At 61.0% G+C, this 113621-nt stretch carries 104 protein-coding genes, 2 tRNA genes and 2 riboswitches (2 of these 108 cut by a window edge); of the genes, 44 read left to right on the top strand and 62 right to left on the bottom strand.

Features of this window, described 5'->3' with window-relative positions; translation table 11 throughout:
• The 6 genes from metH to K3180_RS01590 all read left to right on the top strand — a co-directional run.
• Window positions 1-2493: the 3' portion of a methionine synthase gene (metH, locus tag K3180_RS01615; RefSeq protein WP_221537901.1), read on the top strand. 123 nt of this gene lie to the left of the window's left edge; the window shows 2493 of its 2616 coding nt (coding positions 124-2616); its start codon lies beyond the left edge, outside the window; it ends in the stop codon at window positions 2491-2493.
• 56 nt (window positions 2494-2549) lie between these two features.
• Window positions 2550-2645, top strand: a riboswitch (glycine riboswitch).
• A riboswitch (glycine riboswitch) is annotated at window positions 2646-2745 on the top strand.
• A 52-nt stretch (window positions 2746-2797) separates the two neighbouring features.
• The gene (gene gcvT, locus K3180_RS01610; RefSeq protein WP_221537900.1) at window positions 2798-3973 is read left to right on the top strand and encodes a glycine cleavage system aminomethyltransferase GcvT; all 1176 of its coding nucleotides are present in this window, start codon (window positions 2798-2800) and stop codon (window positions 3971-3973) included.
• Between the two features lie 5 nt (window positions 3974-3978).
• On the top strand, window positions 3979-4350 hold the full coding sequence (gcvH, locus tag K3180_RS01605) for a glycine cleavage system protein GcvH (RefSeq protein ID WP_221537899.1): 372 nt from the start codon (window positions 3979-3981) through the stop codon (window positions 4348-4350).
• A 94-nt stretch (window positions 4351-4444) separates the two neighbouring features.
• Window positions 4445-5812 carry an aminomethyl-transferring glycine dehydrogenase subunit GcvPA gene (gcvPA, locus tag K3180_RS01600; protein WP_221537898.1) on the top strand — a complete coding sequence of 456 codons (1368 nt, stop codon included), beginning with the start codon at window positions 4445-4447 and terminating at the stop codon, window positions 5810-5812.
• Entirely contained in the window at window positions 5809-7416 is a 1608-nt protein-coding gene (gcvPB, locus tag K3180_RS01595; RefSeq protein ID WP_221537897.1) for an aminomethyl-transferring glycine dehydrogenase subunit GcvPB, read from the top strand. The genes gcvPA and gcvPB overlap by 4 nt, the downstream gene beginning before the upstream one ends.
• A 16-nt stretch (window positions 7417-7432) precedes the next feature.
• Window positions 7433-8158, top strand: a complete 726-nt coding sequence (locus tag K3180_RS01590) for an Nmad3 family putative nucleotide modification protein (RefSeq protein ID WP_221537896.1) — start codon at window positions 7433-7435, stop codon at window positions 8156-8158.
• Here K3180_RS01590 and mmsB read toward each other — a convergent pair.
• From mmsB to K3180_RS01535, 11 genes are all read right to left on the bottom strand, one after another.
• Window positions 8145-9011, bottom strand: coding sequence for a 3-hydroxyisobutyrate dehydrogenase (gene mmsB / locus K3180_RS01585; RefSeq protein WP_221537895.1), 867 nt, complete (start codon window positions 9009-9011; stop codon window positions 8145-8147). The two genes, K3180_RS01590 and mmsB, sit on opposite strands and share 14 nt — an antisense overlap.
• A gap of 19 nt (window positions 9012-9030) precedes the next feature.
• Window positions 9031-9246 carry a hypothetical protein gene (locus tag K3180_RS01580; protein ID WP_221537894.1) on the bottom strand — a complete coding sequence of 72 codons (216 nt, stop codon included), beginning with the start codon at window positions 9244-9246 and terminating at the stop codon, window positions 9031-9033.
• A 5-nt stretch (window positions 9247-9251) separates the two neighbouring features.
• Window positions 9252-10034, bottom strand: coding sequence for an enoyl-CoA hydratase-related protein (locus K3180_RS01575; RefSeq protein ID WP_221537893.1), 783 nt, complete (start codon window positions 10032-10034; stop codon window positions 9252-9254).
• Window positions 10031-11077, bottom strand: a complete 1047-nt coding sequence (locus K3180_RS01570; RefSeq protein WP_221537892.1) for an enoyl-CoA hydratase/isomerase family protein — start codon at window positions 11075-11077, stop codon at window positions 10031-10033. Before K3180_RS01570 ends, K3180_RS01575 begins: the two co-directional genes overlap by 4 nt.
• A gap of 11 nt (window positions 11078-11088) precedes the next feature.
• On the bottom strand, window positions 11089-12234 hold the full coding sequence (locus K3180_RS01565; protein ID WP_221537891.1) for an acyl-CoA dehydrogenase family protein: 1146 nt from the start codon (window positions 12232-12234) through the stop codon (window positions 11089-11091).
• Between the two features lie 48 nt (window positions 12235-12282).
• A complete protein-coding gene (locus tag K3180_RS01560) occupies window positions 12283-12672 on the bottom strand; it encodes a RidA family protein (protein ID WP_221537890.1) in 390 nt (129 codons plus the stop codon).
• On the bottom strand, window positions 12669-12965 hold the full coding sequence (locus K3180_RS01555) for an I78 family peptidase inhibitor (protein ID WP_221537889.1): 297 nt from the start codon (window positions 12963-12965) through the stop codon (window positions 12669-12671). The genes K3180_RS01560 and K3180_RS01555 overlap by 4 nt, the downstream gene beginning before the upstream one ends.
• 11 nt (window positions 12966-12976) lie before the next feature.
• Complete coding sequence (locus tag K3180_RS01550; RefSeq protein ID WP_221537888.1) at window positions 12977-13462, bottom strand: hypothetical protein; 486 nt, start codon at window positions 13460-13462, stop codon at window positions 12977-12979.
• A gap of 28 nt (window positions 13463-13490) precedes the next feature.
• Window positions 13491-14987, bottom strand: coding sequence for a CoA-acylating methylmalonate-semialdehyde dehydrogenase (locus tag K3180_RS01545; RefSeq protein WP_221537887.1), 1497 nt, complete (start codon window positions 14985-14987; stop codon window positions 13491-13493).
• A 90-nt stretch (window positions 14988-15077) separates the two neighbouring features.
• A complete protein-coding gene (locus K3180_RS01540) occupies window positions 15078-16292 on the bottom strand; it encodes a DUF819 family protein (protein ID WP_221537886.1) in 1215 nt (404 codons plus the stop codon).
• A gap of 33 nt (window positions 16293-16325) precedes the next feature.
• The gene (locus K3180_RS01535; protein WP_221537885.1) at window positions 16326-17399 is read right to left on the bottom strand and encodes a PLP-dependent cysteine synthase family protein; all 1074 of its coding nucleotides are present in this window, start codon (window positions 17397-17399) and stop codon (window positions 16326-16328) included.
• 115 nt (window positions 17400-17514) lie between these two features.
• Here K3180_RS01535 and K3180_RS01530 point away from each other — a divergent pair.
• A tRNA-Gly gene (locus K3180_RS01530) sits at window positions 17515-17588 on the top strand.
• Between the two features lie 90 nt (window positions 17589-17678).
• On the opposite strand, the gene K3180_RS01525 is transcribed toward K3180_RS01530, so the two are convergent.
• A complete protein-coding gene (locus K3180_RS01525; RefSeq protein WP_425594505.1) occupies window positions 17679-18179 on the bottom strand; it encodes a DUF983 domain-containing protein in 501 nt (166 codons plus the stop codon).
• A gap of 237 nt (window positions 18180-18416) precedes the next feature.
• Between K3180_RS01525 and K3180_RS01520 the strand changes: the two genes are divergently transcribed.
• Together K3180_RS01520 and K3180_RS01515 are read left to right on the top strand one after the other, a co-directional pair.
• A complete protein-coding gene (locus K3180_RS01520) occupies window positions 18417-18722 on the top strand; it encodes a helix-turn-helix domain-containing protein (RefSeq protein ID WP_221537884.1) in 306 nt (101 codons plus the stop codon).
• A gap of 17 nt (window positions 18723-18739) precedes the next feature.
• Window positions 18740-20386, top strand: a complete 1647-nt coding sequence (locus K3180_RS01515; RefSeq protein WP_221537883.1) for a SulP family inorganic anion transporter — start codon at window positions 18740-18742, stop codon at window positions 20384-20386.
• A gap of 80 nt (window positions 20387-20466) precedes the next feature.
• Here the strand turns inward: K3180_RS01515 and K3180_RS01510 are convergent, their stop codons facing one another.
• The gene (locus K3180_RS01510; protein ID WP_221537882.1) at window positions 20467-20754 is read right to left on the bottom strand and encodes a DUF167 domain-containing protein; all 288 of its coding nucleotides are present in this window, start codon (window positions 20752-20754) and stop codon (window positions 20467-20469) included.
• Window positions 20754-21056 (bottom strand): alkylphosphonate utilization protein, encoded by a 303-nt coding sequence (locus K3180_RS01505; RefSeq protein ID WP_221537881.1) that lies wholly within the window; start codon window positions 21054-21056, stop codon window positions 20754-20756. The genes K3180_RS01510 and K3180_RS01505 overlap by 1 nt, the downstream gene beginning before the upstream one ends.
• A gap of 221 nt (window positions 21057-21277) precedes the next feature.
• Between K3180_RS01505 and K3180_RS01500 the strand changes: the two genes are divergently transcribed.
• The 4 genes from K3180_RS01500 to K3180_RS01485 all read left to right on the top strand — a co-directional run bounded on the left by K3180_RS01500 (window position 21278) and on the right by K3180_RS01485 (window position 24354).
• Window positions 21278-22597, top strand: coding sequence for an alkaline phosphatase PhoX (locus K3180_RS01500; RefSeq protein WP_247710219.1), 1320 nt, complete (start codon window positions 21278-21280; stop codon window positions 22595-22597).
• A gap of 145 nt (window positions 22598-22742) precedes the next feature.
• Window positions 22743-23204 carry a Dps family protein gene (locus tag K3180_RS01495; protein ID WP_221537879.1) on the top strand — a complete coding sequence of 154 codons (462 nt, stop codon included), beginning with the start codon at window positions 22743-22745 and terminating at the stop codon, window positions 23202-23204.
• Between the two features lie 71 nt (window positions 23205-23275).
• A complete protein-coding gene (locus K3180_RS01490; protein ID WP_221537878.1) occupies window positions 23276-23896 on the top strand; it encodes a 6-phosphogluconolactonase in 621 nt (206 codons plus the stop codon).
• The gene (locus K3180_RS01485) at window positions 23884-24354 is read left to right on the top strand and encodes an NUDIX domain-containing protein (RefSeq protein WP_221537877.1); all 471 of its coding nucleotides are present in this window, start codon (window positions 23884-23886) and stop codon (window positions 24352-24354) included. The genes K3180_RS01490 and K3180_RS01485 overlap by 13 nt, the downstream gene beginning before the upstream one ends.
• Here the strand turns inward: K3180_RS01485 and dinB are convergent.
• Window positions 24351-25484: a DNA polymerase IV gene (dinB, locus tag K3180_RS01480; RefSeq protein ID WP_425594504.1), complete on the bottom strand. Its 1134-nt coding sequence runs from the start codon at window positions 25482-25484 to the stop codon at window positions 24351-24353. The two genes, K3180_RS01485 and dinB, sit on opposite strands and share 4 nt — an antisense overlap.
• Before the next feature lie 308 nt (window positions 25485-25792).
• On the opposite strand from dinB, the gene K3180_RS01475 reads away from it, so the two are divergent.
• Window positions 25793-27052, top strand: a complete 1260-nt coding sequence (locus K3180_RS01475; RefSeq protein ID WP_221537876.1) for a multidrug effflux MFS transporter — start codon at window positions 25793-25795, stop codon at window positions 27050-27052.
• Here K3180_RS01475 and K3180_RS01470 read toward each other — a convergent pair.
• The 7 genes from K3180_RS01470 to crtY all read right to left on the bottom strand — a co-directional run bounded on the left by K3180_RS01470 (window position 27049) and on the right by crtY (window position 35469).
• Complete coding sequence (locus tag K3180_RS01470; RefSeq protein WP_221537875.1) at window positions 27049-28599, bottom strand: acyl-CoA carboxylase subunit beta; 1551 nt, start codon at window positions 28597-28599, stop codon at window positions 27049-27051. The genes K3180_RS01475 and K3180_RS01470 overlap by 4 nt on opposite strands.
• A 107-nt stretch (window positions 28600-28706) precedes the next feature.
• Window positions 28707-30578, bottom strand: a complete 1872-nt coding sequence (locus tag K3180_RS01465) for an acetyl/propionyl/methylcrotonyl-CoA carboxylase subunit alpha (protein ID WP_221537874.1) — start codon at window positions 30576-30578, stop codon at window positions 28707-28709.
• A 36-nt stretch (window positions 30579-30614) separates the two neighbouring features.
• Window positions 30615-31601, bottom strand: coding sequence for a phytoene/squalene synthase family protein (locus K3180_RS01460; protein ID WP_221537873.1), 987 nt, complete (start codon window positions 31599-31601; stop codon window positions 30615-30617).
• A 29-nt stretch (window positions 31602-31630) separates the two neighbouring features.
• Window positions 31631-32212: an LOG family protein gene (locus K3180_RS01455; protein WP_221537872.1), complete on the bottom strand. Its 582-nt coding sequence runs from the start codon at window positions 32210-32212 to the stop codon at window positions 31631-31633.
• Window positions 32209-32679 (bottom strand): endonuclease domain-containing protein, encoded by a 471-nt coding sequence (locus K3180_RS01450; RefSeq protein ID WP_221537871.1) that lies wholly within the window; start codon window positions 32677-32679, stop codon window positions 32209-32211. Before K3180_RS01450 ends, K3180_RS01455 begins: the two co-directional genes overlap by 4 nt.
• 55 nt (window positions 32680-32734) lie before the next feature.
• Window positions 32735-34231: a phytoene desaturase gene (locus tag K3180_RS01445; RefSeq protein ID WP_221538062.1), complete on the bottom strand. Its 1497-nt coding sequence runs from the start codon at window positions 34229-34231 to the stop codon at window positions 32735-32737.
• A 50-nt stretch (window positions 34232-34281) separates the two neighbouring features.
• Window positions 34282-35469 (bottom strand): lycopene beta-cyclase CrtY, encoded by a 1188-nt coding sequence (gene crtY, locus K3180_RS01440; protein ID WP_221537870.1) that lies wholly within the window; start codon window positions 35467-35469, stop codon window positions 34282-34284.
• Between the two features lie 114 nt (window positions 35470-35583).
• On the opposite strand from crtY, the gene K3180_RS01435 reads away from it, so the two are divergent.
• Together K3180_RS01435 and K3180_RS01430 are read left to right on the top strand one after the other, a co-directional pair.
• Window positions 35584-36465 carry a MipA/OmpV family protein gene (locus tag K3180_RS01435; RefSeq protein WP_221537869.1) on the top strand — a complete coding sequence of 294 codons (882 nt, stop codon included), beginning with the start codon at window positions 35584-35586 and terminating at the stop codon, window positions 36463-36465.
• A gap of 57 nt (window positions 36466-36522) precedes the next feature.
• The gene (locus tag K3180_RS01430; RefSeq protein WP_221537868.1) at window positions 36523-37116 is read left to right on the top strand and encodes a DUF2585 family protein; all 594 of its coding nucleotides are present in this window, start codon (window positions 36523-36525) and stop codon (window positions 37114-37116) included.
• A 40-nt stretch (window positions 37117-37156) separates the two neighbouring features.
• Here K3180_RS01430 and K3180_RS01425 read toward each other — a convergent pair whose 3' ends face one another.
• On the bottom strand, window positions 37157-39214 hold the full coding sequence (locus tag K3180_RS01425; protein ID WP_221537867.1) for a S9 family peptidase: 2058 nt from the start codon (window positions 39212-39214) through the stop codon (window positions 37157-37159).
• 126 nt (window positions 39215-39340) lie between these two features.
• On the opposite strand from K3180_RS01425, the gene K3180_RS01420 reads away from it, so the two are divergent.
• The 3 genes from K3180_RS01420 (at window position 39341) to K3180_RS01410 (ending at window position 42885) form a co-directional block, all read left to right on the top strand.
• Window positions 39341-40612: a metal-dependent hydrolase family protein gene (locus tag K3180_RS01420; RefSeq protein ID WP_221537866.1), complete on the top strand. Its 1272-nt coding sequence runs from the start codon at window positions 39341-39343 to the stop codon at window positions 40610-40612.
• A gap of 120 nt (window positions 40613-40732) precedes the next feature.
• Window positions 40733-42589, top strand: a complete 1857-nt coding sequence (locus tag K3180_RS01415) for a DUF885 domain-containing protein (RefSeq protein ID WP_221537865.1) — start codon at window positions 40733-40735, stop codon at window positions 42587-42589.
• 146 nt (window positions 42590-42735) lie between these two features.
• Window positions 42736-42885, top strand: a complete 150-nt coding sequence (locus K3180_RS01410) for a hypothetical protein (protein WP_202391799.1) — start codon at window positions 42736-42738, stop codon at window positions 42883-42885.
• A gap of 81 nt (window positions 42886-42966) precedes the next feature.
• On the opposite strand, the gene K3180_RS01405 is transcribed toward K3180_RS01410, so the two are convergent.
• Window positions 42967-44505, bottom strand: a complete 1539-nt coding sequence (locus tag K3180_RS01405; RefSeq protein WP_221537864.1) for an alanine/glycine:cation symporter family protein — start codon at window positions 44503-44505, stop codon at window positions 42967-42969.
• A 243-nt stretch (window positions 44506-44748) separates the two neighbouring features.
• Between K3180_RS01405 and secE the strand changes: the two genes are divergently transcribed.
• Together secE and nusG are read left to right on the top strand one after the other, a co-directional pair.
• Complete coding sequence (gene secE / locus K3180_RS01400) at window positions 44749-44982, top strand: preprotein translocase subunit SecE (protein WP_160726904.1); 234 nt, start codon at window positions 44749-44751, stop codon at window positions 44980-44982.
• A 25-nt stretch (window positions 44983-45007) separates the two neighbouring features.
• Window positions 45008-45544: a transcription termination/antitermination protein NusG gene (gene nusG / locus K3180_RS01395; protein ID WP_221430388.1), complete on the top strand. Its 537-nt coding sequence runs from the start codon at window positions 45008-45010 to the stop codon at window positions 45542-45544.
• Window positions 45545-45622: 78 nt separating this feature from the next.
• On the opposite strand, the gene K3180_RS01390 is transcribed toward nusG, so the two are convergent.
• On the bottom strand, window positions 45623-46384 hold the full coding sequence (locus tag K3180_RS01390) for a CPBP family intramembrane glutamic endopeptidase (protein WP_221537863.1): 762 nt from the start codon (window positions 46382-46384) through the stop codon (window positions 45623-45625).
• 303 nt (window positions 46385-46687) lie between these two features.
• Here K3180_RS01390 and rplK point away from each other — a divergent pair, with 303 nt between their 5' ends.
• Window positions 46688-47119: a 50S ribosomal protein L11 gene (rplK, locus tag K3180_RS01385; RefSeq protein WP_221537862.1), complete on the top strand. Its 432-nt coding sequence runs from the start codon at window positions 46688-46690 to the stop codon at window positions 47117-47119.
• 4 nt (window positions 47120-47123) lie between these two features.
• Window positions 47124-47816, top strand: coding sequence for a 50S ribosomal protein L1 (gene rplA / locus K3180_RS01380; RefSeq protein ID WP_221537861.1), 693 nt, complete (start codon window positions 47124-47126; stop codon window positions 47814-47816).
• Window positions 47817-47930: 114 nt separating this feature from the next.
• Here the strand turns inward: rplA and K3180_RS01375 are convergent, their stop codons facing one another.
• Both K3180_RS01375 and K3180_RS01370 read right to left on the bottom strand, forming a co-directional pair.
• Entirely contained in the window at window positions 47931-48686 is a 756-nt protein-coding gene (locus K3180_RS01375; protein ID WP_221537860.1) for a competence/damage-inducible protein A, read from the bottom strand.
• 33 nt (window positions 48687-48719) lie between these two features.
• On the bottom strand, window positions 48720-50237 hold the full coding sequence (locus K3180_RS01370) for a flavin-containing monooxygenase (protein WP_221537859.1): 1518 nt from the start codon (window positions 50235-50237) through the stop codon (window positions 48720-48722).
• 141 nt (window positions 50238-50378) lie between these two features.
• Between K3180_RS01370 and K3180_RS01365 the strand changes: the two genes are divergently transcribed.
• A complete protein-coding gene (locus K3180_RS01365; RefSeq protein ID WP_221537858.1) occupies window positions 50379-51407 on the top strand; it encodes a LacI family DNA-binding transcriptional regulator in 1029 nt (342 codons plus the stop codon).
• A gap of 84 nt (window positions 51408-51491) precedes the next feature.
• Window positions 51492-54827, top strand: coding sequence for an amidohydrolase family protein (locus K3180_RS01360; protein WP_221537857.1), 3336 nt, complete (start codon window positions 51492-51494; stop codon window positions 54825-54827).
• Window positions 54828-54887: 60 nt separating this feature from the next.
• On the opposite strand, the gene K3180_RS01355 is transcribed toward K3180_RS01360, so the two are convergent.
• From K3180_RS01355 to K3180_RS01315, 9 genes are all read right to left on the bottom strand, one after another.
• The gene (locus K3180_RS01355) at window positions 54888-56231 is read right to left on the bottom strand and encodes a methyl-accepting chemotaxis protein (protein WP_221537856.1); all 1344 of its coding nucleotides are present in this window, start codon (window positions 56229-56231) and stop codon (window positions 54888-54890) included.
• A 54-nt stretch (window positions 56232-56285) separates the two neighbouring features.
• Complete coding sequence (locus tag K3180_RS12840) at window positions 56286-58064, bottom strand: methyl-accepting chemotaxis protein (protein WP_247710218.1); 1779 nt, start codon at window positions 58062-58064, stop codon at window positions 56286-56288.
• Entirely contained in the window at window positions 58061-59605 is a 1545-nt protein-coding gene (locus tag K3180_RS01345) for a putative bifunctional diguanylate cyclase/phosphodiesterase (protein WP_345719408.1), read from the bottom strand. The genes K3180_RS12840 and K3180_RS01345 overlap by 4 nt, the downstream gene beginning before the upstream one ends.
• Before the next feature lie 107 nt (window positions 59606-59712).
• Window positions 59713-60618, bottom strand: a complete 906-nt coding sequence (locus tag K3180_RS01340) for a CheR family methyltransferase (RefSeq protein ID WP_247710217.1) — start codon at window positions 60616-60618, stop codon at window positions 59713-59715.
• Window positions 60609-61703: a chemotaxis-specific protein-glutamate methyltransferase CheB gene (cheB, locus tag K3180_RS01335; RefSeq protein ID WP_345719407.1), complete on the bottom strand. Its 1095-nt coding sequence runs from the start codon at window positions 61701-61703 to the stop codon at window positions 60609-60611. Before cheB ends, K3180_RS01340 begins: the two co-directional genes overlap by 10 nt.
• An 18-nt stretch (window positions 61704-61721) precedes the next feature.
• Complete coding sequence (locus tag K3180_RS01330) at window positions 61722-62087, bottom strand: response regulator (RefSeq protein ID WP_221537855.1); 366 nt, start codon at window positions 62085-62087, stop codon at window positions 61722-61724.
• Window positions 62088-62144: 57 nt separating this feature from the next.
• Window positions 62145-62579, bottom strand: coding sequence for a chemotaxis protein CheW (locus tag K3180_RS01325; RefSeq protein ID WP_221537854.1), 435 nt, complete (start codon window positions 62577-62579; stop codon window positions 62145-62147).
• Window positions 62576-64966, bottom strand: coding sequence for a chemotaxis protein CheA (locus K3180_RS01320; RefSeq protein ID WP_221537853.1), 2391 nt, complete (start codon window positions 64964-64966; stop codon window positions 62576-62578). The genes K3180_RS01325 and K3180_RS01320 overlap by 4 nt, the downstream gene beginning before the upstream one ends.
• 50 nt (window positions 64967-65016) lie before the next feature.
• Complete coding sequence (locus K3180_RS01315) at window positions 65017-66384, bottom strand: MATE family efflux transporter (protein ID WP_221537852.1); 1368 nt, start codon at window positions 66382-66384, stop codon at window positions 65017-65019.
• Window positions 66385-66505: 121 nt separating this feature from the next.
• Between K3180_RS01315 and K3180_RS01310 the strand changes: the two genes are divergently transcribed.
• A complete protein-coding gene (locus K3180_RS01310; RefSeq protein WP_221537851.1) occupies window positions 66506-67270 on the top strand; it encodes a class II aldolase/adducin family protein in 765 nt (254 codons plus the stop codon).
• Between the two features lie 41 nt (window positions 67271-67311).
• Window positions 67312-67869 carry a (2Fe-2S)-binding protein gene (locus tag K3180_RS01305; protein WP_221537850.1) on the top strand — a complete coding sequence of 186 codons (558 nt, stop codon included), beginning with the start codon at window positions 67312-67314 and terminating at the stop codon, window positions 67867-67869.
• 59 nt (window positions 67870-67928) lie between these two features.
• Here K3180_RS01305 and K3180_RS01300 read toward each other — a convergent pair whose 3' ends face one another.
• Window positions 67929-70040, bottom strand: a complete 2112-nt coding sequence (locus K3180_RS01300; RefSeq protein WP_221537849.1) for a TonB-dependent receptor — start codon at window positions 70038-70040, stop codon at window positions 67929-67931.
• Window positions 70041-70203: 163 nt separating this feature from the next.
• Between K3180_RS01300 and arsC the strand changes: the two genes are divergently transcribed.
• Window positions 70204-70548, top strand: coding sequence for an arsenate reductase (glutaredoxin) (arsC, locus tag K3180_RS01295; RefSeq protein WP_221537848.1), 345 nt, complete (start codon window positions 70204-70206; stop codon window positions 70546-70548).
• On the opposite strand, the gene K3180_RS01290 is transcribed toward arsC, so the two are convergent.
• Window positions 70545-71909, bottom strand: coding sequence for an MFS transporter (locus K3180_RS01290; protein ID WP_221537847.1), 1365 nt, complete (start codon window positions 71907-71909; stop codon window positions 70545-70547). The two genes, arsC and K3180_RS01290, sit on opposite strands and share 4 nt — an antisense overlap.
• Window positions 71910-72023: 114 nt before the next feature.
• Here K3180_RS01290 and K3180_RS01285 point away from each other — a divergent pair, with 114 nt between their 5' ends.
• Entirely contained in the window at window positions 72024-72641 is a 618-nt protein-coding gene (locus K3180_RS01285) for a class I SAM-dependent methyltransferase (protein WP_345719415.1), read from the top strand.
• Here the strand turns inward: K3180_RS01285 and K3180_RS01280 are convergent.
• Window positions 72638-73471 carry a DUF7847 domain-containing protein gene (locus K3180_RS01280; protein ID WP_221537845.1) on the bottom strand — a complete coding sequence of 278 codons (834 nt, stop codon included), beginning with the start codon at window positions 73469-73471 and terminating at the stop codon, window positions 72638-72640. The two genes, K3180_RS01285 and K3180_RS01280, sit on opposite strands and share 4 nt — an antisense overlap.
• A 61-nt stretch (window positions 73472-73532) precedes the next feature.
• Between K3180_RS01280 and lipB the strand changes: the two genes are divergently transcribed.
• Both lipB and K3180_RS01270 read left to right on the top strand, forming a co-directional pair.
• Window positions 73533-74204, top strand: coding sequence for a lipoyl(octanoyl) transferase LipB (lipB, locus tag K3180_RS01275; RefSeq protein WP_221537844.1), 672 nt, complete (start codon window positions 73533-73535; stop codon window positions 74202-74204).
• Window positions 74201-74536: a hypothetical protein gene (locus K3180_RS01270; RefSeq protein ID WP_221537843.1), complete on the top strand. Its 336-nt coding sequence runs from the start codon at window positions 74201-74203 to the stop codon at window positions 74534-74536. Before lipB ends, K3180_RS01270 begins: the two co-directional genes overlap by 4 nt.
• Before the next feature lie 32 nt (window positions 74537-74568).
• Here K3180_RS01270 and K3180_RS01265 read toward each other — a convergent pair whose 3' ends face one another.
• The gene (locus K3180_RS01265) at window positions 74569-75681 is read right to left on the bottom strand and encodes an alkene reductase (RefSeq protein WP_221537842.1); all 1113 of its coding nucleotides are present in this window, start codon (window positions 75679-75681) and stop codon (window positions 74569-74571) included.
• Between the two features lie 55 nt (window positions 75682-75736).
• Here K3180_RS01265 and K3180_RS01260 point away from each other — a divergent pair, with 55 nt between their 5' ends.
• Window positions 75737-76657, top strand: a complete 921-nt coding sequence (locus K3180_RS01260) for a DMT family transporter (protein WP_221537841.1) — start codon at window positions 75737-75739, stop codon at window positions 76655-76657.
• Here K3180_RS01260 and K3180_RS01255 read toward each other — a convergent pair.
• The 4 genes from K3180_RS01255 to K3180_RS01240 all read right to left on the bottom strand — a co-directional run bounded on the left by K3180_RS01255 (window position 76638) and on the right by K3180_RS01240 (window position 81035).
• On the bottom strand, window positions 76638-77960 hold the full coding sequence (locus K3180_RS01255) for a DUF2254 domain-containing protein (RefSeq protein ID WP_221537840.1): 1323 nt from the start codon (window positions 77958-77960) through the stop codon (window positions 76638-76640). The genes K3180_RS01260 and K3180_RS01255 overlap by 20 nt on opposite strands.
• Before the next feature lie 250 nt (window positions 77961-78210).
• Complete coding sequence (gene nadA, locus K3180_RS01250; protein WP_221537839.1) at window positions 78211-79197, bottom strand: quinolinate synthase NadA; 987 nt, start codon at window positions 79195-79197, stop codon at window positions 78211-78213.
• Window positions 79198-79275: 78 nt separating this feature from the next.
• Window positions 79276-80052, bottom strand: coding sequence for a hypothetical protein (locus tag K3180_RS01245; protein WP_221537838.1), 777 nt, complete (start codon window positions 80050-80052; stop codon window positions 79276-79278).
• A 107-nt stretch (window positions 80053-80159) separates the two neighbouring features.
• Window positions 80160-81035, bottom strand: a complete 876-nt coding sequence (locus tag K3180_RS01240; RefSeq protein WP_221537837.1) for an MBL fold metallo-hydrolase — start codon at window positions 81033-81035, stop codon at window positions 80160-80162.
• A 48-nt stretch (window positions 81036-81083) separates the two neighbouring features.
• Here K3180_RS01240 and glpK point away from each other — a divergent pair, with 48 nt between their 5' ends.
• Window positions 81084-82547 carry a glycerol kinase GlpK gene (glpK, locus tag K3180_RS01235; RefSeq protein ID WP_221537836.1) on the top strand — a complete coding sequence of 488 codons (1464 nt, stop codon included), beginning with the start codon at window positions 81084-81086 and terminating at the stop codon, window positions 82545-82547.
• Here glpK and K3180_RS01230 read toward each other — a convergent pair.
• Window positions 82544-82999, bottom strand: coding sequence for a DUF1465 family protein (locus tag K3180_RS01230; protein WP_247710216.1), 456 nt, complete (start codon window positions 82997-82999; stop codon window positions 82544-82546). The two genes, glpK and K3180_RS01230, sit on opposite strands and share 4 nt — an antisense overlap.
• Before the next feature lie 82 nt (window positions 83000-83081).
• Window positions 83082-83288 carry a DUF465 domain-containing protein gene (locus K3180_RS01225; RefSeq protein ID WP_221537834.1) on the bottom strand — a complete coding sequence of 69 codons (207 nt, stop codon included), beginning with the start codon at window positions 83286-83288 and terminating at the stop codon, window positions 83082-83084.
• Window positions 83289-83437: 149 nt separating this feature from the next.
• Here K3180_RS01225 and K3180_RS01220 point away from each other — a divergent pair, with 149 nt between their 5' ends.
• The 5 genes from K3180_RS01220 (at window position 83438) to tilS (ending at window position 88913) form a co-directional block, all read left to right on the top strand.
• Window positions 83438-83593: a YdcH family protein gene (locus K3180_RS01220; protein WP_221537833.1), complete on the top strand. Its 156-nt coding sequence runs from the start codon at window positions 83438-83440 to the stop codon at window positions 83591-83593.
• A gap of 86 nt (window positions 83594-83679) precedes the next feature.
• Complete coding sequence (ptsP, locus tag K3180_RS01215) at window positions 83680-85950, top strand: phosphoenolpyruvate--protein phosphotransferase (protein ID WP_221537832.1); 2271 nt, start codon at window positions 83680-83682, stop codon at window positions 85948-85950.
• A gap of 115 nt (window positions 85951-86065) precedes the next feature.
• Window positions 86066-86935 (top strand): helix-turn-helix domain-containing protein, encoded by an 870-nt coding sequence (locus tag K3180_RS01210; protein ID WP_345719406.1) that lies wholly within the window; start codon window positions 86066-86068, stop codon window positions 86933-86935.
• Between the two features lie 105 nt (window positions 86936-87040).
• Complete coding sequence (locus K3180_RS01205; RefSeq protein ID WP_221537831.1) at window positions 87041-87925, top strand: tetratricopeptide repeat protein; 885 nt, start codon at window positions 87041-87043, stop codon at window positions 87923-87925.
• Between the two features lies 1 nt (window position 87926).
• Complete coding sequence (gene tilS, locus K3180_RS01200) at window positions 87927-88913, top strand: tRNA lysidine(34) synthetase TilS (protein WP_221537830.1); 987 nt, start codon at window positions 87927-87929, stop codon at window positions 88911-88913.
• Here tilS and eda read toward each other — a convergent pair.
• The 7 genes from eda to rimO form a co-directional block, all read right to left on the bottom strand.
• On the bottom strand, window positions 88910-89524 hold the full coding sequence (gene eda / locus K3180_RS01195; protein ID WP_221537829.1) for a bifunctional 4-hydroxy-2-oxoglutarate aldolase/2-dehydro-3-deoxy-phosphogluconate aldolase: 615 nt from the start codon (window positions 89522-89524) through the stop codon (window positions 88910-88912). The two genes, tilS and eda, sit on opposite strands and share 4 nt — an antisense overlap.
• Complete coding sequence (gene glk / locus K3180_RS01190) at window positions 89521-90489, bottom strand: glucokinase (RefSeq protein ID WP_221537828.1); 969 nt, start codon at window positions 90487-90489, stop codon at window positions 89521-89523. The genes eda and glk overlap by 4 nt, the downstream gene beginning before the upstream one ends.
• 4 nt (window positions 90490-90493) lie before the next feature.
• Window positions 90494-92305: a phosphogluconate dehydratase gene (edd, locus tag K3180_RS01185; protein ID WP_221537827.1), complete on the bottom strand. Its 1812-nt coding sequence runs from the start codon at window positions 92303-92305 to the stop codon at window positions 90494-90496.
• Window positions 92298-93746, bottom strand: a complete 1449-nt coding sequence (zwf, locus tag K3180_RS01180; RefSeq protein ID WP_221537826.1) for a glucose-6-phosphate dehydrogenase — start codon at window positions 93744-93746, stop codon at window positions 92298-92300. The genes edd and zwf overlap by 8 nt, the downstream gene beginning before the upstream one ends.
• 94 nt (window positions 93747-93840) lie before the next feature.
• Window positions 93841-94638 (bottom strand): transglutaminase-like domain-containing protein, encoded by a 798-nt coding sequence (locus K3180_RS01175; RefSeq protein ID WP_221537825.1) that lies wholly within the window; start codon window positions 94636-94638, stop codon window positions 93841-93843.
• 225 nt (window positions 94639-94863) lie between these two features.
• Window positions 94864-97209: an EAL domain-containing protein gene (locus tag K3180_RS01170; RefSeq protein ID WP_221537824.1), complete on the bottom strand. Its 2346-nt coding sequence runs from the start codon at window positions 97207-97209 to the stop codon at window positions 94864-94866.
• Between the two features lie 237 nt (window positions 97210-97446).
• Window positions 97447-98826, bottom strand: coding sequence for a 30S ribosomal protein S12 methylthiotransferase RimO (gene rimO / locus K3180_RS01165; RefSeq protein WP_221537823.1), 1380 nt, complete (start codon window positions 98824-98826; stop codon window positions 97447-97449).
• An 87-nt stretch (window positions 98827-98913) separates the two neighbouring features.
• Between rimO and K3180_RS01160 the strand changes: the two genes are divergently transcribed.
• Entirely contained in the window at window positions 98914-99324 is a 411-nt protein-coding gene (locus tag K3180_RS01160) for a DUF1761 domain-containing protein (RefSeq protein ID WP_221537822.1), read from the top strand.
• 8 nt (window positions 99325-99332) lie between these two features.
• On the opposite strand, the gene K3180_RS01155 is transcribed toward K3180_RS01160, so the two are convergent.
• Genes K3180_RS01155 through serS form a run of 3 tightly spaced genes read right to left on the bottom strand, consistent with a single transcriptional unit; the run spans window position 99333 to window position 102545 of the window.
• Entirely contained in the window at window positions 99333-100460 is a 1128-nt protein-coding gene (locus tag K3180_RS01155; RefSeq protein WP_221537821.1) for a potassium channel family protein, read from the bottom strand.
• 43 nt (window positions 100461-100503) lie between these two features.
• Window positions 100504-101268: a 5'/3'-nucleotidase SurE gene (gene surE / locus K3180_RS01150; protein ID WP_221537820.1), complete on the bottom strand. Its 765-nt coding sequence runs from the start codon at window positions 101266-101268 to the stop codon at window positions 100504-100506.
• Window positions 101265-102545, bottom strand: a complete 1281-nt coding sequence (gene serS / locus K3180_RS01145; protein ID WP_221537819.1) for a serine--tRNA ligase — start codon at window positions 102543-102545, stop codon at window positions 101265-101267. The genes surE and serS overlap by 4 nt, the downstream gene beginning before the upstream one ends.
• A gap of 86 nt (window positions 102546-102631) precedes the next feature.
• Between serS and K3180_RS01140 the strand changes: the two genes are divergently transcribed.
• Window positions 102632-103981: a sulfotransferase family protein gene (locus tag K3180_RS01140; RefSeq protein ID WP_247710213.1), complete on the top strand. Its 1350-nt coding sequence runs from the start codon at window positions 102632-102634 to the stop codon at window positions 103979-103981.
• A gap of 60 nt (window positions 103982-104041) precedes the next feature.
• On the opposite strand, the gene K3180_RS01135 is transcribed toward K3180_RS01140, so the two are convergent.
• Window positions 104042-106372 carry a TonB-dependent receptor gene (locus tag K3180_RS01135; protein ID WP_221537818.1) on the bottom strand — a complete coding sequence of 777 codons (2331 nt, stop codon included), beginning with the start codon at window positions 106370-106372 and terminating at the stop codon, window positions 104042-104044.
• Window positions 106373-106491: 119 nt separating this feature from the next.
• Between K3180_RS01135 and K3180_RS01130 the strand changes: the two genes are divergently transcribed.
• Window positions 106492-107103, top strand: coding sequence for a TetR/AcrR family transcriptional regulator (locus K3180_RS01130; RefSeq protein WP_221537817.1), 612 nt, complete (start codon window positions 106492-106494; stop codon window positions 107101-107103).
• A gap of 55 nt (window positions 107104-107158) precedes the next feature.
• A complete protein-coding gene (locus K3180_RS01125) occupies window positions 107159-107416 on the top strand; it encodes a hypothetical protein (protein WP_221537816.1) in 258 nt (85 codons plus the stop codon).
• Window positions 107417-107517: 101 nt separating this feature from the next.
• Here K3180_RS01125 and K3180_RS01120 read toward each other — a convergent pair whose 3' ends face one another.
• Window positions 107518-108741 (bottom strand): MFS transporter, encoded by a 1224-nt coding sequence (locus tag K3180_RS01120; protein WP_221537815.1) that lies wholly within the window; start codon window positions 108739-108741, stop codon window positions 107518-107520.
• Between the two features lie 85 nt (window positions 108742-108826).
• Between K3180_RS01120 and K3180_RS01115 the strand changes: the two genes are divergently transcribed.
• On the top strand, window positions 108827-109162 hold the full coding sequence (locus K3180_RS01115; protein WP_221537814.1) for a tRNA-binding protein: 336 nt from the start codon (window positions 108827-108829) through the stop codon (window positions 109160-109162).
• A 47-nt stretch (window positions 109163-109209) separates the two neighbouring features.
• On the opposite strand, the gene K3180_RS01110 is transcribed toward K3180_RS01115, so the two are convergent.
• Window positions 109210-110892, bottom strand: a complete 1683-nt coding sequence (locus tag K3180_RS01110; protein ID WP_221537813.1) for a BCCT family transporter — start codon at window positions 110890-110892, stop codon at window positions 109210-109212.
• A gap of 55 nt (window positions 110893-110947) precedes the next feature.
• A tRNA-Thr gene (locus tag K3180_RS01105) sits at window positions 110948-111023 on the bottom strand.
• Window positions 111024-111114: 91 nt separating this feature from the next.
• Here K3180_RS01105 and K3180_RS01100 point away from each other — a divergent pair.
• The gene (locus tag K3180_RS01100) at window positions 111115-112056 is read left to right on the top strand and encodes a glutaminase (protein WP_221537812.1); all 942 of its coding nucleotides are present in this window, start codon (window positions 111115-111117) and stop codon (window positions 112054-112056) included.
• On the opposite strand, the gene K3180_RS01095 is transcribed toward K3180_RS01100, so the two are convergent.
• Window positions 112053-112928, bottom strand: a complete 876-nt coding sequence (locus K3180_RS01095) for a DUF2267 domain-containing protein (RefSeq protein WP_221537811.1) — start codon at window positions 112926-112928, stop codon at window positions 112053-112055. The two genes, K3180_RS01100 and K3180_RS01095, sit on opposite strands and share 4 nt — an antisense overlap.
• Window positions 112921-113621, bottom strand: the 3' portion of a protein-coding gene (locus tag K3180_RS01090) for a replication-associated recombination protein A (RefSeq protein ID WP_221537810.1). It continues 616 nt past the right edge of the window; the window shows 701 of its 1317 coding nt (coding positions 617-1317); the start codon falls outside the window, past its right edge; its stop codon occupies window positions 112921-112923. The genes K3180_RS01095 and K3180_RS01090 overlap by 8 nt, the downstream gene beginning before the upstream one ends.

Below are 113621 nucleotides of genomic sequence, written 5' to 3'. Positions count from 1 at the left end.
GACCAGGTAGACAATGGTGCACAGGTGATCGACGTCAACATGGACGAGGGTCTTCTGGACGCCGAGCATGCGATGACGACCTTCCTCAAGCTCATCGCCGCCGAGCCCGATATCGCACGCGTGCCGGTGATGATCGACAGCTCCAAATGGGACGTGATCGAGGCAGGCCTGAAATGCGTTTCCGGCAAGCCGATCGTCAATTCGATAAGCATGAAAGAGGGCGAAGACGCTTTCCTCGAACATGCACGCAAATGCATGGATTATGGCGCTGCCGTTGTCGTGATGGCCTTCGACGAGACCGGGCAGGCCGATACGAAAGAACGCAAGGTCGAAATCTGCAGCCGTGCCTATGACCTGCTTACAGGTATGGGTTTTCCGCCAGAGGATATCATCTTCGATCCCAACATCTTCGCGGTTGCGACGGGGATCGAAGAGCATGACCGCTACGGCTTGGACTTTCTCGAGGCGGTAAAGGAAATCAAGCAGCGTTGCCCGCATGCCAAGACGAGCGGCGGCCTTTCAAACCTGAGCTTCAGCTTCCGCGGCAACGAAACGGTGCGCCGCGCGATGCATTCGGTTTTCCTGTTCCACGCGATCCCCGCCGGGCTCGACATGGCAATCGTCAATGCTGGCCAGCTGGATGTTTACGACCAGATCGATCCTGAACTGCGCGAAGCATGCGAGGATGTGATCCTGATGCGCCGCCCGGATGCGACCGAAAGGCTGATCAACCTTGCCGAAAGCTATCGCGGCAAGAACGCGGCGGACGAGAAGGCCGCGGAAGAATGGCGCGGATGGCCCGTCCAGCGGCGGCTCGAACATGCGCTGGTGAAAGGCATCGACGCGCATGTAGTGGCCGATACCGAAGAAGCCCGCCAGGAGTTCTCCCGGCCCATCGAAGTGATCGAGGGCCCGCTGATGGACGGCATGAACGTGGTCGGCGACCTGTTCGGCAGCGGCAAGATGTTCCTGCCCCAGGTGGTGAAGTCCGCCCGCGTCATGAAGAAGGCGGTCGCGCACCTCATCCCCTTCATCGAGGCTGAGAAGGACCTGCTTCCGGAACAGGAACGCAAGGCCAAGGGCAAAATCGTGATGGCCACGGTCAAGGGCGACGTTCACGACATCGGAAAGAACATCGTCGGCGTCGTGCTGCAGTGTAACGGCTATGACGTCATTGATCTTGGGGTCATGGTTCCCTGGTCGAAGATCCTCGAAACCGCACGCGAAGAGAAAGCGGATATGATCGGGCTGTCGGGTCTCATAACTCCCTCGCTCGACGAAATGGTGACCGTTGCGGAGGAAATGCAGGCTGCGGAAATGACCATGCCGCTGCTGATTGGCGGAGCTACCACCAGCAAGGTACACACCGCGCTGCGCATCGATCCTGCCTACAAGGGGCCGGTGATCCACGTGCTGGACGCAAGCCGTGCTGTGGGTGTGGCCAGCCGGCTTCTGTCGGACACCCAGCGGAACGAGTTCGTCGAGACCACCGCCGCCGATTACACCAAGGTACGGGAGGCGCGCGAAGGCAAGACACAGAGCGTGCTGCTCAGCCTCGAAGACGCGAGAGCGAACTTCTTCGACGCCTATCTCTCGGACAAGGCCGCGCCGCCCTTGCGGCCCGGGGTCCACTCTTTCGAAGATTGGGATCTGGCAGAGTTGCGCGACTATATCGACTGGACACCTTTCTTCCGCGCCTGGGAACTGCACGGAACCTATCCCAAGATCCTCGACGACGAGGTGGTGGGCGAAACCGCGCGCCAGTTGAAAGACGATGCGGACCAGATGCTCGACCGGATCATCGGCGAGAAATGGCTGACCGCCAAGGGAGTTGCGGGCTTCTGGCCCTGCGCGCGCGACGGCGACGATGTGACACTTCACCTCTCCGAGCGCGAGGAGCATGTGGTTCTCCCCTTCCTTCGCCAGCAAGTGAAGAAAAGCCGCGACCGGGCGAATATGTGCCTGGCCGATTTCATCGATCCGGCGGGCGACTGGATCGGCGGCTTTGCCGTCGGCATCCACGGAATCGAGGAGCACTCGAAGCGATTCCTTGCCGACAAGGACGATTATTCGGACATCCTCCTGAAGGCGCTGGCTGATCGTTTCGCCGAAGCCTTTGCCGAGCGGCTTCATCAGCATGTCCGCACGGATTTATGGGGGTATGCGCCGCAAGAGCAGCTCGACAACGCGGCGCTGATCAAGGAGCAGTATCGCGGCATCCGTCCAGCGCCGGGCTACCCTGCCTGTCCCGACCATAGCCTGAAGCCCATCCTGTTCGATTTGCTCGATGCCGGAACGAATGCGGGGCTCAAGCTGACCGAAAACTATGCCATGCTGCCTACTGCGGCAGTGAGCGGCTTCTATTTCGGCCATCCCGAAGCGCAGTATTTCGGGGTCGCGCGCATCGGCCGTGACCAGCTGGAGGATTACGCGCAGCGGCGCGGTGTGGATATCGCGACGGCTGAACGCTGGCTCAGGCCCAATCTGGATTGACCGCACTGCGCTAATCGCGCAGGGCATTTGCGTCGGCTTCAGGAGCGATTCTGCAGCGGGCGCGCACGGGAGAGACTCTGCGGGAAGACCCGCATAGCGCCGAAGGAGCAACCGCCCCGGAAACTCTCAGGCACATGGACCGTGCGCTGCCATCGACACTCTGGAAAGCGTCGCCCGATCAGGCGGCCACCGAAGGGGTAAGCGCGCTAACCGGCGTGTCAGTCTCTCAGGTTTCCCGACAGAGGGGGCATGGGTTGGTTTGGCGCACGGCGACGGGCGCACCCATGCTTTTGAAGGACGGGACTTGAGCGAAGAAAACGAAACCTTTGAGGACGAAATCCACACTTTGCCGCTCGATGCATGGCATCGCGGCAAGGGCGCGCGCATGGTCCCGTTTGCCGGTTACGAAATGCCGATCCAGTATGATGGCATCGTTGCCGAGCATAATTGGACGCGTGACCAGGCGGGCCTGTTCGATGTCAGCCACATGGGCCAGCTCATGGTGACCGGCGAGAAGGCTGCCGAGGAACTGGAAAAGCTGCTTCCCGGTGCGATCGCCTCGCTCAAGCCCGGACGCACGCGCTATTCGCTGCTGGTGGCCGAAGACGGCGGCATCCTTGACGATCTGATGGTCACCAATGCGACGCCATGGATCGAGGGCGACGAGGAAGAAGGCACCGAGGGCCGTTGGGGGGAACCGGCCTATTATCTCGTGGTGAACGGCGCGATGAAGTGGGACGATATCGCCCACTTGCGCGAACATCTCGATGATGACGTCACTCTCACTCACATGGACGAGCATGCGCTGATAGCGCTGCAGGGTCCGAATGCCGCCACCGCCCTCAATCGCGTGATGCGCAACGTCATCGACGACATGGTCTTCATGGACTCGCTCGTTCACGACTTCGGCGAATGGCCGCTCCGCATCACCCGCTCGGGATATACCGGAGAGGATGGCTTCGAAATCTCGGTTCCGGCCGAGTTTGCCGAGAGCCTGTGCGACCGTCTCTGTGCTGAAATCGAGGTGCGTCCCATCGGCCTCGGTGCGCGAGACAGCCTGCGTCTGGAAGCGGGCCTTCCGCTCTACGGCCACGACATCACCGAAAAAACCGATCCGGTTTCTGCCGACCTTCTCTTCGCGCTCACCAAGAAGCGCCGCGAGGAAGGTGGCTGGATGGGCCATGAAGCGGTGGCCAAGGTGCTTGCCGATGGTCCCGCGCAGAAGCGTGTGGGGCTCGAGATTGAAGGCCGCTTGCCTGCACGGGAAGGTGCGCTCGTCTATTCCGGCGACAAACAGGTCGGCCGTGTTACCAGCGGCGGGTTCTCGCCCACGCTCGAACGGCCGATCGCCATGGCTTATATCGACACCGCGCTCGCCCAGGAAGGAACCGAACTCGAAGTCGAGGTTCGTAACAAGAGACTGTCCGCGAAGGTCGCCAGAATGCCCTTCGTCCCGCACCGCTATCACAGAGGAAAGTGAGAGAGATGGCCCGTTATTTTACCGATGAGCATGAATGGATCGATCTTGAAGGCGATACCGCCACGGTCGGGATCACCGATTACGCGCAAGGCCAGCTTGGCGATATCGTCTTTGTGGAACTGCCCGAAGTCGGCTCCATGGTCGAGAAGGGCAAGGACGCTGCCGTGGTCGAAAGCGTCAAGGCGGCAAGCGATGTCTACGCGCCTCTTTCAGGCGAAGTGGTCGAGGTCAACGATAGTCTCGATGACGATCCGGCTCTGGTCAACTCCTCGCCCGAAGAAGACGGCTGGTTCTTCAAGATGACCGTCTCCGACAAGTCCGAACTCGAAGGCCTGATGGACGACAAGGCCTACAAGAGCTTCTGCGACGGGTTGTAACTTCGTCATCCCGGCGGAAGCTGGGATCGCTGTCCGCATGGTCGGACTTTGCTGCACCAGATCCCAGCTTTCGCTGGGATGACGGGATTTTGAAATGCGCTACCTTCCCCTGACCGATGCCGACCGCTCGGAAATGCTCGAGAAAATCGGTGCGTCCGATGTGGACGCCCTGTTCGTCGATGTGCCGGAGGAAGCCCGGCTCGACGGTCCGATCCACGGCCTGCCGATGCACGCCAGCGAAATGGCTGTCGAAAAGCATATGCGGCGGCTGTCGAAGAAGAACCTTGCGGCCGCCGATGCCGCCTTCTTCCTCGGTGCGGGCGCTTACAAGCACCACGTCCCGGCCAGCGTCGATCACATCATCCAGCGCGGCGAGTTCCTGACTGCATATACGCCCTACCAGCCGGAAATCGCGCAGGGCACGCTGCAGATGCTGTTCGAATTCCAGAGCCAGGTCGCGCATCTCTATGGCTGCGCGGTGGCCAATGCGAGCATGTACGATGGTTCGACCGCTTGCTGGGAAGCGGTGGCGATGGCCGGTCGCATCGCGCGCGGCAAGAAACGCAAGGTCGTGCTCTCCGGCGCGCTGCATCCGCATTATGCGGAGGTCGTGAAGACCATGGCGAAGTTCACCGACGACGAGATCGCGCATGCCAGGCCCGCCATGCAGGCAGCGCCCGACAATGACGGCCTGATCGCGCGCATCGACGAGGATACCGCCTCGGTCGTTGTGCAATATCCGGACATTCTCGGCCGCGTGACCGACCTTGCTCCCATAGCAGAGGCAGCCCATGCCAAGGGCGCGCTTCTGATCGTGGTCAACACCGAGCCGGTGGCTCTGGGCGCGCTGAAGTCGCCCGGCGAGATGGGCGCGGATATCGTCGTGGGCGAGGGCCAATCGATCGGCGTCGGCCTGCAGTTCGGCGGTCCGTATCTCGGCCTCTTCGCTGTACGCGATCCCAAGCATGTCCGCATGATGCCGGGCCGCCTGTGCGGCGAAACGCAGGATGCCGAGGGCAAGCGGGGCTATGTGCTGACGCTCTCCACCCGCGAGCAGCATATCCGCCGCGAAAAGGCGACCAGCAACATCTGCACCAATTCGGGCCTCTGCGCGCTGGCATTCAGCGTTCACATGACGCTGCTGGGCGAAGCCGGGCTGCGCCGCTTGGCGATGGAGAACCACCGTCTCGCCTGCATCGCCGCCGACCGGCTGGCCAAGGTGCCGGGCGTTTCGGTGCTCAACGACAGCTTCTTCAACGAATTCACCATCCGCCTCGGCACAGATGCGCGCGCCGTGGTGCGCAAGCTGGCCAAGCAGGATGTGCTTGCAGGGGTCTCGCTCGGCCGCCTGTTCCCCGACCACGCCGACCTCGCCGACGGGCTGATCGTCGCGGTCACCGAAACCACGACCGAGGAGGATATCGAAACCCTTGCCTCGGCTCTCGAGGAGGTGCTGGCATGAGCGCGCCCAACGCATCCGGCTGGAAGCCCGGCACGCCCGTGCAGGATCACAATGCCATGGCCGGTCCCGATACCGTTACCGGCAACCGCGCTCTGATGCTGGAGGAGCCCCTGATCTTCGAGATCGGCACGACCGAGACCACCGGTGTCGACCTGCCCGAACCGCAGTCCGGCTCTAACCGCCTCGGCGGGCTCGACCGCAGCGAGAAAATCGGTTTGCCCGGTCTTTCCGAACCCGAAACGATCCGCCACTACACGCGCCTTTCGCGCCAGAACTACGCCATCGACCTCGGCCTCTTCCCGCTCGGTTCGTGCACGATGAAGCACAATCCGCGGCTGAACGAAAAGGTCGCGCGGATGCCCGGCTTTGCCGATGTCCACCCGTTGCAGCCGGTCGACACGGTGCGCGGCGCGCTGGAGGTCGTGAACGAACTGGCGCACTGGCTGATCGAGCTGACCGGGATGCACGGCGTCGCCATGAGCCCCAAGGCGGGCGCGCATGGCGAGCTGTGCGGAATCCTCTGCATCCGCGCCGCGCTGGAAGCCCGCGGCGATGCCCGCGAGGTTATCCTCGTCCCCGAAAGCGCGCATGGCACCAACCCGGCGACTGCGGCCTTTGCCGGTTACCGGGTGGAGGACATTCCCGCCAATGCCGATGGGCGGGTCGATCTGGAAGCGCTCAAGGCGCGGCTGGGCCCTGACGTTGCGGGCGTGATGATCACCAACCCGAACACCTGCGGACTGTTCGAGCGGGACATGAAGGCGATCTCCGACGCGGTCCATGAAGCGGGCGGTTTCGTCTATTGCGACGGGGCCAATTTCAACGCCATCGTCGGCAAGGTACGCCCGGGCGACCTTGGCGTCGATGCAATGCACATCAACCTCCACAAGACCTTCTCTACCCCGCATGGCGGCGGCGGTCCGGGTTCGGGGCCGGTGGTGCTGTCCGAAGCGCTTTCGCCTTACGGCCCGCTGCCCTTCACGGCGCGGACGAAGGACGGCGTGGTCCACCTTGTCGAGGAAGGGAACGCAGCCGAGTTCGAGCATACCAAGGCCTTTGGCCGGATGACCGCCTTCCACGGGCAGATGGGCATGTTCACCCGCGCGCTGGCCTATATCCTCAGCCACGGTGCGGACGGTCTCAGGCAGGTGGCCGAGGATGCGGTGCTCAACGCCAATTACATCCTGCGCAGCCTCGAAGACGTGCTCCACGCGCCCTTCGGCCACAGCGGGCCGTGCATGCACGAGGCGCTGTTCGGCGATAAAGGCTTTGCCGGGGATATCTCGACGCTCGACCTCGCCAAGGCGCTGATCGACGAGGGCTACCATCCGATGACCATGTACTTCCCGCTGGTGGTGCATGGCGCGATGCTGGTCGAGCCGACGGAGACCGAGAGCAAGGCGGCACTGGACCAGTTCATCGGCGCGCTGCGCAGCGTGGCAGAGCGAGCGAAGGCAGGCGACGAAAGCCTCAAGACCGCACCCCATTATGCCCCGCGTCGCCGCCTCGACGAGACGCTGGCGGCACGCAAGCCGATCCTTGCCTGGGAAGAACCCAACCCTCCCGGCGGTGCGCCGAGCATGAGCGAGCAGGGCGGACGGTAAGCGCGGGCCCGCGGCCATGAAGATCGTCTTCAGCCGCAAGGGCTTCGATAGCGCTTCGGGCGGCGGACCCTCGCCGATCGTGGATGGAAGGCCGCTGAGCCTGCCGATTCCGGCAGGCGCGGCCTCGCGCACCAGCTACCGCGATCTCGGGCTGGAAGAGCATGCCGTCGCGGCCAGCCGCAGCAGGCTCGGCGCGGACGATCTCTGCCACCATGATCCCATGTTCCGCGATGACGGCACCTGTCTCTTTGGGCAGGTCGGTGCGGCGCAGACCCACCTTGCCAATCGCGGCGTGGGAAAGGGCGATGTCTTCCTCTTTTTCGGCCTGTTCCACGAGGAAGAGAGCGGCGAGCCGCATCACCGGATTTTCGGGTGGATGGAGGTCGCCGAGACCGTTCACCTCGCGGACGGAGTGCCAAGCTGGCTGGCCGAAGCGAACCACCCGCATGCGCTGGAAATGCATGGCCCCAACGACTGCATCTATATCGGACCGGGCGGCACGGCTGCGCGGGCGAGCGAGGACTTGCGCCTCACCGTTCCGGGCGGGCCGCCATCGCTGTGGAAGCGGCCCGACTGGCTGAAGCGGGGAGGGTTATCCTATCACGACCGTCCCGAACGCTGGCTTGGCAACGGGCGGCTGAAGAGCGTGGCGCGCGGCCAGGAATTCGTGGCCGATGTGGGCAGGCGTCAGCCCCCGCGCGAATGGCTCGCGCGGGTGATGCGCGAACTCAGAGGGTCTTGATGACTGAGGAGAAGTCGAGCCCCCCATGCTCTTCGGCCAGCGCCTCGTAGATTTCCGCAGCCTTGGCGCCGAGCACGGTTTTCGCATTGACATCCTTCGCCGCATCCATCGCGAGGCGCAGGTCTTTCAGCATCAGCGCGGTGGCGAAGCCGCCCTTGTATTCGTTGTCCGCGGGGCTTTCGACACCGACTCCGGGCATCGGCGTATAGGCATTGAGCGACCAGCAGTATCCCGAGGACTGGCTGGAAATCTCGTAGAATTTCTGCGGATCGAGGCCGAGCTTTTCGGCCATTTTCATGGCTTCTGCCGTGCCGATCATCGAGATGGCGAGCAGCATGTTGTTGCAGATCTTCGCGGTCTGCCCCGCGCCCGCATCGCCCGCATGGATCACCGCCTTGCCCATCGCCTGAAGCACTTCCTCGGCGCGCTTGAAGGCCTTGTCGGTTCCGCCGACCATGAAGGTCAGGGTGCCGCCATTCGCCGCTGCGATCCCGCCCGAAACGGGGGCGTCGACCATGTCGTACCCAGCAGCCTCGGCGTTAGAGATCACTTCCCTGGCGGTAGCAACGTCGATGGTCGAGCAGTCGATCAGGACAGCACCTGCAGGGGCGTGACCGATGACGCTTTCTCTATAGACCGACTTCACGATTGCGCCATTGGGCAGCATCGTCACCACTGCATCTACACCTTGGCATGCCGCGCCGGCATCGTCGAACGTTGTGCACCCGTGTTCAGCGGCTGTATGAAGCGCTTCATCGGCAAGGTCGAAGGCGTTCACCTCGTGCCCCGCCTTGACGAGGTTCGCGGCCATTCCGCCGCCCATGTTTCCGAGGCCGATGAAGGCGATTTTCATTTTGGCTTCCTCTCCACGGCTAGAAGCCGTCGTTCTTTCTTGTCACAAACCAACGTACAAGGTGGAATAGCAGGATCAGCCCACCGATAATCAGAAAGATATGGCTGATGTAGATCCAGAAAATGAGGGCGCTTAAATCGCCTCCATCGTATTCTGGTTTCGCGATCCAAGCGAAAGCCATCGCGCCGAAGTGTAGCGCGATGGAGAATAGCGCTAATTTGACGGAGGTGGTCAATTGCCTCACCGCCCCTTCCACTTGCCCTCGCGCTTCTCGACGAAGGCAGCCATGCCCTCCTTTTTGTCCTCGCTGGCGGCGAGGATCTGGAAGATGCGGCGCTCGACGATCAGGCCCTGGTCGAGGCTGGTTTCGAAGGCGGCATTGACCATTTCCTTGTTCGCGATGGCGGCCATCGGCGGCATCGAGGCGATCTGCGCGGCGGTTTTCATCGCCTCGTCGAGCAGGCTGTCATGCGGCACGACGCGGGCGACGAGGTTGCTGCGTTCGGCTTCCTTGGCATCCATCATCCGGCCTGTCAGGCACATTTCCATCGCCTTCGACTTGCCGACTGCCTTGGTGAGGCGCTGCGATCCGCCCATGCCCGGCGCCACGCCGAGCTTGATTTCAGGCTGGCCGAACTTAGCGTTTTCGCTCGCAATGATGAAGTCCGCCATCATGGCAAGTTCGCATCCACCGCCGAGCGCGAAGCCGTTGACTGCGGCGATCCACGGCTTGCGGGTTTTCTTGACGATCTCGCTGGTCCAGGGGGCGAAGAAATCCTCGAGGTAGAAGTCGGCTGCGTCCTTCTCGCTCATTTCCTTGATGTCGGCACCGGCGGCAAAGGCCTTGTCGCCCGAACCGGTCAGAACCGCGCAAAGCTGGCTGTCGTCCGCCTGATAGGCGGCGAAGGCATGAATCAGTTCATCAAGGACCGAACTATTCAAGGCATTCAGCGCCTTCGGGCGGTTCAGGGTGATCAGCGTAACCGCGTCACGTTGTTCGACGGTGATGGTTTCGTAGCTCATAGGGGTTTCCATTCCTCACTTTCGGGAAGCGGGGCGAAGATGCTGTCTAGCAGTTCGTCGCTCACGCCCTCGGGCGTTGCCGGATCCCATTGGGGGTCGTTCGTCTTGTCCACGATCACCGCGCGCACGCCTTCGGAAAAGTCCGGGCGGGTCAGCACGCGGCTGGCGATGCGGTATTCCATGCGCATATTGTCGGCGAAGCTGTCCAGCTTCTCGCTCTCCGCCAGCTGGCGCAGCGCCACCTTGCAGGTCTGCGGGCTCTTGGAGCGCAGGGTGGCGAGTTCCTTCGCCGCCCATTCGCTGTCGTCCGCCTCGAGGCTGGCGAGGATGTCCTCATAGCGATCGGAGGCGAAGTGCTTCTTGATGGCATCGAAATTGGTTTCGATCCGCGCTTCGGGCGGGGACACGGAGAGTTCCGAGAGGATGCCCGAGATGCGGTCCGGATGCTCGGTGATGCGAGCCTTGGCTTCGGCCAGCTTTTCCGTCGGCAGGTAATGCGTGGCGATGCCCGCCCAGACGCACTCCGCCCCGTCGAGCCGTGCGCCGGTCAAGGCAAGGAACTGGCCGAGCCGGCCGCCGAGGCGCGAAAGGTGCCAGCCACCGCCCACGTCGGGGAACAGGCCGATACCTGTTTCGGGCATGGCGAAGCGCGTGTGTTCGGTCGCGACGCGATATTTGCACGGCAGGGCGATGCCCACGCCGCCACCCATGGTGATGCCGTCCATGAAGGCCACAATGGGCTTGTCATAGGTCATCATCTGGTGGTTGAGCTGGTATTCGTCGTGGAAGAATTCGCGGCCGCTCTTCCCGCCATCGTTGAGTGCGGAATGGCGCAGCAGGTTGATGTCGCCCCCGGCGCAGAACCCGCGTCCTTCGGCATGGTCGAGGATCACGGCCTCGACCTGGCCGCTTGCGCCCCACTCCGTCAGCGCAGCGCTCATCGCGTGGCACATGTCGAGCGTAAGCGCGTGGAGAGCCTTGGGGCGGTTGAGCGAGATATGGCCGGTGCGGCCATGCGCATGGATATTCACTTCGTCGGTCATGTTACTCTCGCTTACTGACGCAGCAGGTCGCGGCCCACGATCATTCGCATGACCTGGTTCGTGCCTTCGAGGATCGAGTGGACTCGCAGGTCGCGCCAGAACCGCTCGATCGGATATTCACGCAAGTAGCCGTACCCGCCGAAGAGCTGCAGCGCGTCGTTGACGACCTTGCTGCCGCTATCGGTGGCAAGGCGCTTGGCCATGGCGGAGAACTTGCTCTTGTCGGGCGCATTGTCTGTGACCTTCGCCGCGGCAAGATAGAGCAGCGCGCGCGCAGCCTCCAGATCGGTCGCCATGTCGGCGAGCATGAACTGCGTGTTCTGGAAGTCGGCGATGGGTGTGTCGAACTGCTTGCGGTCCTTGGTATAGGCCACCGCCTCGTCGAGACAGCGCTGCGCCCCGCCGAGGGAGCAGGCACCGATATTGAGACGGCCCCCGTCGAGGCCCATCATGGCAAAGCGGAAACCTTCGCCTTCATCGCCCACGCGGTTGGCGACCGGAACACGGGCATCTTCGAAGATCACCTGCGCGGTGGGTGAGGCGTTCCAGCCCAGCTTCTTTTCAGGCTTGCCGAAGGAGACGCCGGGCGTGTCCTTGTCGATCACCAGGCAGGTTATGCCCCTGGTCTTGTGGTCGGAAGTGCGGACCATGGTGACATAGACATCGTTGAAACCGCCGCCCGAAATGAACTGCTTGGTGCCATTGAGCACATAATGGTCGCCATCCAGCTTCGCGCTCGTCTTGAGGCCCGCAGCATCGGAGCCGCTACCCGGTTCGGTCAGTGCATAGCTGGCGATCCTTTCCATGGTGACGAGGTCGGGAAGATATTTCTCCTTCACTTCCGCGCCGCCGAACTGGTCGATCATCCAGGCGGCCATGTTGTGGATCGATATATAGGCGCTGGTCGCGGGGCAGCCGTATGCCATGGCTTCCATGATCAATGCTGCTTCGAGCCGGCCGAGGCCGATGCCGCCGCTTTCTTCGGAGACGTAGATCGCCCCGAAGCCGAGTTCGGCACTTTGTTTGATCACGTCGCGTGGGAAGTGCGATTTTTCGTCCCACTCCGCGGCATGCGGGGTGATGTTGTCGGCAGTGAAGCGCTGCGCCATTTCCTGGATCTGCAGCTGCTCTTCGGTAAGCTGGAATTGTCCTGTCATGGCTGCGCTCTAGCCCTGTGGACGGGTCATGGGAAGGGGGCGGCGGGGTCAGCCGCGAACGATTGCCTCGGCTTCGATTTCGACTTTCCATTCCTTGCGGCAAAGCCATGCGCAGCCGACCATAGTTGCGGCGGGCTGCACCTCTCCGAAGAAGCGCGCATGGACTTCGCCCACCTCTTCCTGATCGTCGGAATCGGTCAGGAACATGCGGGTGCGCACGATGTCGTCTCGTGTGCCGCCCAGTTCCTCGACTACCTTCAGGATCAGCGTGAAACAGCGCTCGGCCTGTGCGGCGGCACCGCCCGGCGTGGAGGAGCCGTCGTCCTCTACCGGGCCGGTGCCAGCAACGATGATCCGGTCGCCCTCGCGAACTGCCCGGGCGAACCCGAACTTCGTTTCGTAGGGAGAGCCGGTGAAGGCATGGCGGCGTGTGCTCACCCGCAGGTTATCTCGGTGATCGTCATGCCTTCGTCATAGCGGACATTCACGCGGTCCTGGCGGTAATCCATGGTCCAGGCCGAATTGGGCGGCCCCCAGCGAAGAGTGCGCGCCCCGCTTTCCTCGAGTATTGCCGCGCCGGCTTCCGGTGTCGCTTCACTACCCACGTATGACTGCGCCGCTTCGGCATTGCACGTGCCACCTGCAGAGGGGGGAGAGGGAGTGTCTTCGCCATAGGCGGTGGCGCAGGCGGCCAGCGGGATGGTGGCGGCGGCCAACAGGATCGTCTTCATGCTTATTCTCCTCAGGCAGGGCATTTGGTGTAGGTCAGCGGCTCGGCCAGCGCATCTTCGCCATATTCGCTGCGGACCAGTTGCGTGCCGTCTTCCGACAGGCTGAGCTCCATGTCGCGGGTCCATTCCATACCTTCGCCGGTGAAAGCATAGGTGGCCCTGAACTGGCTGGGTTCGCTGGTTTCCACGGTATCTACCACGCCGCGCGATTCGTAGAACTGGATGCCCTCGGCATCGATATTGATCAGACCCTTCGCATCGCCGCGGTCGGAGGTGCAATCGGCAGGAACGAGGCCCCATCGTCCATGGAGGCTGCCGGGGATATCGCCATCTACCATATCGGCGGGCGGCGTCGCACCGTCTCCGATGCCGCCATCGGGTTCGACGGGCATCATCGTCTCTTCGGTCTCGGGCCTGTCTTCGATCGGTTCAGCGCATGCCGCAAGGGCGAGAAGCGTGAGGGGTAGGGCGGAGCGGAGAAGGTTGAGCTGTTTCATGCTGTCTCCAACGCTCCGCACCGAAATCCTATCCCATCGTCGGAATGACGAAAGCGTTCGAGCCATCGCCGCCGCCGTCGGGCCAGCGCTGGGTGACCTTCTTGGCCTTGGTCCAGAACTTCAGGCCTTCCATGCCATATTGGTCGATGTCGCCGAAGCCGCTGCGCTTCCAGCCGCCGAAGCTGTGGTAGCTCACCGGAACCGGGATCGGCACGTTGATGCCGACCATGCCGACATTGACGCGGCTCGCGAATTCGCGAGCCGCATGGCCGTTGCGGGTGAAGATGGCGACGCCATTGCCGTACTGGTGCTCGCTCGGCAGGCGCACGGCCTCCTCGAAATCCTTGGCGCGCACGATCTGGAGGACGGGGCCGAAGATTTCTTCCTTGTAGCTTTCCATGTCGGTGGTGACCCGGTCGAGCAGGGTCGGGCCGACGAAAAAGCCCTTTTCATGGCCCTGCAGGCTGAAGCCGCGCCCGTCGATCACGACCTCGGCGCCTTCCTTCTCGGCGGTGTCGATCCAGCCTTCGACGCGCGTCTTGTGTTCGGGGGTGACGACGGGGCCGTAATGCGCATCCGGGTCGTTGGAGACACCTACCCGCAGGCCGTTGATAGCAGGGATCAGCTTCTCGCGCAGCTTATCGGCCGTGTCCTCACCAACCGGGACGACGACAGGGAGGGCCATGCAGCGCTCGCCTGCAGAACCGAAAGCGGCCCCGGCAAGATCGTTCACCACCTGGTCGAGATCGGCATCGGGCATGACGATGCCGTGGTTCTTCGCCCCGCCGAAGGCCTGCACGCGCTTGGCGTTGGCCGTGCCGCGCGAATAGATATATTGCGCGATGTCGCTCGACCCGACGAAACTGATCGCCGGGATATCGGGATGGTCGAGGATGGCATCGACCATTTCCTTGTCGCCGTGGACCACCTGCAGTAACCCTTCGGGAGCGCCCGCTTCGAGGAACAGTTTGGCAAGCCGCACAGGCACGCTGGGATCGCGTTCGGAGGGCTTGAGGATGAAGGCATTGCCAGCTGCGATCGCCATGCCGAACATCCACATCGGGATCATGGCCGGGAAGTTGAACGGGGTGATGCCCGCCCCGATGCCGAGCGGCTGGCGCATCGAATAGACGTCGATGCCGGGTCCTGCGCCCTGCGTATATTCACCCTTCAGCACCTGTGGGATGCCACAGGCATATTCGATCACCTCGAGGCCGCGCTGCACGTCGCCATGCGCATCGTCGACGACCTTGCCGTGCTCGCTCGAAAGCAGCTCGGCGAGTTCCTGCTTGTTCGCCTCGACCAGTTCCTTGAACTTGAACATCACGCGGGCACGGCGCTGCGGGTTGGTCACCGCCCATTCGGGCTGGACCTTCTTGGCCGCATCGACCGCCTTCTGCAGCAGTGCAGCATCGCCCAGCGGGACTTCGGCCTGGACCTCGCCCGTCGAAGGGTTCCAGATCTGATGGGTGCGATTGGCGGAGCCGCCGGCCCCGCCAGCGATGAAATGGTCAACCTGGCGCATGGAAAAATTCCTCTCTTTTCTTGCCAACGGCCTTGGCAAGCGAGAGGTCCGAAATCAACCGGTATCAAATGAAACCGGCAAGGATTGCGTCTAGCCGACCGCTGCCATCATCTGCGCGCACAGGATCGCGCCATAAGTACCCAACGCATAACCGAGCACCGCCAGCAACACGCCGACCGGGGCCAGGGCGGGATGGAAGGCCGCAGCCACCACCGGTGCCGATGCAGCACCGCCGACATTCGCCTTGCTGCCCACTGCGACGAAGAAGAACGGCGCCTTGATGATCTTGGCGACGATCAGCAGCAGGATGATGTGGAATAGCATCCAGATCGCCCCGATCGCCATGAAAACTGGCGCATCCATGATCTTGGTCACATCCATCCGCGTACCGATGACCGCCACCAGCAGGAAGATGAACAGCACGCCGAACTTGCTTGCACCGATGCCCTCAAGTTCGCGGGCGCGGGTGAAGCTTACCAGCAAACCGGCCGTTGTGGAGATCACCACGACCCAGAAGAAGCTGCTCGCCAGCGTTGCCTCTTCGCCCTGCAATTCGGCGAAGAAATTGCCCAGCCACCCGCCCAGCAGATGCGAAAACCCAACCACGGCGAAGGCGACGCCGAACAGCAGGACATAGTCGTTGGCCGTGGCGATCCGCTCTGTTTTCGCTGTGTAGTCCGCCATCGAGTCGCGCAGCCGTGCGATGGATGAACTGTCTGCACCGAGCCAACGATCGACCCGTTCATGCGCGCCGGCACCATAGAGCAGGAAGATCATCCAGATTTCCGCCACGATGATGTCCACTGCGAGCAGGGCGGCAAAACCTTCCAGTGGATAGCCATAGACTTCGAGCATGGCAGTCTGGTTCGCGCCTCCGCCGATCCAGCTTCCCGCCAGCGTCGCAAGGCCGCGCCAGGCGGCGGTGTCACCCGAGCCGATCACGGTGGGATCGAACTGCGCCACGATCCACAGGGCCAGCGGCCCGCCCAGGATGATCCCGACCGTGGCGGTCAGGAACATGATGATCGCCTTGTTGCCGAGGCCGAGGATGCCCTTGATGTCGATGCTGAGCGTCATCAGGAACAGCGCGGCGGGAAGGAAGTAATCCTTGGCGATCGGCCAGAGCTGGCTTTCCGAGGTGTCGATCAGGCCGGTCGTCACGAAGAGTGACGGCACGAGATAGCAGACGAGGATGATCGGCACGAAGACGTAGAAACGCTGCCAGCCCGGCCGGTCGCGCGTGGCGAATACGAAGGCCAGCAATGCGGCCAGCAGGCCGAGGATGATACGATCGTCGGTGATCATGGGGTAAGCGTCCCTCTCTCGTATTCGCCGCGCCTATCCGGCAGCGAAAGTGCCGGTATCGAAGAAATGCGCGATCTTCTTTTTTTGCGGTAGGATGTCGAGCCCGCGTTCGGCAAGCCAGTCGTTGTCGAAAATGGTGTCCGAATAGCGCGCCCCGTCGTCACAGAGGATCGAAACGATAGAGCCCGACATTCCCCTGTCGGCCATCTCCGCGGCGATCTTTGCGCAGGCCCAGACATTGGTGCCGGTCGACCCGCCGCAGCGCCGGCCGAGCCGCTCGCTCACCTCGTGCGCGGCAGCGATGGAGCAAGCGTCCGGGATCACTTCCATCCGGTCGACCACGTCGGGCAGGAAACTGGGCTCGACCCGCTGGCGGCCGATCCCCTCGATGCAGCCGGAGGGATGATCCACCCGCTCGACCGATCTGTCCGCCCAGTGGCGATGGAAGACGGAACCTTGCGGATCGGCCACGCAGACGCGCGTGGCAAAGCGGTTGTAGCGGGCATAGCGGCCGATGGTTGCGGATGTCCCGCCAGTACCAGCGCCGCACACGATCCAATGGGGAACCGGATGCGGTTCACGCGACATCTGCGTGAAAATCGATTCGGCGATATTGTTGTTGCTCCGCCAATCGGTCGCCCGTTCGGCGAAGGTGAACTGGTCGATGTAATGCCCGCCCAGCTCGTCCGCCAGCGCCTGCGCGGCATCGTAGATCTCGCAAGGCTTGTCGACGAAATGGCACTCCCCGCCGTGAAAGGAGATCGCATCGATCTTGGCCTTCGCAGTGCTGCGGGGAACCACGGCGATGAAGCGCAGGCCGAGCATGCGGGCGAAATAGGCTTCGGAAACGGCGGTCGACCCGCTCGACGCCTCCACGATAGCAGTGTTCCGGTGAATCCAGCCATTACACAGCCCATAGAGGAACAGCGAGCGCGCCAGCCGGTGCTTGAGGCTGCCGGTGGGATGGCTCGATTCGTCCTTCAGGTAGATCGCGATGTCGGGCAGCGAAGGGACCGGCAAGGGGATCAGATGCGTATCGGCCGAGCGATTGAAATCCGCTTCGATCCGGCCAATCGCCCAGTTCTGCCATTCGCGCTTGTCAGTCATCGGGGCCTTGTATCGCCTCCGGACCGCAGGGGAACCCCGGCGCCGCCATTTTCCGCGGGCAAGGCCGGAGTGTATTGACCGTTTCGCGAAAATCATGGCAAGCGCCGCCCACCTCGCGGGTGTAGCTCAATGGTAGAGCAGCAGCTTCCCAAGCTGACGACGAGGGTTCGATTCCCTTCACCCGCTCCAGCGCTGCCTTTCCAACTTCCCGGATTTGAGGATCTTTTTGGGAGGCCCGCAGGCCAAGCCTAGGCGAAAGCCTATAATATGGGCGACTCGTCAGGGCTCTTTCTCTTTGGTGGAGCCAAGCGGCGGACCCGGGCGTTCCTGCTTGAAGCCGTGCATCCCGAACCACCATTGCAGCGCGATGATAGCCCCTTTGGCAGGTTGGATAAGCCCTATGGTCAGGACGAATGTCAGGGGCAGGATGATCGAAACCAGGGCCAGAGTTGAAAGGCCTTCAACGCCGGTGAGACCGATGACGATCGGCGCCATAACATGCCCGGTCACGAAAATCGAAACATAGGCCGGGAAATCATCGGCCTGCTGAAGCGTCCAATCCTGATCGCACCGCGCACATCTCGCCACCGGCTTCAGGAACCGGGCGAAAAGCCGTGCTACGCCGCAGCGAGGACAGCGCCCACGCAATCCTCTCATAAGAGCGGCCCAACTCGTTGACGGCAAATCGAATGCGCCGGATGGCTTCTCCAACACTTCTGTCACAGTGGCTTCGCGGTTGCGGCAGGCACGATCGGTCACCTTTTGCATGAAATCAGGCATCGCTTCGCCTTGTAGGGTCTGCCCACACCCACGTGGATGGGGTCGACGATTGGGTGCTGAATCGCAGCGAAAGCTTGGCTCTACGGATCGGTCTCTCCTCGGTGTCCGACATGGTAAAGTCGGCATCGGGCTTCAATCCCGAGCATTTTGCATCTTTGAACTGCATAAGACCTATATACAGAATGCTTATAGATTATTAAGACTGTATTTTGATGTATAATACATCATGGAGCTTGTATGATTACCTCGCAGCAGATGAGGGCAGCGCGTGCCCTTCTCGGACTGGACCAGCGTCAGCTGGCGCAGCTGGCCGGACTGTCCTTACCGACGATACAGCGGATGGAATCGTCCGACGGCCAGGTTCGCGGCGTCGTCGACACTCTGGTCAAGGTCATTACCGCCCTGGAAGGAGCGGGCATCGAGCTGATTGGTGAGAATGCGCCGAGCACGGGCACCGGCAGAGGGGTTCGGCTGTCTGAAACAACCTCTGGCAAGTCGAGCGGTATGGGTCAGTCGATCCTCTATGACAAAGTGGAAAACTAAGAGCCGGCGCGGCTGCGATGAATAGCTACACGCCCAAACTCATCACAATATTCCGCGAAGGATATTCGCTCGGTACATTAAGGGCCGATGCTGTCGCCGGAGTTACGGTCGCCATCGTTGCGCTGCCACTTGCGATGGCGCTTGGCATCGCCAGCGGCGCATCGCCTGACAAGGGCCTCGTCACTGCGGTGGTGGCCGGTTTCCTGATTTCCGCTCTGGGAGGCTCGCGGGTCCAGGTGGGCGGCCCCACCGGCGCATTCGTGGTCGTCATCTTCAACGTCATTGCCCAGCACGGTTATGACGGACTTCTGATCGCGACCTTTCTTGCCGGCTTCATTCTCATCGCGGCAGGCGTGCTTCGCCTGGGCCAGATGATCAAGTTCATCCCGCACCCTGTCGTCACCGGCTTCACCGCTGGTATTGCCGTCATCATCGCGTCCAGTCAGGTGAAGGATTTTCTCGGACTGTCGATCGCTGAAGTCCCGGCTGAATTCGTCCCCAAGTGGCAGGCATATTTCGGCGCGATGGCGAGCACGAGCTGGGTCACGCTGGGCATAGGTGCAGGCTCGCTGGCCATAATCATCCTGCTACGCAGGTTTGCACCGAAGCTACCGGCATTCCTGATCGCTGTGCTCGTCAGTTCGATCGCGGTGGTCGTGCTCAAGTTGCCGGTGGATACCATCGGTTCGCGCTTTCCCGATATTCCGGCGGGTTTGCCAATGCCATCACTCCCGGAAATCTCTCTCGCCAAGATCGCCGCGGTCATGCCATCGGCATTCACCATCGCCTTTCTGGCTGGGATTGAAGCATTGCTCTCTGCGGTAGTGGCCGATGGCATGATCGGCACGCGGCATCGCTCCAACCAGGAATTGATCGGCCAGGGTGTCGCAAACCTCGGCTCCGCCATGTTCGGCGGCCTGCCTGCCACCGGTGCCATTGCTCGCACGGCAACCAATATCCGGTCGGGTGCGCAGACACCTGTTGCGGGCATACTCCACGCGGTATTTCTTCTGCTGTTCGTTCTTTTCGCAACCGATCTCATGGCCTTCGTGCCGATGGCAGCCCTTGCAGCCATCCTGTTCATGGTCGCCTGGGGGATGAGCGAATACGAGCGCTTCCTGGCGCTGTTGCGCATGCCCAACAGCGATCGTGCCGTATTGCTCCTTACCTTCGGCCTGACAGTGCTGGTGGATCTGACGGTGGCAATAGGTGTCGGTGTTACCCTTGCATCGCTGCTGTTCATGGCCCGCATGGCGGAGTCGGTCGAAATCGATGCAAGCAGGGGGCAGGACACCGACCGCGATTCCGAAGATCTCGATCAACGCGATTCGCTACCCGATGGCGTTGAAGTCTTTCGTATCAACGGTCCCTTCTTCTTCGGAGTAGCCGGCGAACTGCTCAATACACTGCGCCGGGTCGGGCAATCACCAAAGGTCATCATCCTGCGCATGCGGCTGGTGCCGCTGCTCGACGCCAGCGGACTGCAGGCACTCGAGGAATTCATCAGGCAGGCGGAAATCTCCGGAGCGAAAGTGATCCTGTCCGGGGTTCAACCGCAGCCGCGATCCATGCTCGAAAGAGTCGAGCTTGGCGCGGATTCCGGCAGGATTCAATATGCCCCCGATTTTGCGCGGGCCCAGGATATGGCGCTTGGGCTGGCTTGATTTTGCGAGTCCAGCCTGGCCTCGGCAACATACCGGACGATAGGCGACGGACCGTTCACCAGAACTGCGTCCTCATCAGCTCAGGGCTTCAGGCGGATCACCTTGTTTCGCGCGGTCGCACCGCGCAGCAGCTCCAGGGAGGACCGAGGCCGGCCAAGAGCCTTGGCGAGCATTTGCATAACTGCGTCGTTCGCTTTCCCGTCTTCGGGCAGCGCGGTGGTCCTGATGGCGAGCGGGCCGCTATCGGAAGCAATCACAATGGCATCGGCTGATGCGCCCGGTGAAACCCGCACTTCCAGCCTTCCTTCTTGATCGACCAGTTTCAATATCGAAGCTGCGGGAGGCCATGTCAGCCGAGGTCTGGCCATCAGCGCTTGCGGACGAATTCCGCGCGCAGGACGAGCCCTTTGATGCCTTCATAGCGGCAATCGATTTCCTGCGGGTCGTCGGTCAGTCGGATCGACTTGATGAGCGTGCCGCGTTTGAGAGTTTGCCCGGCACCTTTGACAGTCAGATCCTTGATGAGCGTTACCTGATCACCATCAGCAAGAAGGTTACCAACGGCATCGCGAACCTCGACTTGGTCGGCCTGCTGCCGCTTGCGCTCCAACTCACTCGCCGGAAGCCATTCGCCACTATCCTCGTCGTAGACATATTCGTCGTCGGTCATGTGTTCTCATACAATAGCAGGGTTGGATTAGCATAGGCAGGCGGCTTCGATCTCGCCAAGTTCAATTGCATATCTGACTTATTTGTTTCCCTTCGCCTGCCTGCACACGCCGCCCCGACCGCCACCTCGCAGGGAGTTCATGCAAGTTCTCCCGCGACCGCTGTCATTTATCTTACACGCTGCTATCGCATGGACATGCCACTGCGCCAATGGAGAGTGAGATGACCGCCGAACTGCACCGCCGCCAATTCCTGTCCGCTACTGCCAGCGCCTTTACCGCGCTGTCGCTGAGCGGGTGCATGACGCGGGGCGCGATGCCTTCCAATTTCGCCGGCTACGGGCCGCTGGTTCCCGATCCGCAGGGTCTGCTCGACCTTCCCGAAGGCTTCTCCTATCGCCTGCTGTCCAGCCTCGGCGACGCCATGAACGACGGCGGGACGGTGCCCGACAAGGCGGACGGAATGGGATGCCTTCCGTTGCCAAATGGCGAGATCGCCCTGGTGCGCAACCACGAGCTGGTCCCCACCGACGATGCGGGCGGTGCCTTTGCGAAGGGCTTCGGCAAGCACAATGGCGAATTCGTGCCGGGAGGGACCACCACCATCGTGCTCGATGCGACAACGCTCCGCAAGAAACGCGAATTCCGCAGCCTTGGCGGCACCATTCGCAACTGTGCGGGCGGTGTCACACCTTGGGGCAGCTGGCTGACCTGCGAGGAAGCCCCGACCGGTCCGGGCCAGCGTTATGGCGAGGGGCTGGAACAGAACCACGGCTGGACCTTCGAAGTGCCCGCGAGCGCGCCGGGTCTGGTCGATCCGGTTCCGCTCAAGGCGATGGGGCGCTTCAATCACGAGGCGGCATGCGTCGATCCGGCGACCGGCCTTGTCTACCAGACCGAGGATCGCGACGATTCGGTGCTCTATCGCTTTGTCCCCAAAGTGCCGGGTGACCTGGCCAGGGGCGGCGAGTTGCAGGCGATGCGCATCGTCGGCGTGGCGGATACGCGAAATCACGATGGCGCGGTGATGCCGGTCGGGCGGCGCTACGCGGTCGAGTGGTTCCCGCTCGATAACGTGGAAGCGCCGAAGGACGATCTGCGCCAGCGGGCCGCTGCACAGGGTGCAGCGCTGATTGCACGCGGCGAGGGCATCCACATGGGGACGGACGAGCTGTTTATCTGCTCCACCAGCGGCGGCGCGAAGAAGCTCGGTCAGATATTCAAGCTTATTCCCGGACGCGGCGGCAAGGGTGACGAGATCGAACTGTTCTTCGAAAGCGAAAACGAGGAGCAATTCAATTACGGCGACAATCTTACGGTCGGTCCGAACGGCCACCTGATCGTGTGCGAGGATCAGTATACCGATGTGGTCGACAACCGGCTGATCGGGATCACGCCTGCGGGCGATCCCTATGTATTCGGCCGCCTGCGGTTGCAGACGGAACTGGCTGGGGGCTGTTTCCCGCCCGATGGCAAATGGTTCTTCGTCAACGCTTACGCACCGACCCGGACGGTCGCCATCACCGGGCCGTGGGCGGCGTGACGCAATTGCGAAAAAATCGCAATAGACGAATATAGGGGCTGCTTTAATCGACTAGGGCGATTAGAGCGCTCGAAACCCTTCACGAAACCGGCGCTCCTTTCGCACGTTGGTTGGTTGAGATTTCAAGACAGAAGGGAAAAATATCATGGCCGAACTCGGTAACAACGCGAAATCGGGGCTCGTCACCGCGCTCAACGGCGCCTTGGCGGATACCGTCGCGCTTTACTTCAAGACCAAGAATTTTCACTGGCACGTCGCGGGGCCGCGGTTTCGCGATCTTCATGTCCTGTTCGACGAGCAGGCCGCGCAGTTGATCGGCACCGTAGATGATATCGGCGAGCGTGTGCGCAAGAACGACGAATACACTCTTACCTCGATTGGCTCGGTCGCGGAGAAGTCGCAGATCAAGGATCAGGACGATGTCACGCTGACCGCAGATGCGATGGTCAAGGAATTGCGCGACGACAACAAGAAGCTGCACGACCGTCTGCAGTCCGTAAAGGAAGAGGCCGAGAACGTCGGTGACAATGCCACCAGCGGCATTGTCGACGACTGGATCGACCAGTGCGAGGAACGCATCTGGTTCCTCAACCAGACCAGCAAGTAGGCGCCTTCGCGCATAGCAATTCAACCCGTCTGCGGCTTGGCCGTGGGCGGGTTTGCTGTATCGAGGCCATTATGGAAAACGTAGAGATCATCGAGGACGCCAGCGACGCGGATATTGCGAAATGGCTGGAGAACCGGCTGGCACGGACTCTTTCATCCCGCGATGGGCCGGTGACGATAACGGTGCCGGGAGGATCGACCCCGTTCCCCATCATCGCCAAGCTGCTCGAAGCCGAACTGGACTGGTCGCGGCTGGTGGTGTGGCCGGGTGACGACCGCATAGTGCCCGAAGATCACGAGGCCTCGAACACAGGCAAGCTGCGCGCCCTGTTCGAATCGGCGGGGGCCGAGGTGGTGACCCTCACCATCATGGAGCAGGTGCCCCATTTCGATCTCGCCTGGCTAGGGATGGGGGCGGACGGCCATATCGCCTCGCTCTTTCCCAATACCGACCCGCAGCTGGACGAGGAGCGCCGCATCATCCGCCTGACGCCCGATCCCCTGCCGCCCGAAGCGCCCTTCGACCGGATCAGCCTGACGCTTCCCGCCCTGCTCGACAGCGAGGCAATCGCCTTCGTCATCCGCGGGGAAGACAAGCGCGCGGTGTTCGATGAAGCAGTTGGTGGGAAAAACGATTTGCCGGTTGCGAGGCTGCTTTCGGGCGCTAAACAGCCGGTGGTATGCTTCACCTGATCCCAGCGCCGCTGCACCGGCTCGCCCTCAAGATCGCCTACCGTCTCCGGGAACGCATGCGAAGTGTCAGCGGCAAGGCACGCGACGGTGTGAGCGTGGTGGGGCGCGATTTCGAGGGGCAGATCCTGCTGGTGCGGCATAGCTACGGGCCGCAGCAATGGTACTTTCCCGGCGGCGGTATTGCAGATGGCGAAACGCCCGACGCGGCCGCCCGGCGCGAACTGCTGGAAGAGACCGGATGCGAGATCGACGGGATGAAGCTTGTCGGTACGTTCGAGGAAACGCTGTCGGGCGCGCCGCACACGGCGCATCTGTTCGAAGGTGTTATCAGCGATATGCCCGAAGCGGACGGTCGGGAAGTGATCGAAGCGCGCTTCTTTCCCACGCATTCGCTGCCAGAACCGCTGAGCCCGCGCACGCGCACGCGGCTGAAGATGTGGCAGGCCCGAAAAAGCTAGAGCAGCGAAAGCTGCGCGTCGGGACGTTTCGGCTCCTCCGCGCCGTCGCGGTCCAGCTTCGACAGCGTCAGCCCCATCAGCCGGATCGGCATGGGTAGCGGCAATACTTCCTCGAGAAGGCTTCGGGCGATCGCTTCGAATTCAGCCCTGCTTGCTATCGGGCGGTCGACGGTCTTCGCGCGGCTGAATATCTGGAAGTCGGTGTATTTCATCTTCAGTGTCACGGTGCGACCGCTGGCCTCGGCGCGTTCGATATAGCCCCAGACGATTTCGATAATGTCCTCCAGCGTTTCGCGCAGCTCGGTGCCGGAGGAAAGGTCGCGGCTGAAGGTCCGTTCGCCGCCGACGGACTTGCGGATACGGCTCGGCCGCACCGGCCTCAGGTCGATGCCGCGCGCGGCGCGGTAGAGATAGTCGGCAAAGCTGCCGAAGTTTGCGCGCAGCCATGCAATATCCTTCGCTGCGAGGTCCGCTCCGGTCGCAATGCCAAGACGCGTCATCTTCTCTTCCGCCTTGGGGCCTACGCCGTGGAACCGCCGCACAGGCAGCGATTGCACGAAATCCGCGCCCTGGCCCGGACGGATGACGCACAGCCCGTCGGGTTTATTCTGGTCGCTGGCGAGCTTGGCTAGGAATTTGTTGTAGCTTACCCCGGCGCTGGCGGTCAGCCTGGTCTTGGCGCGGATTTCCTGCCGGATCAGCTCGGCAATCCGCGTGGCGCTGCCGATGCCCAGCTTGTCCTCGGTCACGTCGAGATAGGCTTCGTCGAGGCTCAGTGGCTCGATGAGGTCGGTATGATGGCGGAAGATCGCGCGGATCTGCTGGCTGACTTCGCGGTAAGCCTCGAACCGGCCTTTGCAGAAAATGAGGTCGGGGCAGAGCCGCTTGGCCGTGACGCTGGGCATGGCGCTCTTCACGCCGAACCTGCGCGCTTCGTAGCTGGCAGCGGCTACGACGCCGCGCCCGCTCGACCCGCCCACGGCAACCGGCTTGCCGCGCAGTTCGGGATTGTCGCGTTGTTCGACGCTGGCGAAAAAGGCATCCATATCGACATGGATGATCTTGCGCAGGCCATCGGCCTCCACATCGTCGCCGCCTTCCTCCTCCGGTCTTTCTGGCATCGTCATCATGTAGGCGCTTTCGGGCCCGGTCGGAAGGTTTCACGAGGTAAAATAGGGCCGGAACGCCCCCCGATAAAAGCGTTTCCTAATGCAACGCTTCCCGCTACCGCACACGCGATGATTGCGACCGAGTCTTCCCACCCACCCCTCCGCATTACCTTTAACCGCCCCGTGGAAGCATCTCCCCCGCCTGCGCGGAAAGTCACAGGCTCGCTTTCGTTTGGCTTCATAAAATCATGTTTTTCCGTTGGTTTCCCAGAAGGTCACGGGTCTGAAAGGACGCGCAGGCATCAACCATTCGTAGCCCGGGGCAGCGCATGAAGGACGGAACCGGCTCGACCACCCGCCCGCTCCCCGAGAAGACGAAACGCCCGATGATCGGCGAACGCGAACTGATCTGGATGATGGCGCTGCTGATGGCCTGCAACGCCTTCGGCATCGATGCCATCCTGCCCGCGCTCGACGCTCTGGCGGGCGATCTCGGGGCGCAGGGCAACGATCGCCAGTTCGTGGTCGGCGCCTATCTCCTTGCCGCCGGATTCGGCACGCTGGTGCCCGGTGCCTTTGCCGACCGATATGGCAGGCGGCCCGTACTGTTCGTGGCGCTGGCGTTCTATATCGTCCTTTCCATCGCCTGCGCCCTGGCGACGACATTCGACATGCTGGTCATACTGCGCGCCGCGCAGGGTTTCTTCGCGGCCGGCATCATTGCCCTGCCGCCCGCTATCATCCGCGACCGGGTGGGCGGCGACAAGATGGCGCGGATGATGAGCCTGATTTTCGTGATCTTCCTGCTCGTCCCCGCAGTGGCACCCAGCATCGGGCAGGCCGTGCTGGTGGCCTTCGGCGACTGGCGCTGGATATTCGTCGCCATGGCCGTTGCGGGGCTGGTGATGACCGCATGGGTCTATTTCCGCCTTCCCGAGACGCTGCACGAGGAAGACAAGCAGGACATTCACCTACCCACCATATCGCGCAATATGAAGAGCGCGGTGACGCTGCGCGAGACCATCGGTTACACACTGGGCAGTGCACTGGTTTTCGGCGGATTGTTCGGGTTCATCAACTCCAGCCAGCAGCTGATCGGCGAGGCCTTCGGCGCTGGCGAGGACTTCCCGCTGATCTTCGCCATCTGCGCAGGCTGTATGGCGCTGGCCAACTGGTCGAACAGCCGCATCGTGGAGCGTTTCGGTGCACGCCGGGTCAGCCATGCTGCGTTGTTCGCTTTCATCGCTGTGGCCGTCGCGCAGCTCTGGTTCGCCAGCCAGCCGGACGAAAGCCTGTGGACCTTCGTGCCGCTGATGGCCGCAAACATGAGCCTGCTGGGCTTCATCGGTGCGAATTTCGGTTCGATCGCGCTCCAGCCCTTCCGCCATATCGCGGGTGCGGCATCGAGCGCGCAGGGTTTCCTGCGCATGACGAGCGGGGCGGCGCTGGGCGCATGGATTGGCTATATGTACGACGGCACGGCGCGCCCGCTGGCCGCCGCCCTGCTGGCCACTGCCGTGCTCAGCCTGGTCTTCGTACTCTTTTCCGAGCGCGGCGAACTGTTCGGCGAGAAGATGGACGAAGACTAGGCTTCGCTTTCCAGCTTGCGCCATGCAAGCGCGGCGAACTCGCAGAGCAGGGGGCGTGTGTCGCGCGGCTGGATGATGTCTTCGACATTGAAACGCTCGGCGCTGCGGAAGGGCGAAGTGACCTTGTCCAGCCGCGCGCGTATCGCTTCGAGTTCGGCGGCAGGGTCTTCGGCGGCCTCGAGCTCGGACTTGTAGGCGACCTCAAGGCCGCCTGCGATGGGCAGGCTGCCCCAGTCGCCCGAGGGCCAGCAGAAGCGATATTGGTAGTTTTCCGCATTGCTCATCGCGCTCCCGGCAATGCCATAGGCGCGGCGCAGAACCACGCTGGCAAGCGGGACGCTGGCCCGGTAGATCGCGTTCATTGCCTGCACTCCGTAGCGGATCGTGCCGGCCATTTCCGCCTCTCGGCCGATCATGAAGCCGGGGTTGTCGACGAGGTGGACGATGGGGAGGCGGAACTGGTCGGCCAGCTTCACGAAGCGTTCGGCCTTCTCGCTCGTCTTCGCTTCCCACGACCCGCCAAGGTAGGACGGGTCGCTGGCCAGAACCATCACCGGCCAGCCGTCTAGGCGGGCGAGGGCGGTTATGCAGGCGCGGCCCCACATGCGGCCGATCTCGAACACGGTACCGGAGTCGAAGATCATCTCCAGCGCGCGGCGCATCGAATAGACCTGCCTGGTGTTCCGCGGAACCAGTGAATCAAGCGCTTCATCGCGGCGCTGAACAAGATCGGAGCACTCGACTCGCCTCGCGAGCTGGCCGACATGCTCGGGCATGAAGGAGAGGAAGTGCCGCGCGCGGGCAAAAGCCTCCGCTTCGCTCGCGACCTCGTCGTCGACCACCCCGTTACGCGTGTGGATCGCGCTGCCGCCGAGATCCTCCTTGGCCTGGTTGTGATCGGCCGATCCCCTGTAGCTTTCGCCCAGCCCGTCGACCACGGCGGGGCCGGCGGCGAAGATCTGGCTGAGGCCCTTGACCATCACGGAGTAATGGCTGGCGACGGTCCGTGCCGCGCCGAGGCCTGCGGTGGGGCCGAGCGCCAGGGCGACCACCGGCACGGTGTCGAGGTTCGTCACCACATCGCCCCAGCCGGGCACTGCGGGGATATAGGTGGCGCCGATCTGCTCCAGCGTCTTGACCGAGCCGCCGCCGCCGGTGCCGTCGATCATGCGGACGAGCGGCATCTTGAGCTCGTGCGCCATTTTTTCGGCCTGCACCATCTTGCGGCTGATCCCAGCATCCGCCGCGCCGCCGCGAATGGTGAAATCATCCGCCGTGGCGACCACCGGTCGTCCGTTGATCGTGGCCTTGCCGAAGAGGAAGGGGGCGGGGGTGACGGATTCCAGATTGCCGTCTTCGTCATAGTGCCCCTTGCCCGCGATCTTGCCGATTTCGCGGAAGGAACCTTCATCGACCAGCGCGGCAATCCGGGCGCGGGCATCCATCTTGCCGCGCGCATGCTGGCGGGCGAGCTTGTCCGGACCCCCCATCTGTTCGGCCAGCGCTTCGCGGCGGCGCAGTTCCTCGAGCTCGTGTTCCCAACTCATCCCCATCTCCATTCGGGCTGAGCCTGTCGAAGCCCCGTCCTTTTCTTCGGAACCATCGCTAGAAGAAAAAGCGGCCCTTCGACAAGCTCGGGGCGAACGGGCGGAGTTTATTCGGAGGGCGGCTCCACCACGCAGAGCACCGTTTCCACCTGGACCTGCCCGCCTTCGCTGGCGGAAAGTTCGGTCACGGTGCCGTCGAAGGGGGCGGTGAGGGCGTGTTCCATCTTCATCGCTTCGAGCACCATGAGGCGCTGGCCTGCGGTGACGCTGTCGCCCTCGGCCACATCGACCGCGATGACCTTGCCCGGCATGGGGGCGAGGATGGCACCGTCACCCGCGGCAGCGGCACCCGATCCGCGGGACTGGCGCTCGAATACGAAGCTTTGCCCGTCGGCGAAGACGACTGCCCGCGCAGGATCTACGAAACCCGTCGCTGCAGTCTCGGCAGTCGATCCTGCCGCCGAAACCGTACGTGTTTCGCCCTTGTGCGTGAGCGTGGCCGCAAGCACCCCGGGGGCGTTGAGGCGCAGGCCGATGGGCAGGTCCTCGTGATCTTCGCTCTCGGCAAGGGCGATGAAATCCGCGGCGGTCTGCCAGATCGCATCGTCGGCCTCATCGGAGGAGACGAGCGTGTCGATCTTGTCCGCGATAAAGCCTGTGTCGAGCTTCGCGTCCTCGAAATCCTCGTCGAGCAGGCAGTTGGCGATGAAGGCGGCATTGGTCTTCACCGGCCAGATTTCCACGCCTTCGGCGATCTCGGCAAGCTGATCGATGGCCTCGCCGCGAGTTTCGCCCCAGACCACCAGCTTGGCGACCATCGGATCGTAGAAAGGCGATATCATGTCGCCTTCCTCGACGCCGGTTTCGATACGGCCCTGCACGCCGAGATCGAAATGCTCGAGCTGCCCGGTCGAGGGCAGGAAGCCGCCTGCCGGGTCTTCGGCATAAAGACGCGCTTCGATGGCGTGGCCGTCGATGAAAAGTTCGTCCTGCTTCAGCGGGATCGGCTCTCCGCTCGCGACCCTGAGCTGCCATTCGACCAGATCGACCCCGGTGATCTCCTCGGTCACCGGGTGCTCCACCTGCAGGCGGGTGTTCATCTCCATGAAGAAGATGCGGTCGGCGCGCAGGCCTTCGCTGGCGTCGGCGATGAATTCGATCGTGCCCGCGCCTTCGTAGTCGACCGCCTTGGCCGCGCGCACGGCGGCGGCGCAGATTTCCTCGCGGGTGGCCTCGTCCATGCCCGGGGCAGGGGCTTCTTCGATCACCTTCTGGTGGCGGCGCTGGAGGCTGCAATCGCGCTCGAACAGGTGGACGACATTGCCGTGGCTGTCGCCGAATATCTGCACCTCGATATGGCGGGGCGAGGTAATCCACTTTTCAAGCAGCACCTCATCGTTGGAGAAGCTGGCCTTGGCCTCGCGACGGCAGCTTTCCAGCGAGGCCTCGAAATCCGCCGCCGCATCGACCTTGCGCATCCCCTTGCCGCCGCCGCCCGCGACCGCCTTGATGAGCACGGGATAGCCGATGGCGTCGGCCTCTTGTTTCAAGCGCTCTACCGACTGGTCCTCGCCCTCGTAACCGGGCGTCACCGGCACGCCCGCTTCGCGCATCAGCTTCTTGGCCGCATCCTTGAGGCCCATCGCCTCGATGCTGGCAGGCTTGGGGCCGACCCAGATCAGCTCGGCGTCAATCACCGCCTGCGCGAAACCGGCGTTCTCCGACAGGAAGCCGTAGCCGGGATGGATCGCCTCCGCCCCGGTCTGCTTCGCCGCGGCGATGATCTTCTCGCCCACCAGATAGCTTTCGGCAGCGGGCGAGGGGCCGATATGAACCGCTTCGTCGGCTTGCCGCACATGGAGCGCCTTGGCATCGGCATCGGAATAGACGGCGACGGTGGCGATCCCCATTTCACGCGCAGTGCGGATGATGCGGCAGGCGATTTCGCCGCGATTGGCGATGAGGAGCTTTGAAATCATGAAGCTGCGCTAGCCCGAGCGCCGCGCCGCTTCAAGCTACCAGCCGGCAACCGGGCGGAAATCGTGGCGGGACCAGATGATCGGTTCCTGTGGGCCGGGGGGGCGGTTCCACACCGCCTGGAAAAAGGCCGCGGCGACGTGCCACAGCTTTTCCGGGCCGCGCACCACCACGCGCCTGTCCCACGCCTTCTGGCCGCGGCTCAGGACCTTGCGCCCGATTGCACCATATATATTCGCCGCCGCCAGCACGGCCCAGCGCGACCGGAAGCGCAGGCGCTTCGTACCCAGCCTTGCGGCCGCTTCGTGTTTTTCCATAAGTGCAATCATGCGCGGCATGACGCCGGCAAGGACGAAACGGTTTTCAGGGAGCGCGTGATCGCCGGGGGCGAGGCCCGCTTCGGCCAGCCAGTCGGCAGGAATATACACGCGCCCGACCGCCGCATCCTCCACCACGTCGCGCGAGATATTGGCTAGCTGGAAGGCGATGCCGAGATCGTTGGCCCGGTCGAGCGTTTCGCCGTCTTCGGGATCGACGCCCATGATGTGCGCCATCATGATCCCGACGGCGCCCGCAACGTGATAGCAATAGCGCAGCAGGTCGCGCTCGTTCTTGGGGGAAAAGCCGGTCGCATCCATCGCGAAGCCACCGATGACGTCATTGGCCATTGCGTAGGTCAGGCCGCATTCGTCGGCGACTAGGCCGAGAGCGTCGAAGGCGAAGTCGGCCGTCGGCTGCTCGTCGATCGCGCGGCGCGTAAGCACGCGGATGGCCTGGATCCTGTCTTCGGCTTCCTTGGGCGTGCCCTGATTGCCCAGCGGGCCGCCCTTGTCCTGATTGTCGGCGATATCGTCGCACCGGCGGCACCAGGCATAGAGCAACCAGCTGCGTTCGCGCGTCGTGCGGTCGAACAGCTTGGATGCGGCGGAAAAGCTGTGCGAGCCGACCTCGATCGATTCCAGCGCCTTGGCCACCAGCGAAGCGCGTTCCCGCCCGCCGCCGGCCTTGGCGATAGTGGGGCGCATATGCTGCGTGGTCAGGGGGCGGGGCTTGTTCAGAGGTCGGACGCTTTCATCTGGAAGATCGGAGTATGTGGCCGATAGCTTTCCATTTTGTCCAGCAACGCGCTTAACGTCTCTTCGGAAAGAATTATCCCCTGATGCGCAGGGCGGACGAAACCGACCTCCGCCATATGGCGGTTGAAGGCGATCAGGTGATCGTAAAAGCCGAAGGCGTTGAGCAGGCCCACCGGCTTGGTGTGATAGCCGAGCTGCGCCCAGCTGACCGCTTCCCACAGCTCGTCCATCGTGCCCACGCCGCCGGGAATGGTGATGAAGCCGTCGGACAGGTCGGTGAATTTCTGCTTGCGTTCATGCATCCCGCCGACGGTGTGCAGCTCGGTGCAATCGTGGTTGGCGACTTCGGAATTGGCCAGCGCATCGGGAATGACGCCGATGACTTCGCCCCCCGCATCGAGCGCGCCCTTGGCGACCGCGCCCATCAGGCCCAGCCTGCCGCCGCCATAGACGACGCCGATGCCGCGCTCCGCCAGCCCCGCGCCCACATCGCGCGCGAGTTCAAGATAACGCGGATCCCCGGGCGATGCCGAGCCGCAATAAACAGCCAGTCTTTTCATAAATCCTCCCCGGCACGGGGAGGGGGACCAGCCCCTTCGACGCCGCCTGCGGCGTCGCTCAGGATAAATTGCGCCTTTGGCGCAAGCTGGTGGAGGGGCGCGGTCTGCTGTCTCATTCTGTCCTCGCAAATTTCGACCAGCCGCATAACGACTGGCTCCGGATCCGCAAGTATGGTGGTGGCCGGGATGCGGGTCGTGGCGATGCCGCGCGACCTCAGAAACGCCGATCGGTTGGCATCGCGCCGCGCAGCATCAAGCCCGTCGTGGGCAGCGCCGTCCACCTCCACGGCGAGTTTGGCTCTCGCGCAATAGAAATCGAGAACGAACTCGCCTGCCGGATGCTGGCGGCGAAACTTGAAGCCGCCGGGTCGTTTCCGCAGCTCCCGCCAGAGCAGAACTTCCGGAAGCTGCATTTCGCTGCGCAATTTGCGGCCGAGCTTGATGGTATGGCGTGGTCCTGTGATCATCGGGCCTGCCCCTCCACCATGCTGCGCATGGTCCCCCTCCCCGGACCGGGGAGGATCACGCTAGATCTTCAACCATCAGGCCTGCAGTTGCCTTGGCGCTGCCGACCACGCCGGGGATGCCGGCGCCCGGATGCGTCCCTGCCCCGACTAGGTAGAAATTGTCCAGCACGTCGTCGCGGTTGTGCCCGCGAAACCAGGCGCTTTGCGTCAGCAGCGGTTCGAGGCTGAAGGCGCTGCCCTGGTGCGCGTTGAGATCCTGCGCGAAATCGCGCGGAGCATAGTGGAACTTGGTCTTTATCCGGCCATGCAGGCCCGGGATCAGGCGCCGCTCCACCTCGTCCAGAATGCGCTGCTCGAGCACCGGGCCCATCTCTTCCCAATCGACCGACAGCTTGCCCATGTGGGCGACCGGAACCAGCGCATAGAAGGTGCTCATGCCTTCGGGCGCGACGCTGGGATCGGTCACGCTGGGATGGTGGAGATAGATCGAGAAATCCTGCGGCAGAACGCCGTGGTCGTAAATGTCCTCCAGCAGGCCTTTGTAACGCGGGCCGAACAGGATCATGTGGTGCGGGATGCCGGGCCAGGTACCCTCGATCCCGAAGTGCACCACGAAAAGGCTGGGGGAGAACTTCTTGCGCGCCAGGCTTTTCGCATAGCTGGCCCCGCGCTTGGTCCCGGCCAGCAGGTCGCGGTAGCTGTGCATGATGTCGGCATTGCTGGCGACCGCGTCGAAGCGCTCCTTGTAGCCCGACTGCGTTTCGACCTCGCTGGCATGGTTGCCGAGCGTGTGTATCTGCACCACCGGATCGCCGATGCGCACCGTACCGCCGATCCGTTCCAGATGCCTAACCATCGCGGCGATCAGGCGGTTCGTGCCGCCCTTGGCCCACCACACGCCGCCATCCTTTTCCAGCTTGTGGATCAGCGCGTAGATGCTGCTGGTCTTCATTGGATTGCCGCCTACGAGCAGTGTGTGGAAGCTCAGCGCCTCGCGCAGTTTTTCGTTTTCGACATAGCTCGCCACCATCGAATAGACGCTGCGCCAGGCCTGTTTCTTCGCCAGCGCGGGGGCGGCCTTGATCATCGACTTGAAGTCGAGGAAGGGCACGTGGCCCAGCTTGACGTAGCCTTCCTGGTAAACGCCTTCGGCATATTCGAGGAAGCGCTGGTAGCCAGCCACATCGCCGGGGTTGAGTTCGGCAATGCCGCGGAAGAGCTGTTCCTCGTCGTTCGAATAGTCGAAATTCGTGCCGTCGGGCCAGTTGAGCCGGTAGAAGGGCATAACCGGCATGATCTCGATATCATCGGCCATGTCGTGACCGGTCAGCGCCCAGAGCTCGCGCAGGCAATCGGGATCGGTGATGACGGTGGGGCCGGCATCGAAGGTGAAGCCGTCACGCTCCCAGTGATAGGCGCGGCCGCCGGGCTTATCGCGCCCCTCGATGACCGTGGTGGCGATCCCTGCCGATTGCAGGCGGATGGCCAGCGCCAGCCCCCCGAAGCCCGCGCCGATCACGCAGGCGGTCTTGCCGGTGGGTTCGGGGATCATGGGGCTTTCGGGCAAATCGGCCGCAAGCGAATGGTGCCGTGTTTCCGCGTTCATGGTCGTTGTCCTTGGACGAGCGGAGCTCCCTTGCCAAGCAGGGCCTTGATGGCTCGCCCTACAGGTACGGGAGGTTTGCCGCTGAGGATGCGTATTTTGTCGAGCGTAGTGGACTTGGCCGCATAGAAACGGGCGATGAGCGGTTCGGGCAGGCGGTAGAAGCGCTGAAACACGCGGTAACGCTCTGCCGGTTCCGCCGCTTCGAACAGCATCTTGCCCAGCAGGCGGTAGAATGCGGTGCGCCGCCAGTGCGCCTGTGCGCGGGCCTCCACGAATGCAGGTAGCCTGGAGAGATCGCCGCGGGCCGCTTCGGCAATGGCGAGGGCGTTCTCGACTGCGACCGGCACGGTATAGCTGGTGAGCGGGTGCACGAAGCCGCCCTTGGCCCCGGCGAGAGTAACGCCTGCCCTGGAAAGCGAAGAGCGATAGGCGACAAAATCCCCACCGGTAATTACGGGCAGTACGCCGGTTTCCTCGTGGAGGGTCTCGCTCTGCCAGTCCCGCGCCTGCGCATAGGCGGCGATGCGGCCGCGCAGGAGCTCGGCATCGAGATCGGGGCTGTCCGCATAATAGGTGTCTTCGACGAAGATCTCGGTGGCGCTCAGCGGCAGGAGGTAGACGAACCGATAGGCACCCGGCTGCTCTACGGTCGCGTCCATGATGACCGGGCGGTCCACGCCGTGCGGCGCTACGGTGCGCAGGTGCTGGCCGAGAAAGACCTGCCAGCCTCCCGTCAGGTGTTCGCTGGGGCCTGCGTCGCGGCAGTCGATGACGGCGCTGGCGGCGATCCTTTCGCCGCTGGCCAGCGTAACGCCCTGCGCATCGATTCCCTGCGCGCGGCAGCCTGTGTGGATTGCACTCTGCGGCAAATGCCTGCGCAGCCCCGCGTCGAAATCACGGCTGTCCAGCGAGCGATAGTTGCTGGAGAGGCGGCGGGAATGGGCAGGAAAGCGGACTTCGTTGCCGCCGGTCCATTCCATCTTTTCGAACGGGCCCAGAAGCGCGGTGCCGGCGGGTCCCAGATCCTCCTCGAACCAGCTCCAGCGGTGATTGCCGCCATAGCTTGCACCCGCCTCGAACAGGCCGAGCGATCGCTGCGGCGCGGCGCGGTGGATCGCCAATGCGATCAGCCCGCCTGCAAGTCCGCCGCCGATAATGGCTATGTCGAGTTTATCCGGCTGCATCGCCGATGGGCTTAGGGAGAGGGGGCAAGGGCGGCAATGACCTTTCAGCTTCGCTCAGGAACGTTGGTGTCGCCAGTTCGTTGCTAACCAAAGGTAAAATGAGGTAAAATCCGCATGATCCGTTTCGCGTCTGCCGTCGCAGCCACTATCGCCTGCGCGCTTGCCGCGCCTGCATTCGCCCAGCAGGCGGACGCCGAAGATTCGCTGCCCGCAGTGCCGCCCGAAACCGTATTCGACGGCGATTATATAAGCGTGGGTGTGGGTGTGGGCTATAACGCCAGCTATTCCGGCAGCGACGATTACAACGTCAACATCCTGCCGATCGTGCAGGGTTCCCTTGGCGGGATCGATATCAACCCGCGCCCGGCGGGGCTCGCAATAGACTTCATCCCCGACGCGGACGAGGGCATTTCCTTCTCAGCCGGTCCGATGGTCCGCCTGCGCAGCGACCGCATCGATGCAGATGACATCAACGACGATGTGGTCGCCGCCTATGGCGAGCTGGACCGCGCAGTCGAACTCGGCGGTTCGGTGGGCGTCAAGTTCCCGCAGCTGCTCAACCCGTTCGACAGCCTGAGCCTCAGCCTCGACGCCACCTGGGACGTGGCGGGCGCGCATGATGGCCGGGTCCTCAGCCCTTCGGTTACCTATTTCACGCCGCTCAGCCGCGCGACTGCAGCCTCGCTGTCGCTCAGCACCAGCTTTATCGACGATGATTTCGCCGATTATTATTACTCGGTCCCGCCCACCAATGCGCTGCTTCCCGATGGGGAAGAGCTGCCCGGCTTCCAGGCCGAGGGCGGGATGCAGAGCTACGGGATCAACCTGCTGCTGGCGCATGACCTCAGCGGCGACGCTACCGACGGAGGCCTTTCGGTGATCGGTATCGGCGGATGGTCGAAACTGGTCGGCGATGCGGCAGACACACCGTTCACCAGCATTCGCGGCGACGACGATCAGTATTTCGTCGCGCTCGGCGTGGGCTACACTTTCTAGCGGATAGTTTCAGCCGCAAGCTTGTGAGGTCGCACGCGGCAACGCAAGCTTTGCGGCATGACCGCCAACTCGCTCAGCCCGCACCGCGCGGCCATTGTCGCCGCCCTCCTTCTGTCGCTCGTCACTCTGGCGGTCCTCTTTGCGATGGACCGCCCGCCGATCTGCGAATGCGGCTATGTCAGCCTGTGGTATGGAGACATCAATTCCTCGGGCAACAGCCAGCACCTGTCGGACTGGTACACGCCGAGCCATATCATCCATGGCATGCTGTTCTACGGCCTCGGCTGGCTGTTGTTTTCCAAGTTTGGTCTTGGCGGCAAGTCGGCCGGGAAATGGAGCTTCACGCTCGCAATCGCGCTCGAGGCGACCTGGGAGATCATCGAGAATACGCCCATGGTAATCGACCGATACCGTTCGGTTACGGTCAACTGGGGCTATTCGGGTGACAGCATCATCAATTCGATGGCCGATCTCGGCTGGATGAGCCTGGGTTTCTGGCTCGCTCTCAAACTGCCGGTCAAAGTCACGATCGCGCTGGCAGTGATCATGGAAATCGTCGTGGCGCTGGTGGTCCGGGACAATCTCACGCTCAACGTGATCATGCTGATCTGGCCGTTCGAGGCGATCCGCGAATGGCAGGCGCTGGGCTGAACTGAAAAGGGCGGCCCGCAGGCCGCCCTCTTCGTTTTGGTCAGTCTTCCGAAGTGCCTGCCCCGGTCGTGCCTTCGGGAAGGTCCGGCCGGCTGTCGGGCAATTCCGCATCGCGGTCGCCCGTTTTCAGGTAAGTGTCGAACCAGCGCATCATGCGCAAATTGTAATCGTAACGCGCGGCGGCCTTGCTGTTGCCATGGCCTTCGCCCGGATAGAGTACGAGGCGCACCGGCACATCGGGCTTACGCACCTTCATCGAGCGATAGAGCTCGTAGCTCTGGCTCGGCGCAACGCGGGTGTCTTCCGCCCCGTGCATGATGAGCAGCGGCGTATTGGCCTTGTCGACGTGGTAGATCGGGCTCACCTCGAGCATCGCCTGCCAGTCGTCCCAGGGCCATTTGCGCGAGTGGACGTTGTACATTTCATAGGGAATGTCGGTAGTGCCGAACTTGGACACCTGGTTCGAGATGCCGACGAACATCACCCCGGCGGCGAATTCGTCGCTAAGTGCGGTCGCACCCCAGCCGGTGGCATAGCCGCCATAGGAGCCGCCGGTGATGCCCGTGCGATCGGGATCGGCGATGCCTTCCGACACCAGTGCTCGCTTGGCATCGACCAGATCGGTGAATTCCGGATCGGTGTAATTGCCGGTATGCTGTTTGGAGAATGCCGTGCCGTAACCGGTCGACCCGCGATAGTTCGGCAGGAAGACCGCATAGCCCTGTCCTGCGGCGACCTGGCCGGGCTTGGAATAGGCGGTCTGCCAGCCGTTGCTGTCATGCGCTTCGGGGCCGCCATGAACGTTGAGGATCAGCGGCGCGCCGCCGCGCGGCGCTCCGCCGACCGGCTCGATCAACACGCCTTCGACTTCCTGACCGTCTCGCGCCGTGTAGCGGAAGGTGCGCTGTTCGCCGAAATCGATTTCGGACAGCCACGGGTTGTGCTGCGTCCAGCGACTGAAGCTGCCGTTGTTCCATACGAAGAGTTCGGTCGGGTGGCGCGGGCTGTTTGCCTGGACGGCCAACGTATTGCCGCCCGCCTCGACACTGGTGAGGATCAGGGCGCCGCCGTCATGTTCCTCGGCTACGGTGCCATCGGAATTGTAAATCCGCAGTGCGCTCTGCGCTCCCTTGTGGATCACTGCCGCCAGGCGGCCATCGGCGAGCCATTCGGCATCCACTGCCGCTTCGGGCGCTCCGGCATTGAGCGCACGGTAGCTGCCGCTGGCGACGTCGACGAGATGCAGGGTGGTGTCGGCGGGATCGTTGATATCGACGCCCGCGATCATGGAAAGCTGGCTTCCATCGGGAGAAACCTCGATATCGCCCAGCTTGCCGGGAGTTTCGACCACGCGGAGCACCTGTCCGCTGGCAAGATCGATCACATGCGCGCGCTTCGAGGTATAGGTATCGTCGATCTGCGGCGTGGGCGCGCTGTCGACCACGGCGGTCCGCCCTCCCGGCGCGATCTTGAACGCGCTGACGTAGCCGGGAATGGAGACGGCCTGCGGATCGGCGTCCACTTCGGTGCCGACGCTGGCCGAGAACAGGCGGTTTAGCTGTGCCTCTTCCTCATAGACGATGGCGTTGAAACCGGCCTTGCTTTCCTTCTCGCGCGCTTTGTCCTTTTCGGCAGAAGCGAGCATCCAGATGCGCGATCCGTCGGGTGCCCAGGCATAGGAGCGAACGCTCGAATCCTTCACTGCCGCGAGCTTCCGCTGCGCGCCGCCGTCGACCGGAATTCCCCAGACTGCGCGATCTTCGTCCTCATCGGCCCAGACGAAGCTGACCATGCGGCCATCGGGCGAGAAGGACACGCCCGAAACGCTCATGTCTTCGGGCAGGAAGTCGCGCGCGTTCATCGGCGCATAGGCCATCTTCAGCTGCTGCTGCGTACCGCCGTTCTCTTCGCCTTCGGTAATGTCAGGCAGACTGGCCGTGGTGTAGGCGATGCGGCTGCCATCGGGCGAGACCGCGATGGTGCCGACATTTTCGAGCTTGGCGACATCTTCGGGCGTCATCGGGCGAGCCTGCGCCGTGGCGGACAGCGAGACACCGGCAAGCAGCGTGGCGGCGATGGCGATGGGACGAATGGTCATGGGCGATCCTCTGTTGGTTCGATTATTGCGCGCTTTCATAGCGTTCATGTCGCAAAGGGCAAACCGGGGCTTGTGGGCGGCGGGCCGAGCGGGCATCACCGCGCGCAATTCAGGAGGAGAGACTTGATGCGCAAACCGACCGCCGTCCTTGCCGCGATTATGTGTGCCGCCGCCAGCCCACTGCTTGCGGAAACGACCGTCATTCATGCCGATGGCGTGATTGTGGACGCCGATTCCCCGCCGATGGGCCGTGCGACCGTGACCGTGACCGACGGACGCATCGTGAGCGTTGAAGGAGGCTGGTCCGACGTGCCCGAAGGCGCGCAGATGGTGCATCTGGAAGGCAAGACGCTGGTCCCCGGTCTTGTCGATCTCCATGTCCATCTCACCGGCGATCCGGGCGGCGATTTCTGGCGCGGCGCGGTGGAGCCTGACGAGTGGGGCGTGGTCGTCGGGGCCAAGAATGCCGAAAAGACGCTCAAGGCCGGTTTCACCACGGTGCGCGAGGCGGGCAGTTCGCAGCACACGGCGTTCTCCCTGCGGCGCGGGACCGAGGAAGGCCTGATCCAGGGGCCGCGTATCATCGCCGCCGGTCCGCCGCTCGCCATCGTCGGCGGGCATGGGGACGTTTCGGGCTTCCTGCCGGAAGTGAACGAGGTGCTCTCGAGCGGCTATACCTGCACCGGCGCGGTCGAATGCGCGGAGAAAGTTCGCCGTGCCAGCCAGAACGGGGCGGACACGATCAAGATCACCGCCACGGGCGGCGTCCTAAGCCAGCAGGGTCGCGGGCTTGAGGCGCATTTCAGCGATCCCGAGATGGAGAGCATCGTGGAGACCGCGAAATCGCTGGGACTCGACGTCATGGCCCATGCGCATGGCGCGCGCGGGATCGAAGCCGCTGCCCGCGCAGGCATCGACACCATCGAACACGGAACCTATCTCGACGAAGCGGCTGCGCAGGCCATGCGCGAGAACGGTACGGTACTGATCCCCACGCTGATGGCGTTCAAGGGCGTGACCGAGGGGCTGGGCAAGGGCATCTACACGCCCGTGGTCGAGGAAAAGATACGCGCCGTCGCCGAAACCGCGCAGGTCTTCATGGGCAAGGCCCATCGCTGGAATGTGCCGATTGCCTTCGGCACCGATGCGGGCGTGTTCGAGCATGGCCGCAATGCGGAAGAATTCGCGCTGATGGTCGGGCAGGGCATGAGCCCCCGGGAAGCACTGGCAAGCGCCACCACCATGGCGGCCAAGGTACTGCACATGGAAACCGAAATCGGCCGCATCGCGCCGGGCTATTCGGCAGACATTATAGCGGTCGAAGGAAATCCGCTGGACGATGTAACCGTGCTGGAGGATGTCGACTGGGTAATGGTGCGCGGGCGCGTGGCGGAATAGGCGAACCAAACCGCGGATCGGTCGTTGGTCGATAGGAGTGGCGCGGCAGTCGGTGACGAATTCCTTTGTGACCTGTTTTGCCTAAGGCTGCGTCGCACACGTCGAAACGGGGAAACCGCAATGAAATTTCTGAATATCGCGCTGGCTGGCGCATCCGCATTGTCGCTTGCCGCCTGTGCAACCACGCCGGGCGAAACCGTTTCGGTCTCTCAGACCGGCGAGAACGAACTCTCCGGCACGATGGAACTCGCCGACGCGGGCGAAGCGGCGGAGCACGAAAAGCTCTTCGCCCTGTTTGCCGAGGCGGACGAACGCAGCCTTAAGCTGAACCCCATAAGTGCGCTGTTCCGCGGTGACATGCGCTATGCGGACAGGCTGGGCGAGTTCCTGACCGACGAATATAATGACGCCAGCCGCGCCGATGCGCAGCTCAATCTCGCCAAGCTCGCGGAAATCGACCGCGCTGCGCTCTCTCCTACCGACCAGCTGGCCTATGATGTCTTCGAGTATGATCAGGAAGAAACGCTGAAGGGCCTGACTCCCGAAATTCTCGCAGTCACCGAGGTGCGGCCGGTGAACCATTTCTCCGGCTTCCACACCTTCTATCCCAGTTTCGCCAGCGGACAGAGCGCGGCACCGTTCGAAACTATCGAGGATTACGAAAACAACCTGAAGCGCCACGAAGAATATGTGGAGCTGTCCGACCGAGCGATCGCCAAGTTCCGCGAAGGCATGAACACTGGAGTGCTGGAGACCAAGCTGACCATCGGCAATGTCATCAGTCAGCTCGATACGCAGCTGGCCATGGATATCGAGGAATCGCCCTTCTGGATGCCGGTCACCAACTTTCCGGACGATTTCAGCGCCGCGGACAAGGCGCGCCTGACCGAGGAATACCGCGCCGCGATCGCGGATATCTATGCCGTACACGCCCGGATGCGCGATTTCCTGCGTGACGAGTATTATGCTGCCGCGCGCGACAGCGTGGGGCTGGGCCAGATGAAGGGCGGTCCGATGCTGTACCGCCAGCTTATCGAAAGCACGACCACGCTGCCCCTGACCGCCGATTACCTCCACAACCTCGGACTCGGCGAAGTGACCCGGATCAAGGAGGGTATGGAGCAGATCAAGGCCGAAGTTGGCTTCGAAGGGACGCTCAACGAGTTCTTCGATCATGTCCGCACCGATCCGCAATTCAAGCCGGAGAGCCGCGAAGCGCTGACGCAGGCCTATTACGATATCGGCGAGGAGGTCGATGCGAAGATCGGCGAATATTTCTCGCTCGTTCCCGAGACTCCGCTGCTGATCAAGCCGTACGAGGAATATCGCGAGAAGTTCGAGGCGGGGGGATCCTATCAGTCCGGTTCGCCCGATGGCGAGCGACCGGGCACGTTCTATTTCAACGCCTATGACCTGCCGAGCCGCCTCACGACCGGCAATGTCACGCTCTACCTCCACGAAGGGGCGCCGGGGCACCATTTCCAGATCAGCCTTGCGCAGGAGAACGAAGACCTGCCCAGCTTCATGCGCTTCGGCGGCAAGACCGCCTATATCGAAGGCTGGGCGCTCTATGCCGAGACGCTAGGGTACGAGATGGGCTTCTTCGAAGACCCGTGGAACCGGTACGGGACGCTGCAGGACGAACAGCTCCGCGCCATGCGCCTGGTGGTCGATACCGGCCTGCATTCCAAGGGCTGGACCCGCCAGCAGGCGATCGACTTCATGCTGGAAAACAGCGGGATGACCGAGACGGAAGTGGTGGCCGAGGTCGAGCGTTACATCGCCATCCCTTCGCAGGCGCTCGCCTATAAGGTCGGAGCACTGAAGATCCAGGAATTGCGCCAGCGTGCGGAAGAGCGGCTTGGCGACAATTTCGACATTCGCGAATTTCACGCACAGGTGCTGAACACCGGCGCGCTGCCCCTGCCGGTGCTGGAAGCGAAAATCGATAACTGGGTTGCCAGCGGCGGAAGTTGACCGGTTGGCGTCCAGAGCGATCAGAGGGTCAAGTTGCCAATTAGTCACAGATTCCGGGTCATTCGGGGAGTTGAGCGGGAACCCGTCTCCCAGCCCGGCAGTTTGAGAGGCGGACGAAGGGAAAAGATTTCATGGAGGAGTAAACCATGTCGAGCTTGTCCTATCGCAGCAGCAGCCCCGATCGGTGGGTGAAGCCCAAGGCCTATAGCGATGCAAGTCTTCGCTATCAGCAACATGGGAAGATCCTGCCGATGGAAGAGCCGGGCTTTTTCGCCCGTCTGTTCGGCGCTCGCTGATAAAGGCTCAGTATTTAAAGAAAGGGGCCGGGAGAGCGATCTCCCGGCCCCTTTTTTGCGTCTCCAGCAGGAGCGGAAGGATCAATATTCTTCCGGTTCCTCCGGCGTTTCGGCCGTGTGTGTCGGGCCGGCTGTGCGGTCGCCCCGGGCCAGCTTGAAGACCACGCCGCTCAGCAGTGCCAGCGCCAGCAGGTTCGGCAGGGCCATGGCGGCATTCGAGATATCTCCAAGGCGCCAGACCAGCTGGCTCGGCTGCGTCGCACCGATGAAGATCGCGATGCACCAGATGACGCGCCAGGCGATGTGTAGCTTCTTTTCGCCGCCGCGGGTCGAACCCGGCACCCGGTCGTAAAGGAAGGTGATCGCGCGTTCGCCGTAATAGCTCCAGGTCAGGAGCGTGGTGAAGACGAACAGGATAAGCGCGACACTGGCGATCAGTGTTCCCAGCGGGATGCTCCCGATCTCAAAGGGGAAAGCCGCGGCAAAGGCACCGCTCGTGGTCACGAAGCCGGATGCGGCAGTCGTCCCGAGATCAGACTGCCATACATGGTCGACCGCCTGCCCCTGATAGGTGAAGTCGCCCTGAACCGTCAGGATGACGAGAGCCGTCATGGTGCAGATCACGATCGTATCGATGAACGTGCCGAGCATCGCCATGCGGCCTTGCTGTTCGGGATCGTTGGTCTGCGCCACGGCATGGGCGATAGGGGTCGAACCCTGGCCGCTTTCGTTGGAGAACAGGCCGCGGGCCACACCCGCACGGATCGCCAGGATGATGGCAGCACCGGCGAAACCGCCGCTTGCGCTCTGGACATTGAAGGCCCCGTCGAAAATGCGCCCGAAGGTCTCGGGCAAGTCGCCGAAGTTCAGGATCAGGGCGATAATGGCCATGACGATATAGGCTGCGGCCATGAATGGCACGATGCTTTCCGCCACACGGCCGATCGACTTGATGCCACCGATGATGACGATGAACACCGCGATCGCCACGATGAGCCCACCCAGCCAACGCTCGAAACCGAACAGCTCGTTGAGACCGCTGGCGACCTCGTTCGCCTGGATCGAATTACCGGTCACCAGCGCGCTGAACAGCGTGCCGAGACAGAACAGGATGGCAAGCCAGGTGTATTTCGGACCCAGGCCCATCATGATGTAGCTCATCGGGCCGCCGCGATAGACGCCGTCGCTGGTCTTCTCGCGATAGCGAATGGCCAGCGAACCTTCGGCGAAGCCCAGAGCCATGCCGAACAGGGCGGTCACCCACATCCAGAATATTGCACCCGGGCCGCCGAGTGCGATGGCGGTGGCGACACCGGCCAGATTGCCCGTCCCCACCTGGCCGGAAAGCGCGGTCGACAGCGCGGCGAAAGGCGAAATTTCACCCGCGCCCGCACTCTTGCGGCCGCGGAACAGTCCGGCGAAGGCGCTGCCCAGCTTGACGATCGGATAGAATCGCAGGCCGATCATGATCCACAGGCCCACGCCCAGCAGGATCAGAGCCAGCGGGGGGAAAGGGATCACGGCAACGCCGTCCCAGGTACCGCCCCAGATAAAATCGGAAATATTGGTGACCGGTTCGATCATCCTTTCGCCGAAACTCGGCGGTGTGGCATTTGCCATTCTGGTATTCCCCTCATGCGTCCCGATATTCGGTGAAGCGTGCAGGCTAGCCATGCGGGAGCCGCTTGAAAAGCCGGAACTGCGCGGCCCTCCACGGCTTGCGTTTTTGTTTCGCGCGGCCTAAGTGCGTCCGCGTCTTCCGACATCGATGAAGGAAAAGCCCCTCCCGACCTTGTATCGGGGCGGCGAAACCCCCATCCCGGAAGCGACACAGAAATTCAACGCGAGAGAGCGCTAGAGATCATGGCCGACAAAGCCGACAAGACACCGAAGGTCGCCAAGGGCAGCAAGACCTCGCCCGCCGAATTCATTCGGCAGGTTCAGACCGAAGGTCGCAAGGTGGTGTGGCCGACCTGGCCCGAAACCGTCCGCATCTCGATTTTCGTCTTCATCATGATGATCATTCTCTCGCTCTTCTTCCTCGGCGTCGATTCGCTGTTCGGCGCCGTGGTGCGCTGGCTGCTGACGCTGGCCTGATCTTTCGCAAGGGTAACGAGAACACATGGCACGCTGGTACATCATCCACGCCTACTCCGGCTTCGAAAACAAGGTCCGCGATTCGATCATCGCCGAGGCCGAGCGTCTGGGCCTTTCCGAAGGTGTCGAAGAAGTTCAGGTCCCCACCGAAACCGTGACCGAAGTGAAGCGGGGCAAGAAGGTCCAGGTCGAACGCAAGTTCATGCCCGGCTATGTACTGGCCAAGCTGAACATGACCGACGACGTGTATCACCTCGTCAAGAACACGCCGAAGGTTACCGGCTTCCTCGGCAATAACAACAAGCCGCAGGCGATCTCCGAAAAGGAAGCCGCGCGTTATTTCGGCGGCGTGGAAGAAGCCAAGTCGGCACCCAAGAAGCAGGTTTCGGTCGATTACGAAATCGGCGATCAGGTCAAGGTGCTCGATGGCCCCTTCGCCAGCTTCAACGGCCTTGTCGAGGAACTCGATTTCGACAAGCAGAAGGTCAAGGTGTCGGTCTCTATCTTCGGCCGTGCGACTCCGGTCGAACTGGAATTCGAACAGGTCGAACTGGTCAAGTAAGACCGCTCGCAAGAGTTACGAAAAGGGGCGCCGCTCGAAACCGAGGGCGCCCCTTTTTCGTATCTGCAGTGTCAGGCTTTAGCTGCTTACTCCGGGTATGAAACCCAGCTTGTCGGCATAGGACAGGCTCATCATGATCGTGTCGACCGCCATATGAGCCAGCACGCAGGCCCACAGGTTCCCGCCGCAGCGATAGCGCAGCCAGCCGAAGCCGATGCCGACCACGCCGGTTATGATTACCCCGCCAAGCCCCTGGTAGAAATGCGGCAGGCCGAAGAGAACCGCCTGCACCAAGATCACCAGCCACATGCGGCCGCGCAGGCCGCCGAGCCGGGCGAGACGATCCATCAGAAAGCCGCGCCAGAGCAGTTCCTCGCCAAGTCCCGCCGCAAAAAGTGCCACAAGCACAATCCACAGGATGAAATGGAACTGGCTCTGGGTGACCCAGTCCAGCACCTGTTCCACATCGGGCGTGCTCAGCCCGATCGCTTCGACCAGCATGCTGCCCAGCGTGAACCAGCCGATGATGGCGATCGTCGCCAATACCGCCCAGCCAAGAGTGGGCGCCCAGCTTGCCGGAGCGCGCAAGTTCCAGGCTATTGCAACGGCGCCTTCGCGCCGGAGCCACAACCAGGCCACAAGCAGCGCGCCGGCCATGCTGGAAGCGACCGAAACCGCCGCGCCCGTCGATGTTTCGCCCCAGATTGCGACACCGGGAATGCCGCAAGCGAAATAGACGACGATTACGCTGATAAACTGGAGCGCGAAGCCACCCCATCCCGGTTGGCGATACACTGATTGTCCGGTCTCGCCAGTCGAAACGATCGCCTGCTCGGTCATGACGCGCATCTCCTCCTCGCGCTATGCCGACGGAAAATGGCCGCGCCGCGCAATAACGCTCTATCACCGGGTGGCTTGGCAATCACGCAGGCATGGCGGGTTTTCCGCGCATCTTTGTGAAATTCTGGCAGTGTTCGGGGCCTCTCTCATGGCTTGCATTTACGGGCAGAATCGCTATGTGCGCGCCTTCCCAAGCAACAGTGACGGGAAATCCACGCGGGAGGCCTGCCTTGCAGACCGCTCGACCGCTCAACATGAGGCTGGATCGGAAGATGCAGCCGACAGTGTGAAAGGAGGCCAGTGATGGCCAAGAAGATCGAAGGCTATATCAAGCTGCAGGTGCCCGCGGGCACTGCAAATCCATCTCCGCCCATCGGCCCTGCGCTGGGTCAGCGCGGCGTGAACATCATGGAATTCTGCAAGGCGTTCAACGCCGCTACGCAGGACCTCGAAAAGAACGCACCGATCCCGACGGTCATCACCGTCTATGCGGACCGTTCGTTCACCTTCGTCACCAAGACGCCACCGGCATCGTATTACCTGAAGAAGGCTGCCAAGCTGAAGTCGGGCTCGAAGGAGCCGGGCAAGGTTTCGGCCGGGACCATCAAGCAGAGCGCGATCAAGGAAATCGCCGAAGCCAAGATGGCCGACCTCAATGCGAACGATATCGACCAGGCCATGAAGATCATCGAAGGCTCCGCGCGTTCGATGGGCCTCGAAGTGGTGGAGGGCTAAGCACATGGCAAAGCAGACGAAGAAGCAGCAGGTCCGCGCAAAGCTCGACAGCGAGAAGCTTTACACGGTGGATGAAGCTCTCGCCACGCTGCGCGGGCACAAGTCCAAGTTCGATGAAACCGTCGAAGTCGCCATGAACCTCGGCGTCGATCCGCGCCACGCTGACCAGATGGTCCGCGGCATGGTTTCGCTCCCGAGCGGCACCGGCAAGGAAGTCAGGGTCGCAGTGTTCGCCAAGGGCGACAATGCCGAAAAGGCGCTCGCCGCTGGAGCCGACAAGGTCGGTGCCGAAGATCTCATGGAAGACATGCAGAACGGCAATCTCGACTACGACCGCGTGATCGCGACCCCGGACATGATGGGTGTCGTCGGTCGTCTCGGCAAGGTGCTCGGCCCCAAGGGCCTGATGCCGAACCCGAAGCTCGGCACCGTGACGCCGAACGTGGAACAGGCCGTGAAGGACGCCAAGGGCGGCCAGGTCGAATTCCGCGTCGAGAAGCAGGGCATCATCCACAGCGGCATCGGCAAGCTGTCGTTCAAGGATGAAGACCTGAAGAAGAACTTCAAGGCGCTGACCGAAGCCATCGTGAAGGCCAAGCCGGCCGGTGCCAAGGGCAAGTATGTCCGCAAGGTCACGCTGACCAGCTCGATGGGTCCCGGCCTCAAGGTCGACCTCGGCGAAGTCGAAGGCGCGTAATTTGTTGTCCTATCGCTTCGCCGCTTGAGGGCCTTCCGCTCAAGCAGCCGATAGGCGGTAGTGTAAACGGGAAAAGGGCCGGGGAGAGATCTCCGGCCCTTTCTTTTTGCCGGTTTAGATTCCCCCGCGGGTATAGGCGAAGCCCGCTTCTTCCAGTCCCTTGCAGAGTTCCGCCATGCAAGCATCGAGGTCGGCCCGGTCGGTGGAGCGGATGACGAAGTTCGAGCCGACGCGGCCTTCGCGGAAGAAGGGGTAGCTGCCGATCTGGCAGTTCTCATGGGCCTTTTCGACCTCGCGGAGCAAACCCGATACTTCGCTTTCGGGAATGAACCCGCCGACAGTCTCGGCAATCAGCGGCGCACCGCCTTCGAGCGTACCGGTGAGGGCATCCAGCATGCCTGCAGTGATGTGCGGGACACCCGCCATGAGATATACATTGCCGATGCGGATACCCGGTGCACCGGACATGCGGTTGGGGATCAGTTCGGCACCTTCGGGCGTGCGCGCCATGCGCAGCCTGCCTTCGTTGAGCCCGCCCTTGTCAGTATAATATTTTTCCAGAATAGCGCGGGCTTCGGGATGGATTATCACCGGTACGCCAAGGGCCTGCGCGACGGCGTCGACTGTAATGTCGTCATGCGTGGGCCCGATCCCGCCCGTTGTGAAGAGGTAGTCGTTCGCTTCGCGCAGCGCGTCGACCGCTTCGACGATCCGCTCGATCACATCGGGCACCACGCGCACTTCGGACAGGCGAATGCCCTGCACCTGCAGCCAGCTGGCGATTTGCGCGATGTTCTTGTCGTGAGTGCGCCCCGAAAGAATCTCGTCGCCGATCACGACCAGCCCGGCGGTGTAGATACGATCAATCATGCCTGACCACCTACTGCGGCTGGTCTGCGAAAGCTACTCCGCAGCTTCGAGCGTTTCGTGCACTTCGCGCGCGTTCGCACTCCTGCGCCGAAAAGAGAGGATTCCATCGTCCACCGGATCGGCGCGCATGCGCTTGCGGTCGATCACATATTCCTGGTTCAGCCGCCACGGGTAGTTCACCGCATTCTTCGGCATGATGTGCTTGGCACGCTGGATATAGCCGGAGGAGAAATCGAAGATGTCGTCCTCTTCGAGATCATGCGTATCGGGCAGGACGGGAACGGCGATGTCGTTGCCGCTTGCTTTCATTTCGGAAAGTACCCGGCAGATATAGTCCGAATTGATATCGGCCCGCAGTGTCCAGCTGGCATTGAGATAGCCGAACACCACGGCAAGGTTCGGCAGGTTCGAGAACATGCAGCCTTTGTAGTAGAAGCGTTGGGCCAGATCGACCGGTTCGCCCTCGACGGTCAGCGCGATTTTGCCGGCCACGGCCAGCTTGAGACCGGTGGCGGTCACCACGATGTCGGCGGGGAGGAAACTTCCATCCTCGAGCCGGACGCCGCCCTTCTCGAAGGCTTTGATCCGGCCGGTGACGACATCGGCCTTACCGCTCTTGATCGCTTCGAAAAGATCGTCGTCGGGTACCAGGCAAAGGCGCTGGTCCCAGGGATTGTAAGGCGGTGTAAAGGGAGCGAGATCGAAATCCTCCCCCATGATCTTCCTGATCTTCTTGTGCAGGAATTCGCCGACCTTTTGCGGTTTGGTTCGCGCGCGCTTGAAACCGACGTCCTGCAGCTTGATGTTTTTCCAGCGCGTAATCTTGTAAGCCGTCTTTTCGGGCAAGATCTTGCGCAGGAAATTCGCAAAACCGTCCTTAGCCGGGCGCGAGAACATCCATGTCGGCGTGCGCTGGAGCATGGTAACCTTGGCCGCCTGCCGGGTCACCGAAGGAACGATGGTCACCGCGGTCGCGCCCGAGCCGATCACGACCACGTTCTTGCCTGCGTAATCGAGATCCTCGGGCCAGAATTGGGGATGAATCACCTGCCCGGTGAAATCGCCGAAATCGAAACCGGGATCATAAGGTTCGTCGTAATCGTAATAGCCCGATCCGAGATAGAGCCAGTTGGCGGTGAGCATCTTGCGCTCGCCGTCCGACGTTTCGAGCGTGACATGCCAGCGGGCATCCGCGCCGTGCCAGTCAGCAGAAATCACCTTGTGCCCGAAGCGGATGTGGCGGCGAATGTCGCGCTCGTCCACGATCCGGTCGAGATATTCGAGGATCGCAGGTGCATCGGCTATCGATTTTTCATGCTTCCACGGCTCGAATTCGAAACCGAGCGTGTGCATGTCGCTGTCCGACCGTACGCCGGGATAGCGGAAGAGATCCCAGGTCCCGCCGAGATTCTCGCGCCGCTCCACAATGGCGAAGCTGTAATCCGGAATCTTCTCCCGCATATGTGCGGCCATGCCGATGCCGGATATGCCTGCGCCGACGATAAGCACGTCGAAATCGGTCGCGCGATTGCTTGCTGGTCTCTCTCCCATAAGGTGACGTTACTAAATGCGGGCGTGGAGGGGAAGCGTAAGTTGCGCCGTGCAACCTATCTGTGCTTCTGGCGACGTCATCCGGGCACTCGCTTTCGCCAATTCTCTGGGCTAGGGCTCGGTCGGGCTTGAGGAGATACCATGACGAAAGTTGGGAACGGCCGCCCGCATCGGGTTACGTCGATCGACGTTGCGGAGCGCGCCGGGGTCAGCCAGTCGACCGTCAGCCGCGCGCTGTCGGGTTCGGAAACCATCACCGAATCCACCCGCCGCCGCGTAGAACAGGCTGCGGCGGAGCTTGGCTATCATGTGAACACCAGGGCTGCTGGCCTGCGGAAAGGCGAAACGGGCACTATCGCCATCGTCGTGATCGGACGCGATGGCCAGGGGCCGGCCGCCATCAATCCGTTCTATTACAGCCTGCTCGGCAGCACCTGCGCCGCCGCCGCCGAACGGGGCTATGAAGCCCTGGTATCGTTTCAGGCGAGGGAAGAGGAACTCTTCGGTCATTATGTCGGACGCAGGCAGGCGGACGGCGTGGTGGTGATCGGTACGGCTACGAACGAACCGGCCTGGAATTACTTTCGCGAGGTTGCAGCCGCCAGCGACTCCATCGCGTTCTGGGGTTCTCCGTTCGACGATGCCGTTTGGGTCCGCTCCGACAATGCCGATGGCGGACGGCTGGCGGTGGAGCGACTGGTTGCGGGCGGCGCGAGCAATATCGTTTTCGTGGGCGATCCCAATTCTTCGCAGAAGCAATTCCGCGAGCGTTACGAGGGCTATCGCTGCGCGATGGAAAAGGCCGGTCTCGCCACGCGGGAACCGATCGTTTCGTCGGGCGAAGACCGTGTTTCCCAGGGACGGATCGCGATCAGCCAGCTATGCGATGACGGCGAAACCTTCGACGGTCTATTCTTTGCCTGCGATGCCATGGCGCTGGGCGCACTCGAAGAGCTCGCTTCACGCGGTCTTGCGGTGCCGGGGCAGGTCGGCGTGGTCGGCTTCGACGGGCTGGGTTCGGGCGAATTCAGCAATCCGCCGCTAACGACCGTAGAGCCGGACTTCGCAGAAGCGGGCCGAATGCTGGTCGAAACTGCGCTGGCGGGCGATGGAGAGCGTGCCGAGCGGCGTGTTCCGGTTCGCCTGGTCGAACGTTCGAGCGTCAAATAACGCAGCTTGTCGATTGGCGGTTTGCCAAGGTCGCTTCGCACCGTCTAAGCCTCCCCGCCTATCTCAAGGGGAGAGACCCAGATCATGAAGACCAGCATCGCTTCCGCCCTCGCACTCGTGCTCTGTGCAGGTTCCGTCCACGCCCAGAGCGAAGAACCCCAGCCGAGCCCCAATCCGGTAGAAGAGCAGGAAGTCGATGCCTCGCAGGACGAGCTGCCCCCTGAAGGCAGCGGGGAGGCCGTCGATGCGGCACCCGCTACCGTTCCGATCCCCGGCGAAGGAGAGAAGGAAGAGGGCTGGGACGTCACTGCGCCGCGCGGCGCGAGTTTACGCGAAGTGGCTATCAATACCGACGAAGGGACGTGGATGGATGTCGACGTGTCGCCCGATGGCCGCACGCTCGCCTTCTCCTTGCTTGGCGACATCTACACCATGCCGGTTTCCGGCGGCACGCCGACCCGGATTGCAGAGGGTCTCGCCTGGGAAATCCAGCCGCGATTTTCACCGGATGGCAGCCGTATCGCCTTCATTTCCGACCGTGCAGGTGGGGACAACATCTGGCTGATGAATAGCGACGGTTCGAACAAGCAGCAGGTCACGAAGGAAGATTTCCGCCTGCTCAACCAGCCCAGCTGGTCGCCCGACGGGCGCTATATCGTCGCCAAGAAGCATTTCACCACACAACGTAGCGCCGGGACCGGCGAAATCTGGCTCTACCACGTTTCCGGCGGCGGAGGAGTCCAGCTGGTCAAGCGCGCCAGCGAGGCATTGCAGAAAGAGTTGGGCGAACCGATCTACGCGCCCGATGGCAATGCGATCTACTACACCCGTAACGTCACCTCTGGCCCGATCTTCGAATATGCTCAGGATTCGACCCAGGGTATCTTCAATATCGAACGTTACGATATCGATACCGGCGAAGTGACGACTGCGGTCGGCGGCTATGGCGGCGCGGTCCGCCCCACGCCTTCGCCCGACGGCCAAAGCCTCGCCTTCGTGCGCCGCGACAAGGACCAGTCGCAGCTGTGGGTGAAGGACCTCTCGACGGGCGAAGAGCGCATGATCTACGGCGCGCTCGATCTCGATCTGCAGGAGACCTGGGCCGTCTATGGGGTCTATCCGATCATGGACTGGATGCCCGATAGCGAGAGCATGGTGGTCTGGGCGGGCGGCAAGCTGCGCCGTGTTGCCGCCGATGGATCGGGTGACAGCGTTATTCCGTTCTCCATCTCCGATACCCGCATGGTCGCGGAAGCACCGCACCCGGTCATCGATGTCGCACCGGAAAGCTTCACTGCCAAGATTCCGCGGTTTGCCAGCGTTTCGCCCGACGGGCGCACCGTGGTCTTCGAAAGCCTCGGCAAGCTTTATGTGAAACCGGTGGGCAGCGATGCGGCGCCCCGCCAGCTTATCGCGGGCGGCGGCGATAGTCTGGAACTGTGGCCTGCCTGGTCGCGCGACGGGCAGCGGATAGCATTTGTGCGCTGGACCGACGAGGGTCTCGGCAACATCGTCACGGTCGATGCGCGCGGTCGCGGAGAGCGGGTGGTGACCCGCCAACAGGGCCATTATGCGGTTCCGCAATTCTCGCCCGATGGTGAGACCATCGTGTTCGAGAAGCGCGGCGGCGGCTATCTGACCTCGCCCACTTATTCGGAGAATGAAGGCGTCTACGCGGTTTCCGCCACCGGGGGCACGCCGCGCCTCATCGCGCGCGATACCTCCACGCCGCAATATGGTGCTGATAATGAGCGCATCTTCATGCTCGCGCGCGAAGGCGGCAATCTGCAGCTGATCTCCAGCGACACCAATGGCGAAGCGCGCCGGGTCCACGCGCAGGGCGATCTGGCCAATGATTTCAAGGTCAGCCCGCGCGGTGATTACGTTGCCTTCCGCCAGAACTACGAAGTCTTCGCTATGCCGCTGCTCCCCGGCGGCCAGACCGTCACAGTAGGAGAAAAGGCAAGTTCGCTTCCGGTGACCAAGGTCAGCAAGGGCGGGGCCGACTATATCGGCTGGACTGAGAACGGTTCGACCCTGCACTGGTCGATGGGGCCGGTGCTCTACCGTGCCAGCACCACGGCTCTTACGCCGAGTGCACCGCAAGCGGCAGAAGCGCCCGGGTTCACTCCGCCGGACAGCGGAACCTCGCTTGCCCGGACCATCCGCGCCGACAAGGCGAGCGGAACCGTCGCGATTACGGGTGCCCGTATCCACACCATGGCCGGTGACGGGGCGGGCACGATCGAAAACGGCACGATCCTGATCGAAGGTGATCGGATCGCCGCAATCGGCCCGGCATCGAGCGTTGCCGTGCCAGCGGGCGCAAACGTGGTCGATGCGGCCGGACGCACTATCGTTCCCGGCTTGGTCGATGCGCATGCGCACGGCGCACAGGGCGTAGGCGATCTTGTCCCGCAACAGAACTGGTCGCTGGTACAGAACCTCGCCCTGGGGACGACGACTCTGCACGATCCATCCTCTTCGGCCAGCATGATCTTTGCGGCGGCCGAACGGCAGCAAGCAGGGAGCCTGCTAGCCCCGCGCATCTTCTCGACAGGCGAGATCATCTACGGCGCCAAGGCACCTAGCGTCTATGCCCGGATCGACAGTTACGAGGATGCGCTGGCCCATGTCCGCCGGATCAAGGCGCAGGGCGGCATCAGCGTGAAGAACTACAACCAGCCGCGCCGCGAACAGCGTCAGCAGGTGGTGGCCGCCGCGCGTGCCGAAAACATGCTGGTGGTGGCGGAGGGCGGCTCGCTCTTCGGTATGGACGTCAACCTGATCGCAGACGGTAATTCGACCCTCGAACACAACATCCCGGTCGATGTCATGTATGAAGATTTGTTGCAGATGTTTGCCGGATCGGACACCAACTACACGCCCACGCTGGCGGTGACCTATGGCGGTCTGGCGGGCGATCCTTACTGGCGTCAGGCCACCGACGTGTTCGACAATCCCTTGCTGGTCCACACGCCGCCCAAGATGCTGCTTGCGGAAACGGGGCGGCGCATCACCGCACCGGAATGGGCATTCGTTGACGATAATGCCGCACGCGAGGCGAAGAAGCTCGCAGAACGCGGCGTCAAGGTCAGCATCGGTGCGCATGGGCAGCAAGCTGGCATCGCGGCGCATTGGGAATTGTGGAGCTTCGTGCGAGGAGGAATGTCGCCTGTCGAGGCGCTGCGTGCCGGGACCATCGAACCGGCCAAATCGCTCGGGATGGAGCGCGATATTGGCAGTCTCGAAGTCGGCAAGCTGGCCGACCTCCTGATCCTTACCGCCGATCCGGCACAGGACATTCGCAATTCCGATGATATCGCCCAGGTCATGCTGGGCGGACGTCTCTATGATGCGCGGACGATGAACGAGGTCGAGACCGGCAACGAGCGCCGCCTGCCGTATTGGTGGGAATGACGAGAAAGGGCGGCACCAGCCTTTGCCGGGCCGCCCTTCTTCATATGATGCGGTGAACGATCAGGCCGCGCGTATGTGGAACAGGAATTCGTCGACCTTGTCACGCAAGGTCGCGGCTTGCGTCTCAAGATCGCTCGACGAAGCCAGAACTTGGCTTGCAGTGGCTCCGGCCGCCATGCTGGTGTTCCGCATGCTTTCGAGATGGCTGGCGACTTCGTCAGTGCCCTGCGCTGCACGGTCGATACTGCGCGCGAGATCCTGACCGGCCACCGATTGCTGGTCGACCGCGCTGGCAATCGAGATGGCGGTCGTCTCGAGTTGTTTGATCTGGTCGCCGATAGAGCGCAGCGCGCTGACGCTGGCGCCTGTCGAGGCTTGCATTGCCTGGATCTGTTCGGACACTTCTTCGGTCGCCCGGCTGGTCTGAGCGGCCAGTTCCTTTACCTCGCTCGCCACCACGGCGAACCCGCGGCCAGCCTCCCCTCCGCGCGCTGCCTCGATGCTGGCATTGAGGGCGAGCAGGTTGGTGCGCTGGGCTATGGACTGGATCAGCTCAACGATCTGACCGACCTGATCCGCCGAGGCGGCGAGCGCGCCGATCGTTTCATCGGCTCCTTCCGCGTCGAGCGATGCCTTGCGGGCGAGTTCGGCGGAATTGGCGGCCTGGCGACTGATTTCGCCGATCGACATGGCGAATTCATCCGACGCCGCAGCAGCAGCAGTGACACCACCGGAGGCCTGCTCCATCGCACCGCTAACCTGGCTTGCCTGCCCTGCAGCATGCTCTGCGGTGCTGGCCATCGATCCTGCGGCCGAATTGAGCTGGCTCGATGCCGCGGCCACGCCGCCTACGACATCCCCGACACTTTTTTCAAAATTGTCGGCAAGGCGGATCAGCTCCTGTTTTCGCTGTTCGGACGCCGCTTTCCGACCGGCGAACAATTCGTCGAGCTTGTGGCCCGATTTGGCAAACACCTCTAGTGAACGGGACAGCTCGCCTATTTCGTCCGTGCGTTCGGTATCGCCGACATCGATATCGCGTGATCCGCCGGCCAGACGACCCATTTCTCCGGCGACATGCTGGAACGGTTCGATCACGTGGCCGATGATGAAGCGCAAGCTGAGGATGCCGCCCACCAGTCCTATTACGGTCACACCGATTACTACCCAACGGGCTGCAGCCGCCTCTTCGGGATAGGAAATCCCCAACAATGCGGCAACTGCGACGATTACAAGTCCGCCGAGCGAGAGCAGCGAAGCAATCTGGGCTTTCGCCTTCAGCGGCTTATCCATGAGCCAGGCGGTCAGGCCGGAGTATCGTGTTGTCGTTGCCGCTTTCACGCCTTCGACTTCGGCAATCTCACGCCGCAGTTCCTCGCCGATCATGGTGCTATGCGCATTCATCCCAAGCCACTCCCCAATTCGTTCTCAAGTCACCGCCTGAAACCGGTTCCCCGATCAGGCCGCCCTTACATGCTGCAAAAATTCATCCACTTGTCGGCGCAGCACGCTTGCCTGCGATTCCAGCGAAGTGGCGGAGCCAAGAACCTGGCTGGCTGCCGCCCCTGTCGCGATGCTGGCTTCACGCACCTGCACGATACTGGTCGAAACCTCGTCGGTCGAACGTGCGGCAAGGTCGATATTGCGCGCCAGATCCTGGCCGGCGACGGACTGCTGATCGACGGCGCTGGCGATCGAGATGGCAGTTGTTTCCAGCTGCTTGATCTGTTCCCCGATCGAACGAAGCGCTGTGATGCTCGCGCCGGTCGAATCCTGCATGGCATGGATCTGATCTGCAACTTCTTCGGTCGCCCTACTCGTCTGGGCCGCGAGTTCCTTCACCTCGCTTGCCACGACGGCGAAACCGCGCCCCGCTTCGCCGCCGCGCGCTGCCTCGATCGATGCGTTTAGAGCGAGCAGGTTGGTGCGCTGGGCGATGGACTGGATCAGTTCAACGATCTGCCCGACCTGGTCCGCCGAAGAAGCAAGGGCCGAGATTGTTTCGTCTGCGGTTTCCGCATCGTCCGAGGCCTTGCGTGCGAGCTCCGCCGAATGGGACGCCTGGCGACTGATTTCGCCGATCGACATGGCGAACTCGTCCGATGCGGCGGCAGCCGCGGTTACACCGCCAGACGCCTGCTCCATGGCATTCGTGACTGCTCCGCTTTGGTGGGTCGCCTGCTCCGCCGCGGCAGCCATGGAAGATGCGGTGTCCTTGAGCTGGCTCGAAGCTGCAGCGACACCGTGGACGACCTCACCCACCGTGCTTTCGAACTGCAATGCGAGACGCTGAAGATCCTGTCCCCGCTCGGCGCGCAATGCTTCCTTTTCGGCCGACATCTTTTCAAGGCGAAAGGCGGCACGCAGGAATACGTGGAGCGAACGGGCCAGGCCGCCCAATTCGTCCCGCCGTTCGAGACCGGGGATCTGAATCGACTTGTCACCCGTTGCCAGACGTTCCGATGCGTCCGTCAATTCGCTCACCGTACCGGCAATATCGCGCGCAATAACGCGCGTCGAAAGCAGGATTGCGACGATGCCAATCAGCGCCACGGTGACGAATGCCATGAACAGCCAGATTATGGTGTTCTCACCGGCGGCATCACTGGCCTGTCCGCTGCGAAAGAGATCGGTTTTGAATTGCCTGGCCAGAGTGCTGAACGATTCCCCTTCTGCCAGTGCGGCCTCGGCCAGTGCCCTCCGACTGGCCTCGTCAATGGCAGACTGCTGCCGTGCGAGGGTCCCGACGAGATTGTCGAGCGCATCCCGCAGATGCCCGATAGTTTCGGATTGTGCGGGGGCGACGAGACGCGCACCGCGCTCCAGGGAATTGAGATCCCGGCGAGCTTCTTCGAGACTGGACCCGGCCGATACCAGAGCGGAGCCATCGGCTGAGTTCGCGAACCGCTGCATATGTAGCAACGCTTCGTCAGTGTTGGACTTGAGCTCGGTCGACAGGATCAGCATTTCCGAAATCTGCATGCGTTCCTGCCGCAGTTCGATGGCTGTCCAGCCGCCGACAACGATAGAAAGCAGAATAAAGACCACTGCGCCGATATTGGCGAAGGCGACCAGGCTGAGTTTGCTCCCGATCGACAAATCGGCGAACTTGCCGCGGATTCCTTCGCCGCCTTTGCCGATATCGGCCAGAATGGCGCGATCCTCGGCGATTTCATCCGAGTAATATTTTCCATTATCCGTCTCGGCTGCGCCGAAGTCGCCGGTCATCGCGTTCATGCTACCCTGACCTCCCAGTTATTATCGCCATCACCTGCGGCGGCGGTCGCATCGACCTTTTTCCCGAGATGTTGCCTGATCTCATGAGCCGGCATGGCCTTGAAGTAGAGCCAGCCCTGAATCTGATCGCAACCGGCCGCGCGCACCATGTCGGCTTGTTCCAGCGTCTCCACCCCTTCGGCGGTTACCGACATCTTCATGGCCTGCGCCATGGTGATACTGGACAACATCATGGCGCGGCTCGACTCATCCTCGGATGCCTGCACCACCAGGCTGCGGTCGAGCTTGAGTTTCTGAAAGCGGAACTGACGCAGGAAGCCGATCGAAGCGTAGCCAGTACCGAAATCGTCGAGCGCGACGCTGACACCGAAACCGCGAATGAGATTGAGGCTGCGCTCGGCCACCACCGGGTCGAGCACGAGACAGGTTTCCGTAATTTCGAGCTCGAGGCGTCCAGGGTCGAAGCCGGTTTCTTCCAGAATATGTCCGAGTTGGATCGGGAATTCGGGGTTCCGGAGCTGTGCCGCTGAGATATTGACCGACAGTGTAACTCCCTCCCATTCGAGCGCATCGCAGCATGCTTGCCGGAGTACCCAAAGGCCGATCGGATTGATCAGGCCGGACTCTTCGGCGACAGGAATGAAGGTATTGGGGCCGACAACCTTGCCGTCGGGACGTTCCCAGCGCAACAGGCTCTCTACCGAAACGATCTCGCGCGTCCTGCTGTCTACCAGCGGCTGGTAGTGCATCGTGAACTGGCCCGTTGCGAGTGCCTGTCGCAGTTCGTCGTCCAGCTGTTTTATCTGTTCCCGGCTGCGATCGAACGCTTCATTGAACCATGTGCAGCGCATTTTTCCGCCCCGCTTGGAGGCATACATTGCGACATCTGCGCGGCGCAGCATTTCGGATGACGGCAATTGCTGCCCCGGAGCGTTGCGGGCGAGACCTATGCTGGCGCCGAGCGTGAGACGCCGATCGTCTATCTTGACCGATTTTGCCAACCGCTCGATTGTTCGGCGGCAATGCCCTTCCAGCAGGGTGCCGGCCAGTTCCCCGCTCATCAGGATGGCGTATTCATCGCCCCCAAGACGATACAGGCCCGCCTCTTCACCGCAGATGTTGCGGATGATCCGGGCGATTTCCTTGATTGTCGCGTCGCCCAGAATGTGTCCGTAGTGATCGTTGATGATCTTGAAACCGTCAAGATCGACGATCGCCAGAGCGACCTCCTGATCAGGTGACATGATCTCGGAAATGTCGCGATGAAGCGCGCGGCGATTGGGCAGCAATGTCAACGGATCGCTGTTTGATAGCCTTTCGAGATTCCTCAAATGCCTGACGCCCATGACGGCGAAGCTGCCAATACTGGCGATCAAGGCGATGAAGCCGCCACCAAGTATGGCATTGATCGAACCGACACCTAGCTGCGGCCCGAAAACGGCCAGCACCGCCGTGACGCTCGCGATACCAGCAAGCGATGCGAGCGGCGCGAAGATCATCATGCGCGTGCTTTGCTGCGCCTTGTCGGAATGTGATCGCACGCAAGTTCCCTTCGATGGCGCGGTCAGATCGATGTTCCCAATCGCTAACGCGCATTCGCTAATTAACGGTAAACTCTATATTTACCTTGCTTGCGGCCCAGGCTTCATCAGAGCCCGTGTCCGGACGAAAACGTTCCTCCTCCGGCCAGCGCGTTATGAGGGGATAGATTGCCGGAAGCATTCGGAGACCCGCTTGCTGCCTTCAGCACATACATGGCCGAACCACAGGACGCAGGCTCGAACCGATCGGTTTGGCCGACCACTGTTTCGCCAGCGCCGAGCATGAGAAACCCGTCGGATGCAATGCCGCCAGCGAGCCGCTCGAACGCGTTGCGGCGAGTATCCGGATCGAAATAGAGCAGGCAGTTGCGGCACATGACGAGATCGAAACGTCCCGGTGCAGGGGGAAAATCGAGAATGTTGCGCTGTTCGAAGCGGGTCATCGACAGGATCTTTTCCGCGACCTTCCACCCTTGCGGGGTTTCCGAAAAGAAATTGAGCATTTGCGCAACCGAAATGCCGCGCTGGATCTCGAACTGCGAGTATGTCCCGGTGCGGGCCTGTTCGATCGCCTTGCCCGAAACATCTGTGCCGAGGATTTCGATCGTCCAGTCCGCCCAGCGCCCCGGTTGCTCGCAGAAGATCATTGCCAGGCTAAGGACTTCCTGCCCGGTCGAGCAGCCAGCCGACCAGATGGAGATTTTCCTGGTCTCGGCGCGCTTTTTAGCCAGTTCGGGAAGGACGAAATTCGCCAAAGTCGAAAAATACGCGTGATCGCGAAAAAAATAGGTTTCATTGTTCAGCAGCGCTTCGACCACCCGGGTGGCAAGGCGATGTTCGCCCGGACGCTCGAGCATGCAGGCGAGCTGATCGACGTTTTCGATCCCGAACTCGCGAAACAGTCCTGAGAGTGCCGACGAGATCCTCCAGCGACGGCTTTCGGACAATGTTTGTCCGGTACGAGCATTGAGGAGGTCGGCGATGATGTCGTGAGATGCGTCCTCTAGCGCCATGCATCGGCTCCGACGCTGGCGATAACCTTGTCCGCCAGCTCGGCAGGGGGGGCCACCGCGGTGGCGAGGCCGCGTTCGGTGATGTCGCGCGGCATACCCCATACGGCGCAGGTGTCGGCGCTCTGGGTATAGATCGAGCCGCCGGCATTGATAATCGCGTCCGCCCCTTCGGTACCGTCGCGCCCCATGCCCGACAACAGGATACCGGCCACCTTTCCCTCATAGGCTTCTGCGAGGGTTTCGAACATCGGATCGACGGAAGGTGTACAGCCGCTCTTGACCTGATTGTAAGCCAGCCCCGTGACGTAGCGCGAGCCCTTGCGGCGTATTACCATGTGGCCATGCCCCGGTGCGATAACGATCCGGCCGCGCGTGATCTCGACATCCTCGTCGGCGAGGACGGCCTCGCGGCCTGCGGCCATTTCCATCTGTTTGGCGAATACCGGAATGAAGCTTGCGGGAAGATGCTGCGTGATGAGGATGGGAAGGTCGAAATTCTTCGGAATCCGGCGCAGGAACAGGTTGAGCGCATGGATGCCTCCGGTCGAAGCCCCGATTGCGAGAACCTGCGGTTTCTTGCCAGCGCGGCGCTGGGCCGGGCGGGGTTCTGCGCGTTTGGGTTGTTCGTAAGGCGCGAAACCCTTTAGCGCGCGGATCTTGCCGAGCAGCTGTTCGCGGTAATCGTCGTTGAAGCCGCCCGGAAGTGGTTTGAGCATGGTGTCGGCGGCACCCATGCGCAGTGCTTCAACCGTATGCTCCGCTCCCGCAGCCGTGAGCGACGAAATCACCAGCACCTTGGTGCCCGGCGCGGCTTTCAGCAACTTGGGCAAGGCCTCGATCCCGCCCATTCCCGGCATTTCGAGATCCAGCAGGATCACGTCCACCCGATGGTTTTCGAGTTCCTGCAAGCCGCGTTCCGCCGTGCTTGCGCTGGCGACGATCGTCATGTCGTTTTCCCGCTCTATCATGCGCGAGAAGACGGTCCGCACGGTAAGCGAATCGTCCACCAGCATTACGCGAACGGTGGCGGGCGAGAAATTCTCGCCAGTTTTAATCGCTGCTGTCGATCGGAGAGCGGTGACCACGGCTCGAACCCTTTCGGATCAGGCCATGCCGACGAGCTGGAGCTTGATCTGCAGGGTTTCGTGGTCGAATGGCTTCATGACGTATTCGTCGGCGCCGGCGCTGATCGCTTCGCGGATGTGCGCAACGTCGTTCTCAGTAGTGCAGAACACCACCTTGGGCTTGTCGCCGCCATCATGCTTGCGCAGCTGGTGGATGAATTCGATGCCGGTCATCACGGGCATGTTCCAGTCCAGCAGCACCACATCGGGCATGTTATCGAGGCACTTGTTCAGGCCTTCCTGGCCATTTTCGGCTTCGTCGACCGAGAAGCCCAGTGTTTCGAGGATGTGGCGCGACACCTTGCGGATGACGCGCGAATCGTCGACGATTAGACAGGTCTTCATACTTCGTGATCCCTTATACTAGCCTGCCCCTTATAGGTGCAGGCGGTAACCAATCGCTTAAGCGGCTTCCCGCATTGGTCCGCAAATGAGGTTGGCAATCTCCACGAGCAGCGTTGGGCCGCCATCGGTTTCGACCATTCCGCGGGCGGCGCGTTGCCACCCTTCGCCGAAGCCGCCAGGAACGGCGACCGGCTCGCTGCGCGCTTCGCCCACGTCGTGCGCTTCTTCGACCAGCAGGGCGTAAAGATGCCCCTCGACCTCGACCACGGCAGCTCGATTATCGAGCGATGCACACGGCGTTTCGAGACCGAGCGCGAGGGCGCAGTCGATGACGGTCAGTGCCTGGCTCCGCAGGGCGGTGAGGCCGAGAATAAAGTCGGCCGTGCCCGGAATGGGAGTGATGGCCTCGACCTCGATCACTGACTGGACTTCGATCGCAGGAATCGCCGCTCGGCGACCGGCGATGGTGCACATGAGTAGCAATTCGTTCATGCCGCCCTCCCGGTCCGGATACGTTTGAGCGCGGCCAGCAGGCCGTCTCGGTCGTAGCGGTAAATGGTATCGTCCCCCGCATCCTCCGGATCGGGACGAAGTCGGATAGTCGCGCGTGCGCCCTGAAGAGATTCAGTGCCGTCTTCGGCCAGGGCAATGGCGAGATCGGCCTCGCAATCGTCCTCGTCCGTAGCGATCCTGTACCCCGCAGCTTCGACCAGCGGCTCGAGGATCGTGCGCGCCCATTCGCTTTCGCCGGGGATACGGCAGGTCAAAATGTGTTCGATTTTCCTGGTCGCACGGTAGCGGGAAAATACAGCGTGGCCATCGAGCAGCGGAATCGGCTTGCCTCCGACTAGTGTCACGCCTTCGATCGAACGGTCGGCTTCACTGGGAACGACATCGTCCGTTATATCCGCGGCGTCGAGCACTTCCTTCACGATGTAGACCAGCTCGCGCTCACCGTCCGAAAGGCGCAGCAGGCGGCAACGGCCGTCGGGCAGGGGACCGGTATCGTGGCCGGCCAGCGTCACGATCTCGCCATCGATGACTGCCTGGGCACGCTCGCCCTCGATGTCGATCGCATCCCGCGATATCGTGTCGATCCGTCGGACGAGTTCGAGACGCACCGCGCGGTGGCGTCCGTCGAGACCGGCGAAAAGCATGACCGGCACGGCTTTGCTCTTCTTCTGGCGTTCGACTTTCTCCGCTTCGACCGCTTTCGTGCGGACGCCGCCGACCATTCCGCGCATCTGAGCGATGGAGGGCAGATCGATGAGCATCATCGGTCGTCCGTCGTCCAGCAAAGTCGTTCCCGCATAGAGACGGGTTTCCATGATGGCCGGAGCGATAGGCTTTACCACCACGTCCTCGTGGTCGAACACGCGGTCGACCGCCAGGGCGAAAATATCGTCGCTGGCAAGCCGCACCAGGACCAGTGTCTTTTCTTCCCAGCGGCAATGCGCAGTATTTTCAATGCCCAGCACTTCGCCGAGCGATAGGCAGGGCACGCGCTTGTCACGGAAAGTGACCAGGCGGCGGTCGCCAGCCTGTGCGAATTCGACGTGGCTCGAATTACCGAAGACGATCTCTTCGACATAACTGCGCGGAATTGCATAGCGCTGGTCGCCAGAGCCCACCGTCAAAGCCGCGATAATCGACAACGTCAGCGGCAGTTGTAGGTGGAAGCTCGTACCTTCACCGAGCTTGCTGGACACCTCGATCGAGCCGCCGACGCGTTCGATGTTGGAGCGTACGACATCCATGCCGACACCGCGGCCAGAGACGGAGCTGACCTGTTCGGCAGTCGAAAGGCCGGGTTCGAAGATCAGGTTCTGCTTCTGCTTGTCCGACATCTTGTCGATCTCGGAACGGGAATAGAGACCGTTCGCGATGGCCTTTGCCGTGACCTTCTCGATATTGATCCCGCCACCATCGTCGGTGACGACGAGACTGATCTGGTTGCCCGACTGGCGCGCGGCGAACTTGAGCGTGCCGATTTCGCGCTTGCCTGTCTTGAGGCGGGAGGCGGGTGTTTCAATCCCGTGATCGATGGCGTTGCGAATGATGTGGGTCAGCGGATCGCGGACCATTTCGATCATTTCCCGATCGAGCTCCACCTCGCCACCTTCGAAATCGACCATGACCTGTTTGCTAAGCTCGTTGGACAGGTCTCTGACCAGACGGGGAAGTGACGAGAAGAGATGTTCGAGCCGCTGCATGCGCATCCGGGTAATTGACGTTCGCACATCGGCCAGAATCGCCGAGAGGCGTTCGAATGGGCCGTCAATAGTTGGTTGTTCACCCGCTTCGCGCAACCGCCGGGCGAGGTCGTTGCGCGCAAGGACCATATCCGACACGCCCTTCATGACCTCGTCGAGGAGGTCGACCGGCAGGCGGATCGAACGCTGTACAGCTTGGCGCGGAGCCTTGCTGGCTGAATTATCGCTATCGTCCTTCGTAGTTGGATCGACGACTGCCTCTTCTACGATCTCGAGATCGCTCTGCACTTCGATTTCGGCGTTGGGGCTAAGCGCGGCAATCAGGACGTCGTCATTGCCTTCCGAGAATTCTTCGCCCGCTTCGATAGAGTCAGTCATTTCGGAAATGCGGTCGATGATCGCAAGTACTGCGTTTACCAGCGAACTGTCGGGTTCACGCCTGCCTGCCCGGCATTCGGCCAAGGCGTCTTCGGCAGCATGGCTCAGCTTTTCGAGGCGAGGGAAATCGAAGAAACCGCAGTTGCCCTTGACGGTGTGGACGAAGCGGAAAATCGTATCGATGCGCTTTTTGTCCGACGGATCGGCTTCCCATGCGACCAGCTCGGTGCCGCTTTGCTCGAGCATCTCGCGCGTTTCCGCGACGAAATCGGCCAGCAATTCATCCATTGGTCGTGGACCCCCAAGTTCTTGTCGGGACCCGCTATGCAGGAGGATGGTTAACGTTTCGTTGGAAGCGGTGAGGACTTTTCTGCCGTACTCCCGAGCACTCGCCAAACTACGAGGGCTGCAAGCGCGCCGCCCGCCAGATTTGCGACCAGCTCGGCGGCATATATGGCTTCTGCACCCCAGTTAGCCCGGAGCAACCAAGCAAAGGGTACCATGACGAGGAAGACCCGTGCGGCGCTTTGGGCGAGGGCAAAAGAAGCACGGTCGACCGCGTTCAGGGCTCCATTCCCTACGATGAGCAGCCCAAATCCGGCATAGCCCCAGACGGATATGGCGAGATAGCGCGAGAACTCTTCGATGACTTGCGGATTATCGGTGAAGAAATCCGCGAACCAGTCGCCGAAGGCGTACAGGATGACGGCGATCGCCATTCCATAAGCGAGACAGAAAACACCCGCCCAGTACATGGCGCGCCGTGCGCGATCGGCGCGGCCTGCTCCCCAGTTCTGGCCGATTATCGCGCCGATCGATCCCGATAGGCCGAGCAGGGGAACGACCGCGAAGCTTTGCAACCGGCCAGCGGCACCGAAGCCAGCAATGGCCGCTTCTCCCTGGCTCGCGAGTAGGGCGGTCAACACCGAGAGGCCGATGGGGTTGATAGCGTTGGAGAAAGCCGCCGGTCCCGCCACGCGCAGGATGGCTTGGCTAGATGCGCCGAAATCGCACTCGCGAATTCGCTTGGGATTGATGGATAGAGGCGTTCTGCCAATGAAGGCCAGTGCAATAAGGCACGCGACTGCGTAGCCGATGATCGAAGCATAGGCTGCGCCAGCTACGCCGTAACCTTCGAAGCCGAAGGCGCCGGTTATCAGGATCGGGTCGAGTACCCAGTTCACTGTCGCATAGGTTATCGATATCATCGAGACGTAACGCGCCTCGCCCTGGCCTCGCAGCACGCCGCCAAGACCCATCTGCAGCAATAGAACCGGCAGTCCCAGCGCGAATGGTTGCATGTATTCGAGGATCAGCGGCATCAGCGCCTCACTCGCCTGCATCAAGCGAAACAGGGGACCAAGCAGGACGAAAAGCACCAGTCCCAGCACGATGCCAATACCAAGCGCGAATACCGCCCCAAAATTGGCGCGGCGTTCTGCGCGGTCGATGTCCCCTTCGCCGAGCGCACGCGAAATGACCGAGTTGATGCCGACCATCACGCCGACGCCGAGACTGGAGAGCGCTATGGTGATGGGGAAAATGAAACTCACCGCAGCGAGTTCGGCCGCCCCCAATTGCCCGATGAAATAGGCATCGATCAGCCCGACCGACATGATCGCGGCCACACCGATGATCATCGGCAGGGTCTGGGTAACGAGATGGCCGCGTATGCTGCCGCGGATCAGTTTGGCCGTCTCGCTCATCGCTCGCGGCGCTAGCGGGGCGGGGCGCGATTTGGAAGCGTCGATTTGACCTCCTGCATCTTGCTCCAGCTACCCTCTCCATGCGATAGAGGTTTCAAATAGAGACTTAGGAGAGAATGCGATGGCCACGCAGATGAAGCCGAAATTCGAATGCAGCGAAGAAGAATGGAAGGTCCGGCAGGATCTCGCCGCATGTTACCGCATCTTCGATCATCTCGGCTGGGGCGAAAGCATCTACAACCATATATCCGTGGCCGTGCCGGGAGAGAAGGACACTTTTCTCATCAACCCCTTCGGCTTGCTGTATGACGAAGTGACCGCTTCGAACCTCGTGAAGATCGATGTGGAAGGCAACAATGTCGGCCAGTCGCAATATATGGTCAACAAGGCCGGCTTCACCCAGCATGCCCATTTCCACAAGCACCTGGGCGAACGGGCAACGGCCATCTGCCACGTTCACACGACCGCCACCATGGCGGTGTGCAGCCACAAGAACGGGTTGCTGCCGACCAATTTCTATGCCTGCAATTTCCAGGGGCAGATCGGCTATCACGATTTCGAAGGCGTGACCGTTCGTGCCGAGGAGGGCGATCGGCTTGTCGAGAACCTGGGCGACCATTCCATCCTGATGCTGCGCAATCACGGGCCGGTGGTGATGGACAAAACCATTTCGGGCATGTTCGTGAAGATGTGGGCCTTGCAGCGTGCCTGCGAAATCCAGGTGGCAACGCTGAGCCAGGGCGAACCCAATATCGTCAAGCAGGAGGTGGTCGACGTGCACCAGCGCGACCTCTCGACCATGCAAACGCAGGGCGGGGCCGGGCTGTTCGATTTCGAGGCATGGAAGCGCCGCGTCTCGAAGATCGACGACAGCTGGAAGAGCTGAGACCTCTCGACTTTTCCTGCAATTGAGGCAAAGGCGCCGCCATGTCGCGCATGACGGTCAACGACCGCCCGGTCGAATTCCTGATGGATCCGGAAACGCCCTTGTTGTGGGCACTGCGCGATGCCGCCAACCTCACAGGAACGAAATACGGCTGCGGCAATGGCGATTGCGGATCCTGCATGGTCCATATCGATGGCGAGGCGTTACGCAGCTGTCTCGTCACGATAGCCGAGGCAGAGGGGCGGTTCATTACTACAATCGAGGGTCTCTCGGGTGATCGCTCACATCCTGTGCAGCAGGCTATGGTGGCGGAACAGGCTATCCAGTGTGGTTTCTGCACGCCGGGGATCGTGATGGCCGCTGCGGCACTTGTGGACCGCAACCCGGCGGCAAGCGAAGAGGAAATCAAGGCCGCCATCCCCAATATCTGCCGCTGCGGCGTCTATCCTCGTCTCGTACGTGCGATCCAGCGAGCGGGAAGGGTCGCGCGGCGGCAGGAGCGCATCAGCGCCGCGCCAGCGCCCGGTATAAGTGCCGAAGATGCAGCGCAGGAAGTTCCTGCGCTCAGCGCACCGGACGAGAGCCCGACACGCGATTGAGATAAGACGAAAAATGGCGACCGTCGCCGGCCGCCATTTTCATTTTCTGCCATTGAGCGTTACATTTCGAGACGGACCCCGATCCGCGCGCTGAAGGGATCGGCGGGCTGGATATTGTTGTCGCCGTGTGCGCTCGGGTAATAGGTTTCGTCGAAGAGGTTCTCGACGTTGAGTTGCAGGCTCAGCTTTTCGTTGACCGTGTAGAATGCCGCCGCATCCACACGCCAATAACTCGGCAAGACCACGTCATTCGAGAAACTTGCGAACTGCTCCGACTGGTGAATTACGCCGAGACCGAGACCGATCCGGTCGTTGAGATCGAAGCGGTTCCATGCACTGATCGAATGGCGGGGCAACTGCTGGAGGCGCTGGCCGGCATCGCCAAAGGCATTTTCATTGAGCAGTTCGCCGTCGAGATAGGTGTAGCCAAGGTTGGCCTTCCAGAAGTCGGCTATTTCACCAACCGCGCCAATCTCGAAACCTTCAGCGCGGCTTTCGCCAGCGAGGACTGTCAGCGTCGGATCGGTCGGAGATGGTGCCTGAATGTTGGTTCGCTCGAGACGAAAGATCGCGGCGGTGACCAGCACTTTGTCGAGGGGTGCCCACTTGGCACCGATTTCGTAATTGGTGAACTTCTCTGGCTCGAACTGCGCATCACCCTGCGACAAAATGAAGAACTGGTCGCCCGCCTGCGGCAGGAAGCTCTGCGAATAGGAACCGTAGAGCGAGAGATCGGGCGTTGGCTTGACGATCAGGCCGAAGCGAGGACTGAACTTCTCGTCGACACGGTCGGCCTCCTCACCTCCGAGCAGATTCTCGGTCTCGAGGTCGAAACGGTCCCAGCGAACCCCTCCCACCAGCTCGATGTAATTGCCGATTTCGAGCTGCTCCTGGATATAGAACGACAGGGTCTCAAGGTCGCTCCGATGCGAGCGCGACACCGGATTCAACTCGAAGGGCGGGATGAAAAGGACGTCCGTCAGCGGTGTTTCGTTCGGACGGAGCCCGTCTACTCCGTCAGCGCGGGTGAAGTTCACGGTGCGGCGCTGGTTGGCCGAATCCTGTCGGCTGGCTTCCATGCCGACGAGAAGGGTCGAAGCGAGGTTTGGGCCGAAGCCGGCTTCCCAGACGAGGTTGGTCTGCCCGATCCAATTGGTGCGCTGCTGTGCGTCCTCATAGCCGCCGAGGAGAACCGTTTCTCCATTGGTGCTGGAGGGGACGATGTTCGCATAGAGCTTGTCGTAGTCGGCGAACTGAACAGTGGCATTGGCGCTTAATCCGCCGTTGAAATCGTGTTCCAGACGGACGCGGCCGATGTGGACCTGCGCCTCGGCGCGATTGAAGTCGCGGTCACCGAAGAAAGTGCTGTCGTACTCTTGAAGCGGACCGGTGCCAAGAGCAGGCACCCCGCGGTCGGTGACGCGGCTGTCATCGTCATAAGTGTAGCTGGCGACCAGCGTAGTGTCGGGGCCAAGCGCTGCGGTCAACGTGGGTGAAACACCGATGAAACGACCTCCGTAAAAGTCGCGGTCGTTGTCGAACTCCTCATAGGTCGCGTTGAGGCGAAGCGCCAAAGCTTCCGAAACCGGCTGGTTCACGTCGGCCAGCAGAGCGAAGGCGCCGAAGCTGTCGACCGACGCTTCGCCGCTGATGGCTGATGTCCATTCAGCGCGCTTGGCCACGCGGTTGATCGCGCCGCCACCGGCCCCGCGACCGAAGATGAGCGCGTTGGCTCCCTTGAGCACCTCGACGCGCTCGATGTTGTAGAGCGACCGATAGTATTGCGCGTCGTCGCGCAACCCGTCGATGTAGAAATCGGCGCTGGTTTCCTGCCCGCGGATGAACACTTCGTCACGGTGTCCCTCGCCGGTTTCCATGCTGATGCCTGGCACATAGCGTAGCGCGTCGTTCAGCTGGCGGACCGCCTGATCTTCGAGTTGATCTTCGGTGATGAAAGCGACCGACTGCGGTACGTCGATCAAGGGAGTCGGGGTCTTGGTAGCCGTCGATCCATCATCGGATCCGTATTCTTCTGCGCGTTCACCCTTCACGATGATGTCGCTCGGCAGATAGTCCCGTTCGGGCTGCGTCTCTGTCGTGGTGTTGGCTGAGGCAGGCGTTGCGAAGGCTGTTCCGCAAAGCAGGAGGGCGGCGATGGAAAAAGGCTTCATGGATTCTTCCGTTCTTGCGAATGACTGGTAAACTCGCGAGCCTGCTATTGAGAGTTATTCGCATTTGCAAGCCCGATTGTGGGACTCGGCAAATAAAAATCGCAAGTGGTTCTTTCTCTCATCGCAACGGTCGATTAGCGAGGCTCCAAAGGAGACCTGAACGATGAAAGCCACGATCTGGCACAACCCGAAATGCGGCACTTCGCGCAAGACGCTCGCCATCCTCGAGAATCTTTCCAAGGTCGAAGTGGAAGTGATCGAATATCTCAAGAACCCGCCGAGCAGGGAGAAACTCGCGCAACTCTATCGGGATGCCGGCATCAGCCCTAACGAAGGCCTCAGGCTTCGCGGCACCGACGCCATGGAGCGCGGCCTGCCCGATGCCAGCGCCGACGAAGTGCTGGAAGCGATGGTTGTCGATCCGATCCTGATCGAGCGTCCGCTGGTCGAAACCGACAAAGGGGTTCGCCTTTGTCGGCCACAGGATACGGTCCTTGATATCCTCTAGCCGGTGCTGCGGGTGAGGGCGCTGTCCTTCTGCAGCGCGTTCCACCCGTAGATTAGTACGGCCGAACACAGGGCGGCGATCAATCCGAACCCCAGCCAATCCGAATGACCGTAGAGCCACACGCCGAGCGCCGGGGCGTAAATGAAACTAGCTCCGGCGACCGAAGCGGTAATGCCCGAGGCCTGACCTTGCTCGGATCGCGTGACGGCGAGAGACGTACCTGCCGTACTGCCCGGGCGGAACAGCCCAAAGCCCAGCGAAGCGATTGCATAGGCAAGCGCGATCGAATGGAGATCATCGGCAACGCCCAGATATACGACGCCTACAGCTGCAACGGCAATGCCTGACAAGGTCGCCGCTCGTGGTCCCAGGTCCAAACGGGGGATCAGTCCCCATTGTGCGAGCAGGGTCGCGATGGCCCCGCACATCAGCACCAGCCCGACCGGACCGGTTCCTTCTGCAGGGGTTGCGCGCAGGCCAAGCCTGTCAAGCACGAGAAAACCGATAATCCCGAGAACCATCGCTTGCGCATGCCCGCCGAGCAGGCCGACTGTGACCCAGGGTCGCAAGCGCGGCTCGAACCACCGTAGCCTGTGCGGATCGACATCTTCCTCGTCTTCGTCTTCCTGCGGCACTTCGTCGGACCGGACGTTGGAAGTCGATCCACTGGTGTAAGGCGCGTCGTAGGTGCTGCCGCGTGCCTCGAATTGCGGTTCGTCGTTCGGCAGCCTCAGTCGCAGCGCGGTAAGCGTGAGCAATCCGATCAGCGCGAAAATGATGAAGGGGCCGGTCAGACCGACAAAGGGCAGAACCATCAGAGGTGCCAATGCGGGTCCGATCACCGTGCCGAGACCGAAACTCGAAGCAATCAGCGAAAGCGCCTGCGTTCGCTCGGCGCGTGGCGTGCGGCTGGCGACATAGGCCTGCACCGCAGGCGGCGCTGCGCTGCCGAAGCCGCCGTAGAGGCTGCGGGCGATTGCAAAGGCGATGAGCGCTGCAGTACCGCCAAGTACCCCGAGCAATCCGAGCCAGAGAGCGAGGCCGCACAGCGCCATCGAGGCGATAAAGCCGATCAATCCCACCGCCATCATGGCTTTGCGACCCCGCCGGTCCGAGCGCTCCGCCCAGAGTGGTGCACAGATCACCCACAAAAGAGCGGACCAGCTGTAGGCCAGGCTTATCCAGACGTCGTCTATCTCCAGCGCTGTCCCGATCGACGGCATGACCGATTGCATCGCGGTATTCCCGGCCGCAGTCGTCAGCATCACTGCGAACAGCAGCGTCATACGCTCGCGCGAAATGCTTTTCGGCCGCGAAGGCGGCGGTGACTTTAGGGTATTATCGGCGTCGGCTTCAGCCATAGATTTCTCCGCTAGGCCTGTGGTCCTGCGCTTGCAATGCTCCGTGCTCCCTGCCAAACCCGCCAACCTTCCACCGGGTTGCAAAAGGTAAATGACTTGAGCGGACAACAGGGTATCGGTGTGATCGAGCGACGCACTCTGAAAGGTCGCGCATCGCGGCTGTTCGGCCAATGGGGCGTATTCTTCAAGGGCTTCCTCGAAGAACCGAAAATGGTCGGCTCGATCATTCCGTCATCGCGCTTTACCATTCGTAAAATGCTCGCCCCGGTCAAATGGGACGAATGCAAGGTCTTCGTCGAGTATGGTCCGGGTGTCGGCACCTTCTGCCAGGCCATACTCGACCGGCTGCCGCGCGATGGACAACTGATCGTTATCGATACCAATCCGCTTTATATCGACTATCTCAAGAAACACTTCCGGGACAGCCGCTTCAGTGCGGTTCACGGATCGGCTGCGGACGTAGAGGAAATCGTCAGGGCGCACGGGCACGAGCGTGCCGATTATGTGCTTTCGGGCTTGCCTTTCTCCACACTTCCGGACGGCGTCGGGCCTGCCATCGCCGCGGCGACCCACCGCGTAATCCGCCCCGGCGGGGCTTTTCTCGTTTACCAGTTCTCTGCCAAGGCAAGAGATTTCATGGAACGTCATTTCGACCGGATCGACAGCGGATTTGAGCCGCTGAACGTGCTTCCCTGCCAGCTGTTCTGGGGCTGGAAGGAGGCGGAGGCTTAGTCCCCGCTTGCGGTATTTCGGTCGGCTGACGTGCTGTGAAGGCGCGTCAGCTGGGTATGTATCGCTGCCAGGACGCCGGCAAAGAATAATGCCAGCAAAGCGTTCATCAGACTGGCGCTGATCGCCTGGCCAAAGCTTTGTACCTCTGCCCCGCCCATAGCGAAGAGAAGTGCGAAGACCATCGAGACGATAGTCGAAATCACAATATAGGCGACCAGCAGGAGGAAGTAGAAAAAGAACAATCGCACGCTGTTACCCTTGGTCAGGTGCCATGAGCGGGTAAGAGCGGAAACCGGATTGAGTTGACCGTCGATTGCGATGATCGGTGCAGCGATTGAGAGTTTGGTCAACACGTAGGCGACGACAACGAGACCTGCGATCCCTCCGATGATTGCAAGAGGCGTCAGGCCGCTGGCTACTGGAAGCCCGATAAGCAGGAAGATCACGATGGCGAGGATGACCGCCTGCAACAACTGTGCCGCAATATATGACAGAACGGATTTGCCCCCGGCCGAGATGGCTTGCCCAACGGTAGGGCTGGCTCTCCTCTTCAGCAGCGCGAGCATAGCAAGCAGACCGATGCCCTGTACGATGCCCAAGAGCACCAGGGCCCACCAGTAACCGGCGAACATTTCGTTCGCCATAGCTTCCGTTTCGGGAGAGGATGGATCGAACTGGCCCATCGTTAACTCGGCAAGGCCCGGAATCCAGAGCAGAGCCGCAGCATAGGGGATGAAGTAGAACACCCCGGCGACGACAGCCAGCAAGCTGAAATTGTCGCGCAAAAGGCGCGTTGTATCTTTCCAGGCGGTGTCGAGATCGAATTTCATCGTGGCTCCCCTCGGATATTGGCTCTTGATAAGCGTGAACACAATCGCCACGCAATCGCCGATGTCCGTCCCGTTCCCCGAAAATATCGAATGGCGTGCCGAAGAAGGGCAAATCCCCTATCGCGAAGCGCTTGCGACGATGGAAGAGCGCAATGCGGCGATCAGCGATGGTGAGGCCAAAGAACAGATCTGGCTGCTCGAGCACCCCCCGGTCTATACTGCCGGTACCAGCGCCGACGGCGCGGAATTGCTCGATCCGCGCTTCGAGGTCGTCGATGCAGGGCGGGGTGGCCGGTATACCTATCACGGTCCGGGCCAAAGGATCGGTTACCTGATGTTGGACCTGAAGGCGCGCGGACGCGACGTGCGTTGCTTTGTGCATTCGCTCGAAGGCTGGGTCATTGCTACCCTGGGTGACCTGGGGGTGGAATGCTGGCGCAGTGAAGGCCGGATCGGTATATGGACCCGTGATATCGACGGGCGCGAGGCCAAGATCGGTGCGATCGGCGTGCGCGTGCGGCGCTGGATCACCATGCACGGTTTCTCGGTAAATATCGCGCCGGATCTCTCGCATTTCGCCGGCATCGTCCCCTGTGGGATCGAAGAATTCGGCGTCACTAGCCTCGAGAAGCTCGGTCTCGATCTTGTGCCATCGGCTTTCGATAAGGCATTGAAGAACCGCGCAGGCGATTTCCTCGCCGCGCTCGAAGGAAAGGCCTGCTCGCTGCCATGATCCGATTGTCTATCCTTGCCGTCATGTGCATGGTTCTGTCAGCCTGTGGAGACGATCCCGCTCCCGGCGAGCAGAACGATGCCGCCCGCGATGCACGCGGTGAAGTACTTGGCGGGACGATAAGCGACGACATGTTGCCGCTCGACACCGTGCGTTCGCAATCGCCCCCATTGGTCGAGAATCAGGAAGGTGACGATGACACTTCCGCTGCCGCAGCCACTGAGGAATCGGCTGCTGCCGAGCCTCCTCCCACGGATGAACCTGCACCCGAGGTAGAGCCGGAAGCGCCGGACTCAGAAGCAGAGGAACAATCCGACCCGGCTAACTCCTGAGAGTCGGGGCCGGGTCGGATATCTGATCCGGATCACACCGTGACGGTTTCACCGGTCTCGGCCAGTGTCGGATAATCGATGTAACCTTCGGGTCCAGGCAGGTACCAGCTTTGCGGCACGTTCACATTGGGCTGCAATTTGGCACCATTGCGGAAGCGTTCGGGAAGATCGGGGTTCGATATGAAATCCCGGCCCCAGCTTACCGCATCGCAACGTCCCGCCTCGATGTCGGCCACGGCCTGCTCGGGCGTGTAATCGCTGTTGAGGATGAGCTTGCCCGAGTAGATCGAGCGAATCAGCGGGCTCTGCTTGGGCACATCGGTCGATCCGAAGGTCCCTTCGGGCCCCGGCTCGCGCAGTTCGAGGTGATCGAGGCCGAGTTCCTCAATTACCTTGGCGGCTGCGCCGAAAGTGGCTGCAGGATCGCTGTCGTCGCATCCCTGCGTTTCACCATTGGGCGATAGGCGAACGCCCACGCGCTGTGCGCCCCAGACATCTGCCAGCGCAGTCAGAACTTCGCGCAGGAAACGTGTCCGGTTTTCGGGGCTGCCACCATATTCGTCTTCGCGCAGGTTCGTGCTGTCGCGCAGGAACTGGTCGACGAGATAGCCATTCGCTCCGTGGAGCTGGACGCCGTCGAAGCCTGCCTTTTTCGCGTTCTCGGCAGCATGGCGATAATCCTCCACCACGCGGGTGATTTCGTCCTTCGAAAGCTCGCGCGCCGCTTCGTAATCCTTGCGTCCTTCGAAGGTGTGGGCGTGTCCGGGGGCCCTGGTCGCGCTGGCCGATACGGGCGGATTTCCTCCAAGGAAGTCCGGATGGACAAGGCGTCCCATGTGCCACATCTGGAGAACGATCTTGCCGCCTTCTTCGTGTACTGCTTCGGTTACTTGTTTCCAGCCTTCGGTCTGTGCCTCGCTCCAGATGCCGGGCGCTGCCGGCCACCCCAGGCCTTCGACACTGATACCCGTGGCTTCGGTAATGATCAGGCCTGCGCCGGCGCGTTGGCGGTAATATGTTGCCATCATCTCGTTGGGGATCGATCCCGGCTGAGTCGAACGGCCACGGGTGAGCGGGGCCATGAATATCCGGTTCTTCGCCTCGGTGGCGCCGAGGGTAAGCGGTTCGAACAGTTTTTCGTGCATGGAGGCGTAGTCCTTTTTGGCTGGCCTTGTGTGACGCAAGAGCTAGGGGGCGGGTATGGGCGAGACAAGCGCAGAGCCGGACAAGAATGGCTTTCAGGCCAGCGCGTGGCACTTCGCCGCGCTGATAGCTGGCAACGCTGCCCTGGCGTTGGGACCCTGGCTGGTTAGGCTTGCCGACACCGGTCCGATCTCGGCGGCATTCTGGCGCCTGCTCTTGCCTATTCCGATCATTGCCCTGCTGGCGTGGCGGGGACGGGCGCCCGGTCCGATGGACGTCCGGCTGGCGCTGTTGGTGGTCATGGCAGGCGTGTTCTTCGCGCTGGACCTTGCGAGCTGGCATATCGGCATCGAGCAGACACGGCTGGGGAATTCGGTATTGTTCGGCAATTCTGGCAGCGTCATCCTGATGATCTGGGGTCTTATCGCGCTGCGCCGGGCTCCGTCCTGGCGCGAGGCGGCTGGCGTGGTCGCTGCCCTGGTCGGCGCGGCGATACTGCTTGGTCGCAGTCTTGAAATTTCCACCACTTCATTCGTCGGCGATCTGCTGTGTCTGTTTGCCGGTGTGTGCTACGCCTTCTACCTGCTTCCCGCACAGCGCGCGCGGGCGGTACTGGGACAGTGGAGCGTCCTGTTGCTCGTCTGCATTGCCGCGTCTCCCCTATTGCTCGGAATGGCGGTCTTCGCTGGTGAGCCGATCTGGCCGGGCACAAAGGGCTGGACGCCCGTGCTGCTCCTCGCCCTGTCCAGCCAGATCATCGGCCAGGGGCTGCTGGTCTATTCACTCCGCAACTTCCCACCGCTGATTATCGGCATGGCGCTGCTTACGCAGCCAGCCCTTGCGGCGACTGTCGGGTGGCTGGTTTTCGAGGAGGTGCTGGTCCCTCTGGATATCGTGGGAATGGCACTGGTCGCAGCGGCATTGATGCTGGCCAAGAGCGCGCCGCCACCGCGGCTGGCTAGCGTTCGATCCGATTGAGAAAGGTCTGGTAACGGGCCGCCACAGCATCGAGCTCAGGTCCGACGAGATGTTCGTGAGCCTGCTGCGCGAGGAGTTTGCCCTCGACTTTCAGGATAGCGCGCCTGGCCTCGTCGTCGAGCGTGGAAGCGGCGTCTACAAGTGCATCGAAAGTGACCAGCGTAGCGATACGATTGGTTGCAACCCCGCTACGCATTGCGCCGAATCCGCGCTCTACGAAATGGGAGAAATCGTCTTCAAGCAGTACTAAATGGGGCTCGCTACCGTTCTTGGCGAAGCTGCGTGTGAGGTTGCGTCGGGCCAATTCTGCCGTAGCAGCGCCCAGCCAATGGACCGCAGTTACAGCAGTGAACGGATCATTGATCCCGGGCGATAGTGCTCGCAGACCGATTTCCACCAGCTCGTCGATGAGGAATTGCATGTCCTGAACAGGTGTACGCATACTCCCGAGTGTGAAGGCGTCGCGAACGTCTTCGTCGGGACAGTTTGCTGCCACATCCATGTCTGCCCAGTATGCGAGCGGCACATCGGGATGAACGAAGTCACCGGTTCTGACAGCCAGTTTGAGCTTGCCGTTCTCGCGCTGGGCGAGCTTCTCAAGATTCGAGAAATCAATGGCTTGTACATAGCCGGTGTCAGTGGCCCTGACAGGGGTGCCCTCCAGTACAGAATGCGCCCTTTCTCCCCTGTTCTTATCCGGAAACCGGTCCCTGATGTCGTCGAGCAGCCGTGAGCCAATACCTTTCAGAACGGTGTTGATCCGGATTGAAGCAGGTATGTGATTGAGAAAGTAGACCAGAACCGCAACTGACAGCATCATCAGGACGAAGGCCACAAGTAGCGATAGTTGGGGCACAAAGCCCGGCATGATAGCCTCGGCTGCATTATCGATGGTCGCGGGCACCTCGTCCTCTGCCCGCACGGCCCTCAGGACGGTGATCGCGTAAACGAAAGTGCCGATAAAAGTCGCGAGGCTGAACTGGTTCCCCCGGTCTTCCATGAAATTGGTAAGAAGGCGGGGGCCGTAATTGCCGCTGGCATAAGCGACCGCAGCAATAGTGATGGAAAACACGGTAGAGGCCACGCCGATCATCGTGCCGGCAATGACGGTAAGCATGTTGATCGCACCATCGGGCCGCGCTGGCTGGAGCCAGGTGACATCATTGAGGAAAGATGCCCAGCCGCTGCGATCGAGCCAGAGCGTAAGCGTTGCCAGCAGCAGTGCCGCTATCGACAGGAGTGCTGGCAGGAACCAGTAGCTCGCATTAATGTCGTGCCATAGCTTCATCAATCGAGCGGTCATGCGATACTCTGCGTTCTGGGGGCGGGTTGGTCGAAACGGGTACACGCGCCTGCGATATTCTTGCGATCGCATTCCTGCTCGGTATTGGCAATCGCGTGATCCCGCAATTCCTCTCCCCAGTGGCTCAGGATTCCGGTCTGAAGTACGAAGGTGCGCACTAGCGGGACGGCGACCAGCCTATGGATCGTCCAGTCGCGAATGCCCCTGTCGTTGCGGATAAGGGCCTAACGTGGAAGACGGGGAATAGTGCCTAGACCCTACCCAGATCGCCCTTGCCGATGGTTCCGCTAGCCATTTCGAGCATTCGGTCGAGGCTCTGTTTGGCCTTCAGGCGCAATCCTTCTTCAATCTCGATCCGTGGTTCAAGCGTGTCGAGGCATTTGTACAGCTTCTCCAGCGTGTTCAAAGCCATGTAGGGGCAGATATTGCAGCTGCAATTCCCATCCGCGCCTGGCGCACCGATGAAGTTCTTTTCTGGCAGCGCCTTTTCCATCTGATGGATGATGTGCGGCTCCGTCGCCACGATCAGCGTGTCGCCTTCAAAAGTTTCCGCAAACTGCAGGATGCCGCTGGTCGAACCGACGTAATCGGCATGTTCGACGATGGTAGGTGGGCACTCAGGATGCGCGGCGACAGGGGCGCCGGGGTGCTGCTGCTTCAGTTTGAGCAGTTCGGTTTCGCTGAAGGCCTCGTGCACGATGCACACGCCCGGCCAGAGGAGCATTTCGCGATTGAACTTGCGGCTCATGTAACCGCCAAGATGCCGGTCCGGCCCGAAGATGATTTTCTGATCCTCCGGGATCTGGCTGATGATCGTCTCCGCACTGGACGATGTGACGATGATGTCGCTGAGCGCTTTCACTTCGGTCGAGCAATTGATGTAGGTCAGCGCGATATGATCGGGGTGCTTTTCACGAAAGGCTTTGAATTTTTCCGGCGGACAGCTGTCTTCCAGGCTGCAACCTGCGTCCATGTCCGGCAGAACGACTATTTTTTCGGGGCTCAGGATTTTTGCCGTGTCGGCCATGAACTTGACGCCGCAGAAGGCGATGACATCGGCATCGGTTTCCGCTGCCTTGCGGCTGAGCTCCAAACTGTCACCGACGAAATCGGCAAGGTCCTGGATCTGCGCGGTCTGGTAATAATGCGCGAGGATGATCGCGTTCTTCTCCTTGCGAAGGCGATCGATCTCCGCGAGCAGGTCGGTGCCTGTCGGCAGGCTGGTTTCGGCGGTCATAGTTTCGTCCCGTCTGATGGCTTTGCGGCGCTTATAAACAGAACGAGCAGCGAGGCGAGGGGGTTCCTTCGCTCGCGATTACATCGAAAAGCCGGGAGGCAGGAATGCTTGCATCGGTCGTTCGGCACCCGCGCTGCCGAGAATGACCCATTCGGTAAAGGCATAGCCAAGCGGTGAATAGGCCAGCAGCATCGATCCGACGAATGTCCCCACTACTATCCCGGTGCCCCACCAATAGGCCGGATGTATCTGGCCCAGGGTACGCTTGTCCGCGATCATGCCAATGATCGGGAAGATCAGCGTGACGCAAAAGGTAATAGTCCACGCGTTGGGGATCAGCAGCGGAAGAGGCAAAAGTCGTCCTATTCCGGGTCCCGTCAGGATACTCATGGAAACCAGCATCAGCCGACGATGCCAGCCATTGTAGCGTTGTCGGCGCAGGGCCCACCAGGTCAATCCGCCGAAGGCCAGTAACAAAGCGAGATTACTGACGAGAAACTCGTTCACATCGAAGAAGAACGGTCCGCCCGTACGGCGGGCCACCACGATCATGATCATACATCCTGCAAGGACCACGGCCGGAACCCAGAAATAGGCCAGCTTGCCGAGCGAGGAATGCAGCTGCCAGTTTTGCGCAGAAGCGGTGACATGCTGGGCAAGATAGAGAACGATCCAGCCCATGAAGATCAGCGCATGGACGTGATAGGCCAGTGGTGCATCGAAGCTGGATCGCCCCATTGCCAGATTGAGCGTGAAGCCCGCCACGATGACGAATCCCATGACAAAGGCCATGATGGTGAAGAAGCGCGTGTTCCCACGAATTGCAGGAATCTGCGGCGCAGCGGCAGTGGCCATACCCGTAACCTCCCCAAAAACGAGCGACCACCTGTCCTTATGCAATCATCGAATATCCGCGTTGTGGGCTGTTGGTCAAGCGCAAGACCGCGCCGCGTCACGCACGATCAAATCGTCTGCCATTCGGAGCCTGACCTGATGACCAAACCACGGCGCTCCAGATCAATGAGGTGAGCAGTTACCGACATCTTTGCTGCACCATGCAGGCGTTCATCGAGCCCCTTGTACATCCTGGGAACGAAGTCGGCCGCTTCGAGCGGCCCCTCGCGCAAATGACGCAGGATCTGGTTCTCACGCTGGCGCCGGTGGCCGATCATGCCCCGAACGAGTTGGCGCGGCTTCTCGATTGCCTCACCATGCGCGGGATAATAAATCCGGTCATCTTCGCGCGCGTAAAGCTTTTCGAGGCTGCTCATATAATCTGCCATATCGCCGTCTGGCGGGACGACGACGCTGGTCGACCAGCCCATCACATGGTCGCCCGTGAAAACCGCGCTGCTTTCCTCGAGAGCGAAACACAGGTGGTTGGAAACATGACCCGGTGTGGCGATGGCACGCAGGGTCCAGCCCGGGCCGGTCATTGCCTCGCCGTCCTCCATGACGCGATCGGGTTCGTAGGTGCGGTCGAAGCTTGCGTCCGCACGTGGGCCGCTATCGTCAAGTACGAGAGGCGCGCATCCGACGATGGGAGCGCCGGTGCGATGGGCAAGGGTCTTCGCAGCAGGCGAGTGGTCGCGGTGGGTATGTGTGCACATGATCGCGCAGACATGCTCCTCGCCGATAGCGGCGTCGAGCGCCAGAAGATGTTCCTTCTCGTCCGGGCCGGGGTCGATGATCGCACAGCCGTCCCCAAGGCCGACAATATAGGATTGGGTGCCGGTGTAGGTATAGGGCGAAGGGTTGGGCGCCAGCACGCGTCGGACAAGCGGTTCCAACTGCATGGCCTTGCCTGTGGGCCAGGGTTTGGGAGGAGAGCCTGCCATATCCCAAGCCTGTAGCGAATGGAGCCGCTTGTCGATAGGGAGGGTCGCATGGGAGAGAAAATTCTGGTCCTCGACGCAGGGACGACTTCGACACGCGCAATGATTTTCGACCGCCGAGGCAGGATGGAGTCCGTGGCGCAATCCGGTCTGACACAGCATTATCCGAAGCCGGGCTGGGTTGAGCACGACGCTTCCGAAATCTGGGAAAAGACCTTGAGTTGCATGCGTGAGGTGGTGGGTGAGGCTGCTGCCGATATTGCAGCCATCGGGATCACCAATCAGCGTGAGACGGTCGTAGCCTGGGATCGTAACAGTGGCGAACCCCTGGCAAGGGCGATTGTTTGGCAAGACCGGCGAACGGCCGGTTTCTGCGCGCAACTGAAGGAGGGGGGGCAGGAACCGGATGTGCAGAGGCGCACCGGCCTCGTGCTCGATCCCTACTTTTCAGGCACGAAGATGCGCTGGATGCTCGACAATGACGAAGCTGTACGCGCGGCAGCGGGCCAAGGTCGGCTCGCCTTCGGTACCGTCGAGAGCTGGCTCGTTTACAAGCTTTCCGGCGGTGCCCATGTGTCGGATGCCAGCAATGCTAGCCGAACCTTGTTGTTGGCGCTCGATGGCGAACAATTCGACGAGGATCTCTGCCAGCTTTTCGGCGTGCCGAAGGAAACGTTGCCTCAAATCATCGATACGCACGGAGTGCTGGCGAACTGCGCCGCGAACTGCCTGGGGCGCGAAATCCCCATCTGCGGCCTTGTGGGCGACCAGCAATCCGCCACCATCGGGCAGGGCTGCCTTTCTTTTGGGGATACCAAAGCAACCTACGGCACCGGCGCTTTCGTGCTGACCAACAAGGGAACCGATATCCCCCGTTCAGATAATCGTATGCTTGGAACGGTGTTGCATCAGGCGGATGGCAAACGGACCTATGCTATTGAAGGGTCGTGCTTCGTTGCGGGCAGTCTCGTCCAGTACCTGCGTGACCAACTCGGTTTGATCGGAAGCGCCGACGAGACCGAAGCGCTCGCACGTTCGATCGACGATAGCGGGGAAGTCGTCATCGTGCCTGCGCTTGCGGGTCTCGGTGCTCCACATTGGCAGCCCGATGCTCGCGGCGTGATTTCCGGTCTGAGTTTCGCGAGCGGACGGGCGCAAATCGCGCGCGCCGCGCTTGAGGCAATGGCCCACCAGACGCACGACCTCTGCGCTGCCTTTGCGGCCGATTCCGCACCATGGAAATCCCTGCGCATCGATGGCGGGATGAGTGCAAACGACTGGATGGCGCAAGACCTTGCGGATATGCTTGAACTCGATGTCGAACGCCCCGACTTCATAGAAACGACAGCGCTCGGTGCGGCGATATGCGCCAGCGTGGGCGCGGGTTTCTACAGATCACTTGAAGAGGCGGCGGAAGCGATGCGGGGGGCGACCCAAGTCTTCGTGCCGAAGATGGAAGAGAAAGTCAGAAGCGACCGTCTCGCACGTTATGCGCGTGCACTCTCGGCTGCCTAGCGCAGTGCGAAAGCCTCGGAAATGCGGCCCTGCATATCACGCACCGGATCGTTTGCCTCGCCGCCGGTTTGTCGCTGCTCTTCGTCCAGCCGCCTGATCCGCGCGTAGAGGCGTTCGGTATCGCGGATCAGCCCGCGAGCTCCCGGTTCGAGCAGTTCCATATTTTCCGGATCGGAAGGGCGTTCCTCCCCCAGTTTGCCGTGCCGAAGCATTTGCAGCCTTGTCAGTTCGCCCGCATAGTAGGCCCGCTGGTTCAATAACCAGGCCAACGCATGCATCACCCGTGTAGTGGTACGCAGACCTTCTATCGATACAGCCATGCGCACGCGGTCGTTTACATCGCCACGGCCCGTGTCGTCTCGCAGGTCGAACACGGCCCGCGCCTCATCCGCCAGCGCAAGCGCTTCGGTGTAGAGGTCTTCGACAACCTGCTCTTGAATCGTCCGCTCCATGTCCATGATGAACGACGAGCTACCTCTTTAGGTCCTGCAGAACCAAGGGTATGTCCGGGGATGTCCCGCTTTGACACGCGACTCACGCGATGATGTCGGGGATGAGACTATCCTCGATTGCGGAAATACGGTCTTTAAGCTGTAACTTGCGCTTCTTGAGCCGGGCAATCTGAAGCTGGTCGACAAAACCGCCATCGCCGGCCTCGGTGAGCGCCGCAATCGCGGCATCGAGGTCGCGATGCTCGCTCTTCAGCATTTCAAGGCGTTTGCGCAGTTCCTGTTCGTTCACAATCATCGTTCCCGAATCTCGCCTTGTCGCATGGCGTGTCTATGGGGCTTTGTAAATTGGCGAAGCTGTGGTTTGATAATCGGTCTGCGGCGCGTGCCGCCTGGCACGAGTCGCTTCCGGGGTCGCTAACTCTAGAAGGAGCCAAACCTATGCAATCATCCCATGTCGCCGCACTCAAGGCCAAGCATGCAGGGCTCGAGGCCCGATTGCACGACGAACAGGCACGGCCTTCGCCCGACATCACGATGATCCAGCAACTCAAGCGCCAAAAGCTGAAGATCAAGGAAGAAATCGCCGCAACCTGAGCGGCGTAAAAATCTGCGGGGCAGGAAGGTAATACCTTCCCGCGCCCCGCTTTCGCTCTCATACTTTTTTGCTATAGCTGCGGGCCATGTCAGCAGCTTCATCCGCCCGCCAGATCCTCACGCAACTGCATGAGGTCATGGCGGGTCGCCATCACGCCCAGCACAAGCTCGATCGCGTCGTGGACATCATCGCCGACAGCCTGACGAGCGAAGTGTGTTCGATATATCTCCTGCGGGAGGGCGAGCTCGAACTCTACGCCACCCACGGTCTTAATCCCGAAGCCGTCCACGTCACGCGGATGGCTGTGGGAGAAGGTCTGACCGGAACGATTGCCAAGAATATCGAAACGTTGAACCTCGCCGAGGCGAAAGCGCATCCCGATTTTCTCTACCGTCCTGAAACGGGTGAAGAAAAATTCCATTCCTTCGCCGGTGTTCCCATCGTCTATCGCGAACGCGCGGTTGGCGTATTGTGCGTCCAGCATGTCGAGCCTCGTCGCTATGAAGATGTCGAGATCGAAGCTCTTCAGACTACGGCCATGGTGCTGTCGGAACTGATTGCCCACAAGGAACTGGTCGATGGCGAGGAAGCGATCGATCTCGACGAAGTTCCGACCGAATGCGAGGTGATCGAGGGGCTGACCCTTGTGAAGGGGCTGGCGGCAGGACAGGCGGTGTTCCACCAGCCGCGCGTCGAAATCGACCAGGTAGTAGCGGAGGATATCGAAGCGGAGCGTCAGCGGGTCTATCGCGCCTTCGACAAGATGCGCGACCAGATCGACGCGATGGGGCGCGAGCCCGAGTTCGGCAAGGGCGGCGAGCATGACGAGGTGCTCGAGACTTACAAGATGTTCGCCTACGACGAGGGCTGGAGCCGTCGGATCAACGAAGCAATAGACAGCGGATTGACGGCAGAAGCCGCCATCGAGCGTGTCCAGCAACGAACCCGCATGCGCATGCGCGAGATCGACGACCCTTTGCTGGCGGACCGGATGCACGATCTCGAGGATCTGTCGAACCGTCTGCTGCGGATTGTGTCGGGCCAGCTTGGTACGGCGGCAACGCAAGGATTGCGGCGCGATTCCATTCTCTTTGCGCGCAATCTGGGACCTGCCGAACTGCTCGAATACGACCGTCGCCGCCTCAAGGGTGTCGTTCTGGAAGAAGGTTCGCTGACGGCGCATGTGGTAATTGTGGCGCGTGCGATGGGCATTCCCGTGTTGGGCCGCGTTCCTCGCGTGCGTTCTCGCGTATCCGAAGGCGACGAGGTGTTGGTCGATGCCGACAAGGGAACTGTCACCCTGCGACCGTCGCAGACACTGCTCGAAGCCTTCGATACGCGCTTCGCCCGCAACCGTCAGCGTGCGGCTGCCTATGCCGAATTACGCGATGTCGAGCCTTTCACGCGTGACGGTACGCGGATAACCGTGATGATGAATGCGGGCCTGCGCGACGATGTCAGTGCGCTTCAACTTACTGGCGCAGACGGGATTGGCCTGTTTCGGACAGAATTCCAGTTCCTCGTGTCTTCGACCTTGCCAGCGCGCGAACGGCAGATGCGCCTGTACCGCGACGTGCTCGACGCGGCCGACGGCAAACCGGTGATCTTCCGAACGGTCGATATTGGCGGTGACAAGGCGGTTCCGTATCTCGACAATGATACGGCAGAAAAGGACGAGAACCCTGCCATGGGCTGGAGGGCGCTGCGTCTCTCGCTCGAGCGGGAGGGGCTTCTCAAAGCGCAGGCCCGGGCACTTCTCGAGGCGGCTACCGGTCGGCAATTGTCGGTGATGTTTCCGATGGTTTCGGAACCTTGGGAATTCGATGCCGCGAAGGCGATATTCGAAGAGCAGGCGCAATTTCTGCGCGACCGGCGAAAGCAGATGCCGGAAAGTATCGAATATGGCTGCATGCTCGAAGTGCCGTCGCTTGCCGAAGTGCTGGACCTGTTGTTGCCGAAACTTTCGTTCATTTCGATCGGAACGAACGATTTAACCCAGTTCCTTTTTGCCGCAGACCGGGCCAATCCCAAACTGGCAGAGCGTTACGATTGGTTAAGTCCGGCCATTCTGAGATTTCTGTCCCGTATTGCCAAGCAGATGGTGGGAAGTCCTGTCCGGATCGGTGTGTGCGGGGAAATGGGTGGTCGCAGGCTCGAGGCCCTGGCGCTGATGGGGCTCGGCTACACGCGCTTTTCCATCACGCCAGCGGCGGTGGGACCGATCAAGGAACTGGTGCGAAAGGTTTACCTTCCCGATCTGACGACGCAAATGCAGAGATGGTTGGTCAGCCCTCCACCGAGCATGCGCGAAGCGCTGACAGAATGGGCGGTCGAGAACGATATCGAGATCGACTGAGCTCGTCGCTTTTGCGGCGCAATTCATCGGTTTCAAGCCATTCTTACGCAGACAGAGCGGTTGACATGATCGCTGCTACACTTTCTGTACAAATCCGACGGGATCAGGAACACCCGTGGGGCCTCAGGAATTCGGAATTTACATGGAAGAAGAAGGCGGCATCGTCGAAGAGAATACCGCGCCTGTGCGGCGGGCAGGTGATCGGCTGCGCGAAGCCCGAGAGGCCAAGGGCCTTGAAATCGATCAGGTTGCTGCCGAAACGCGGATCCCCCGGCGGCATTTGGAGAGCATAGAAGCAGGCGATTTCGCAGCTCTTCCTTCACGCACTTACGCAATCGGATTCACGCGCACTTATGCCAAAACGCTCGACCTCGACGAGAAGGAAATGCTCGATCAGGTGCGTGCAGAACTGGCTGAAGGTCGTCCACAGGTAAACGAACGCCCGGCCAAGTTCGAACCGGGCGATCCGGCGCGCGTGCCGGGACGCGGTCTCGTCTGGTTCGCAATATTGGCGGCGGCACTGCTGCTTGGCGGAATTTACGCCTTCTACTCGAGCTATTTCACGCCAGGGTTAGGTCCGGCTCCTTTGCAGGCCCCCGCAGAGCAGGTCGCGGCGAACGATACGCCAGAGCAAGATGCCGCTCCCGCCCCGCAACCTGCCGGTGGCCCGGTTGTCTTTACCAGTGAGATGGATGGCACCTGGGTAAAGTTCTACGATGCGAGCGGGACCCGTCTCTACGAGGCCCAGATGGACGAAGGCGATAGTTTCACCGTGCCCGAAGATGCGAACGAACCGCAGGTCTGGACCGGTCGTCCTTATGCGTTAGCCATTACGATCGGTGGACGCGAAGTACCAAAGTTGACCGAAGAGGATACGGTTGTACGTGATGTGGTGGTGAGCGCGGAAGCGCTGCTCGCGCGCGGGGAAAGCGGCTCCGCTTCGCAAACGGCCGATCCTGCAGCGACGACCAATCCGACCACCTGACCACAGGTGCAGCGAGCGGCGGATAATTCGCCTTCATCCCCTCGACAGCATCGTCGAGCTACGGCACTTTTCGCATCGATGAATTTTCCAGCAAGGAACCTTCCCATGATCCCACGCAGCGCACGTGCTTTCGGCCTTGGCGGAGTTGCCTTGGCCCTCATCGCCACCTCCATGCCTCTCGCGGCGCAGGACAACGAAGAAGCACGTATCCGTAAGCTGGAAGCGGAGGTCCGTGCCCTCCAGCGCAAAGTGTTCCCCGGCGGCGATGGACGCTATTTCGAGCCGCAGATCACAGCTCCTACGAATAACGCGCCTGCGACATCGCCTGCCCCCTCGACAACGGCGGTTACCGATATCCTTGCCCGGCTGGATGCCCTCGAAAGCCAGCTCCAGCGGCTGACTTCACAATACGAGGAGGGGGCGAATGCCGTGCGGTTGCTCGAAGGGCGGGTAGAAGCATTGGAAACAACCCGTGCACCGGTACCGGCTCCGGTTCGGACAAATTCCTCCCCTACTGCCGGTTCAGCGGCGGAGCCGGTTGCAACGCCTGATCCTGCACGTGTCGCGGCTGTCCAGGCTATTGCCAAGCCGCAAACCGACGATGCTGGCGACGACGAATATTCTTACGGCTTTCGGCTGTGGGACGCGGGCTTCTATCCCGAAGCTCAGCAGCAACTGACAATGTTCATCGAGGAGTATCCGAACCATTTCCGGACCAGCTATGGACGTAACCTGCTGGGCCGAGCCTATCTGGATGATGGAAAGCCAGCCGAAGCGGCTCCCTGGTTCCTGCGCAACTATCAGGCCGACAAGAACGGTGCGCGAGCCGGCGATAGCCTGTTGTTTCTCGCCGAGGCGATGATCGCGTTGAAGGATACCGAGCGCGCCTGTATCGCATTGTCGGAGTTCGGTGAAACCTACCCAGCGCTTGCGAGCGGTCGCTTGCAGGGAGCATATGCGGCGGCTCGCAGCAAAGTGACGTGCGGTTGACATGACTGTCGATCCGGAGCTGGTCGAGCGGTTCCGGGCCGATCTTTCGTCTCTCTGGCGAGGAGCACTCGATCCGGATGAACAAATCGGAGTCGCGCTGTCGGGCGGGCCGGATAGCCTCGCACTTCTGCTGCTATCCCATGCGGCCTTTCCCAATCGCGTCGAAGCAGCGACTGTCGATCACGGTCTAAGGCTGGAAAGCGCGGATGAGGCCCGTTCGGCGGCTTCGATTTGTGCAAGGCTGGGGGTCCCGCACCAGATTTTGCGGATCCAGGTGGCTGATGGGAACGTCCAGGATCAAGCGCGGCAAGCGCGTTATTCCGTCTTGTCGGAATGGGCAAAACAACGCGGCATAGACAGCGTTTGCACAGCGCATCATTTAGAGGATCAGGTCGAGACGATCATGATGCGCCTCAATCGCGGGAGCGGAATGTCGGGCCTTGCTGGAATTCGCGCGTCCGGCACGATGCCAGAGAGTGAGACGATACTGCTCAGACCATTGCTCGGCTGGAAGCGCACCACACTCAAGCAGGTTGTTCTAGCAAGCGGCTTCGAAGCCGTGCAGGACCCCTCCAATATTGACCGGCGGTTCGATCGCGTCCGTATGCGGCAGGCTCTCGAGCAAGCCGACTGGATCGATGTTCAAGGTGTGGCGCGATCTGCGCAGGTACTGGCGGCGATGGAAGATAGCATCCTTGGGCTAGCTGCCGAAGATATGGACCTGGCGGGAAGCCGTGACGGCAGCATTTTCAGCTATCGTCCGTTTGCACGCTCATCCATCTATCGCCCATCCTTCTGGGGCGAGGTGATTGTCATGATTTACGATAAGATGGGCAAGTCTATCTCGCGCGGGGATGCCGTGCGTATGGCTACGGAACTAATCGACGGTCAGTCGATCAACATCGGTGGTATTCAGGCGATTCCTGGCGAAGAGAATGGCACGGCCATCTGGAAATTTGGTCCCGAGAATCCGCGCCTGACCCATTAGCCTGACAAAGCCGCGGCTTCGCGCGCGACTTTCTCGACCTCCGTCGCATTGATGGCTCCATGCGGCGCGACCCAACTTCCCCCCACGCACAAGACAGGCTCGAAGCCAAGCCATTCGCGTGCGTTGTCCAAGCTGATCCCCCCGGTCGGGCAAAACCGGCACTGACTGAAAGGAGCGGCGAGCGCCTTCAATGCTGGAAGCCCACCCGCCGCCATGGCCGGGAAGAATTTGAAATGTGTGAGCCCAAGGTCGAGCCCGCGCATGATGTCACCCGCATCTGCAATACCGGGGAGGAAGGGAATATTCGCGCGGATAGCTGCCTTACCGAGAGGTTCGGTCAAGCCCGGCGATACGATAAACTCGCTCCCCGCTTCGATAGCATCGGCCAATTCATTTTCGTTGGTCACCGTACCGGCACCCACGATGGCCCCTTCGACTTCCTTCATGGCCCGGATCGCCTCGAGTGCGGCAGGCGTGCGCAGTGTGACTTCCAGAACGCGTAAGCCCCCGGCCACCAGTGCCCGGGCTAGAGGAACTGCATGCTCCACATGGTCTACAACGATGACCGGGATCACGGGAGCGGTCTTCATGATGCTGGCGATACTGTTCATGCGTGTTCTCTCGCGAAAGCAGCAGCAGCGCCGAAAAGGCCTGGCTGTGGATGAGTAATCAGCTTTACCGGGATAGTTGCCATCAATTCGGCGAAACGACCCTTGGCGCGGAAGCGCTGCGCGAAGCCCGATTTGGGCAATTGGTTCCGGAGCCGGTAACCCAGACCGCCCGCGATCACCACGCCGCCAAAGCCACCTTGGACCAGCGCGATATCTCCGGCCACGCTTCCCAATGACAGACAAAAGCGATCGAGTGCCGCGGCGGCCAGGCTCTCTTCGTCCTGCATGGCGCGTGTCCAGATGGCGATATCGTCTTCGTCGCGGGTCTTGCGATTCTCCATCGCAGCAAGCGTTTGATATATGTCCACGATGGCGGGGCCGGAAACGACCCGTTCGATCGAGACCCGGTTATGGCGCTTGCGCAGGCGAGCAAGGATAGCGTCTTCGATGCTATCGAGCGGGGCGAAATCGATATGACCGCCCTCGGTTGCCTGTACGCGATAATCATTGCCGCTGCGCCAGAGATGGGCAACGCCCAGTCCGGTTCCAGGGCCAAGTACGCTTATGGTTCCATCTTCGGTGAGGGGCTGGTCGGGGCCGGTCAGATGGATAAACTGGTCTTCCGGGGCTCGCGCAACGGCGTGTGCAACTGCTTCAAAATCATTGACTATGGTTTGGGCTTCGACGCCGAGCTTCTGCTTCACCAATGCAGGCCGGATAATCCACGGATTGTTCGTAAACCGAATGACTTCGCCGCCCACGGGTCCGGCAATAGCCATCGCCACGCGCGGTGGCAGGCTGCCACCATTGCGTCCACGGAAATCTTCCCAGGCCGTCTGGAAACTTGCATGGTCGTCGGTGTGGAGCGTTTCCGGTTCCCCCAGATCGATTGTGCCATCTGCCTGGATTGTTGCGATCGCAAACCGGGCGTGGGTGCCTCCGATGTCGACGGTTACGAGATCCATGGCCTTACAATCCTGCCATTGCCAGCATCGAGGAGGCTCCTTGTTCGGCGCCATCGGCATTTGCGCGGAACATGGCAAAGAGTTCGCGTCCCATCCCGCTCTGAGTATGGGGTTGCGGAGCGGGCTCGCGACTGTCCAGATCTGCAGTGGTGGAAAGAGTTCCCGTTTCTGCGCTGACCGTTACAATGTCACCGTCTCGCAGGCGCGATAATGGGCCGCCGCCGAGCGCCTCGGGCGTACAGTGAATTGCGGCGGGGACCTTGCCGCTCGCTCCCGACATGCGCCCATCGGTCACAAGAGCAACATGGTAACCGCGATCTTGCAGGACACCCAGGGCTGGAGTAAGTTTATGCAGTTCCGGCATTCCGTTGGCCCGCGGCCCCTGGAAACGGACAACAACTACGACGTCGCGGTCGAGTTCGCCCTTTTTGAAGGCCTCGTTTACGGCATGTTGGGTTTCGAAAACGCGGCAAGGAGCCTCTATCGACCAGTGTTCGCGTTTGACTGCCGATGACTTGAAACACGCACGACCGAGATTTCCCTCCACCAGCCGCATCCCGCCGTCGGCTTGGAACGGATCGGAGGCTGGGCGCAGCATCTCTGGGTCACCGCTAGGGCCAGGGTCTCGCCAGGCGAGGTCATCCCCATCCATGCCAGGTTCGCGAGCGTAGGCCTCGAACCCGCCGTCCCAGATTGTCAGGATATCATCATGCGCCAGGCCTTCGTCCAGCAAGGTGCCTATGACATAAGCCATACCGCCGGCATCGTGGAAACGATTCACGTCGCCTGATCCATTGGGATAAACCCGCGCAACCAGCGGAACGGCACTGGACAGTTCTGCAAGGTCGTTCCAGTCGAACTGAATACCTGCAGCCCGCGCCATGGCGGGTATATGGATTGCATGGTTGGTCGATCCGCCCGTAGCCAGCAGGCCGATCGCCGCGTTGATAATCGCCTTTTCGTCCACCACACGCGCCAGCGGGCGGAAATCATCGCCATCCTTTTTCAGTGCGGCAAGGCGGTGGGTGGCCGCGCGGCTCAACTCCTGCCGCAACTTCGCGCCCGGGGGCACGAAGGCCGCGCCCGGGACGTGGAGCCCCATCATCTCCATCATCATCTGATTGGAATTGGCGGTTCCGTAGAAAGTGCATGTGCCGGGAGAGTGGTAACTGCCCATCTCGCTGGCGAGCAGTTCCTCGCGGCCCACCTTGCCTTCGGCGTAGAGCTGGCGAGTACGCTGCTTTTCCTTGTTGGAAATGCCCGTACCCATCGGTCCGGACGGCACAAAGATTGCGGGCAGGTGGCCGAAACGCAGCGCGCCCATAAGAAGGCCTGGGACGATCTTGTCGCAGATGCCAAGGAGGGCGACACCATCGTACATGGCGTGGCTCAGTGCCACCACAGTTGAAAGGGCTATGGTGTCGCGGCTGAAAAGCGACAATTCCATGCCATCTTCGCCCTGTGTCACCCCATCGCACATGGCTGGCGTCCCGCCAGCAACCTGAACCGTGGCACCAACCTCTCGCGCCCAGATTTTCATCCGCTCGGGATAGCGGTAGTAAGGCTGATGCGCGGAAAGCATATCGTTATAGGCGGTAACGATGCCGAGGTTCGGTCCCCGTGCCAGCATGATCGCCTTCTGATCCTCCTCCGCTCCGGCATAGGCGTGGGCAAGGTTGGAACAGGAAAGCGTTCCGCGATTGACCTGGCGGTCGCCTTCGCGGTCCATCAACTCGAGATAGGCGCTGCGCGATCCGCGCGAATTGTCTATGACACGCTGCGTGACGCGGTGAATGGTGTCGTTGAGCTTAGTCATCGTGCCAGGTTACCCCGTCGCGTTCAGCGAGCGCAATGGCCGCGCTCGGGCCCCAGGTGCCTGCGGCATAGGGCTTTGGCTGCGTTGCATTCTCGGTCCAGAGCGCGCGAATATGATCGATGAATTCCCACTGCGCTTCCACTTCGTCGCGCCGGACGAAGAGTGTCTGATCGCCATGGACGAGATCAAGCAGCAGGCGTTCGTAAGCAATCCGGCGTACGACGTCTGCAAAGGCATCGGGCATGGCGATGTCGAGCGGTACAGGACGTAAGCGAAGGCCATCGTTGCCCAATCCGGGGACCTTGGCCATCATCGTCAGCTGGATGTTCTCCTTGGGCTGGATTTCGATAACCAGCCGGTTCGGTTCGGTTCGCACGCCGCGGCCTTCGAAGATGGAGTGTGGGATGCTGCGAAACTGGACCACGATTTCCGTCACTCGCTCGGGCATGCGCTTGCCGTGGCGCAGGTAGAAGGGGACCCCTCGCCAGCGCCAATTGTCGACATGAGCTTTCAAGGCGACGTAAGTTTCGGTGTTGCTGTCTTTACCAAGTTCCTCGTCGTAACCAGGCACGCTTTTGCCATCGACCGCGCCGGCGCGATACTGGCCGGTGACGACCTCTTCTGCCTTGACCGGGCGCAATGCCCGCAGGACCTTTACCTTTTCGTCCCGAACTGCAGTAGCCTCGAACGAGGTTGGCGGTTCCATGGCGACCAGCGCGAGCAGCTGGAGCATATGGTTCTGCACCATATCCCGCAGCGCCCCGCTGTCATCGTAGTAAGCAACGCGCGATTCCAGGCCGACGGTTTCGGCGACCGTTATCTGGACATGTTCGACGTAGTTGGAATTCCAAACTGGTTCGAGCAGGATATTGGCGAAACGAAGTGCCAAAAGGTTCTGGACGGTTTCCTTGCCCAGATAGTGGTCGATGCGAAAAATGCGATCTTCGCTGAATGCCTTGGCAACTGCATCGTTGATCTCGCAACTGCTCGCGAGGTCAGTGCCGAGCGGCTTCTCAAGTGCAATCCTGGCGTTACCCTTAGTCAGGCCGACCCTTTTTAGTCCCGCAATGGTTGGCTCGAAAAGGCTGGGCGCAGTCGAAAGAAAAATCGCAAGGCCATTGTACTCGCCGACTTCCTTCGCCAGCTCATCATAGCCTTCCGGAGTTGTGGCATCGACTGGCACGTAGCTCAGCTGGTTAAGAAAATCGGCCATCGGACCGCGCCGGTTCTTGGGGAGGTATTTTTCAAGCGCCTCGCGTGCGAACTGGCGGAATTCCTTAGTGGTTATTTCGGATCGTGCGGTGGCTACGATACGCAGGTCGGCATCGAGCAAGCCGTCGGCGTGCAACGCGCAGAGCGAGGGAAGCAACATGCGCTGGGACAGGTCGCCCGTAGCCCCGAACAGAAGGAGGCGGTCCGCTTCGAATTTTACTTCCGCCATGTACCAGCCATCGGTAGTGAATCTCCCATGAGGGCGGGTTATCAGCGCTGTCGGTACAGCACCAGAGCGCCGCATTCCTATTCTTTTGAAGCGATCAGCCTGCTGTCACGGCAACATGCTTGTCGCCGAACTCCGTGATACCAAAGCTGGTCAGGAAACTGACATCGGCGGCATCCCGGCCTACGCCGATCTTAACCGTCTGCGCCGGATCGGCCATGCCGGTAGCATCGACGAGCTGCCATGTGCCGCCACCGTCGGTTTCCGGATCGTTCAGAAAGACCTCCGCCACGGCATGAAAATCGGGCGGATCGACACCCGGCGCATAGCACGCGACATAACGAGCAGGGATGGTGCTGGCACGCGCAAGGGCGATCAGGATATGCGCATAGTCGCGACAGATGCCCCGGCGCTCGATGAAGCTGTCCAGGGCGGTGGTTTGGGGCCCGGAAGCGCCGGGAGCGTATGTCAACTTGCTCTTCATCCAGTCGCAGATAGCCGCGATGCGTGCGCCACCATCCGTTCCCCTGAACTCGTCTTCGACAAAGGTCTGGAAGCGATCGGCCGGGCAGTAGCGGCTATCGAAGAGATATTCGACTGCTTCTCCGGGCGTGTCGTGTGGAGCGAGTCGATCAAGAGCGGACAAGTCGGCTAGCTGGCGGTCAAGTTCGATCTCGGCGCTATAGGAAACCTCGAAATTGCCTCGCGCCCTGATCCAGATACGCTCGCCGATTTCATCTTGCGCAGGGACCCTGGCACAATGACCCGCTTGGGTCAGTTCAGTGTCTGTCGTGACTATCCGCTGCTCGGGAATTGCTGCGGCTTCGAACTGGAGGAGGACATCGGTCGTGTGCGGGAGAGTAAATGAAAAGGTGGATTGGATGGAGATGGGCATGATGACCCAACGCAGGATATCATGCTCTGTTTCCTGAACGAGCCAATACCCATCCAGAGCAAAGAAAAGGGGCCCCGATTAAGGGGCCCCAATCACTTAAACTTCGATCGGCTAAGATCTATTTTTCCTTGCCGAAAAGCCAATCCCAAATGCTCCACATATTTGCCTCCTGTTGACGGACAGGAAGCAATAATCTGTTAACCATGCTTGTTTGTAAAGCGTTAACTATGCTTTTAAAGCGCCGATATTTTCCAACTCATTGAATTTCAAGAGATTTTCTAGGCTCATAGGCCTTGCCAAAACATAACCTTGGACATGTGTGCAGCCCATTTCCGTTAGCATTTTCAAGGTCTCAGTGTCTTCCGCACCCTCGGCCACCACACCGATTCGCGCATGCCGACCCATGTCCACGATACTTGCTACGATCGCTTTAGCTTTCGAGCTTTTGGCCATGTTCGCAACAAACAGTCTGTCGATCTTCAGTTCATCGAATGGCAACTCTAAAAGAGTTTCGAAGTTGGTCTCGCCAACACCGAAATCGTCCATGGAAATGCGAGCGCCGAGTGCTCTAAGTTCGTTCAGTACCGTTTCCGCAGTTGCTAGATTTCCGATCCGCGATGTTTCGGTAACTTCCAGAACCAGATACCGCGGGTCGAACCCTGTCATCTGCAAGACGTTGCGCACCATGCCGACGATCCGCATGTCGGACAGCAGCGTGGCGGAGATGTTGACCGACATTGTGATTGAACGTCCACGGAAATGCATCAGACGACCGGCTGCGCAGGCGTGTTCGAAGACATATTCTGTCAGCGCTTCCATACGCCCCGCTTTTTCGCACTGAGCGATAAAATGCATCGGAGGAATGAATCCGCGTGCAGGGTCCTGCCAGCGAACTAGCGCCTCTACGCCCGTCATGGTACCGTTCCGCGTATCCACCTTTGGTTGGTAGACACAGAAAATCTCTCCGGCCGACATTGCTTCGTCGATGCGAGCGCGCAGCGAAATATCCCACAATTCGTCAAAGCGCGAGCTACTCTCTGCAATTTTTATAGGTTGCAGGGCCTCTGAGCTTTCTTCCGCTGCTGCTACCGCAGCAGCCAAGCGTGCCGCAGGATCTCCATCCAGCCTTGCAACTCCAAAGCTTATACCGACGTCGACCGATGAACCGGCCACATTGAGCGGCGCGGCAAACATCGCGCGTAGCCCTTCGAGGTGTTCAGCCAATGTGGCACTGTCTTCCTCTTCAGAATGCCAAGCCAGGTGGTGACCCTCTGAATAGATGGCCAGTTCCCCATCGGTTGCACGGAGACGATCAACCAGCTTAAGAATATACTGTGCCCGTTCGGCGCGAGAGAGAGTTTTCAAGACATGCTCATATCCATGGATGCGCGCCACAACCAAATGACCGCGGGCATGGATGTCCTGAGATGTCTCCAGTTCTAGCGCTCGTAGTTTGGGAAGGCCTGTCTCGTTGTCGACTAATGCAACCCGGTCCTGCCAGCGCGCACGTGATCGAAGTGTCCCATAGACAATCAGGATCGCGGCACAGTACGACAGCTCCATTCTGACGCCGATAAGGCTGCCGCCATAAAGCGTCAGCGGGATTATTGTGGCGAGTATGGCATAGCCAATCTGGCGATGCTGTCGTCGACGAATGACAATCAGCATCGAAGCGAAGAGCAGCAAATAGACTATGATCGCGGGAACTGCAGGCAAGTAGCCAGTCCGGCCCGATTTAAGAGTTTCCGCCGCATAGATCGCGACATAACTATATGGGACCGAAAATTGTCCGGGGACACGCTGCTGAGATTCCGAAAGTCCAGCATCTTCCCCAATGACAACTGTCCTTCCCACAAGGTTGAGCACATTACCGTCCGCAGCGATATCAGCCAGAGATAAGGATGCCATGTCTTCGGGCGGGATCGAATAATCGATCTGGAACGAGCCGGGACGCGTATCTTCGATGCCGGCCAGTGATGCAGATAGTGACGGGAAGCGCCCGCCGCGAACGCTATGAGCAAATTCGCTGGTCCAAGTGAAGCCCATCCAATTGCTCGAACGCTGAGAAACTACCCGCTTTGCTTGTCCAGCAATTTCGGGCAGGGTGGTAACAACCCTGGCGTTGTTTACTCCGTTGAGATCAATCCGGTCGACGATAATCGCACGGGCACCAAGCGCATTGATTGCGGTTGCAAGCTTTCGATCTGCTGATGCAGAGGTGGATGCTTTTGGGAAGGCAATGTCGATATAAACTTTCCCGACCCCCTGATGATCGAGTTTAGCCAGCGCTTCGGCGAGATCTTCGCGCCGCGAGGGGAGTTGCGGGTCGGCCATATTCCGTTCTGCCCCGATGAAAACAATATCGCCAGAGGGTGAGTGGCTGACGAATTTCGATTGAAAAACCCAACTGAGCTGATCCACAGGACCCAGAAAAAGGGTTGCAAACAGGACGAGGGCCACGAAGCTGCTGATCGAAAGATGCTTCAATCTCTCAAGTACGCCCTTCGGCAGGCTGCCGAGCGACTTGAATGAGCGCGCTTGGGCGCGGTCCAAGGTGCGGACGAGGTTCATCTCGCACACGTATGGTCAGATTAGGTTTAAGAATGTTTTGACGCGGAGGTCACTTTTTTCACCAACCGACGAGAATCCGCGCTTTCCGGTGGTTAAAGCCGCAGCAGCAAAACAGGTTAAGAATCGCGGCTCCAGATAATCGAAAACATCCGACTTTGTCGCAGTTTTCCTATTTTAAACAAACTCTTACCACGTGTGCGATTTCCTTAATGGTCGGTTCGGAACGTCTGCGAATAGCTATTTTTCGTAAATCGCCCCGAAAAGATCGTGGGCATCGGCGTCCTCAACTTCGACATTCACGATATCTCCAGGAGCTATCGTTTTCGGAACATTACGTAGATAGACTGCGCCGTCGATTTCGGGTGCATCGGCTTCGCTACGGCCCGTGGCTCCGATATCGCCATCCTCATCCGGTTCGCCTACTTCGTCGATGATTACGGGCAGGATCTTTCCTACCTTGGCGGCTAACTTGGCGGCACTGATCCGTTCGGTAACCTCCATAATACGCGCGTAACGCTCTTCTTTGACCTCTTCGGGAACGGGGTCGGGAAGAGAGTTGGCCTGCGCCCCTTCCACAGGTTCGAAGCGAAAAGCACCTACGCGATCGAGTTGCGCTTCCTCCAGCCAATCGAGCAGATACCGGAAATCTTCCTCGGTTTCGCCGGGAAATCCGACCACGAAGCTCGACCGTATGGCGATATGGGGGCATATTTCACGCCATGATTTCAGCCGTTCCAGGACCTTGGCTTCGTTCGCCGGCCGTTTCATCGATCGCAAGACCTTGGGGCTTGCGTGTTGGAAAGGAATGTCGAGATAAGGCGTCAGCAGACCTTCCGCCATCAGCGGAATGACTGCATCGACATGGGGATAGGGATAGACGTAATGCAGGCGCACCCATGGCGGGGTGCCTCCGCCAATGTCTAATTGTCCAAGCTCCCGCGCAAGATCGGTCATATGGGCCCGAACATCCTGGCCCTTCCACTGACGGCTCTCGTGACGCGTATCGACGCCATAGGCGCTCGTATCCTGGCTGATCACCAGCAGTTCCTTGGTGCCGGCCTCAACCAGCTTTTCCGCTTCGCGTAGCACTGCATCGATCCGGCGGCTGGCGAGCTTCCCGCGCAGATCCGGAATGATGCAGAAAGCGCAGGAATGATTGCAGCCTTCGGAAATCTTCAGATAGCTGTAATGGCGCGGCGTCAACTTCACGTCGGGCTGGGGTATCAGGTCTATGAAAGGTCCTTGGGTAGGCGGGGCATATTGATGCACCGCTTCTACAACCTGTTCGTACTGGTGCGCGCCGGTCACTGCCAGTACCTGCGGATGCGCGGCCCGGATCGCATCGGCTTCCTCACCCATGCAGCCCGTCACGATTACCCGGCCATTTTCAGCGATAGCCTCGCCGATAGCTTGCAGGCTCTCTTCCTTCGCACTGTCGAGGAAGCCGCAGGTATTCACCAATACGACGTCGGCACCGGCATAATCGGGGCTCATCGCATAGCCATCTGCGCGGAGGCGGGTTAGAATGCGTTCGCTGTCCACCAGTGCCTTCGGGCAGCCGAGGGAAACCATTCCGACCTTTTTCTGGTCGGGGATCGAGGTGGTAAAGGTGTTCATAGCTATGTCCGTGAATCGGGCGCGGCCCTACACGGCTTCGCCGCTTTACGCTAGTATCACCATGGGTTGCCCAAGGGGGAGAGGGAAATGAATCTTCTTGATGTGAACTGGTTGGCGGTCGTCTTGGCGGCGCTTGGCGGATTTCTGGTCGGCGGTATCTGGTATGGCCCCGTCATGGGCAAGCGCTGGATGTTGGCCGTCGGCAAGACGGCAGACGATCTCAAAAACATCAATCCGGTCAAGACCTACGGATGCACTTTCCTGCTCGCATTACTGGCGAGTTGGACTCTGGCACATACCTTCGCGAGCTACGCCATCGATCTCAGCGACTTCGTCAAAATTCTCACTGCTTTTGGCGTGGCTCTCGGGTTTATCGTTCCCGCTTTGTGGACGAATTATCTGTTTCAGGGGGCACAGCGGCCGCTTTATTGGATCGACGCTGGCTATTGGCTGATTTTCTATACCGTAATGGGACTGGTGCACGCTCTAATGAGGTGAGAGATTGCTCAGCCGCCTTGGCGCAGGACATCATCCTTGATGTGTCCGTCGCCCCTGCTTTCGCCATTCGGGGTGGCGATGATTTCGACGATGATATCGCCGGCCTTCAGGTTTTCGCACTCTTCTTCCCAGAACCCAATCGCGCGCCCGTCGCGGTAGACGCGCAGTCCTCTGCCGCCGGTCCGCAATTCACTGATGGCACAGCCGACTTCTTCTTCGGTCACCTTGCGTTCGACCAGTTGCACGCGGCCGGAAATGCTGGCGAGATCCGCTAGATATTCGGCGATATGTTCGCCCTTGGCGCTGCCGGCGAGCAACAGGCCTGTGAAACGTACAGGATTGATGACGTTGTTCGCACCTGCCTGACGAGCAAGCGATTCATTGTCGTCCGCGCGTACTACCACGCTGATCGGGACATGCGGAGCAAGGGCACGAACGGTTAGCGTTATCAGGATCGTGGTATCGTCGCGGCCGGCGGAGATGAGTACGTTCTGAGCCTCACTGATGCGAACTGCCTTAAGGGTCTCGTCACGCGTGGCATCGGCGGCCATAACGTTGCAGCCAAGGGATTCTGCGGCGTGAAGCCTTTCCTCGCTAGGATCGATCACGACGATCGTGCTTGGATCGGTGCCGCGTTCGATCAACTCGGCGACAGCCTCGCTGCCGGAAATTCCATAGCCCAGCACGACGATATGGTCGCTGAGTTGTTCCTGGATTCTGGCCATGCGGAATTTCTCCCAGCTTCGTTTGATAAGGAAGTTGTAGGCCGTGCCCACGAAAATGAAGAGGACGGCGAAACGTACCGGTGTCACGATGACGGCTTCCACCAGTCGCGCGCGGTCCGAAATGGGCGCGATATCGCCAAAGCCGGTCGTGGTGATGGATATCATGGTGAAGTAGATGACGTCGAGGAAGCTGACCTCACCGTCGAGATTGTCGACCAGGCCTTCCCGATCCCACCAGTGGATCATGACCACCACGAATATCAGGAATAGCGCCAGCCCCAACCGGATTCCCAGATCGCCCCAGACGGGAATTCTCGTCGCACGACGCAGCGGCTGGAATCGCGGGCCACGATATACCCGGTTGGTCCGGCCACCCGGAGTAATACGGTCGAGTTGCTTTCTCTCGCTCATCCGGCGCCTAGGTGCGCGAGCACATGGACGCGGTCAATAGCAATCACCTCTGGAAACGCTGCCCGAGCGCTTCCAGAGAGGAGTGATGCGTCAGATCGAGCTGTAACGGGGTGACCGAGACGTAACCGTCTGCAATCGCTTCCAGATCGGTCCCATGGTCGGGTGTGTGTTCGATGGCCTGCAGGCCGAACCAGAAATAGCGGAACCCACGAGGATCGCGGCCTTCCACGACCGTGCCGCGCGAATAATCGTGGAAGCCCTGCGAGACTGCGCGAATGCCCTTCACATCTGCGGGTGCGCGTGGAGGGAAGTTCACATTGACCAGCGTGCGTTCCGGCAAGGGGGTATCCAGCAGGGGGGCCAGTACTTTCGCGCCCCACTCCTGCGCTGCAGCGAAAGACATGTCGTCGCCCGCGTCTTCGCGGCCGATCACCTGGCTTAGTGCGATCGACCGGATTCCCGCGAGTGCGCCTTCGATCGCAGCGGAAACCGTACCCGAGTACGTAATGTCATCACCTAGGTTGGCTCCTCGGTTGACGCCGGAAAGGATCACGTCGGGCGGGCCGTCCATGACCTGCCTGAGGCCCATGGTTACGGAATCGGTAGGCGTACCGGTGACGGAGAAGCGCCTCTCGCCAAGCTTTCGCAGGCGGACCGGGCGGGTGAGGGTGAGCGCGTGGCCCATTCCGGACTGTTCCTCATCCGGGGCACAGATCCAGATATCGTCGGAAAACTGCCGCGCAATCGCTTCCAGCACTTCGAGGCCGGGGGCGTGGACGCCGTCGTCATTGGTCAGGAGGATTTTCACGCCGCAGGCTCCAGCTTTTCGATCCCGCCCATATAGGGGGCAAGGCATTGCGGGACGGTGACGCTGCCATCCTCGTTCTGATAATTCTCCATCACCGCGACCAAGGTGCGGCCTACGGCGAGGCCCGATCCGTTGAGGGTGTGGACGTAACGGGTCTTCTTTTCGCCTTCGGGACGGTAGCGCGCATTCATGCGGCGAGCCTGGAAATCGCCGGTATTCGAGCAGGAGGAGATTTCGCGATAGGCCCCCTGGCCCGGGAGCCAGACTTCGAGATCGAAGGTCTTGCGCGCGCCGAATCCCATGTCGCCGGTGCAAAGAAACACTCGGCGATAAGGTAAATGAAGCGCTTCAAGTATGTGTTCAGCGCATCGAACCATGCGCTCGTGCTCGGCGGCGCTGTCGTCGGGGCGGCAGATGCTGACCAGTTCCACCTTCTCGAACTGGTGCTGGCGGATGAACCCGCGCGTATCGCGTCCGGCTGCGCCCGCCTCGCTGCGGAAACAGAGCGTATGGGCTGTAAGCCGGATCGGTTCGGCGAGGTCGCCCAGGATCTGATCGGCCACCGAAGCGGTCAGGCTGACTTCCGAAGTGGGGACCAGCCAGCGATCATCGGTGGTCCTGAAGCTGTCCTCTGCGAATTTCGGCAGCTTGTCGGTGCCATACATCGCCGCGTCGTTGACGAGTACGGGCGGATTGCATTCGGTGTAGCCGTTCTCGCGCGTATGCGTGTCGAGCATGAACTGGGCGAGGGCACGGTGGAGGCGGGCCATGTCACCGCGCAGGAATGTGAAGCGGGCACCGGAGAGCTTTGCACCGGTTTCGAAGTCCATTCCGAGTGCGGGCCCGAGATCGGCATGCTCCATCGGCTCGAAGTCGAAATTGCGTTTATCGCCCCAGGTGGCAACTTCGACATTATCGGTTTCGTCCGCACCCTCTGGCACGTCTTCTGCAGGTATGTTGGGCAGGCGGGCGAGCAAGTCTTCGAGCTCGGTGCCGGCCGCATACTCGGCCTCTTCCCATTGCGGCATGCTTGCCTTGATTTCGGAGACCTCTGCCTTGAGCGCTTCCGCCCTGTCCTTGTCTCCCTGCCCCATGGCCTGGCCGATCGCCTTGGAGGCTTCGTTGCGGCGGCTTTGCGCTTCCTGCACGCGAGTCTGGGCCTCGCGCTTCTTGGCATCGAGGGTGATGATACGATCGGCGACAGGGTCCGCGCCGCGCTTCTTCATGGCGGCATCGAAGGCTTCGGGGTTGGTCCGGATGAAAGCGATATCGTGCATGGGCTGGCGCTATGCCGACTGCCGGGCTTCATTTCCAGTGCAGAAAAGGTCTGGCACCGATTGGATTGCAGACGGTTTGTCTGTCTATGGCGTTCCTCCCGACCGCCGATCAGAAGACGAGGCCGAGAGACTTGCAAAGCCAAAATTACGTACCTCCGCGACGCAGCCGTTTCATCGATATGGTCGACGCGGGCATCAGGATCGGCCGAAAGTTCGGTCTGGTGCAGAATGCCAGATGGAGCCGCGACGATCTGATAGGCGAGGTTGCGGATGCATACGGCCTAGACGATTTCGGGGACGAATGGTTCACGCAGCCACTCGACATGCTGCTCGATTCCGTGCGCGCCGAAGCCCACTTGAACGCGGCTGGCGACTTTTCGGCGATGCAGCAGTTCCACCACCTGCTGCGCGATCGGCTGTATGCACAGATGTGGTACAAGCGGCATCCTGAAATCCTCGCTCGTCCGATCAGGAATCCGGTAGTGATAGTGGGGCCGATGCGCTCGGGCACTACGCGGCTCCACCGGCTTATGTCGGCCGACCGACGATTTGCCCATCTGCGAAGTTTCGAGACGATCAGCCCGGTACCGCGCCCCGACTTCGAAGAGGTCATGGCAGGCGAGAAGGAGGATTTTCGTCCCATCCTCGCCAGGCGGATCCTGAAGGTTGCGCGGCTGGCCAATCCACGCACGCTATCGATCCATCCGACCGGGCCCTTCGAACCCGAAGAGGAACTGGGGCTCATCGCCGCCAGCTTCTACGGCATGAAGTTCGAAGCGCAGTGGCGGGTGCCGACCTACACCCGCTGGTGCGAGCAAGAGAGCGCCGTACCTGCCTATCGTCACATGGCCAATCTCCTGCGCCTGATCGGGTGGTCTCAGCAGGAAAGCTCGCTCCGGCCATGGATACTCAAGACCCCGCAACACATGCTGGACCTGCCCGCCCTGCTTGAGGTCTTTCCCGATGCGCGGCTGATCTTCACCCATCGCGATCCGAAATCCGTGGTGGGGAGTGCGGCATCGCTCGCATGGAACCAGACCATTATCTACTCCGACGATGTCATGCCGCAGCCGCATGGACGCGAGTGGCTGCGCAAGACAGAACTGATGATCGAACGTATGCGCAGCGCCCGCGAAAGCATACCGGCGGAGCGGATGATCGACGTTCAGTACGATGACATGGACAATGACTGGCGATCATCGATGGTGCGTATCTATCGCTTTCTCGATCTCGACATCGCACCGGCGTTGCCGGGAATGGAAGCCTATATCGCGCGGACAGCGGAATCGAAGCGTGTCCCGCATTCCTATTCGCTCGAGGAATTCGGCCTTGGAGAAGGCGAGGTCTACGAACGGCTGGGAGAATATGCGAGGACTTACCGCATTCCGGTGGAAGGTAATGTGCGAGCAGCACGTCCGGCGATCGCAGCGGGATAAAAAGAAGGCGGCGAACCGGTTGCCCGGCCGCCGCCTCTCATGCGCAGTTCGATCAAATTTTCAGAACTTGACTTCCCCGGTAACAAAAACGCGGCGAGGGTCGCCGTAGAAGGCAGTCAGGTTGCCTTCGAGGCCTAGGACTGTGCCGGTCACGAAGTCGTATCCCGAGACGATATAGCGTTCGTCGAAGATGTTCTTTGCATGGACCCCGATAGTAAAGCGATCGTTATCATCGGTATAGACCAGGCCGAGGTCGACCAGTTCATAGCCATCTTGGTCAAGCGGTCCGGGCAGCTCAAACTGGCTGGTGTCCGAACGCATCGTGATCGAGCCGAGGAAGTCGATGATGCCTCCGCCCACGGGGATGCCAATGTCAAAACCGCTGTGGACCGTGAATTCAGGGGTGTTCTGAATGACGCGCTGGTCGGCAACGTCGTTTCCGAAATTGTCGATGTATTCGTTGAAGCCTGCATCAAGGTAACCGAGCGACCAGTTGAATGTCAGACGGCTGCCGGGGCCTGCAAAATCACGCCCGACAAGTGCATTTCCTTCGAACTCGATTCCGTTGATGTCAGCGCTTGCCGCGTTGGTGGTGACGCCGATAAAGCTGTCGTTGACCCCGTCGCCGTCGCTGTCGAAGCCGATGGAGCCTGGGATCTGGACGTCCTTGTACTGGCCTATAAAGCCTGCGAGTGCGATGTTCAGACGATTATCGAGCAGGCTTGCTTTCCAGCCCAGTTCGTAACTGTCGACTGTTTCGGGTTCAAAGCTCAGAAATTCATACTGGTCATCGAAATCGACATCACCGTCTTCATCAATATCGGGGGCGGCGCTCGTCTGGCCACGCGGGTCGAATCCACCACCCTTGAAGCCCTTCGAATACGAAAGGTAGATCGTCTGATCGATATTCGGTTTGAATGCGATCGAAGCGCGAGGCGTGAATTCCTTGAAGCTCGCGCTCCCCTCGAAGTCGCTGGTAACGACGATGGGCACACCCTCTCCATCGAAAAGATCCGAAAAGCCGCCGATAAAGGTGGTGCGCAAGATGCGGCTGTTTCTTTCATCCCAGGTGTAGCGGCCACCCAGTGAAATACTGAGCTGGTCGGTCAGGTCATAAGTGAAGTCTCCGAATACCGAATAGGTTTCCGTCTTAACATCACCGAGCGTCTGGGCATTGAGTCCCGGGAGGCCGAGAAGATCTCCAGTCGTGAACAGCGCGACGTCGAACGCCGTGAACGCGTTGGCGTCCAAGTAATAGGCGCCGAGTACACCGGAGAGGCGATCACCTTCGACCAAGAGTTGCAATTCCTGGCTGAACTGATCGTTCTCGTAAATTGCCGGAACGTCCAGATCGGCCGCTGGCAGGCTGTCGAAATCGATTGGGCTGGTCGAGGCATCCTCGCGGTAGCCCGTGATCGACTTTATCGTCAGCGTATCGCTGAGTTCGTAGGCAATCTGGAGCGCACCGCCATAAGCTTCGACCTCTTGGTCGACCACGTTCAAGCCCGCGCGGGTGTCATACGGATTATCGAGCACAGGCGCGCCGGAAAACGCGCCAGACAAGAGACGTCCACCCTGGCGCGCTTCGCTGTTGTCCTTAACGTAGTCGCCCGAAAGGCGCACGAACAGCGGGCCGCTATCGAACTCAATCGTTCCGCGTGCAGCCCAAACGTCCTTGTTGTAGTTTTCAGTGCCGAGATTGAGGTTTTCGCCAAAACCTCCGCGGGAGAGGCGTGCGCCGCTCGCACCGATGCGCAAACTTTCGCTTACCGGCGTTGATGCAGAGACAACAAGATCGGCCTGATCGTAGGAACCGTAGGTCCCACGGATCTTTACCTGCGCTTCGTCTGGGAGCCTCGCCGTCACATATTTGATTGCGCCGCCGATCGTGTTGCGACCGTAGAGTGTGCCCTGCGGTCCGCGAAGCACTTCGATGCGCTCGACGTCATATACATCGAGAACGGCAGCCTGTGGCCGGTTCAGATATACGTCGTCGACATAAAGTCCGACGCCCGCTTCGAATCCGGCGACAGGATCCTGCTGGCCGACACCGCGGATGAAGGCGGTGAGCGTAGTGTTGGTGCCGCGGCTGACTTCCAGCGTCAGGTTAGGCACCTCGTCTGCAATCTCGGTCAGCTCAAGTGTGCCGCCCCGGCTAAGCTCTTCGCCGGAGAGCGCTGTTACCGCGATCGGAACATCGGTAATGCGCTCTGTACGGCGCCGAGCCGTCACTACGATGATGCCGTCGTCATCGGCTTGCGAGGCGTCCTCGCTCAACACCGTTTCCGATTCAATATCCTGCGCGGACTGTGCGGCGGCAGGTGCTGCCCAAGCTGCCACTGCGGTTCCCGCAAGAAGTGCTGCGCCGAGCCGTATGCTGTGAGTTCTCATTGATTCCCTCCCAAATATATCTCTTTCACCTACCAATATTGAAAACTGAACCACCTTTCAAGTTTCTTCTTGCAAGAGACGCCTGTGGTGCCTAGCCAAGAGAGGCTGGAGGGACGGAAATGGCTGCAAGCGCGACGGAAGATCACAAGGCGCCGCGAACCGAGCGAGGGCGCAAGACGCTGCGTAAATTGCTGGATGCGGCGGCTGGCGAATTCGGTGATCACGGTTTTCACGAAGCGTCGATCAGTTCGATAACGCGGCGTGCAGGTGTGGCCCTCGGAACCTTCTACACCTATTTCGACAGCAAGGACGAAATCTTCCGCGCCTTGGTCGCGGACATGAGCGAGGCCGTGAAATTTGCGGCGCGCGAAGCGATCCGTCCCGATATGCAGGCGCTCGAGATCGAACGCGCTGCGCTTGAGGCGTTCCTTCAATTCGCGGGCGAACACAAGGAGGTCTATCGGATCATCGACGAGGCCGAGTTCGTGGATCCGGACAGTTACCGTAGCCACTATGAAACGGTCGGCACACGCATTCTCGAGCGCTTGCGGAGGGGCGCAGAGAGTGGGGCAATGCGCAGCGACCTGGGCGAGATCGAGGCGTGGTCGCTCATGGGAATGAACGTGTTCCTCGGACTTCGTTATGCAATCTGGCGCCGTGACGGAGACCCGGGCCCAGGAGAGGTTGCCGAGATCGCAAACCGCTTTCTTCGCACGGGGATCGAGGGCTGATCGGGGCAGGAACGCTTGCCGGTCAACGCCGTTGATTGACCAAAGGAGAATCTACATGATCGGCAAGATTATCGGAGCATATGCGGGCGACAAGCTCGCCAAGAAGACCAGTGGTATCGGAGGCCCCGGCGGTGCGGCATTGGGCGTAATTGCTGCAACGGCACTCCGCCGAATGAGCCTGCCTGCGATGCTGGCACTGGGCGTCGGTGGTTATGTTGCCAAGAAGATGTTCGACAAGAATGAGCGTAAGAAAACGGTGCCTAAGACCACAGCCAGGACCGATAAGGCCGACGATACTGCCGCCGCTGCATGATAGCTTGATTATGATACCGAAAGGCCGTCCAAATGGGCGGCCTTTTTAATGGCGTGAAGACTGTCGACCGGGCTCTGTCCAAGATGCAGGCCCGTCGGAAGCTATCTGCTGTCCTCCCCTTCCAGAACGGACGCCATGGGAGTCGTGCGCGGCAGGCTCTGAAAGGCTTGCTGATCTTCTGCGGGGACCGAATCGCTGGCGAAGCTACGCCAGATCCCGAAAATACCGCCGATCAAGGCAAGACTCCCGAGCACTGCGAAAAGCCCCGAGGGGCCTAGAATGCCTATGCCTGCAGACCCGAGCAGAGGTCCCGCGATCGCGCCAGCCGAATAGGTCAGGACCAGCCCGCTGCTCGCCCCCACCCGTTCCTGTTCGTCCAGATGGTCGTTAGAATGCGCGACACAGAGAGGGTAGAGGGCGAAGGCAAAGCCGCCGAAAAGGCTCCCCAGAGCGATGGTACCCGGCGCGGGCAGAACGAACAGGCTGAGAGGGGCACAGATCGCCGCGACTGTGAGAAAGCATGCGATTACCACCAGCCGCCGGTCGAAACGGTCGGACAGGATGCCGAGCGGATACTGCAGGACTACGCCCCCTGCGATCACGCAGAAGGTGAAAAGCGCGACCTGTGAAAGCTCCATGCCGATGCGTTGGATATACACCGCGCCGAGCGCGTAGAACGCCCCCAGCATTGCTCCGTTCATCAGCGTGCCGACAATGCCCAGTGGCGAAACCCTGTAAAGTCGGCGGATCGAAAAGGGGGTGATGGCTTCGATCTTCGGCTGTTCCATCCGGGTGAGCAGTACGGGCAGCAAGGCGATCGACAGGAGTATTGCCGAAACCATGAAAGGCAGGTCGGGAGACCTGTCACCCAGGTTGAGCAGGAATTGTCCTGACGCCTGCCCGGTATAGAGCGCGATCATATACGCGGCCAGAGCCGTGCTTCGGTTCTGGGGGCTTGCCTGCTGGTTCAGCCAGCTCTCAAGGCAGACGAACACTCCGGCCATCACGAACCCATCGAGGAACCGCAGGACGATCCATATGCCGGGATAATCCAGAATGGCATAAGACAGGCTGGTGGCGGAATACACGGTCACGAACGCTGCGAATGCCCGGATATGCCCGATACGGGCGATTACCCCCTCCACCCGGAGAGACCCGACCATCAAACCGCCGAAATAGCTCGTCGCCACCAATCCGATAAGGAGTGCCGAAGCCCCTGCCAGTTCAAGCCGGATCGCAATCAGCGTCGAAAGAAACCCGCTTCCCGCCATCAGCACGAAGATCGCCAGCAACAAGGTGCGCGCGGGGAAGGCGGGGGAAAGCATCGCCTAGCCCGTATTCCTGCAATGCTCCGGCTTCAACCCGTGTCTGCCATTCGACAAAACCGATATGCGCTTCTAATCATCGCGAATGGATCAGATTACGTTCGACGATTTCCTCAAGGTGGATATCCGCAGCGGCACGGTTGTTCGAGCAGACCCTTTCCCGGAAGCGCGCAAGCCCGCCATCAAGCTGCTCGTCGACTTCGGCGGCGAAATCGGCATGAAGAAGAGCTCTGCTCAGATCACCGAACATTACTCTTGCGAGACTCTGGTCGGGCGAAAGGTGATGGCCGTGGTCAACTTCCCGGCGCGCCAGATCGGACCTTTCATGTCGGAAGTCTTGGTACTCGGCTTTCCGGATGAGGAAGGCAGGATCGTACTAGCTTCTCCGGGCGATGTGCCCGATGGCGCGCGGTTGGCCTGAACGGGGAGTTGTGAAGAACCGGCCGGAATATCCTGCCCGGGCTGCGACTATTTCGCCCCGGTCCATTCGGCGCAGTCGGCGGCAGTGGTGGGCACGCCATGGCGCTCCCGCCTCAGGTCGAACACGACCGCCTTCACGATCGATACAGCCATCAGGGCAACGACGAACGAGAAGGGCAGGGCCCCGATGATCATCGTTATCCGGATGGCGTCGATCCCGCCTAGAATCAGCATCGAACCGACAACAAACGCCAGAGCCACACCCCAGAACAGGATATGACGGCGGCGCTGACCCTCGGTTTCACCTGCACCGTTGATCGTGTTGACGATCAGTATGGCACTATCTGTCGAGGTGATAAGGTAGGTCATCAAAAGGATCACGACGAGACCCGACACGACCGAGAAAACCGGAGGGGACAGAAGCACGGACAGCGTCGCGAATAGCTGGTCCGAAATGCCGGAGTTCACGATAGCGCCACCGGCGGCTCCGCTTAGCTCGAGGTCGATGGCCGTGCCTCCGGCCAGCACCATCCAGAGGAAGCACATCAACGAGGGAACCAGTACCACCCCGAGAACATACTCGCGGATCGTTCTCCCACGAGAAATACGGGCGATAAACATGCCCACAAACGGTGCGAATGCGATCCACCAGGCCCAATAGAAGACCGACCAGTCGAGTTGCCACTGAACCAGCGCATCGCCGGTCTCGCTGCCGCCCGAAAACAGGGTCAGGGAATTCGGTATCAGTGTCCGGAAATAGTCCCATAAGCCCACACCCAGGAGTTTCAGAGCCAACATTCCCGAGCCAACGATGGCGAAAAGTGCAAGAAGTGCGAAAGACAGCCCCAGATTCAGGTTCGACAGCCACTTGATCCCGCGGCCGACTCCCGAAAGGGCACTCAATGTCGAGGCCCCTACAAGGATTACCAGAGCCACAACTACTGCCGCCGCGGAAGACGATCCATCGGTGTCGAGTAGCCAGTCCCCCAGACCAAGCCTGGCGAGTCCGGCAATGAATTGCTCAACGCCGAGACCCATCGTCACCGCCACACCCAGTATCGTTGCCACCACCGCGACGATGTCGATCAGATGGCCGGACAGACCGGACAAGCGAAGCCCGAACAGCGGGGCAAGCGCCGAACGAATGGTCAGAGGCAGGTTTCGCCGATAGGCGACGTAGCCGATCGCCAGCCCCACGAGCGCATAGCTGCCCCATGCGGCGAAACCCCAATGGAGGAAGGTATAGATATAGGCCGGACGTACCGCCTCCGCGGACTGGGCTTCGATAGAACCGCGGATGATCTCGGGATTGTTGGTGAAATGCGCTAGCGGTTCCCCGGTCGAATAGGTCAGCATACCGATGCCGATCCCGGCACCGAATAACATTGCAAACCAGGAGAAGCGGTTGAATTCGGGCGCCTCGTCTTCCGTGCCGATCTTGAGCCGGCCTGCACTCGGCCAGAGGGCAAGAAGGAAGCAGACGGCCATCAGTGCAGCGACCAGATAGACGTACCAGCCTGAAAAACTTGAGATTATGCTGGAATTGGCAGCTGACAAGGTTGCATTGGCACTGACGGGGAAGAAGATCGCCCACATGATCAGCAACGAAACAATGATCTTCGAAGGGATGGTTACCGCGCGGCTGAACCCATCGTAAAATCCACGGTCGTGGGTGATTATGGGCAGTTCCACCAGTGGTGGTGCCATGTCATTGTCAGTTTTCGAAGCCATTCCCCATTCATAGGGAAGCGGCCAAGGGATGCAAATTCAGCGAGGCTGGTGCGCGTGGTGCCGGCTAGAGGAGTCGAACCCCTGACCTGATGATTACAAATCAACTGCTCTACCAACTGAGCTAAGCCGGCACATCGCAAAGCAGGGCGCGCCTCTGGCGCAAAATCATTCTCGCGTCCAGTCCGATTGCGTCACATCGCACGCACGCCTATCGGCCATGCCATGGACCTGGGCGCAATCGTTACGCAAACATGGGAAGAACTGGCCGACGAGCGGGGGAGCGGTAATCCTGCCCGATATATCCCGGCGCTTGCGTCGGTCGATCCCAAGAAATTCGGCATCGCGCTTGCCACCAAAGAGGGCGAGGTCTTTTGCGCCGGCGATGCAGACGAAGCTTTCTCGATCCAGTCCATCTCCAAGGTCTTCGCACTGGCTCTTGCGCTGGAGAGACAAGGGGCGGCGCTGTGGGACGTGGTGGGTCGGGAGCCATCCGGGGATGCCTTCAATTCGATCGTCCAGCTGGAGCGGGAAAAAGGCATTCCGCGCAATCCCTTCATCAACTCGGGCGCCATCGTTACCACCGATCGTTTCATCGACACCCGTACGCCGGACGAGGCAGTGGAGGACCTGCTTGGCCGCTTGCGGCGAATGGGGCGAGACGACACGATCTCCTTCGATCCGGAAGTGGCGCGAAGCGAAAGCGAGACCGGGTCGCGGAACCGCAGCCTTGCCTGGTTTCTTGCCGACTTCGGACGCCTGATAAATCCGGTGGAGGACGTCCTGTCGGTATATTTCCGCCAGTGCGCTCTTTCGATGAGCTGCCGCCAACTGGCGGAAAGCGCCCTATTCCTTGCGGTTGACGGGACCGATCCCGTCACGGGCCAGCGGATGTGCAGCGCAAGCCGTGCGCGCCGCATCAATGCGCTGATGCTCATGTGCGGACATTACGACAATTCGGGACAATTCGCTTTCGAGGTTGGGTTTCCGGGAAAATCCGGAGTCGGCGGCGGGATTCTCGCCAGCGTACCGGGCAGGGCCGCCATCGCGGTATGGTCTCCCGGACTGAACCGGGCGGGAACCAGCCTTCTGGGTGCCAAGGCCTTGGCCTCGATCGCGCTCAAGACCGGCTGGTCGATCTTCAGCGGGCAATGGACCGAGCCTTAGAGAGCGCCGAAGGTCCACCCTTCTGTGCGCGCGATATCGCCGGTGAGCCCGGGCGGATTCCATCGGTGCGGCTCGTGCGCAACCCGGCGCAACCACGCAGCGGTGAGCAGCGCGTCGGTGGTGTGATCGTCGACCGGGCCGGTGCCGGAAACGGGCGGCGAGCCGAGTACTGCCAGCGCCTCGTTCAATTCATCGTAGCTTCGCATCTTCGCGCTGGACGGGCGCCTTCCAGCCTCCAGGGCGGCAAGGCTGGTATAGATTTCGACCAGTACGGAACCCTTCGGCGGTAGCGGATCGATTGGCCAGACGGGGAGGTGGTCGCGGAGCCGGTGGAGCATCCTCATCCCTGTCAGGCTCGACTTGCCCACTTGTGCCGCGCCCACGAGATTGAAGTTCGAATAGGGTTTGCAGCCCATTGCCGCCTGTGCCTGCTCGGTAACGCGGAAACGGCCACGACCATGACTGGCGCCATCGCAACCGAACCGAGAACCGGTTTCGGCCCCATTCCGAAAATAAGGGCGCAAGTCCGGGTGAGCGACAAAAGCATTGGCGCCCAGATTCGCTTCTTCACCTGCAATGTGATCGATGAGCGCCCAAAGCGAAGGTCCGTCTGGGGGAGAGTGGGCCCAGCCGGGGAAGTAGGCTCCGCAATCGGCATGCGGCAAAGCGATCCCGAGATCGAGTCCGACCAGCGTATCGGCTGGAAGCCGCTCGCGCAGGACATAGAGCACATCCTCTCGGGACCAGTGATGCCTCACCAATACAGGGGGCCCACCTTCGGCATCGGCGATGGCCAAAGCGATACCCTTTTGTCGCGGGCCCTTTGCACCAGACCAGTCGATGGCGATGAAATGGCGAAAGCGGCTATTCACGTTCGCGCCGAAGCTTGTCCCAATATTCCAACCGCTTCGTCACTTCGCGCTCGAAACCGCGTTCGACCGGTTCGTAATAGCGTTGAGGCTCCATTTCCTCGGGCCAGTAATTATGACCGGAAAATCCATCCTCGGCGTCGTGATCGTAGCTGTAGCCCGAGCCGTAGCCGATATCCTTCATCAGCTTGGTGGGCGCATTGAGGATATTTTGCGGCGGCATCAGGCTGCCCGTTTCCTTCGCGGACTTGTAAGACGCTTTCTGCGCCTTGTAGACCGCATTGGATTTGGGCGCCGTGGCGAGATAGGTGCAGGCCTGGACCAGGGCGAGTTCTCCCTCGGGGCTGCCCAGGAATTCATAAGCGTCCTTGGCCGCCATGCATTGGACCAGCGCCTGCGGATCGGCCATGCCGATGTCTTCCACCGCCATACGGACGAGCCGGCGTGCCAGAAAGCGCGGTTCTTCACCTGCAGTAAGCATGCGCGCGAGGTAATAGAGACTGGCCTGCACGTCGCTTCCCCGGACAGCTTTGTGCAAGGCGGAGATGAGGTTGTAATGCCCCTCGCGGTCCTTGTCATAGACCGCCACGCGCCGTTGCAGGAACTTGCCGAGCGCGGCGGGATCGAGCTGCTCCTCGATCTTGGCATTGTACAGCGTTTCGGCCTGGTTGAGCAGGAAGCGACCGTCACCGTCGG

Source organism: Qipengyuania huizhouensis, from assembly GCF_019711635.1.
GTDB classification, from domain to species: Bacteria; Pseudomonadota; Alphaproteobacteria; order Sphingomonadales; family Sphingomonadaceae; genus Qipengyuania; species Qipengyuania huizhouensis.
Note: the sequence above shows the minus strand (reverse complement) of the source record. Positions and strands in the feature narration are given on the sequence as shown.

Bases quoted from the DNA above. Each gene is read 5' to 3' on its own strand.
- gcvH (WP_221537899.1), top strand. From the start codon at position 3,979: ATGGCCCGTTATTTTACCGATGAGCATGAATGGATCGATCTTGAAGGC.
- gcvPA (WP_221537898.1), top strand. From the start codon at position 4,445: ATGCGCTACCTTCCCCTGACCGATGCCGACCGCTCGGAAATGCTCGAG.
- gcvPB (WP_221537897.1), top strand. From the start codon at position 5,809: ATGAGCGCGCCCAACGCATCCGGCTGGAAGCCCGGCACGCCCGTGCAG.
- K3180_RS01590 (WP_221537896.1), top strand. From the start codon at position 7,433: ATGAAGATCGTCTTCAGCCGCAAGGGCTTCGATAGCGCTTCGGGCGGC.
- mmsB (WP_221537895.1), bottom strand. From the start codon at position 9,011: ATGAAAATCGCCTTCATCGGCCTCGGAAACATGGGCGGCGGAATGGCC.
- K3180_RS01575 (WP_221537893.1), bottom strand. From the start codon at position 10,034: ATGAGCTACGAAACCATCACCGTCGAACAACGTGACGCGGTTACGCTG.
- K3180_RS01570 (WP_221537892.1), bottom strand. From the start codon at position 11,077: ATGACCGACGAAGTGAATATCCATGCGCATGGCCGCACCGGCCATATC.
- K3180_RS01565 (WP_221537891.1), bottom strand. From the start codon at position 12,234: ATGACAGGACAATTCCAGCTTACCGAAGAGCAGCTGCAGATCCAGGAA.
- K3180_RS01555 (WP_221537889.1), bottom strand. From the start codon at position 12,965: ATGAAGACGATCCTGTTGGCCGCCGCCACCATCCCGCTGGCCGCCTGC.
- K3180_RS01550 (WP_221537888.1), bottom strand. From the start codon at position 13,462: ATGAAACAGCTCAACCTTCTCCGCTCCGCCCTACCCCTCACGCTTCTC.
- K3180_RS01545 (WP_221537887.1), bottom strand. From the start codon at position 14,987: ATGCGCCAGGTTGACCATTTCATCGCTGGCGGGGCCGGCGGCTCCGCC.
- K3180_RS01540 (WP_221537886.1), bottom strand. From the start codon at position 16,292: ATGATCACCGACGATCGTATCATCCTCGGCCTGCTGGCCGCATTGCTG.
- K3180_RS01535 (WP_221537885.1), bottom strand. From the start codon at position 17,399: ATGACTGACAAGCGCGAATGGCAGAACTGGGCGATTGGCCGGATCGAA.
- K3180_RS01525 (WP_425594505.1), bottom strand. From the start codon at position 18,179: ATGCCTGATTTCATGCAAAAGGTGACCGATCGTGCCTGCCGCAACCGC.
- K3180_RS01520 (WP_221537884.1), top strand. From the start codon at position 18,417: ATGATTACCTCGCAGCAGATGAGGGCAGCGCGTGCCCTTCTCGGACTG.
- K3180_RS01515 (WP_221537883.1), top strand. From the start codon at position 18,740: ATGAATAGCTACACGCCCAAACTCATCACAATATTCCGCGAAGGATAT.
- K3180_RS01510 (WP_221537882.1), bottom strand. From the start codon at position 20,754: ATGGCCAGACCTCGGCTGACATGGCCTCCCGCAGCTTCGATATTGAAA.
- K3180_RS01505 (WP_221537881.1), bottom strand. From the start codon at position 21,056: ATGACCGACGACGAATATGTCTACGACGAGGATAGTGGCGAATGGCTT.
- K3180_RS01500 (WP_247710219.1), top strand. From the start codon at position 21,278: ATGACCGCCGAACTGCACCGCCGCCAATTCCTGTCCGCTACTGCCAGC.
- K3180_RS01495 (WP_221537879.1), top strand. From the start codon at position 22,743: ATGGCCGAACTCGGTAACAACGCGAAATCGGGGCTCGTCACCGCGCTC.
- K3180_RS01490 (WP_221537878.1), top strand. From the start codon at position 23,276: ATGGAAAACGTAGAGATCATCGAGGACGCCAGCGACGCGGATATTGCG.
- K3180_RS01485 (WP_221537877.1), top strand. From the start codon at position 23,884: ATGCTTCACCTGATCCCAGCGCCGCTGCACCGGCTCGCCCTCAAGATC.
- dinB (WP_425594504.1), bottom strand. From the start codon at position 25,484: ATGATGACGATGCCAGAAAGACCGGAGGAGGAAGGCGGCGACGATGTG.
- K3180_RS01475 (WP_221537876.1), top strand. From the start codon at position 25,793: ATGAAGGACGGAACCGGCTCGACCACCCGCCCGCTCCCCGAGAAGACG.
- K3180_RS01470 (WP_221537875.1), bottom strand. From the start codon at position 28,599: ATGAGTTGGGAACACGAGCTCGAGGAACTGCGCCGCCGCGAAGCGCTG.
- K3180_RS01465 (WP_221537874.1), bottom strand. From the start codon at position 30,578: ATGATTTCAAAGCTCCTCATCGCCAATCGCGGCGAAATCGCCTGCCGC.
- K3180_RS01460 (WP_221537873.1), bottom strand. From the start codon at position 31,601: ATGCGCCCCACTATCGCCAAGGCCGGCGGCGGGCGGGAACGCGCTTCG.
- K3180_RS01455 (WP_221537872.1), bottom strand. From the start codon at position 32,212: ATGAAAAGACTGGCTGTTTATTGCGGCTCGGCATCGCCCGGGGATCCG.
- K3180_RS01450 (WP_221537871.1), bottom strand. From the start codon at position 32,679: ATGATCACAGGACCACGCCATACCATCAAGCTCGGCCGCAAATTGCGC.
- K3180_RS01445 (WP_221538062.1), bottom strand. From the start codon at position 34,231: ATGATCCCCGAACCCACCGGCAAGACCGCCTGCGTGATCGGCGCGGGC.
- crtY (WP_221537870.1), bottom strand. From the start codon at position 35,469: ATGCAGCCGGATAAACTCGACATAGCCATTATCGGCGGCGGACTTGCA.
- K3180_RS01435 (WP_221537869.1), top strand. From the start codon at position 35,584: ATGATCCGTTTCGCGTCTGCCGTCGCAGCCACTATCGCCTGCGCGCTT.
- K3180_RS01430 (WP_221537868.1), top strand. From the start codon at position 36,523: ATGACCGCCAACTCGCTCAGCCCGCACCGCGCGGCCATTGTCGCCGCC.
- K3180_RS01425 (WP_221537867.1), bottom strand. From the start codon at position 39,214: ATGACCATTCGTCCCATCGCCATCGCCGCCACGCTGCTTGCCGGTGTC.
- K3180_RS01420 (WP_221537866.1), top strand. From the start codon at position 39,341: ATGCGCAAACCGACCGCCGTCCTTGCCGCGATTATGTGTGCCGCCGCC.
- K3180_RS01415 (WP_221537865.1), top strand. From the start codon at position 40,733: ATGAAATTTCTGAATATCGCGCTGGCTGGCGCATCCGCATTGTCGCTT.
- K3180_RS01410 (WP_202391799.1), top strand. From the start codon at position 42,736: ATGTCGAGCTTGTCCTATCGCAGCAGCAGCCCCGATCGGTGGGTGAAG.
- K3180_RS01405 (WP_221537864.1), bottom strand. From the start codon at position 44,505: ATGGCAAATGCCACACCGCCGAGTTTCGGCGAAAGGATGATCGAACCG.
- secE (WP_160726904.1), top strand. From the start codon at position 44,749: ATGGCCGACAAAGCCGACAAGACACCGAAGGTCGCCAAGGGCAGCAAG.
- nusG (WP_221430388.1), top strand. From the start codon at position 45,008: ATGGCACGCTGGTACATCATCCACGCCTACTCCGGCTTCGAAAACAAG.
- K3180_RS01390 (WP_221537863.1), bottom strand. From the start codon at position 46,384: ATGACCGAGCAGGCGATCGTTTCGACTGGCGAGACCGGACAATCAGTG.
- rplK (WP_221537862.1), top strand. From the start codon at position 46,688: ATGGCCAAGAAGATCGAAGGCTATATCAAGCTGCAGGTGCCCGCGGGC.
- rplA (WP_221537861.1), top strand. From the start codon at position 47,124: ATGGCAAAGCAGACGAAGAAGCAGCAGGTCCGCGCAAAGCTCGACAGC.
- K3180_RS01375 (WP_221537860.1), bottom strand. From the start codon at position 48,686: ATGATTGATCGTATCTACACCGCCGGGCTGGTCGTGATCGGCGACGAG.
- K3180_RS01370 (WP_221537859.1), bottom strand. From the start codon at position 50,237: ATGGGAGAGAGACCAGCAAGCAATCGCGCGACCGATTTCGACGTGCTT.
- K3180_RS01365 (WP_221537858.1), top strand. From the start codon at position 50,379: ATGACGAAAGTTGGGAACGGCCGCCCGCATCGGGTTACGTCGATCGAC.
- K3180_RS01360 (WP_221537857.1), top strand. From the start codon at position 51,492: ATGAAGACCAGCATCGCTTCCGCCCTCGCACTCGTGCTCTGTGCAGGT.
- K3180_RS01355 (WP_221537856.1), bottom strand. From the start codon at position 56,231: ATGAATGCGCATAGCACCATGATCGGCGAGGAACTGCGGCGTGAGATT.
- K3180_RS12840 (WP_247710218.1), bottom strand. From the start codon at position 58,064: ATGAACGCGATGACCGGCGACTTCGGCGCAGCCGAGACGGATAATGGA.
- K3180_RS01340 (WP_247710217.1), bottom strand. From the start codon at position 60,618: ATGGCGCTAGAGGACGCATCTCACGACATCATCGCCGACCTCCTCAAT.
- K3180_RS01330 (WP_221537855.1), bottom strand. From the start codon at position 62,087: ATGAAGACCTGTCTAATCGTCGACGATTCGCGCGTCATCCGCAAGGTG.
- K3180_RS01325 (WP_221537854.1), bottom strand. From the start codon at position 62,579: ATGAACGAATTGCTACTCATGTGCACCATCGCCGGTCGCCGAGCGGCG.
- K3180_RS01320 (WP_221537853.1), bottom strand. From the start codon at position 64,966: ATGGATGAATTGCTGGCCGATTTCGTCGCGGAAACGCGCGAGATGCTC.
- K3180_RS01315 (WP_221537852.1), bottom strand. From the start codon at position 66,384: ATGAGCGAGACGGCCAAACTGATCCGCGGCAGCATACGCGGCCATCTC.
- K3180_RS01310 (WP_221537851.1), top strand. From the start codon at position 66,506: ATGGCCACGCAGATGAAGCCGAAATTCGAATGCAGCGAAGAAGAATGG.
- K3180_RS01305 (WP_221537850.1), top strand. From the start codon at position 67,312: ATGTCGCGCATGACGGTCAACGACCGCCCGGTCGAATTCCTGATGGAT.
- K3180_RS01300 (WP_221537849.1), bottom strand. From the start codon at position 70,040: ATGAAGCCTTTTTCCATCGCCGCCCTCCTGCTTTGCGGAACAGCCTTC.
- arsC (WP_221537848.1), top strand. From the start codon at position 70,204: ATGAAAGCCACGATCTGGCACAACCCGAAATGCGGCACTTCGCGCAAG.
- K3180_RS01290 (WP_221537847.1), bottom strand. From the start codon at position 71,909: ATGGCTGAAGCCGACGCCGATAATACCCTAAAGTCACCGCCGCCTTCG.
- K3180_RS01280 (WP_221537845.1), bottom strand. From the start codon at position 73,471: ATGAAATTCGATCTCGACACCGCCTGGAAAGATACAACGCGCCTTTTG.
- lipB (WP_221537844.1), top strand. From the start codon at position 73,533: ATGTCCGTCCCGTTCCCCGAAAATATCGAATGGCGTGCCGAAGAAGGG.
- K3180_RS01270 (WP_221537843.1), top strand. From the start codon at position 74,201: ATGATCCGATTGTCTATCCTTGCCGTCATGTGCATGGTTCTGTCAGCC.
- K3180_RS01265 (WP_221537842.1), bottom strand. From the start codon at position 75,681: ATGCACGAAAAACTGTTCGAACCGCTTACCCTCGGCGCCACCGAGGCG.
- K3180_RS01260 (WP_221537841.1), top strand. From the start codon at position 75,737: ATGGGCGAGACAAGCGCAGAGCCGGACAAGAATGGCTTTCAGGCCAGC.
- K3180_RS01255 (WP_221537840.1), bottom strand. From the start codon at position 77,960: ATGACCGCTCGATTGATGAAGCTATGGCACGACATTAATGCGAGCTAC.
- nadA (WP_221537839.1), bottom strand. From the start codon at position 79,197: ATGACCGCCGAAACCAGCCTGCCGACAGGCACCGACCTGCTCGCGGAG.
- K3180_RS01245 (WP_221537838.1), bottom strand. From the start codon at position 80,052: ATGGCCACTGCCGCTGCGCCGCAGATTCCTGCAATTCGTGGGAACACG.
- K3180_RS01240 (WP_221537837.1), bottom strand. From the start codon at position 81,035: ATGGCAGGCTCTCCTCCCAAACCCTGGCCCACAGGCAAGGCCATGCAG.
- glpK (WP_221537836.1), top strand. From the start codon at position 81,084: ATGGGAGAGAAAATTCTGGTCCTCGACGCAGGGACGACTTCGACACGC.
- K3180_RS01230 (WP_247710216.1), bottom strand. From the start codon at position 82,999: ATGGAGCGGACGATTCAAGAGCAGGTTGTCGAAGACCTCTACACCGAA.
- K3180_RS01220 (WP_221537833.1), top strand. From the start codon at position 83,438: ATGCAATCATCCCATGTCGCCGCACTCAAGGCCAAGCATGCAGGGCTC.
- ptsP (WP_221537832.1), top strand. From the start codon at position 83,680: ATGTCAGCAGCTTCATCCGCCCGCCAGATCCTCACGCAACTGCATGAG.
- K3180_RS01205 (WP_221537831.1), top strand. From the start codon at position 87,041: ATGATCCCACGCAGCGCACGTGCTTTCGGCCTTGGCGGAGTTGCCTTG.
- tilS (WP_221537830.1), top strand. From the start codon at position 87,927: ATGACTGTCGATCCGGAGCTGGTCGAGCGGTTCCGGGCCGATCTTTCG.
- eda (WP_221537829.1), bottom strand. From the start codon at position 89,524: ATGAACAGTATCGCCAGCATCATGAAGACCGCTCCCGTGATCCCGGTC.
- glk (WP_221537828.1), bottom strand. From the start codon at position 90,489: ATGGATCTCGTAACCGTCGACATCGGAGGCACCCACGCCCGGTTTGCG.
- edd (WP_221537827.1), bottom strand. From the start codon at position 92,305: ATGACTAAGCTCAACGACACCATTCACCGCGTCACGCAGCGTGTCATA.
- zwf (WP_221537826.1), bottom strand. From the start codon at position 93,746: ATGGCGGAAGTAAAATTCGAAGCGGACCGCCTCCTTCTGTTCGGGGCT.
- K3180_RS01175 (WP_221537825.1), bottom strand. From the start codon at position 94,638: ATGCCCATCTCCATCCAATCCACCTTTTCATTTACTCTCCCGCACACG.
- K3180_RS01170 (WP_221537824.1), bottom strand. From the start codon at position 97,209: ATGAACCTCGTCCGCACCTTGGACCGCGCCCAAGCGCGCTCATTCAAG.
- rimO (WP_221537823.1), bottom strand. From the start codon at position 98,826: ATGAACACCTTTACCACCTCGATCCCCGACCAGAAAAAGGTCGGAATG.
- K3180_RS01160 (WP_221537822.1), top strand. From the start codon at position 98,914: ATGAATCTTCTTGATGTGAACTGGTTGGCGGTCGTCTTGGCGGCGCTT.
- K3180_RS01155 (WP_221537821.1), bottom strand. From the start codon at position 100,460: ATGAGCGAGAGAAAGCAACTCGACCGTATTACTCCGGGTGGCCGGACC.
- serS (WP_221537819.1), bottom strand. From the start codon at position 102,545: ATGCACGATATCGCTTTCATCCGGACCAACCCCGAAGCCTTCGATGCC.
- K3180_RS01140 (WP_247710213.1), top strand. From the start codon at position 102,632: ATGGCGTTCCTCCCGACCGCCGATCAGAAGACGAGGCCGAGAGACTTG.
- K3180_RS01135 (WP_221537818.1), bottom strand. From the start codon at position 106,372: ATGAGAACTCACAGCATACGGCTCGGCGCAGCACTTCTTGCGGGAACC.
- K3180_RS01130 (WP_221537817.1), top strand. From the start codon at position 106,492: ATGGCTGCAAGCGCGACGGAAGATCACAAGGCGCCGCGAACCGAGCGA.
- K3180_RS01125 (WP_221537816.1), top strand. From the start codon at position 107,159: ATGATCGGCAAGATTATCGGAGCATATGCGGGCGACAAGCTCGCCAAG.
- K3180_RS01120 (WP_221537815.1), bottom strand. From the start codon at position 108,741: ATGCTTTCCCCCGCCTTCCCCGCGCGCACCTTGTTGCTGGCGATCTTC.
- K3180_RS01115 (WP_221537814.1), top strand. From the start codon at position 108,827: ATGGATCAGATTACGTTCGACGATTTCCTCAAGGTGGATATCCGCAGC.
- K3180_RS01110 (WP_221537813.1), bottom strand. From the start codon at position 110,892: ATGGCTTCGAAAACTGACAATGACATGGCACCACCACTGGTGGAACTG.
- K3180_RS01100 (WP_221537812.1), top strand. From the start codon at position 111,115: ATGGACCTGGGCGCAATCGTTACGCAAACATGGGAAGAACTGGCCGAC.